This is a genomic window from Salinicola sp. RZ23, from assembly GCF_003206675.1.
Taxonomy (GTDB): Bacteria; Pseudomonadota; Gammaproteobacteria; order Pseudomonadales; family Halomonadaceae; genus Salinicola; species Salinicola endophyticus.
Window position 1 is genome coordinate 117,229 of the sequence record NZ_PZJK01000013.1, and the last position, 115,343, is coordinate 232,571.

Here is a 115,343-nt window from a genome sequence, read left to right on the forward strand (position 1 = left end):
GGGTGAGTGCCGGCGGCGACGGATGCGCCTTGAGCCGCGCCTCGATACGCTCGCGCAGGTCCTGACCGTCGGCGCCGAAGTGCACGCCGATACCGGCGAGCCGGTCAGCGGTGCCGGCGGGCGTCAACCACACCACTTCCCCCTCCACCGGCAGGCGCTCCTGGGCGCCGGGCAGCGTGACCAGTAGATAGACCCGCTGGCCCAGGCTGTAGCGCTGCTCGGTGGGCACGAACAGCCCACCGCGAGCCAGCCACGCCAGATAGGCACTGTGCAGGGTATCGTCGTCGCGAATGGTCAGCGACAGTGCTTTGTGTGACCTCATGGCAGTGCCCTCGGCAAAGTCATGGAAAGAGCCCTCAGCGGGGTGAGGAAAACAGCCCTCAGCGGGATGAGGAAAAACGCCCTCAGCGGGGTGAGGAAAACAGCCCTCAGCAGGATGAGCAAAAACACCCTCCGCGAGATCATGCAAGCCCCTTGAGCGGCCGCATGGCGCCACTCGACAACAGCGGCACTCGCCCCCCTCGAGGCACGCCCCGACGTCTCAGGACCTCAGCAGAGCCGACCAGCGAATCAGCCACGCCTCCATCACCAGCTGCGGATTGGGATTGCCTCCCGCCGCCAGTAGCCGACGCTGCTCGCGGGCGTAATCCAGCAGCCGGAACCAGTCCCGCACGCGGGCGTTCTTGACCGCCTGACGGTAGAGCGGCAGCAGATCACTGTTGCGCACCCGGCGACTGTCGCCGGAGAGACCCAGGCGAATCAGATCCTCGAGCCAGGCGATGCCGTACCAGAGTACGCGATCGAGCGCCTGGGCATCGAGCCGCGCCGCCTCCCCCACCGGCTCGCCGCCGCGCACCAGCGAATCGAACAGCTCGCGCAGCTCCTGGCGCAGCTGGCGCGCCTCGGCGCCGGCCAGCTCCTCGGCGAGCAGCGGCAGCCCGCCGGCGACACGCAGCCAGAACGTGGCCTCTTCGGTATCCCCGAGACGCTCGCCCAGCCAGCGCTCGGCCTCGGCAGCGGGCGGCGTGGCCAGGTTCCAGTGCTGGCAGCGTGAGCGAATGGTCGGCAGCAGCCGCGAGGCGATATCCGACACCAGCACGAACAGCGTACGCTCGCCCGGCTCCTCCAGGCTCTTGAGCAGTGCGTTGGAAGCGGCCACGTTCATCGCTTCCGCCGGTTCGATGCGAATCACCCGGTAGCCGCCCTGCTGCGCCGTCTGGGAGACGAAGCCATTGACCTGGCGAATGGCATCGATACGAATCTGACGCGACTTCTCCACCGGCGCGACACTGAGCAGATCGGGGTGGTAGCCCGCTGCCAGCATGCGACAGCCGTGGCACTCGCCGCAGGCGATCTCGCCCGGGTTGCGACACAGGGTGCGCGCGATCAGCGCCTCCACCAGCGGCTGCTTGCCGATACCGTGGGGGCCCGAGATCAACAGCGCGTGCGGCAGGCGCCCGCTGTCCTGGAGCTGGGTCAGCCGGCGCCAGCGCTCACGCTGCCAGGGCATGGGCTCGGCAACCCGCGCCGCCGCGGGAGCGGGATTCATAGCCATGGTGCCACCCTTGAAGCGAGGCACTGCTCGATGGCGTCGCGTACCTCGGGTAGCGGCGGGGTGGCGTCGATCACCGCGAAGCGCGACTGCGCCTGGGCACGGGCGAGATAGGTCTCACGCACCGCCTCGAAGAAGCTCTCACGCTCGCGCTCGAAGCGGTCACGCTCACCACCACGGCCGCTGACCCGCTGCGCCGCGATCTCCAGGGGCACATCGAGCAGCAGCGTGAGATCGGGTTCGAGCCCCTGCTGCACCAACCCCTCAAGGGTGGCGATACGCGTCGGATCGAGACCGCGCCCACCGCCCTGATAGGCGAAGGTCGCATCGGTGAAGCGGTCGCACACCACCCAGGCACCGCGCGCCAGCGCCGGGCGGATACGCCGCGCCAGATGCTGGGCGCGGGCGGCGAATACCAGCAGCAGCTCGGCGCTCTCGTCCCAGGGTTCGTCGCGTTCGGGGTCGAGCAGCAGCTCGCGGATCGCCTCCGCGCCCGAGGTGCCACCGGGCTCACGGGTGCGCACCACCTCTATGCCACGACTGGTGAGCCAGTCGCAGACCACGCCGACGTTGGTCGTCTTGCCGACGCCCTCTCCACCCTCGAGCGTGATGAAGCGCCCGCGTGACTGCTGCTTTGCTTGTGCGCTCATGCGGTCGTCTCGTGCTGATCTCGTGCTGGAAAAAAAGGCCGCCCGCGGGGGCGGCGAGTCCCGGGTAGCGCCGCCCGGTCAGTCGCGATTCAGGATATAGCGCCTGACCGCAGCGTTATGCTCACTGAGCGTGCGCGAGAACTGGTGCGAACCGTCGCCCTTGGCCACGAAGTAGAGCGCATCGCCGGGCGTCGGGTGGACTGCCGCCTCCAGCGACCCGCGCCCGGGCATGGCGATCGGCGTCGGCGGCAGACCGTCGATCACGTAGGTGTTGTAGGCGTTCTGGCGCTGCAGGTCGGCGCGGGTGATGTTGCCGACATAGCTGTCGCCCATGCCGTAGATCACGGTCGGATCGGTCTGCAGGCGCATGCCCTTCTCCAGCCGCCGCACGAAGACACCGGCGATCTCGCCACGCTCCGAGGGCACGCCGGTCTCGCGCTCGATCAGCGAGGCCAGGATCAGCGCCTGATAGGGGCCGTCGAGGGGCAACCCGTCGTCGCGGGTGGCCCAGACTTCGTCGAGAGTCTTGTGCATCCGCGTATAGGCGCGCTCGAGCACTTCGAGATCGGTCACGCCCTTGTGGTAGCGATAGGTATCGGGGAAGAAGCGCCCCTCCGGGTACTCGTCCGGATGCCCCAGCGCACGCATGACCTCGGCATCGCTCATGTCAGCGGTGCGGTGTTCGAGCTTCTGGGCGCCATTCAGCAGCTGGCGCATCTGGCGGAAAGTCCAGCCCTCGGGGATCGTCACCCGGTAGGTGACCACCTGGTCGCTGGAGAGCTTGGCGATCAGCTGGCGGCCCGTCATGCCTGGCTCGAGCTGGAATTCGCCGGCGCGCAGCCCCTGCATCGCGCGCGGCTCGACCCGCGCCAGCACCCGATAAGGCCAGGCCGCTGCAATGACCCCGCGCGCGGCGAGATCGTCGACCACTTGGGAGAAGGCCGCGCCGCGCGGCACTTCATAGACCGTCGCACTGTCGAGCGCGATGGGCCCGTCGAGCTGCGACTGCCAGTAGCGATAACCGGCGAAGGCGGCGATCGCCGCCAGCACCATCAGCACCACGAAAATCTTGAGAAGGCGCATGCCACATCCTTAAATGGCCCGGTTGACCGGGCGTCACTGCCGCTGCCCGGATGCCCCGGGCGGCGCTGGTATCACGGCGCTGCCGCGCGCCGTCTCTTCAGGCATCGGGGCCCACGGGATAGCCGAGCAGCGGATGCGCCAGGCCGCGCAAGGGATCATCGCTCGCCACGTCCCAGCGCCGCAGCACAGCCCCCTCGGCATCGCGCAGCACGCGAATCGGCCACACCCCCTGTACGCTGTTGCAGACCCAGGCGGCCTCGGCCTGCTGTAGCCGCTGCGGCTCGGCCCGCACCCGCTGCAGCGGGGTCTCGGCGTCGAGCGCCGCCAGCAGCGTGCCGGCGACACCGGCCTGATCGAGCAGCGGGGTTTCCAGGCGGCCCGCGTGCAGCCACACCAGATTCATCGCCGTCGCTTCGACCAGGTAGCCCTCGCTATCGCACATCAGCCCCTCGGCGATGGTGTCGTCGTCCCACTCCTGACGCGCCAGTACGTTCTCCAGCCGAGCCAGATGCTTGAGCCCGGCCAGACGCGGCTGCCGCCCCAGACGCAGCGCGCACAGGCGCACCTCGACCCCGGCGAACCAGCGCTGGGGAGTGGGGCTGAACGCAGCCGCACTCCAGCCCCAGCGTGGCGTCGGCTCGGCCGGCGGGCGATAGCCCCGCCCGCCGCTACCTCGGGTCACCACCAGCTTGAGCACCTGCAATCCGGGGGCACAGGCCGCCGGCAGCGGATCGAGCCGATCCCGCGGCGGCGCCGGTAGGCCCAGACGCGCACACCCCTCTGCCAGTCGCGCCAGATGCGCCTCCCACAGCAGCGCCTGGCCGTCGCGCACCAGCACAGTCTCGAACAGGCCATCCCCGTAGGAAAAGCCGCGATCGTCCAGGGGTAGCGTCAGGTCCTGCATGCGCGCGTCACACCCGCGAAAAGATCAGTGACCCGTTGGTGCCACCGAAGCCGAACGAGTTGGAGAGCGTGATATCGATCTTCATCTCCCGCGCGGTATGCGGCACGTAGTCGAGTACACAGCCCTCGCTGGGCGCATCGAGATTGATCGTCGGCGGCGCGACCTGGTCACGAATCGCCAGCACGCAGAAGATCGCCTCCACCGCGCCGGCAGCACCCAGCAGGTGGCCGATCATCGATTTCGTCGAGCTCACCGCGACCTTGTCTGCGGCACTTCCCATCACCCGCTCCACGGCGCGACTCTCGGCGACATCGCCGGCCGAGGTGGAGGTACCGTGGGCATTGATGTAGTGGACCGCCGAAGGATCGATGCCGGCATCGTTGATCGCGTTCTGCATCGAGGCCGCGGCACCATTGCCATCTTCCGGCGGCGACGTCATGTGGAAGGCGTCATCGCTCATGCCGAAACCGGTCAGCTCGGCATAGATGGTGGCACCGCGCCGCTTGGCGTGTTCATACTCTTCGAGCACCATGACCCCGGCACCATCGGAGAGCACGAAGCCATCGCGATCGCGATCCCACGGGCGGCTCGCCGCCTGCGGATCGTCATTGCGGGTGGAGAGCGCCCGCGCCGCCGAGAAGCCCCCGAGACCCAGCGGCGTGGTGGCCATCTCGGCGCCGCCGCAGAACATCACGTCGGCATCGCCATAGGCGATGGTGCGCGCGCTGTAGCCGATATTGTGGGTGCCGGTGGTGCAGGCGGTGGTGATGGCGATGTTGGGACCCTTGAAGCCGTGCTGGATCGCCAGGCTGCCGGAGATCATGTTGATGATCGATCCGGGCACGAAAAATGGCGATACCCGCCGCGGGCCGCCCTTGTTGAGCGCATCGTGGTTGCGTTCGATCATCGGCAGGCCGCCGATACCCGAGCCGATCGCCACCCCGATACGGTGGGCGTTCTGCTCGGTGCAGGCGATGCCGGAGTCGCGCATGGCCTGGGTGGCGGCGGCCACGCCGTACTGGATGAACAGATCCATCTTGCGCGCTTCCTTGGGGTTCAAGTACTCGCCGATGTCGAAGTTCTTGACCGCCCCGCCGAAACGCGTATTGAAACCTGCCGTGTCGAAATGCTCGATCGGCGCGATGCCACTCTTCCCTGACAAGAGCTGCTGCCAGCTCTCCTCGACCGTGTTGCCAACCGGGGTCACCAGACCCAGGCCGGTCACTACCACTCTTCTACGCGGCATCGAATCTCCTCCGAACTCCGTCATTGCCACGAGCCGTGACGGCGACCCATCCAAGTCCCACCGCCGGCCCGCACACCGAAACGCGCGAATTATACCCGATCCCCGTCGCCGATGGGCGACCCCCTGCCCGTCGAGGACTCAGCGCCAGCACGCGCGGCGCATATCCAGACTGACCCCGGGACAGGCTATCACAGCGACACTGGCGTGCCGGTGCATGCCCTAGAACGCAGAAAGCCGCTCTCATCGAGAGCGGCTTTCGTAACATCGGCCGTCCAGCCGGCAGTCGGGCTCCATCGGATGATGGAGATAACCGCCTTACTGGTGGGCGTTGATGTAGTCGATCGCTTCCTGAACGGTAGTGATCTTTTCTGCTTCTTCGTCGGGAATTTCGGTGTCGAATTCCTCTTCGAGCGCCATCACCAGTTCGACGGTATCCAGCGAATCCGCGCCGAGGTCTTCGGTGAAGGAGGAGGAGTTCTGAATATCCTCTTCCTTGACGTTCAGGCGTTCGGCAACAACCTTCTTAACGCGCTCTTCGATGGTGCTCATTATGTCGTTACTCCTAATGGTACGAATCCGCCAGCTAAAAAGCTGCGGCTAGTTTATAGACCGCCCCCAGACGACGCAACCCGCGTCGCGGAGGGATTACCGCATGTTCATACCGCCATTGACCTGCAGCGTTTCACCGGTGATATAGCCTGCGGCGTCGCTGGTCAAGAAGCCGATGGCCGCAGCAATTTCTTCCGGCTGCCCCAGGCGCGCCAGCGGAATCTGACCCAGCAGCGCGTCGCGCTGGGCTTCCGGCAGCGCCTGAGTCATATCGGTGTCGATGAAGCCCGGCGCCACCGCATTGACGGTGATGGCGCGCGAGGCGACTTCACGTGCCAGCGCCCGGGTGAAGCCCTCCATGCCCGCCTTGGCGGCAGCATAGTTGGCCTGCCCGAGATTGCCCATCATCGCCACCACGGAGCTCACGTTGACGATACGGCCGAAACGCGCCCGCGTCATCCCCTTGAGGCTCGTCTTGCACACACGATAGACCGACTTGAGATTGGTATCGAGCACCGCGTCCCACTCGTCTTCCTTCATCCGCATCAGCAGGTTGTCGCGCGTGATGCCGGCGTTGTTGACGACGATGGTGGGTGCGGCATAGGTCTCGGTGATGTGCTTGAAGATGGCCTCGACACTGGCCTGATCGGTGACGTCGAGCGCCAGACCCTGCCCCTCGATATCGTGGGCCTTGAGATCCTCGTCGATCCGCGCCGCGCCGCTCTCGCTGGTGGCGGTGGCGATCACGATGCGCCCTTGACGCCCCAGCTCGCGGGCCACGGCGCGACCGATACCACGACTGGCACCGGTCACCAACGCGACTCTACGTTCGGTCATGATGTCATCCTTTAAGGCTCTTGAACGTCCAACGCCTCGCGCGCCAGCTCGAGGGCGGAGGACAGCGTGTCGGGGTCGTTGACGGCCAACCCCTTGATCTGACGCTGAATGCGCTTGTTGAGTCCGGTCAGGACCTTGCCCGGCCCGCACTCGATGAAGACCCCGGAGCCGGCCTCGAACATGGCGTTGACGCACTCCGTCCAGCGCACCGGGCGGTAAAGCTGTTCGACCAGACGCTGCCGCAGCGCTTCCACCGATGCCGGTACCTCGGCATTGACGTTCTGGTAGACGGCGTAGCGCGGCAGCTTGATGTCGAGCTCTGCGATCGCCGCTTCGACTCGCGCCGCGGCGGGCTTCATCAGCGCACAGTGCGAGGGTACCGATACCGGCAGCGGCAGCGCGCGCTTGGCACCCGCCTCCTGGCACAGCGCAATGGCACGATCCACCGCGCCCTGATGGCCGGCGATGACCACCTGACCCGGCGAGTTGTAGTTGACCGCAGCCACCACCTCGTCGCCGGCGGCCTCACGACAGGCCTGCTCGACCGCAGCATCGTCGAGCCCCAGCACCGCCGCCATGGCACCCACGCCTGCCGGCACCGCCTCCTGCATCGCTTCACCACGCAGCCGTACCAGACGGATACCTTCGGCAAAACCCAGAGCGCCAGCACACACCATGGCACTGTACTCGCCCAGGCTATGCCCGGCCATCATGCTCGGACGCGGCCCCTCGAGCTCCTGCCACACCCGCCACACGGCAACGCTCGACGCCAGCAGCGCAGGCTGGGTGCAGGCAGTGGCGTTGAGCTTCTCCTCGGGACCTTCCTGGACGACATGCCACAGGTCGTACCCCAGCGCTTCGGAAGCCTCATCGAACGTGGTGCGAACCACGCTGTAGCGTTCGGCCAATTCCCGCAGCATTCCTTGCTGCTGAGAGCCCTGCCCGGGAAAGACCAGAGCCAGTGATTGCGTCATCGCGCTCACCCTTGAAGTGATGAATCGTCGGTTCCCGTCGTATCACGAGACCCGCTATCCACTCGACCGACGTCATCGACCGACGAGATAGCAGATGTCGCCGCCACTGCCGACCAGGCCCCGCGCAGGTGGTCCGGCAGCCCCACCGCGATTTCGCGCACCGCACGATCGATGGCAAAGGCAAAGGCGCGATCGCTGGCATTGCCATGACTCTTGACCACGATCTGGTTGAGCCCCAGCAGACTGGCACCGTTGTGACGTACCGGATCGAGCTGCGCCTTGAAGCGCATCAGCGCCGGGCGCGCCAGCGCGCTGACAAGACGCGTACTCCAGTGAGACTCGAAGGTCTCCTGCAGGCGCTTGAGCAGCATCTGGGCGACCCCTTCGCTGGCCTTGAGCACCGCATTGCCGACGAAGCCATCACACACCACCACATCGGCGGCACCCGAGAAGATGCCATCGCCCTCCAGGTAGCCGATATAGTCAAAGGTACCGGCGTCCCGCCCGCGCAGCTCGGCGTCCGCCTCGCGCACCCGGGCCACGCCCTTGCCCGCTTCGACACCGACGTTGAGCAGCGCCACCCGTGGGCGCGCCACGTCGTCCACCGCCCGGCACATCAGCGCCCCCATGTGGGCGAAGTCGACCAGATGCCTGGCGTGCACCTCGACGCTGGCGCCCAGATCGAGAAGGTAGCAGCGCCCGGCATGACGCGTCGGCACAGCGGTGCTGATGGCTGGCCGCGAGATCCCCGGCACGCTGCCGAGTTCACGTCGCGCCAGTGCCATCAGCGCGCCGGTATTGCCACAGCTGACACCGGCCTGCGCCTCGCCCTGCGCCACCGCCTTAAGCATGCCGTGCAGGCTGGTCGCACAGGGGTTGTCGAGCACCTCCATCGGCGGCATCGCCTGAGTGACCACCCTGGGGGCATCGCTCAGCGAGATTCGCGCGCGCGCGTCGCGCGAGGCGCCCAGCTGCGCCAGAAGCCCCCGCAGCTCGGCCTGGGGGCCATACAGCGTCGGCTCGAGGTCGGGATGACGCTGAAGCGCCAGCAGTACCCCCCCGACAGTAGCGCGGGGACCGAAGTCCCCGCCCATGGCATCGATGGCGATGCGCATCGCCCGCGCGTCAGCGTCAGTCGCCGTGATTAAACGTCGACGACCTTGCGACCACGGTAGTAGCCGTCCGGTGCGACGTGGTGACGACGATGCGTGGTGCCGGTTTCCTTGTCCTGGGACAGGGCCGGGCTGCTCAGCGCATCGTGTGCGCGGCGCATGCCACGCTTGGAACGGGTCTTGCGGTTCTGTTGAACGGCCATGATGATGACTCCAACGTCAGTGTCATTCGGTTTTAGAGTTTTCCCTTCAACGTCTTCAAGACGTCGAAGGGGCTATCGGCTCGAGCGGGCGCCCGTTCGTCGGCGCTCTCTCCGCTCTGCATCTGATCACGCGAAACGGCACAGGCCGACTCTTCGTGATAGACCACCTGAGGAAGACTCAGCAGCAGCTCGTCCTCGATCGCCCCAAGCAGGTCGAGATGTTCGTTGTCGACCAGCACCGGCTCATACTCGCTCGGCACCTCGGAAGCGAGCGCATCACTGCTCACCACGGCGAGCTGGAAACGGCTCGACACCGGCACGCTCATCGGTTTCAGGCAGCGCCGACACGGCATCTGCAACTGTGCCGACAGCTCACCTTCGATCAGGTTCCGGCGTTGAGCATCGCGTCCGAACTGCAACGATACCTGAGCCTGTCCGCTCTGCTCACCGATCTCGGCGGCAAGGCGCGACAGCGCATCGAGGTCGATGGTGCCCTCGAGCAGCTCATGGTTGGCCGCGAGGCGATAAGGCTCGACGGTCGCGGGAAGTCGTCTGGTCAACATAGGCGCGCCATAATAGGGATTCGACCTGTCTCTGTCAAAGCACTTGATCGCGACTACGCTAGAGACATTCAGGCGCCGGGCGGGACGGCGCGAGGCAGGTCAACAGTAGCCATGCGCGCCGCCACGAGGCGACATGATAGCCTGAAAGGCGCTGGCGTTCGCGTGCTCATCGACGCCACTTTCTTGCCACCCCGCGCAAGTCGTCAATAAACACACTGAAAACAGATTAACGGGCGAGGCCATGCCAAGCGCGAAGAGATTGCCATTAAAATAAACTGGCAATAATGACTGACTAAAAAAGTCCTGCTGAAAATCACTCTTCTCTCTTGTGGCCAGTGGGAGAGCCGGCGGCAGCCGCATCATCCAATCACTCGGATGCCAGGGCGTCGCTTCGCCACCCTATCGACCCGATAGCCACTGATTCGACAGACACCGACCCGACAGACATTAAGGAAAGCCCATGCCGCGACTGGTACTCGCCTCCAGCTCCCCCTACCGCCGCCAGCTCCTGGAGCGCCTGGCGCTTCCCTTCACCTGGGCCGCGCCCGATATCGACGAGAGCCACCGCCCGAATGAGACACCGACCGCGCTGGCCCACCGCCTGGCACTGGGCAAGGCGCAGGCGGTCACGGCGCAGTTTCCCGAGCATCTGATCATCGGCTCCGACCAGCTGGCGCTGTTCGAGGACGACATTCTGGGCAAGCCCGGCAATCACGCCACCGCCTGCGCCAACCTGCGCCGCTTTTCGGGTCAGCGCGTGCGCTTCATGACCGGCCTCGCCCTGGTCGATACCGCCAATGGCCGCCACTGGGTCACCCACGACACCTATGACGTACATTTTCGCCAGCTCAGCGACGCCGAGATCGAGGCCTACGTCAGCCGCGAACGCCCCTTCGACAGCGCCGGCAGCTTCCGCATGGAGGGGCTGGGCATCGCCCTGTTTGAACGCTTCGAAGGCAACGACCCCAACACCCTGATAGGACTGCCGCTGATGCGCCTGTGCGAGCTGCTGCGCGAGGCCGGCATGGACCCGCTGGCCGCAGCACCTCAGGGCAGCTGATAGCGCACCGGCGAGGCGGCTTCGCTGATCCCCAGCCAGTGCGCCGCCGCCTGGGTCAGCTTATTGGAGAACAGCGACCAGGGGTCGAGCGACGGCGTGTAGTCCTCCAGACTGACCTTGCCCAGGCGACTGCGCGAGAGCTGCTCCAGGTTGCTGATATCATCGATCAACCCCAGCTGCAGCGCCTGCTGGCCGGTCCATACCAGCCCGGAGAAGATGCGCGGATCGTCGCTGAGACGCTTGCCGCGCCCCGACTTCACCGCATCGATGAACTGCTGGTGCGTGGTGTCGAGCACCGACTGCCAGAATTCGCGCTGCGCTGGCGCCACGGGTGAGAACGGATCGAGAAACGCCTTGTTCTCCCCCGAGGTGAATACCCGACGCTCGACGCCCAGCTTGTCGATCGCCCCCTGCAGTCCGAAGCCCGCACTGATCACGCCGATCGACCCCACCAGACTGGCGGGCGAGGCGTAGATCCGGTCGGCCGCCGCGGCCATATAGTAGGCGCCGCTGGCACCGATATCCTCGATCACCGCCAGGATCGGCTTGTCGCCCTGGGCTTCGAGGTAGCGAATCTCGTCATAGACCCGCTGGGACTGTACCGGGCTGCCGCCGGGGCTGTTGATGTGCAGCACCACCGCCTCGCTGTCAGGATCGCGCCAGGCGCGCCGCAGGCCCTCGATGATGCGCTCGGCACTCGCCTGCCCCTGGGCATCGATAGGCCCCGAGACATCGACCACGCCGAGATGGCGCTCGCCACTGGCGGTGCCCTGCCCCTGGGCGAGCAGCAGGCTGTAGGCACTCAACGCCAGCCCGGCAACGACCACCCCGGCAAACAGCAGACGAAAGAAGATTTTCCAGCGCCGCGAGCGGCGCTGCTCGGCCAGCACGTCGCCGATCCAGCGGTCGAGCAGCCGAATCTCCGCCAGCCTGACACTCTCGCTCCCGGCGCCGGATGCGGCCTCCGCCCCCTCACGCCGGGCCTGGGCCGCCTCCGCGGAGAGTTCGGGGCCATCGGTCCAGTCGTCGTGTCGTTGATCACTCATCTGCTCACTCCTTGCGCCAGATGCGCAGCTTTCGATACAAACGCCTGGTGCCGTCAGGCGTTACGCGCAGCCTTCTCGAGCAGGGCCGGGCAACAGCCACTCGACCAGACCGGCGAAATCATCGGCGACCCAGACCGGCTCACTGGCGAGCAGCCGCTCGCGTGCATGAACCCCATAGCTCACCGCCACGCGGTCCATCCCCAGCGCCCGCGCCATCTCCAGATCGTACTCGGTATCGCCGACCATGACCGCCGCTTCGGGCGGTAGCTCGCATGCCGCCAGCAGCTCTTCGAGCATCTGCGGATGCGGCTTGGAGCGGGTCTGGTCGGCGGTGCGGCTGGCCACGAACCACTCGCCGCAGCCATGATGGTCGAAGACACGATCAAGCCCCCGCCGACTCTTGCCGGTGGCCACCGCCAGGCGGCACTCGGACGCCTCGCGCAGCCGCGCGATACCCTCGGGCACGCCGGGAAAGAACGGCGACGGCACCTGATCGGCGACCCGAAACTGACGACCGAAGGCCGCCTGCAGGGTGTCCCGCTCCAGCGCCCCGCTACCGGGATAGAGCGCCTCCATCGCCTCGGGCAGGCCCAGACCGATGATGTCGCGGATCGCCGCCGGCGTCGGTGCCACCCAGCCGAGCTCGTCCGCGGCAGCCTCCATGCAGGCGACGATCCGCGCCGCCGAGTCCATCAGCGTGCCGTCCCAGTCGAAGATCACCAGCCGATAGCGGCAGGCCCGCGGCAGCGCCTGTGCACGCGTTTCAGGAGGCATGCCGCGCCCGCTCCAGCGCGCGCTCCAGCGATGCTTCCAAGGGCGCCCGCGCCTGTACATCGCGGCCGCTCTTGGGATCGGGGAAGGTCAGCGTCAGCGCGTGCAGGAACAGCCGGTCGAGCCCCAGCCCCCGGGCCATGCGCGCACCTTCCGGCGTCCCGTACTTGTCGTCGCCCAGCAGCGGGTGACCGGCGTGGGCCGCGTGCACGCGAATCTGGTGGGTGCGCCCGGTGACCGGCTCGGCCTCTATCAGCGTGACCCGCGGCAGCGTCTCGCGCACCGCAAATCGGGTGCGCGAGACCTTACCGGCATCATCCACACGTACCCGGCGTTCGCCGTTGCCGGCGTCGTAGCGATCCAGCCGCGCACTGACGTAATCGCGCCGCGCCGGCCAGCGCCCCTGGACCAGCGCCAGATACTTCTTCTCCATGCGCCGCTCCTTCATGGCGGCATTGAGCGACAGCAGTGCAGCCCGATTCTTGGCCAGCAGCAGGCAGCCCGAGGTGTCGCGATCGAGCCGATGCACCAGCTCGAGGAAGTCGAGATCCTCACGCACCTGGCGCAACGCCTCGATCAGCCCGATCTTGACCCCGCTGCCACCATGCACCGCCAGCCCCGAGGGCTTGTTGATCACCAGCCAGTCGGGGCTCTCGACCAGCACGCTGCCGGCAAGCAGGTTGCGCAGCCCTTCGCTGGCCTCCTTGACCGCGCTCTCAGGCGTCAGCCGCAGCGGCGGCACACGCACGAGGTCACCACTCTGCAACCGATAGTCGGCCTTGATCCGCTTCTTGTTGACCCGTACCTCGCCCTTGCGCACGATCCGATAGATCAACGACTTCGGCGCGCCCTTGAGCCGGGTGCGCAGGAAATTGTCGATGCGCTGCCCCGCCTGGGACTCGCTGACTTCGATGAACTGGACTTCCTGGCCTTCGGCCATGCTTGACTCCTCGGCAACGCGAATCGGCGGCCTCTGGTGCCGACGGCCGGCCATTCTAACGCACTCCCCGGACGGCGCGACCTCAATTGCCGCCCGCGCGCCATTACTGTTATATTGCGATGTCGCTCGGTGGATCGTCTCCACGTCGGCGCCAGCCCCTGAATATGCTGGCCGGAGCGAAAAAATGTCTCGATCCCCCAGAGGGTTAGCGAAAGTCACACGCTCTGGGTCGATCAAAACACGTTTGGAACGCCCTGCCCCTGGCGGGAGCCACGCACTGACGACAACGTCAGCGCACCTCTCCCAGGGAAACCCACAAGTATCGGTGGAAGGCGTCGCCGAACCGAACAATGCCAAGTGATATAGACGGCAGTCTGCGGGACCGGATGCGGCTGATCGATGCGCACCGTGACATGTTCCGCCACCGTTTCGTACTCAACACATGTTCGTGCAGCACCCAGACAAGCAGGTCATGACAGCAGAGATGCCAAGGTAATCAGCCAGCACGCCAAAGGGCTCGACGAGCGTCGACCCGACTGTGGCCGGGTGGACAAGACGCCACGCGGCACGCAGCGACCGGGCAGTCCTTTCGAGTCCCGACGCGGTTCCACGCGTTGGTGACACGCCAAGTTCTTTCTGGCTCACGCTAAGCTTGTTCCTCCTGCGGGGTCGCTCCACCAATGTGCGCGAGCACAGCACGACCGCTTGCGGTTCGTCGTCGCCGATTCAGGCATGCCTTCCACCGGCACGCTGAATTTGCGAGATGTCATGAAAAGAATGCTGATCAATGCGACCCAACCGGAAGAGTTGCGCGTCGCCCTCGTCGATGGCCAACGCCTCTACGACCTGGACATCGAGTCCGGCGCCCGGGAACAGAAGAAGGCCAATATCTACCGGGGCAAGATCACCCGCCTGGAACCCAGCCTCGAAGCCGCCTTCGTCGACTTCGGTGCCGATCGCCACGGTTTCCTGCCGCTCAAGGAGATCTCCCGCGAGTACTTCTCCAAGGAGCCCTCGGGGCGCCCCAATATCAAGGAGGTGCTCAAGGAGGGACAGGAAGTCATCGTCCAGGTCGACAAGGAGGAGCGCGGCAACAAGGGCGCGGCGCTGACCACCTTCATCAGCCTGGCCGGCCGCTTCCTGGTGCTGATGCCCAACAACCCGCGTGCCGGTGGCATCTCGCGGCGCATCGAGGGCGATGAGCGCAGCCAGCTCAAGGACGCCATGGGTCAGCTCACCCTGCCCGACAAGATGGGCGTGATCGTGCGTACCGCCGGGATCGGCCGCTCGTCGGAAGAGCTGCAGTGGGATCTCGACTACCTGGTACAGGTGTGGGAAGCGATCACCGACGAAGCGGTCAAGCGCTCTGCTCCCTTCCTGATCTACCGCGAATCCAACGTCATCATCCGTGCGATGCGCGACTACCTGCGCCAGGACATCGGCGAGGTGCTGATCGACAGCCCCGCGGTACACGAGGAGGCGCTCAGCTTCATCCGCCAGGTGATGCCCTCCTATCAGCAGAAGATCAAGCTCTACAGCGATGACGTGCCGCTGTTCTCGCGCTTCCAGATCGAATCCCAGATCGAGACCGCCTACCAGCGCGAGGTCAAGCTGCCCTCCGGCGGCTCGGTGGTGATCGACCATACCGAGGCTCTGGTCTCGATCGATATCAACTCGGCACGCGCCACCCGTGGCGCAGACATCGAAGAGACCGCGCTGCAGACCAACCTGGAGGCGGCCGACGAGATCGCTCGCCAACTGCGTCTGCGCGACATCGGCGGCCTGGTGGTGATCGACTTCATCGACATGTCGCCGGCGCGCAACCAGCGCGAGGTGGAGAACCGCGTGCGCGATGCGCTCAAGCTCGACCGTGCGCGGGTCCAGATCGGCCGTATCTCCCGTTTCGGCCTGATGGAGATGTCGCGTCAGCGTCTGCGCCCGTCGCTGGGCGAGACCAGCGGCGTGGTCTGCCCGCGCTGTGACGGCCAGGGCACCATCCGCGACGTGCGCTCGATGGCTCTCTCGATCCTGCGCCTGATCGAAGAGGAGGCGATGAAGGAGCGCAGCGCGCAGATTCGCGCCATCCTGCCGGTGCCCGTCGCCACCTACCTGCTCAACGAGAAGCGCAACGTGCTCTCCGACGTCGAGCGGCGCCAGAAGGTGCGCGTGCTGCTGCTGCCCAACCCGGACATGGACACGCCACACTACGACGTTCAGCGCCTGCGCGACGACCACGTCTCCGAAGAGGGCGACGAGAACAAGTCGAGCTACGAGCTATCGGTAGAGAGCGAAGCGATCAGGGAGCCGGAGACCAGCCTGGCCAAGCCGATCCAGCGCACCCAGGCGGCCGTACAGACCGTGCTCCACACCGCCCCTGCCCCGGACTCACTGCACCAGGAGCCGGAAGCGCCCGCGCCCCAGCCGGCCGCCGCACAGCCAAAGTCGCAGCCGCAGCCGGCCAAATCCGAGCCGGCCAGGTCCGAGCCCGTCACCGCGCAGTCCCAGGCAACGCCTAACGGCGGCCTGATCCAGCTGTTCCGCGGCCTGTTCGGACGCCGCCGCGCCGACGAAGAGGTTTCCCGCCCGGCCAGCGACGGCCAGGCGCGCAGCAGCGGCGGCAACGACAAGCCGGCATCGCAGAACGGTGGTGGTAACCGCAGCAACCGTAACAGCGACTCGCAGCGCAGCGGCGAGCAGCAGCGCAACGGCGGTGCCAAGCGTGACGGCGACAATGGCAAGCAGGCCGACGCCGGTAACGACAACCGTCAGAGCAATCGTGGCGACAACCGCCAGGGCAACGGCAACAATCGCCGGCGCCGGCAGTCGGACGATCGTCAGAGCGGTAACGACAATCGCAACGAGGGTGGTCGTAACGGCAACCGCCAGAACGGCAACGACAGCCGTCAAGGCGGCAACGACAACCGTCAGAACGGCGGCGACAACCGCCAAAAGGATGACGGCCGCCAGGGTGGTGGTAACGATAACCGCCAGAGCGGTGACGACGCGCGCCAGCAGGGCAATCGCCAGCCCCGCCAGGAGAGCCGCGGCAAGAGCGAACGCAACAGCGAGAATCGCGCCGAGACGGCCAAGCCCGACAACGCCGGCAAGCCCAAGGCGTCGCGTCAGGCCGACACCACGGATAGCACTGCCGCCCCGCAGGAGAGCGTCGACAGCAAGCCGAAGCGCATGCGTAACAACCCGCGCAACCGCAGTCGCCAGCACGCGCTGAACCCGGCCGCTGCCGAAGAGCAGCAGCGTCTACAGGCTGCGGCCACCACGGCGGAGAGCGAAGCGCCCGAGGTCGACGCAGCCAAGGCTGACGCCAAGCCGGAAGCAGAAACCAAGGCACAGCCGAAGGCTGCCAAGTCTGACGCAGCCAAGGCCGACGCCAAGCCGGAAGCAGAAACCAAGGCACAACCGAAGGCTGCCAAGCCTGACGCAGCCAAGGCCGACACCAAGCCGGAAGCAGAAACCAAGGCGCAGCCGCAGGCCGCCCCGTCTGACGCAGCCAAGGTCGAGGCCAAGCCGGAAGTCGACGCCAAGGCACAGCCGCAGGCCTCCAAGCCTGACGCAGCCAAGGCCGACGCCAAGCCGGAAGCAGACGCCAAGGCGCAGCCGCAGGCCGCCCCGTCTGACGCAGCCAAGGCCGAGGCCAAGCCGGAAGTCGACGCCAAGGCGCAGCCGCAGGCCTCAAAGCCTGACGCAGCCAAGGCCGAGGCCAAGCCGGAAGTCGACGCCAAGGCGCAGCCGCAGGCCTCCAAGCCTGACGCAGCCAAGGCCGACGCCAAGCCGGAAGCAGACGCCAAGGCGCAGCCGCAGGCTGCCCAGGCTGACGTAGCCAAGGCCGAGGCTAAGCCGGAAGCAGAAACCAAGGCGCAGCCGCAGGCCGCCCCGTCTGACGCAGCCAAGGCCGACGCCAAGCCGGAAGCAGAAACCAAGGCACAGCCGCAGGCCGCCCCGTCTGACGCAGCCAAGGCCGACGCCAAGTCGGAAGCAGAAACCAAGGCACAGCCGCAGGCCGCCCCGTCTGACGCAGCCAAGGCCGACGCCAAGCCGGAAGTCGACGCCAAGGCACAGCCGCAGGCTGCCCAGGCTGACGTAGCCAAGGCCGAGGCCAAGCCGGAAGTCGACGCCAAGGCTGATACCGTAGCGCCACAGGCAGCGACGGCAGAGAGCGCCCAGGCCGAAGAGGCTCAGCCGCAAGCCAAGGCAGACGAAGCCAATACTTCACGTCCGCCCCGCCGCCGCCGCGCGCACAACGATCCGCGCGAGAAGCGGCGTCGTGAACAGGGCAACAGCGACAGCTGATTGCGCCCACCACGCAAAAAGCCCAGACCTCGGTCTGGGCTTTTTATTGTTCGGGCCAGCGCTATCACTGGCACGCTCATTCGCGGGTGAAGCGGTGCCGGCCCTAGCTGTCGGCCTCATGCACCTGGCGCGGCTCCCGCACCAGGGTAACGCCGAAGGTGGCGTGAACGCGCTCGGCTATCGCCGCGGAGAACGCCAGCAGCTCGGCGAGATCGCCGCCGCCGAAATGCACCAGCACCAGCGCCTGGCGGGCATGAATGCCGAAGGCGCCCTGTCGCCACCCCTTGAGACCACAGCGCTCGATCAGCCAACCTGCGGCCAGCTTGACCCGGCCATCGGGCTGGGGGTAGCACGGCAGCTCGGGATAGCGCTGCGTCAACTGCGCCGCGCTCGACGCCGAGACCACGGGATTCTTGAAGAAACTGCCAGCGTTGGGCAACTCTCGCGGATCGGGCAGCTTCTCGCGACGAATGGCGCAGATGGCAGAGAAGATCTCCTCCAGCCCAGGGCTCTTCGACACACGCTCGGCGAGTACGCCATAACCCAGCTGCGGATGCGCACGACGTGACAGCCGCAGCGCCAGCCGCGTGATCACGACCTGATTGGCCAGTTCGCGCTTGAATATGCTGTCACGGTAACCGAGCCCGCAGGCCGTGGATGCCAAGCGGTGACACTGGCCGTCACGACGATCGACGAACTCCACCCAGAGCAGTACATCGCTGAGCTCCACCCCGTAGGCACCGATATTCTGGATCGGCGCGGCCCCGGCAAGACCGGGGATCAGGGCCAGGTTTTCGATTCCCCACAGCCCGCGCTCGACACACGCCGTCACCAGCGCATGCCAACTGACGCCAGCCCCCACCTCCACCACCACGGACTCACCCTCGCCCGGGGCGAAGGTGATATCGGGCAGCTCGGGCACCAGCGTCAGGCCAGCCAGGCGTGCCGGCAGCAGCAGATTGCTACCACCGCCGAGCACCGTCAGCGGCCAGTCGTTGGCATTGGCCAGACGCAGCGCCGCAGCGACCGAGGCGCTGTCCTGCGCGCACCAGAAGCGCTCGGCGATGCAGGGTAGCGCCATGGTGTTGGCGTGACTGAGATCGCGCGCATGTTCGAGCGCATCGGGCTCACGCATCTGGCGCCGCCGGGAAGCGCTGGGAGAGGCTCTCGGCCAGCCCGGCCACCGCCGCTTCGATCCGCTCGATGGCGAAGGTGAATCCTGCCTCGCCCCCGTAATAGGGGTCGGGCACGTCGGCCTCGGGCTCGCCGGCATAGTGCAGAAGCCGGGCCAACCACGCCCGACTCGATTCCGGCGCCAGCGCCAGCGCCTGGGCGAGATTGTCGCCATCCATGACCAGTATCTCGTCGTAGCGGTCGAAATCCTCGCGCACCAGCTGGCGGGCACGCAGTTCGCTCAGGTCGATCCCCCGCTCCCGCGCCGCCCGCTGGGCACGTAGATCCGGTGGCTGACCGACATGCCAGGCGCCGGTGCCGCAGGAGTCGACCGCGACCCGCTCGGTCAGGCCCAGCTGCGCCAGGCGCTGACGCAGCATGCCCTCGGCGGTCGGCGAGCGACAGATATTGCCCATACAGACGAACAGCACCCGGTAACTCGGCTCACGTTCAGCCATGCGCACCCCGTGCCGCGAAGTGCTCGCGCACCCGCTCCAGGTCTTCCTGAGTATCCACGCCTCCGGGATAGGGCGAGGTGACGTCAGCGACCTGGATCAGATGCCCCTGCTGCAGCGCGCGCAGCTGCTCCAGCTGCTCCAACTGCTCCAGCGGCGCCGGCGGCCAGGTCACGTAATCGGCCAGAAAGCCGGCACGATAGGCGTAGAGACCGATATGCCGACGCCAGGCATCGGTCTCCAGCAGCGTCGGCGGCTGGGTCTTCCAGGCGTTGCGATCCCACGGGATCGGTGCCCGCGAGAAGTAGAGGGCGCGTCCGCTGAGATCGGTGACCACCTTGACCACATTGGGATTGAATAGCGTCTCCACATCGAGGATCGGCTCGGCCAGTGTGGCTATCGAGGCGCGCGGATCGCCTGCCAGGCGCTGCGCCACCAGATCGATGGCCGCGGCCGGCAGCAGCGGCTCATCGCCCTGCACGTTGACCACCAAAGTGTCGGCGGCCAGCGCTAGCGCCTCGGCGACCTCGGCCAGGCGATCGGTCCCGGAGGGATGATCGCCGCGGGTCATCACGACCTCGGCGCCGAACGCCCGCGCCGCGGCCTCGATCCGCGCATCATCGGTGGCGATCACGATCCGCGCAGCACGACTCTCGCCGGCGCGCTGCCATACGTGCTGTACCATCGGCAGGCCAGCGATCTCCATCAGCGGCTTGCCGGGCAGGCGGCTCGAACCGTAGCGGGCCGGAATGACGACGACGAATTCACTCATGGTGCCGGCGCCGCCTTACCGAGCTTCTCCTCGGTGGTCATCACCCGGGCCTCGCTCTCGAGCATCACCGGGATGCCGTCACGGATCGGATAGGCCAGCCCACTGACCGAGCTCTTGAGCTCGTTGCGCTCGCGGTCGAAGGTCAGCTCGCTGTGGCTGACGGGACAGATCAGCATCGCTATCAGTTCCTTGTCCATGGTCTCTCCTCGTGGCGATTCGGAGCGGACGGGTGTCCGCAGAATGTCTCATGCGACTGGCGTCTTTCATTCGGGCGCTGCGCCGGCGTGGCAGGGTAACTAGGATGGCCGTTGCCACTGATCGACGCACGCTGCCCACCACCGCTCGAAGCCGGCATCCGGCGCGGCGATCACGTCCAGCACCCAGCAGCGCTCGTCGGCGAAGCCGCGGCACTTGACCCCATCCTTGGCCGTCATCACGATCGGCCGGTCGCCCTCGGGGAGGTCGGCGGCGCTGAAGTCGTGGTGATCGGCGAAGCGATGAGCACGGTGCGTAACGCCCAGCGCCGCCAGCGTGGCGAAGAAGCGCTGCGGATGACCGATCCCCGCCAGCGCCTCCACCGGCGTATCGGTGGCGAACGGCGGCTGTTCGATCGGCCGGGTCTCGCCGCTGAGCAGATGGCGCCAGGCGCGGGGCCGCACCTGCATGGCGAAGCGCGGCACACCGGGCGCGTCACGCTTGGACAGCGGACCGAGCCCGCCGTTACCGATCAGGGCATCGACCGCTGCCAGGCGTTCGAGGGGCTCACGCAGAGGGCCCCGTGGCAGGCAGTGGCGATTGCCGAAGCCGCGCTCACCGTCGACCACCGCGATCTCGAGTGTCCGCCCCAGGGCATAATGCTGCAAGCCGTCGTCCGCCAGCAGCACGTCGCAGCCGCGCGACTCGATCAACGCCTGGGCGGCCCGCGGCCGACGCGGGTCGACCGCCACCGAGACGCCACTCTGCTGCGCCAGCATCAGCGGCTCGTCGCCGCTGTGTGCCACCGGCGTCGTGGGCTCGACCAGCAGCGGATAGGCGGGCGCCTTGCCGCCGTAGCCCCGCGACACGATGCCAGGACGCCAGCCCTGCGCCACCAGCCACGCGGCCAGCCAGGCGACCAGCGGCGACTTGCCGGTACCGCCCACGCTCAGATTGCCCACCACCACCAGCGGCACCGGCGGCTGCCACACCTCACGTCGACCCTGCCGATAGGCCGCACGGCGGCGGCGGACGACGCCGCGGTAGAGCACCTCGAGGGGTTGGAGCAGCGCCAACCAGGGGGCGCCCTGATACCAGGCGCGCTCGAGTGGCGTCACGTCTGCTCCTGAAACTGAAGCTTATAGAGCGAGGCATAAGCGCCCTCCTGGGCCAGCAGCTCGGCGTGGGTGCCGTTCTCGATCAGCTCACCCTGCTCCATCACAACGATGCGATCAGCGCGCTCGATGGTCGACAGACGGTGGGCGATGACGAAGGTGGTACGCCCCTGGCAGACCGTCTCCAGGGCCTGCTGGATATAGCGCTCGGACTCGGTATCCAACGCCGAGGTCGCCTCGTCGAGGATCAGTATCGGCGCATCCTTGAAGATCGCGCGGGCGATCGCCAGGCGCTGACGCTGGCCACCGGAGAGCATCACGCCGTTGTCGCCGACCAGGGTGTCGTAACCCTGCGGCAGGCGCTCGATGAACTCGTGCGCATAGGCAGCCTTGGCGCTGGCGATCACCGACTCTCTCGATGCGTCAGGAGCGCCGTAGGCGATATTGCCAGCGATCGTGGTATTGAACAGCGTCACCTGCTGCGAGACCAGCGCGATCTGCTGGCGCAGCGGGGACAACTGGTACTCCTGGATATCGATGTCGTCGATCAAAATGCGCCCGGCGGTGGGCCGGTAGAAGCGCGGCAGCAGGCTCATCAGGGTCGACTTGCCACTGCCCGAGCGCCCGACGATGGCTACCATCTGCCCTGTCGGCACCTCCAGATCGATGCCCTTGAGCACCTCGGGCTGATCCTCGTCATAGGCGAAGCGCACCCCCTCGACACGTACCCGGCCAGCCAGGCGGTGCGGCACGCGCTCGCCCTCGTCGACTTCGGTCGGTCTGCCGAGCAGCCCGAACAGCTCCTGGGAGGCGGAGAGCCCCTTCTGGATGATGCTGTTGACGTCGGTCAGCGAGCGGATCGGCTTGGCCATCAGCGACGCGGCAGTGATGAAGGCGACGAACTCACCGGGAGTCATGGCGTTCATCAGCTCGGGCGCCATCGCCAGCCACACCAGACCAGCGAGGGCCAGCGCCACCAGTAGCTGGATCACCGGTGTGCTGGTGGCCTTGGTCATCGCTTCCTTGATGCTCTGCTCGCGGTTGTAGTTGCTCGCCGCCTCGAAGCGGCGCTTCTCGTATGCTTCGGCCCCATGGGTGCGCACCACGCGATAGCCGGTCAGCGCCTCGGAGGCGACATGCGTGACCTCCCCCATCGAGTTCTGGATGCGCCGGGAGATACGCCGGAAACGCTTGCTGGTGTAACGCACCACCAGTCCGATCAGCGGCGTCACCGCCAGGAAGATCAGCGTCAGCAGCCAGTTGGTCCACAGCAGATAGCCGATCAGCCCGATGACGAAGAGTCCCTCGCGCAGGATGACGGTGATCGCGTTGGTGGCCGCGCCGGTGACCTGGTCGACGTGATAGGTCACGCGCGAGATCAGGTGACCGCTGGAGTGCATGTCGAAGAAGCGCCCCGGCAGATGCAACATATGGTTGAAGACGTTGCAGCGCAGCTTGTGCACCACGTTACGCGCCACGTTGCTCATGTAGAAGGTGCCGAGGAAGGTACCCACGCCCCGTGCGGCGAACATCATGATCACGAACAGCGGCAGAAAATAGCGGAAGTCGGCATCGGGATGCTGAATACCGTCGATCAACCGCTTCATCATCTCTGCCAGCGCCGTACTGGAAGCGGCATAGATCGCGTAGCCCAGCACCGCCAGCGCGAATGAGCGCCACTCCGAGTGCACGTAGGTGAGAAGGCGTCGATAGAGTGCCCAACTGGAAGCTTGTGACACGGTAACTCCGTTCGACTGGATAGAGAGAGCGTCGCCCGCGACCGTACGGGCCCAGCAGACGGCCGGGCCAATGCCGGCGCGGGGCGATAACCACCAGGCCAGCGACACGCGCCGCGGGCGCATTCAGGGGCTGGATTCTACCCCAACATCCCCGGCGTCGACAGTCGCCCGGCTTGACCACCCCGGATGACGCTGGGTCTCGACCTCGATCCCGCTCGCGCTCAGCACGAACCGCACGGCACCGTCGTAGGCGGTGTTCCAGATGCGGCTGCCCACCGCCTGGAAACGCGCCACCACCGCCGGCCTGGGGTGACCGAAGGGGTTGCCGCGACCACTGCTGAAGACCACCTCACGCGGGCGCGTCGCCGCCACGAAGCTCGGCGCCGAACTGGTGGCACTACCGTGGTGACCGGCCACCAGCAGATCGATACGCCCTGCACCCAGACGTGGCAACAGCTGGTGGCGTTCGATGGCGACCCCAGCGTCACCCGTGATCAGCACCCGTCGCGAGCCGAGCGTAACCAGCAACACGCAGGAGCGATCATTGCGCGACAGCGCCTCGGCGTCCGCCGGTGGCGACAAAAACCGCCAGCTGGCGCCATCCGCGCGCCAAGCCTCACCGGCAACACACGGACGCGATGGCAGGCCAAGGGTATTGCCACGCGGCGCCCACCAGCGGTCCACGCGGTGCTGCGCCCGCAGTGCCGGCACCCCGCCGGCATGGTCGCGGTCGCTGTGGGTCACCACGACCGCATCGAAGTGCTGATCCGGCGGCCACAACAGCGTCAGCGGCATGAAGCCGGAGCCGAAACGCGGCCCGGCGTCCACCAGCACGCGCTGATGGCGACTGCGCAGCTCGACCAGTTGACCCTGGCCAACGTCGTAGACCGTCACCACCAGCGTGCCTGGGGGCAATAGCGGCGCGCGCAGCAGGGCCACGCTCACCAGCAGCAGCACGCCGCCCCAGAGGCGTAGCGTAGTGGCAAGGCCAGGCAGCAGCCAGAGCAGCGCCCACAGCAGCAGCGCCAGGGCCAGCGGCCAGTGCCACCACGCTGCAGGCTGCCACAGCGGCACGACCTGGGCGCTCCAGGCGAGCGCCGTGGCCACGCTCCGGGCCAGCAGATCGAACGGTGCCCACACCCAGCCAGCCAGCGTGGGCCAGGCCACTAAGGGCCAGCCGCAGAATCCCAGCGGCACCATCAGACTCCCCACCACGGGTACCGCCAGCAGATTGATCAGCGGCGCCGCCGGCGCCAGCCGGCCGAAGGCGAGCAGTACCGCCGCCGCCATCACCGGTGCCAGCAACCACTGGGTGCGCAGCAGTGCCAGGCACCAGCCGCGCACCCCGCGCGGGCGCGGCCTCCCCGACCAGGCCAGGATCAGCACCGCTACCGCAGTGAACGAGAGCCATACGCCTGGCCGCCACGCCGCCATGGGATCGGCGATCACCACCAGGGCCAGGGCCAGCCACCACGCCTGCCACCAGCCCGGGGCATGACGCCCGCTGGCCACCCACAGGCCGATCGCGGTCATTAGTGCGGCTCGCAGCGTCGGTGGCGCGAAGCCGGCAAGACCGGCGTAGGCGAACGCCGCCAGCGCCGCCCCCGCCCAGGGCCAACCGGTCAGCCGCCAGGCATCGGGCACCAGCCAGCGTGCCAGGCGCCGCAGCAGCCACAGCACCAGCGCCGCCACCATCCCCACATGGAGTCCCGAGATCACCATCAGGTGAGTCGTGCCGGTAGCGTTGAGCAACGCCCAGTCATCCGAGGTCAGACCAGCGCCGGCGCCCAGCGTCAGCGCCGCCAACCAGCGCTTGCCGAGGGCGCTCATCGGCACCTCCGCCAGACTATCGAGCGCCGCCTGGCGCAACGAGAACGCTGCCGGCGCCAGACGCTGAGCCGTCTCCGTCGCGCGCACGTAGCCCAGGGCATGGATACGCTCCCGGCGCAGCCAGGCGGCGTAGTCGAAGGTGTCCGGATTGATGAAGCCCAGCGGCGGGCGCAGGCGCGCTATCAGTACCCAGCGCTCCCCCGCGACCAGAATGTTGTCGGCGTACCAGGAGAGGCGCACCCGCCCCAGCGGCGGGCAGGCGATATCCTGCGCCAGCGCCTCGCACCGGGTGACACCCAGTTCGAAGCGGGTACGCCGGCCGTCGCGCGCGAGGTTCTCGACCACGCCCCGAAGGCGGAACTCCTGCCCCGCCAGGGCCTCGCCTAGCCGCCCTGCCCGGTCATGGGCCAGCACGAGCGCGCACCAGGCAGCCACCAGCAGACATAGCCCGCCGCCAACCAGCCCCCTGCGACCAGCCCACCCCGTCGCCCGCGCCAGCATCGCACCCAGCAGCAGCAACACCCCCAGCAGCGCCAGCCCCATCCCGGTGGCCGCGGGTAGCGCCTCGCCAGCCAGGGCGCCGCCGATCGCCGCCAGGGCCAGCGGCATCGCCAGGCCCGGACGCCACGCCCTACAGAGCGCTGTCATCATCTCCGAATGCCGGCGTTGGCCGGGGGTAAAGGCCGCTGCAAGACATGGCGAGCCCTCGGCGTTGTATGGATAATGGTCACTCTTCGTCCAGCGAGCGGTCTCATGCCTCGTCGATGGTTACAACGCTACATCCCCAGTCAGGAGAGACTGCAGCGCACACGCTCACTGCGCTTCATGCACCACATGCTGGGCGACCCCGCACTGTGGATCCTGTCGCGGCGCAGTGTCGGCAACGCCTGCATGGTCGGGTTTTTCTCGGCGATGCTGCCGATTCCGTTCCAGATGGTGCTGGCAGCCTTCGGTGCCTACTGTTTCCGTGGCAACCTGCCGCTCTCGGTGAGCCTGGTCTGGATGACCAACCCGCTGACCATGCCAGTGGTGTTCTACTTCAACTACCGGGTCGGGGCCTGGGTCATGGACTACCCTGCGCGCCACGTGCCCGACCACATCACCACCGCCTGGATCGCCGGGCAGATGGCGCATATCGTGGTCCCGCTGTTCGTCGGCTCGATCCTGGTCGGGCTGGTACTGGCGCTGTCGAGCAACCTACTGGTGCGCCTGATCTGGCGCTGGCAGATCGCCCGCAGCTGGCGCCGCCGGGCACGCCATCGCGCCCGGCGCCAGCGCCACTGATCGCGCCCCGGCGAGAACGCGACACCCGCCTCACGCCTCCCGGTGAGAGCTCACACGGCACGCCCCAAAACGACGCCGCCCTGAACGATTGATCGTCCAGGGCGGCGCGGGCTTTAGTCAGTCGTGCGCGGTGTCAGGCGGGCGTCAGTCGCCCCTTGTCGAGGCGCAGCTTGCGATGCTGATGATCGGCAACCGCTGGATCATGGGTGACCACCACGAAGGCGCACTCGGTACTCGAGGCGAGCTCATCCATCAGTGCGAGTATGTTCGACGCGGTGGTCTGGTCCAGATTGCCGGTGGGCTCGTCCATCAGCACCAGGCTGGGATCGGTGACCAGCGCCCGCGCGATCGCCACGCGCTGACGCTCACCGCCGGAGAGCTCACCCGGCTTGTGGTCGCCGCGCGGCGCCATGCCCACCCGGGTCAGCAGCTCCAGCGAGCGCGCTATCGCCGCCTTGCGCGACTGCCCGCGGATGATCAGCGGCAGCGCCACGTTCTCGGCGGCGGTGAACTCCGCCAATAGATGGTGGAACTGGTAGACGAAGCCGACGTAGCGATTGCGGAAGCGCCCCAGCGCCGCTTCGCCGAACCCCGCCAGAGAACGCCCGCCGATCACCACCTCGCCGCCGCTGGGACGGTCGAGCCCCCCCAGCAGATTGAGCAGCGTGGTCTTGCCCGACCCCGAGCTGCCCACCACCGCCACTCGCTCGCCCGCCGCGACCTGCAGATCGAGATGGTCGAGCACGGTGATGTCCTGCGGCCCTTCGCTGTAGACCCGGGTCAACTGCCGGCAGTCCAGCATCGGCTCGCCATGTGCCGCCCCAGACCTGCGATCGATGGATACATCACTCATAGCGCAGCACCTCCGCGGGCTGGATTCGAGCCGCCCGCCAGGCGGGATAGAGCGTCGAGATGAAGGTCAGCACAAAGGCGCTGGAGACGATCACCCAGACATCGTCCCACTCCAGTCGCGACGGCAGATAGCTGATGAAATAGACGTTGGGGTCGAGGAACTGGATGCCGGTCACCGACTGGAACCAGGCAATGATGTCCGACACACTCAGCGCCAGCGCGATACCCGCGACCACGCCAAGCACGATGCCGATGATGCCGATCGCCAACCCCTGGACAACGAAGATGCCCATGATCGAGCGCGGCGTCGCACCGATGGTGCGCAGAATGGCGATATCGGCGTGCTTGTCAGTGACCACCATCACCAGGGTGGAGACGATATTGAACGCCGCCACGGCCACGATCACCATCAGCAGCAGGCCGATCATGTGCTTCTCCATCTGAATCGCCTGGAACAGATTGCCGTGGGTGTAGGTCCAGTCCAGTCCGCGATAGCCGGCCCCCAGCGAGCTGACGATATCGCGGGTCACGGGGCCGGCCTTGAACAGGTCATCGAGCTCCAGACGCAGGCCATCGACCTTGTCGCCGAGACGCGCCAGCGCCTGCATGTCTTCGATGTTGGCATAGGCCAGGTTGGCGTCGAGATCGGCGCCCACCTTGAAGATGCCGCTGACGGTGAAACGCTTGAGCCGCGGGAAGACGCCGCCCGGCGTGATCGAGGCTTCCGGCACCAACAGCGTCACACGGTCGCCGACCCCGACGCCCAGATTGCGTGCCAGCAGGTCGCCCAGAATCACGTTCCAGCTTCCCGGCGTCAGGTCATCGAGGGAACCGGCCTGCATGTGCTTGCCGATGATCGACACCTTGCGCTCGTACTCGGGCTGGATACCGGTCACCAGCGCCCCCTGGGTGCGCCCGCCCGCGGAGAACATGCCCTGTTGCCGCACGTAAGGCGCGACTGCGACGACGTCACGATGGTGGCTCACCCGCTCGGCCAAGGCCTTCCAGTCGCGCATGCCACCCATCTGCTCGATGCGTGAATGCGGCACCATGCCCAGCACACGCGTGCGCAGCTCGTGATCGAAACCGTTCATCACCGAGAGCACCAGGATGAGCACCGCCACACCCAGGGCCAGGCCCAGCATGGAGGTCAACGAAATGAAGGAGATGAAGTGGTTACGGCGTTTGGCCCGGACGTATCTCAGGCCCACCAGAAAGGGTAAACGGTCGAGCATCAGGTTGGGTTCCTTGTCAGCAGCGGCTCATGTTACGGGTTTTGATGCGCCCCGCAAACGCTTGATCCAGGCCGCTGTTCCGCGCGACATCCGGCAAGCGTCATCGCATTGTCAACCATCGAGAACAGACTCGTAGCCTCAGGCGCCTCCGCCCGTCGCGACAGCCAGTGAAAGGTGGGCCAGGCCTGCCACGCGGAGCGCGCTATCGCCCGATCAGAACAGTCTTGGGTAACCGTCGAATAGGCCGCCATGCGACACCGCCGCGCAGCTGAGGCGAGCCAATCGGCCAGGAGACAGACACCGCTCGGCGTGAAATTCCACAGCTTGCTAGACTGGCGATCAGAGCTGAGACGCTGCCAGGCCGTCAGAGGTTCCCTGCCGACGCTGACATCGCGCTTGCATCGCCCCGGCCAGGCTCTAAAATGCCGCGTCCTCCGGCATCCGTGCCACCCTTCGCCGCCACCATCCGCCATGGAGACCGCCTTGACCCCGCGCCTGCTTCCGGAGTGGCATCCCCAGGATGCCGTGCAACTCACCTGGCCCACGCCCACCAGCGACTGGGCGCCGCTGCTCGACACCATCGAAGCGACGCTCGAGGCGATGGTGGTGGCGATCGCCCGCTATCAGCCGGTGCTGGTGTGCGTCCACGACGCCATCCAACGCGAGCGACTGACGCAGCGTTTCGACGCCCTCGGCGTCGACCCGCAGCGACGTGCCCTGGTCATCGCCGACAGCGACGATACCTGGGCCCGCGACCATGGGCCGATTGCCGTCTCCCGCGACGGCGCGATCAGCCTGCTCGACTACGTCTTCACCGGCTGGGGCGGCAAGTTCCCGGCCACACGCGATGATCGACTCAGCCGCGCGCTGGCCGCCCAGGGCGTGTTCCAGGCGCCGTTGACGAGCCAGGACCTGGTCCTCGAGGGCGGCGCCATCGAGAGCGATGGCGAAGGCACGCTACTGACCACCAGTGCCTGTCTGCTCAACCCAAACCGCAACCCGGCGCTCGACCGTGCCGCGGTCGAAGCGCGCCTGTGCCGGGATCTCGGCGCCTCACGGGTGCTGTGGCTCGAGCACGGCCATCTCGAGGGCGACGACACCGATAGCCACATCGATACCCTGGCGCGCTTCTGCGATGCCGCCAGCATCGCCTACGTGCGCTGCGACGACCCCGAGGATACGCACTACGCCGAGCTCGCCGCCATGGAGCGCGAGATTCAAGATCTGCGTCGCGAAGATGGCTCGCCCTATCGACTCTTCGCGCTGCCCTGGCCAAAGGCCTGCCACGATCCCGACGACGGTCACCGCCTGCCGGCCACCTACGCCAACTTCCTGATCATCAACGGCGCGGTGCTGGTACCGACCTATGGCGACGCCGCCGACTTCCGCGCCCTCGAGGTACTGAAGGCGGCGTTCCCCGACCGTGATCTGATTCCGATCGACTGTCGTGCCGTGATCCGCCAGCATGGCAGTCTGCACTGCCTGACCATGCAGTTGCCCCGCGGATCGCTGGCGCCCACGCTGTTCTCGGCGGACGCCGACTGAGTGAGCACCGCCCAGCAGCGTGTCGCCGCTGTCGTCAGTGCACGACGATCACCGCATCATGGTCATCGCATCGCCACCGCATGACTGCTACCGCACTATTGCCACCACAAGGAGGAGGCATGTCCCAGACACTCAAGGTCGGCCTGGTTCAACAACAGGCGTGGCCCGACAAGCAGCAGAGCCTTGCCGTCAGTGCCGAGGGTATCCGCGACCTCGCTGCCCAGGGCGCTCAGCTGGTGCTGCTGCAGGAGCTGCACGCCACGCACTACTTCTGCCAGTGCGAAGATGCGGACCTGTTCGATCTCGCCGAGCCACTGGACGGCCCGACTGCGCAGACCCTGGCCGAGCTGGCACGCGAGCTCGACATCGTCATCGTCGGCTCGATCTTCGAGCGCCGCGCCGCCGGGGTCTACCACAACACCGCAGTGGTCATGGATCGCGCCAAGGGGCGCGTGGGCCACTACCGCAAGATGCACATCCCTGATGATCCGGGCTTCTACGAGAAGTTCTACTTCACCCCCGGTGACGGCGACGAGCGCCAGGGCTTCGAGCCGATCGACACCTCGGTGGGTCGCCTCGGCGTGCTGGTGTGCTGGGACCAGTGGTACCCGGAAGCCGCACGCCTGATGGCACTGGCGGGTGCCGATCTGCTGCTCTATCCCACCGCGATCGGCTGGCATCCGCCGGACGATCAGCCCGAGAAGCAGCGCCAGAAGGATGCCTGGACCCTGATCCAGCGCTCCCACGGCGTGGCCAATGGCCTGCCGGTGGTGGTCGCCAATCGGGTCGGCCATGAGCCGGATCTGACCAAGGTGAGCGACGGCATCGACTTCTGGGGCGGCAGCTTCATCTGCGGCCCGCAGGGTGAGCTGCTCGCTCACGCCGGCGAAGAGAGCGAAAACCTCCTGGTCGAACTGGACATGCGCCGCAGTGAGCAGGTGCGCCGCATGTGGCCCTACCTGCGCGATCGCCGCGTCGACGCCTATGGCGACCTGACCAGACGCTACCGCGACCGCTGAACGACCGCGTGCACCGGACGGCCGGCCGTGCTCACGTCACGGCCGGCCAATGTCCTCATGGCCGAGGGCATCACCCGTTCACCGCACCCCACGGATCTCTCCCTGTCAGTTCGTGATGTCGCCGCCGGAGCTCTCCCTCAGGGCGAGTCGTCATCGGCGCCCAGACACACACCACCACACCTGCCGAACCCTCATGCCCGGCAATCCGCTATCCCGACGTTGAACTGGCTATAAGATAACGGTATAAACTGATCAAAAACGTCGCGGAGTGGCTTATGGAACTGCAATACCGGCTGCTGGCCGAGCTGGAGTCGGATTTCGACGAATTGATCGCCGCCGCCGATCAGCTTGCCAGCACCTACGCCGAGGCGCCGACGCCGGCCTGGGCACTGGGCGACGTCGCCATCGATGCCGCCTGGCTCCGCCGAGCCCTGACCGACTTCTGGTACCAGGATGGGCAGGATGGGCGCGAGACGCGCAGCTATATCGGGCTGATCGTCGCCAGCCCCGAGCTGATGACGGCGGTCGAGACGGTCAACGCCGCCAAGGCGCGCTTCGCTGCCACCCTCAAGCACATTCGCGAAGCCGCGCCGCGACTGGTGCCCGAGATCAAGGCGGTGCTGCCCTTTCGCCATCCGGCGCTGCACGATCATCTGCGCGGCCAGGGCTTGGCGCGGCTGCATCTCAAGCAGTGCTGGCGCCAGCTGCCGATCGCCGATGCCCCGGTCTCGCGGGTACGCCTGGCGTGGTATACCAGCGGCCGCTCGATCAAGCGTCTGAGTGTGGCCGACGCCGAGGCGCGGCTGGCACGCATGGACACCGCCGGCGCCCATATCCGCATCCAGCTGCGCAAGTTGGGCGACATTCCCAGCGACGAGCCGCTGGCGCAGATCCAGAACCAGGCTCCGGTGATGCGCGCCAACCTGTTCTTCCGCGAAGCGCTGGCGGATGGCCGTCAGCGGCGCGCCATGAACCTGCCGCTGCCGCTGTTCATCCCCGACCCGACCCTCAGGCTGCCCGACCACAACGCCCCGCCGCTACAGCCACCGGCGAGTCGCACCCGGGCCAAGCGATCGGACCAGCGCCTGGAAGACGAACCCTTCCTGCCCAGCCTGCGGGTCTACCGCTACCGCAACCCGGCGCTGCAACTGGCCGAAGCGCGCGAGCGTCAGGCGCGCGAGCAGGCCTCAAGAGGGCCAGAAACATCAACGCCCGGCGAGGAGGCCGGGCGCTGAGGGCGAGCCGTTAGCCGCGCACGTCAGAACAGCCGATTGAGTCCGTTCTGCGCGGCGATACGATAGGCCTCGGCCATGGTGGGATAGTTGAAGGTGGTATTGATGAAGTAGCGCAAGGTGTTGGCTTCGCCCTGCTGCTGCATGATCGCCTGACCGATGTGCACGATCTCGGAGGCCTGGTCACCGAAGCAGTGAATCCCCAGGATCGCGAGGGTTTCGCGATGGAACAGGATCTTGAGCATACCGGCGGTGTCACCGGTGATCTGCGCCCGCGCGGTATCCTTGAAGAACGCCTGGGCCACTTCGTAGGGCACCTTGGCCTCGGTCAGCTCGCGCTCGGTCTTGCCCACCGAGCTGATCTCCGGAATGGTGTAGATCCCGGTGGGAATATCGTCGACGAAGCGGAAGTCGCCGCCCAGAAACTCGTCACTGGCGTTGCGCCCCTGATCGTAGGCGGCGCTGGCCAGGCTGGGCCAGCCGATCACATCGCCCACCGCATAGATGTGCGGGATCGCAGTGCGGTAGTGATCATCGACCTGCAGCTGGCCGCGGCCGTTGGGCTCGAGGCCGATCGTCTCCAGGCCCAGCTCGTCGGTGTTGCCGGTACGCCCGTTGGCCCACAGGAAGGCATCGGCGCGCAGCCGCTTGCCCGACTCGAGATTGACCACCACCCCCGACTCGTCACCCTCGACGCTGCGATACTCCTCGTTGTGCCGGATCAACACACCGTTGTTGCGCAGCTCGTAGGAGAGCGCGTCGCTGATCTCGTCATCCAGGAACGACAGCAGCCGCTCACGGGTGTCGATCAGATCGACCTTGACCCCGAGCCCCGAGAAGATCGAGGCGTACTCGGAGCCGATCACCCCGGCCCCGTAGATGATCAGCGTGCGCGGCGTGTGCGACAGCCCGAGGACGGTATCCGAGCAGTAGATACGCGGATGGCGGAAATTGACGTCCGCCGGCCGATACGGGCGCGAACCGGTGGCGATCACGAACTGCCGCGCGCTCAGCTCCTCGACACCCTCGTGGTTGTCACGCACCACCACGGTGTTCTCATCGCGGAAGCGTGCGGTGCCGAAGAACAGGTCGATCCGGTTGCGCGAATAGAACTTGGTGCGCAGCTCGACCTGCTGGTCGATGGTGACCCGCGAGCGCTCGAGCACCTTGGGGAACGAAAACCAGCGCGGCTCGCCGATATCGCGGAACATGCGGTTGGTGTTGAACTGCATGATCTGCTTGACCTGATGCCGCAGCGCCTTGGAGGGTATCGTGCCCCAGTGGGTGCAGTTCCCGCCTACCGACGACTGTCGCTCGACCACCGCGACCCGCTGGCCGTGCTTGGCCGCATTGATGGCGGCACTCTCCCCGGCGGGGCCCGAACCGATCACGACGACATCGTAGTTGTAGACTGCCATGGATTTCGCCTGCTCCTTGACTTGGCTAATTCTGAAGATGGTGGGCAAAAACGCCGGTGCGGTCGTCATCGCGACCGCACCGGACCGCCAGTCGGCGGGTATCGACTCTCGAGACGGCAACCGGGGCCACCATACGGCGGCCCGGCTCAGCGCTTGATGGCGTCGTAACCGAGATCGGCGCCACGATTCTCGTCGCTGCGCCGACGTGCGCCCACCGCATTCTTGCGGCTCTCCTCCTCGCACACCTGGTCGTTGCCACCGCAGATGTCACAGCCGTCCTTCAATCCCAGGGTGTTGAGTCCCCCACAGGAGCCACTGATCGGCTTGCGCCCCACAATGACCCCGATCGCCATGCCGGCAACCAGCAGCAGCATGAGAGCGAAGGCCAGAATCCAGATCATCATGATTGCGTCTCCTCATCGGCGTCCGCGAGATAGGCCTGAAAGGCGTCGGATGCCCGCGTCTCGAACCCATCGGCCGTCTTGACCACCAGATAGACCGCGAGCTTTTCCCGCTGGGCCATCTGCATGCCCGCCTCGGGACCGAGCACGTCGATCGCCGTGGCCAGGGCGTCCGCGGTCATGCAGTCAGGGGCGATGACCGTCACCGACACTAGATGGTGCTTGATCGGCCGCCCGGTGCGCGGATCGATGGTATGTGAATAGCGCTCGCCGTCATCCTCGAAGTAGTTGCGGTAGTCCCCCGAGGTGGCGACGGCGGCAGCGTCGAGTTCAATGATACGCTGCACGCTGCGCTCGTACGAGATCGGTTTTTCCACCGCGATCCGCCACGGCTCACCGCCGGGCTTGTCACCATGGGTGCGGATCTCGCCGCCGACCTCGACCAGATAGCGCTCGACCCCGGCGGCCTCGAGCGCCCGGGCTGCCTGATCGACACCATAGCCCTTGGCGATCCCCGAGAGATCGACATAGACCGGTTTGGTCTTGGTCAGGGTATTGCCGTCGAGCTCGAGCGCGCGGTAATCCACCGACTTCAGGGCCTGGGCGATCTGGGCGTCATCCGGCACCCGATCGGGATGCTTGTCGGGGCCGAATCCCCACAGATTGACCGCATTGCCCACGGTGACATCGAAGGCGCCATGGGAGAGTTTGCCGATACGGATCGCCTCGCGAATCACCGCTGCGGTCTCCGGCGACAGCGTGAAGGGCTCACCCACCGGCGTGCGATTGAAGCGCGACAGCTCCGAGTCCGGCTTGTAGGTCGACATCAGCTGGTCGACCTGCTGCAGCGCCGCCTTGACCGAGTCCTCGATCTGCGCAAGCTGGGCGTCGTCGTAGTCACCGTAGAAGGTGATGTGGAAGCCGGTGCCGTAGATCGGCCCCTCGAGCCGATAGGACTGCGGTTCACGCTGGCAGCCGGCCAGCACCACGGCCATCGCCATGACCAACGACAGCAGGGCCAACCCCCGAAGGATTGGCCCTGCCATCTTGCGCGTGGGTCGCGGCGTCATCCGCCGAAGTCATCCAGCATGATGTTCTCCGGCTCGACCCCGAGATCGGTGAGCATCTTGATCACCGAGGCGTTCATCATCGGCGGCCCGCACATGTAGTACTCGCAATCCTCCGGCGCCGGATGGTCCTTGAGATAGTTCTCGTAGAGGACGTTGTGGATGAACCCGGTCGGGCCCTCCCAGTTGTCCTCCGGCTGCGGATCGGAGAGCGCCAGGTGCCAGTCGAAGTTGTCGAACTCCTCGGCCAGCTGGTCGTACTCTTCGTTGTAGAAGGTCTCGCGCCAGGAGCGTGCACCGTACCAGAACGACATCTTGCGCTTGGACTTGAGACGCTTGAGCTGGTCGAAGATATGGCTACGCATCGGTGCCATGCCGGCGCCACCACCGATGAATACCATTTCGGCGTCGGTATCCTTGGCGAAGAACTCGCCGAACGGCCCCATGACCGTGACCTTGTCACCCGCCTTGAGACTGAACACGTAGGTCGACATCAGCCCCGGCGGATGGCTCGACTTGGGCGGCGGTGTGGCGATACGGATGTTGAACTTGAGGATACCCTTCTCTTCCGGGTAGTTCGCCATCGAGTAGGCACGAATGATCTCCTCGTCATTCTTGTGCGAGATGTTGAACAGCCCGAACTTCTCCCAATCGCCGCGGTACTCCTGCTCGATATCGAAGTCGGAGAACTTGACGTCGTAGGGCGGTGCCACCAGCTGCACGTAGCCGCCGGCACGGAAAGCCACTTCCTCCCCCTCCGGCAGCTTCAGGTTGAGCTCCTTGATGAAGGTGGCGACGTTGGGGTTCTCGATGACCTCACACTCCCACTTCTTCACCCCGAAGACCTCGTCGGGCACGCGGATCTTCATGTCCTGCTTCACCGGCACCTGGCACGAGAGACGCCAACCCTCGTTCTTCTCGCGCATGGTGAAGTGCGACTCCTCGGTGGGCAGGATCGAACCGCCGCCCTCCTGGACCCGGCACTTGCACTGCGCGCAGGTGCCACCGCCGCCGCACGCCGACGACAGGAAGATGCCATTGGCGGCCAGCGTCTGCAGCAGCTTGCCGCCGGCCTGGGTGGTCACGGTGTTGTCGGGATCGCCATTGATCTCGATCGCCACGTCGCCGCTGCTCACCAGCCGCGAGCGCGCGGCCAGGATCACCGCAACCAGACCCAGCACGATCACGGTGAACATGACGACGCCGAGCACGATGATAGATGTATCGACCATGTCGGTTTCCTATTTGCCTAGATTGCGTTGGGCGTCAGAGCTGAATGCCGGAGAAGGACATGAAGCCCAGCGACATCAGACCGGCCGTGATGAAGGTGATGCCGAGACCCTGCAGGCTCGCCGGCACGTCACTGTACTTGAGCTTCTCACGGATACCCGCCAGGGCCATGATCGCCAGCGCCCAGCCAGCGCCGGCACCGGCACCGTAGATCACCGACTCGCCGAAGGTATAGTCGCGCTGCACCATGAACAGCGACGCACCCATGATGGCGCAGTTGACCGTGATCAGCGGCAGGAAGACACCCAGCGCGTTGTAGAGCGCCGGCACGAACTTGTCGAGGAACATCTCCAGGATCTGCACGATCGCCGCGATCACGCCGATGTAGCTCAGAAGCCCCAGGAAGCTGAGGTCGATCTTGTCGGCCCCGGGGATGCCGGTCCAGCTCAGCGCGCCCGCCTTGAGCAGATAGTTGAGGATCAGGTTGTTCATCGGCACCGTGATGGTGAGCACCACCACGACCGCGATGCCCAGACCGATGGCCGAGGAGATCTTCTTCGACACGGCGAGGAAGGTACACATGCCGAGGAAGAAGGCCAGCGCCATGTTCTCGACGAAGACCGCCTTCACGAACAGGCTAACGTAGTGCTCAAACATTGGCGGTCTCCTTGATCTTGGCCTTGCTGTTGGCAACGATGCGGTATTCGGTCTTCTCGACCTGCTCCGGGTTGAACCAGCGCAGCACCCAGATGAACAGGCCGATGACGAAGAACGCCGACGGCGGCAGCAACATCAGGCCGTTGGGAACGTACCAGCCGCCGTTCTGCACCGTCGGCAGCACGGTCATGCCGAACACGCTGCCCGAGCCCAGCAGTTCACGCACGAAACCCACGATCAGCAGGATCACGGCATAGCCGAGACCATTGCCGACCCCGTCCAGGAAGCTCATCACCGGGCCGTTCTGCATGGCGTAGGCCTCGGCACGCCCCATGACGATACAGTTGGTGATGATCAGACCGACGAACACCGACAGCTGCTTGGACATGTCGTAGGCGTAGGCACGCAGCACCTGGTCGACCACGATCACCAGCGAGGCGATGATCGTCATCTGCACGATGATGCGGATCGACGACGGGATATGGTTGCGGATCAGCGAGACGAACAGGTTCGAGAACGCGGTCACCGCGATCACCGCCAGCCCCATGACCAGCGACACGCTCATCGAGTTGGTCACCGCCAGCGCCGAACAGATCCCCAGCACCTGCAGCGCGATGGGGTTGTTCTTGAACACCGGCGAGAGGACGACGTCTCTTACGGAGTCTTTGGCCATGGTCACGCTCCTCCTTGGGAATCGTCATGGAACCGGGCGAGATAGGGCGCGAAGCCCTCGTCACTCAGCCAGAACCGCAACATGTTGGTGACGCCTCGACTGGTCAGCGAGGCACCCGACAGCGCATCGACCTGATACTCGCCGCTGGCGCCGCCTTTCACGAGATGAATCTTCGGATCCTGATAGTCGCCGTCGGCGTAGATCTTCTTGCCATCCCACTTGGCCTTCCAGCGCGGGTTGTCCACCTCGCCGCCGAGTCCGGGGGTCTCGGACTGATCATAGTAGGACAGCCCGACGATGGTATTGCCATCGCCGCGCACCGACAAGAAGCCCTCCATCAGGCCCCACAGCCCCTGGCCGCGGATCGGCAGCACGATCTGCTCGGGGTCGTCGGGATCGCCGACCAGATAGACCGTGGCGTAGTTCTCCTGACGCCCGATACCGGCCAGATCCTCCTGCCCCGACAGGGTGCGAGAGGTCGCCGGGTCCTTGGCCGCTTCGAACTGGTCATAGGTCTCGGGATCGAGATTGTCGGCGTACTTGCCGGTCTTCAGATCGACGACACGCGGGGTGATCAGCTCGGCGTACTTCTTGTCGACGTTGTCACCCGGCTTGTAGAGCTCGGTCACCTGCAGGATGTTGGACTTGCGGTCCAGCTCCTGATTCTGCACCTGCTTGGGCTTGAGCACCACCGCAGCGGACGAGACCACCACGGAGCACACCACGCAGAGCGAAAATGCCACGATGAGCGTCTTCTTGATCGAGTTGTTGCTCGCCATCAGACAGCCTCCTTCTCGGCGGGCAGCACGGCAGCCAGGCGCTTGTGACGCCGCTTGACGTTGGCCTGCACGAAGATGTGATCAATGAGCGGCGCAAACAGGTTGGCGAACAGGATCGCCAGCATGATGCCCTCGGGGAACGCCGGGTTGACGACGCGGATGAGTACCGTCATCACGCCGATCAGGACACCGAAGATCAGCTTGCCAGGGTTGGTCATGGAGGCCGACACCGGGTCGGTGGCCATGAACACCATGCCGAAGGCGAAGCCCCCCAGCACCAAGTGCCAGTACCACGGCATCGCGAACATCGGATTGCTGTCGGAGCCGACGACGTTGAACAGCGCCGAGGTCAGGATCATGCCGAGCATGACACCGCCCATGATGCGCCAGGAAGCGATACGCGTCAGCAGCAGCACCGCCGCGCCGAGCAGGATCGCCAGGGTCGAGGTCTCGCCCATGGACCCCATGATGAAACCGAAGAAAGCGTCCAGCCAGCTGTACTGCTGGTGCAGGCCATCCATGCCGTTGAGCGCGGCGTTGGAGAGCGCGGTCGCGCCGGTGTAGCCATCGGCCGGCACCCACACGCTGTCGCCCGAGATCTGCGCCGGGTAGGCAAAATAGAGGAAGGCACGCCCGGTCAGCGCCGGGTTGAGGAAGTTCTTGCCGGTGCCGCCGAAGATCTCCTTGCCGATCACCACGCCGAAGCTGATGCCCAGCGCCACCTGCCACAGCGGAATGGTCGCCGGCAGGGTCAGCGCAAACAGCACGGAGGTGACGAAGAAGCCTTCGTTGACCTCATGGCCGCGCTTGATCGCGAACAGCACTTCCCAGAAGCCGCCGACCACGAAAGTGACGAAGTAGATCGGCAGGAAAAAAGTCGCCCCGAGCACGAAATTGGCCCAGATGCTGCCCGGATCGTGGCTACCGGCCAGTGCCAGGGTGATCGCCTCGCGCCAGCCGCCCATGGCCTGGAAGCCGCTGGCGATGGCGGTGTTGGCCTGATAGCCGGCGTTGTACATGCCGAAGAACATCGCCGGGAAGGTGCACAGCCACACCGTGATCATGATGCGCTTGAGGTCGATGCCGTCGCGCACGTGCGTCATGCTCTTGGTGACGCTGGGCGGCGAGTAGAAGATCGTGTCCACCGCCTCATACAGGGCGTAGAACTTCTCGTACTTCCCGCCCTTCTCGAAATGAGGCTCCAGCTTGTCGAGCGTGTTGCGAATACCCATCGTCAGGCCTCTTTCTCGATCATGGTCAGGTTGTCACGTGGACCCGGAACGAGACCGTACTCGTACGAGGTCGGGACATCAGGCAAGTTGCGAATCCTCATCTCCGTCAGGCCTCTTTCTCGATCATGGTCAGGTTGTCACGCAGGATCGGACCGTACTCGTACTTGCCCGGGCACACATAGGTGCACAGCGAGAGATCCTCCTCATCCAGCTCGAGACAGCCGAGCTGCATGGCCGTCTCGATGTCGCCGACGATCAGCGAGCGCAGCAACTGCGTGGGCAGGATGTCCAGCGGCATGACTTTCTCATAGGCGCCAATCGGCACCATGGCGCGCTCGGAGCCATTGGTCGAGGTGTTCGGCGCATAGTTGGGCAGCCCCAGGAACTGGGAGACATAGATGCCCATCACCGAATGGCGATTGCGCCCCGGCGAGAGCCAGCCCATGAAGGCACGCTTGTTGCCCTCCTCGAGCAGCGAGAACTGGTTGTGGAAGCGCCCCAGGAACTCGCGACTGCCCTCGCACTGACTGCCACCGAAGACCGACCCCGAGATCACGCGGGTATCTTCTGGCTTGACGATCTCGCCGTCGAGCAGCTCGCTGCTGCTGGCGCCGAGACGCGTACGCACCAGACGCGGATTGTTGGCCCGCGGGCCGCCGATCGCCACCACACGGCTGGTATCGAGCACGCCGTCGACGAACAGCTTGCCCACCGCGATCACGTCTTGGTAGCCGAGATGCCAGACCTGACGCTGCAGGCCGACCGGCGACAGATGATGAATGTGCGTCCCCACCAGACCGGCGGGATGCAGACCGTCGAAGCCCTCGGCCTGGATACCCTCGAGCTCGTCGCCCGGGAGCTGCGCCGAACCTCGGCGGCACACGAACACCTTGCCCGGCGTCAGGTGGCGTAGCGCCTGCAGACCGTGGCGGAACGCCTCGGCATCGGCATCGATCACCACCTTGGGGTCCGCCGCCAGCGGATGGGTATCGATCGCGGTGACGAAGAGATCCGCAGGCACCGCATCGAGCTCCGGGGTGCGCGAGAACGGACGCGTACGCAGTGCCGTCCACAGCCCCGATTCGACCAGTTGCTCGACCACCTGCTCACGCGACAGGCTCGCCAGCGCGTCGGCGCCGTGGGCGGTGAAGCTCACGCTCTGCTCGTCTTCGTCGAGCTTGATCACCACCGACAGCAGACGCCGCTTCTCGCCGCGATGGATGGCCACCACCTCACCCGCGCCCGGGGCGGTAAAACGCACACCCGCCACCTTCTTGTCGGTGAACAGCAGCTGGCCCCGCTTGACGCGGTCGCCCTCGCGGACCTCCATGGTCGGCTTCATGCCGACGTAGTCGGTCCCGAGCAGCGCCACGTGACGCACGGCTCGTCCGGCGTCGATACGCTGCTCCGGCGCCCCCGCGATGGGGAGATCCAGGCCTCGTTTGACTTCGATCATAGTCTCGCCCAGTTATCGAATCTGATTGACGTAAGGAAAGAGTTTCGACGGACGCCGAGGCACCCCCGCTCGACCGCGGTAGCGCCGTGGAGTCAGGAGACAGCGTCACGGACTTCGAATGCTTTTCTTATCAGAAAGGGTGACTTCCATGACCCGTGCGCGGCACGGACCACGCCAAAAAACGCGCACCAGTATAATGAGAGAGGCCCCGAAAGACCACTCATCCAGCCCCTTCACTCCCCCCACAATAACGAAAAAGTCCCGACGGCGCCGGGACTTGTCTACGACCAAAGTCTAACTCATGCCGCGCTGGCGGCGGCCACCTCAGGGGGTGGCCGGCAGGTAGCGATGGCGCACGTTGGACATGTGCTGGAGGATGCGCACCACCTGACAGCTATAGCCGAACTCATTGTCGTACCAGACGTAGAGTACCGCATGCTTGTCGTTGGCGATGGTCGCCTTGGCATCGATCACCCCGGCATGGCGGTTGCCGACGAAGTCCGACGATACCACCTCGGGGGAGTCGACGTAGTCGATCTGCTTGTGCATCGGCGAGTGCAGCGCAGTCTGGCGCAGGTACTCGTTGAGCGCCTCGCGCTCGGTGCCCCGCTCCAGCGTCAGATTGAGAATCGCCATCGAGACGTTGGGGGTGGGCACGCGAATGGCGTTGCCGGTGAGCTTGCCGGAAAGCTCGGGCAGCGCCTTGGCCACCGCCTTGGCCGCGCCAGTCTCGGTCAACACCATGTTGAGCGGTGCACTGCGCCCGCGGCGATCGCCCTTGTGATAGTTGTCGATCAGGTTCTGGTCGTTGGTATAGGAGTGCACCGTCTCGACGTGGCCGTGGACGATGCCGAACTCGTCGTCCATCGCCTTGAGCACCGGCACGATGGCGTTGGTGGTACACGAGGCGGCCGAGACGATGCGGTCGTCGTCGCCGATCGTGGCGTGGTTGATACCGTGCACCACGTTCTTGAGATCGCCCTTGCCCGGTGCGGTCAGCAGCACCTTGGCCACGCCCTTGGCGGCCAGATGCTGGGACAGCCCTTCACGGTCGCGCCACTTGCCGGTGTTGTCGACGACGATGGCATGGTCGATGCCGTAGGCGGTGTAGTCGACCTCGGCCGGCGCGTCGGCATAGATGACCTGGATCACGTGACCGTTGGCGATCAGCGCCTGGCGCTCGCGGTCGACGTCGATCGAGCCCGAGAAAGGTCCGTGGACCGAGTCGCGGCGCAGCAGGCTGGCACGCTTCTCGAGATCGTCGCCGCTGCCGCGCACCACGATCGCCCGCAGTCGCAGCAGGTTGCCGCCGCCGGCCTTCTCGATCATGATCCGCGCCAGAATACGGCCGATACGGCCGAAGCCGTAGAGCACCACGTCCTGGGGTTCCCCACCCATGCCGCTGGCGTCGTGGCCACCGATGATGTCGGCCAGCTCACGCTCGAGGAAAGCGCGCACGTCGGACTCGCCGGCATGCTTGAACGCCACCGCCAGACGCCCGATGTCGATGTGCGCCGGCCCCAGGTCGAGCTCGGTCATCGCGCGCACCATGGGCAGCGTATCCGCCACCGTGAGCTCGGTACCCTCGACCTTGCGCACATAGCGATGGTTCTTGAGGATGCGCGTCACCGAGCGGTTGATCAGCGAGCGTCCGAACAGCGACGGGATCACGTTGTACTGGCGGTAGAGCTTGCCCAGCAGCGGAATCATCTCTTCCGCCTGCGCTTCGTTGTCCTGCCACTGTTGAAAAACGTGCTCGAGCTGTTGCTGACTCACGGCCGGGTCTCTCTTCTGTGTCATCGTCGTCGATCGCCGGGAAGGCGCTGACAGCGCCCCGGCTCGTCCAAAAACCCGAGCATTATCGGTAACCTACGAGACAAGCCGCAATCACTGCGTAGTCGCAAGCGTTGTAGTTTGACTACAGGCGACCGTGTCAGCGGCGGCCGCGTCCCGCTCACGCCCGCCCCCTGCTATCATGAAGGGCCATCGCGCGGCGGCCGTCGCCTAGCCCGGCCGTGCCACTGTCTTGTTCAATTCCGCTAGCGAAAGGTCCATGTCGCAATTCAGCCCTCTCTCGCCGCCACAACCCCAGGGCGTGCGTGAAACGATCTACTGCCAGCGCCCCCACGGCAGCGCGCTGGCGCTGACCCTGGCGCGCCTGGCCGACGACGCGCCGCTGCTGGTCATCACCCCCGACACGGCGGCGGCGCAGCGCCTGGAGAGCGCGCTGCGCTTCTACGCCCGGGTGCCGGTGATGCCCTTCCCGGACTGGGAGACCCTGCCCTACGACAGTTTCTCGCCACACCAGGACATCGTCTCGGCCCGCCTGCGCACCCTGCGCGAGCTGCAGGAGGGTACCCGTGGCATCGTGCTGGTGCCGATCAATACCCTGATGCAGCGCCTGCCGCCGCGCGACTACGTGGCCGGCCGCGTACTGACGCTGACCACTGGCGAACGGCTCGACCGCGAAGGCTTTCGCGAACGCCTGTCTCGCGCCGGCTACCGCGCAGTGGAGACGGTCTACGAGCCCGGCGAGTACGCCATGCGCGGCGCGCTGATCGATCTCTTCCCGATGGGGACCGATGCGCCGCTGCGCATCGACCTGTTCGACGACGAGATCGACACCCTGCGCCGTTTCGACCCCGACACCCAGCGCTCCCAGGAGAAGATCGAGCGGATCGAACTGCTGCCGGCCCACGAGTACTCGCTGTCGCGCGCCGCGATCGCCTGCTTCCGCGAGGGCTTCGAGACGCTGTTCGACGTCGATCCGCGCCAGTGCCCGCTCTATGTCGACGCGCTCAAGGGCATCCCCTCGCCCGGCCTCGAGCAGTACCTGCCGCTGTTCTTCGAGGAGACCGCCACCCTGTTCGAGCATCTCGATGCCGGCACCCGGGTCGCGCTGCTGCCCGAGGCGTACGCCGCCGCCGAGAGCCACTGGCGCGCGATCGAGAGCCGCTATGAGAATCTCGGCGTCGACCCCACCCGACCGCTGCTGCCGCCGGCACGGGCCTTCGTCCCGGTGGCCGAGGTGTTCGCCGCGATCAAGCGCCACCCGCGGCTCGAGTTCATCGCCGAGACGGATAGCCGCCATGCCACTGACAGCGCCACCCAGACCCCGCCGGCGGTGGCGATCAATGCCCGCGCCCAGCAGCCGCTGGCCACCCTCGAACAGTTCCTGGCCAGCCACCAGGGCCTGCGCATACTGTTCGTGGCCGAATCCCGCGGGCGGCGCGAGGCGCTGGAAGAGGCGCTCGCACCGCTCCACCTGAGCCTGCCCCACGTCGATGACTGGCACGCTTTCCTCGATGGCAGCATGCCCTATGCCATCGGCGAAGGCGGGCTCGACGAGGGCCTGTGGCTGGGCGACCCCGAGCTCGCGGTGATCACCGAGACCGAGCTCTACGGCGAGGTGGTGCGTCAGTCGCGGCGGCGCGCCAAGACCACCGACGACAACGAGCTGGCGGTGCGCCACCTGTCTGAGCTGCGCCCCGGCTCGCCGGTGGTTCACCAGCACCACGGCGTGGGCCGCTACCTGGGACTGGAGACACTCACCGCCGGCGGCCAGGCAGCCGAATTCCTGGCCCTGGAGTACGCCGGCGGGGCCAAGCTCTATGTGCCGGTGGACAACCTGCAACTGATCTCGCGCTACGCCGGTGCCAGCGACGAGCTGGCGCCGCTGCACAAGCTCGGTTCCGACAGCTGGGACAAGGCCAAGCGCAAGGCCGCCGAGAAGGTGCGCGACACCGCCGCCGAGCTGCTCGACATCTACGCCCGACGCGAGGCCCGCGAGGGCTTCGCCAGCGATATGCCGGGGGATGAGTACGCACGCTTCGCCGCCAGCTTCCCGTTCGAGGAGACCCCGGATCAGCAGGCCGCGATCGAGGCGGTGATCCACGACATGACCGCCCCCAGGCCGATGGATCGCGTGGTATGCGGCGATGTCGGCTTCGGCAAGACCGAGGTCGCCATGCGCGCGGCCTTCCTGGCGGTCAGCTCCGGGCGTCAGGTGGTGGTCCTGGTGCCCACCACCCTGCTTGCCCAGCAGCACTACGACAATTTCCGCGACCGCTTCGCCGACACCGCGGTACAGATCGAGATGCTCTCGCGCTTCACCGGCGGCAAGGGCGAGAGTGACGCCCTGACCCGCATCGCCGAGGGGCGTGCCGATATCGTCATCGGCACCCACAAGCTGCTGTCGAAATCGATCAAGCTGCCCAACCTGGGGCTGATGATCATCGACGAGGAGCACCGCTTCGGCGTGGCGCAGAAGGAGCGCTTGAAGCAGCTGCGGGCCGAGGTCGATATTCTCACCCTCACCGCCACACCTATCCCGCGGACCCTCAACATGGCGATGAACGGCATCCGCGATCTGTCGATCATCGCCACGCCGCCGGCGCGCCGACTCTCGGTCAAGACCTTCGTCCAGAACCGCAACGAAGCGGTGATCAAGGAGGCACTGCTGCGCGAGATCCTGCGCGGCGGTCAGGTCTACCTGCTGCACAACGAGGTGCGCACCATCGAGGCCAGCGCCGACAAGATCCGCGAACTGGTACCCGAAGCGCGGGTCGGCGTGGCCCACGGCCAGCTGCCCGAGCGTGCGCTGGAGCGGGTCATGTCGGATTTCTACCACAAGCGCTTCAATGTGCTGGTCTGCTCGACCATCATCGAGACCGGTATCGACGTCCCCAGCGCCAATACCATCATCATCGAGCGCGCCGACAAGTTCGGCCTGGCCCAGTTGCATCAGCTGCGCGGCCGGGTCGGGCGCAGCCACCACCAGGCCTACGCCTATCTGTTGACCCCCTCGCCCAAGGTGATGACCAAGGACGCGATCAAGCGTCTGGAAGCGATCGCCCAGAGCGACGATCTGGGGGCCGGCTTCACCCTGGCCAGCCACGACATGGAGATCCGCGGTGCCGGCGAGCTGCTCGGCGACGAGCAGAGCGGTCAGATGGAGACGGTCGGCTACAGCCTCTATATGCAGATGCTCGATCGCGCAGTGAAGGCGATCCGCGCCGGCAAGACGCCCAACATCGAGGCACCGCTGGACGATGGCACCGAGATCAGCCTCAATCTGCCGGCGCTGATCCCCGATGACTACCTGCCCGATATCCAGCAGCGCCTGATCATGTACAAGCGTATCTCCAGCGCCGCCGACGAAGGCGAACTCAAGGAGCTGCAGGTGGAGATGATCGACCGCTTCGGCCTGCTGCCGGCACCGCTGAAGACGCTGTTCCGCCAGACCCGACTGCGCCAGCGCGCCGAACGCCTGGGTATCGCGCGGCTCGAGGCCGGACCAGAGCGTGGCCGGGTGATCTTCGGAGCCGACCCGCAGGTCGACCCGATGACGCTGGTCGAGCTGATCCAGCGCCACCCGGATCAGTACCGGCTGGATGGCGCCGACACCCTGCGCTTCAACGCCGAGATGGAGCAGGAGGAGGCGCGTCTGGCCCGGGTCGATGCCCTGCTCGATATCCTGAATCGCAAGGCCAAGGCGGCCTGAGATCGCTGAGATCGGATTGACGCCCGAGCGCCCCGCCGACGACGGAGAGCTCGGGCGGTCTCAGCCTCAGTCGGCGCGCTGCAACCGAATCAGGGTAATCTCGGCGGGCGCACCGAAACGCATCGGTGGGCCCCAGTAGCCGGTGCCGCGGCTGGTGTAGACCCACATCCGCCCTTCACGACCGAGCCCGGCCAGGAAGCGGTTGGCGCGCCGCGCCGCCAGGCTCCAGGGCCACAGCTGGCCACCATGGGTGTGGCCCGAGAGCTGCAGGTCGAAGCCGGCGCGGGCTGCCGCCGGCGCCGAATTGGGCTGGTGCGCCAGCAGCACCCGCGGTACCGCCTCGGGCAGGCCGGCGGCGGCGCGCTGCGGGTCGCTGCGGTGCGCCTCAAGGTAGTGACCGGCGGTGAGATCGGTGATCCCGGCGACCGCCAGCTGCGCGCCCTCGTGGGTGATCAGGGTGGCAGCATTGACCAGCACCTTCAGCCCCAACTGCTCGAAGGCCCGGGTCCAGGCCGCCGCCTCGCTGTAGTACTCGTGATTGCCAGTGACACAGAAGACCCCATGCCGCGCCGCGAGTCCGCGCAGCGGCTCCAGCTCCGGGGCCAGCTCGTCGACCCGTCCATCGGTCAGGTCGCCGGTGATCGCCACCAGATCCGGCCCCAGGGCATTGGCTCGGGCCACATAGCGAGCCAGCTGGCGACGCTTGATGGTCGGGCCGACGTGGAGATCGCTCAACTGGACGATACGGAAATCGACCAGCGCCGACGGCAACCCCGCCAGGGGCACCCTCACCTCGACCACCCGCGGCACCCGGAGCGCCTGCCACAGCGCGTACAGGCTCAGCCCCAGGGTCGCCACCACCACGCCCCACGCGCTCGCCTCGCGCCAGGCCCCGAACGCCAGCGGCGTCAGCAAGAGCACCAGCAGCAGCAGATCCCGCGCCAGGGTCAGCACCAGCAGGAACGAGAAGGCACCGGTCATCAGCGAGATCGGCCAGGCGAACCAGCGCCCGTTGAGCCAGCTCACCCGCAGCACCCAAGGCAGTGTCAGTGCACTCAATGCCAGATAGCCCCATGCCAGGGCCGCGCCCGGCAGCGCAAGATCGAGGTCCGGCAGCAGCCGCCAGCCGATGTAGACGTGCAGCAGCAAGAGCCAGAAGCGCAGACGCATGACGAAGCGAGAGTGGCGCAAGAGCGAAAATTCCTTCTACTTCAGTGGTGGTGTGGTTAGCAGCAGGGGCGCGCTTTCGCTATCCTTGCCCCCTTGCGCGGACGCCGTCGCGACCGCCATGAGCCAGGAGCCGATGTTCGCATGATCTACGCCAAGGGTCTCTCCCGCGTCCCCCTACGCAACGCCGCCTTCATCGCCACGCTCGCGCTGTTCGGCGTATCACTGATCGGCCTGGCATTGTCGCCGCAGTGGCTGTGGGGCGTGGTGATCTTCGGCGCCCTGGCGCTGCTGGGAGTGTATGACGTGCGTCAGCGGCGGCGTACGATCAGCCGCAACTATCCCATCCTGGCCCACTTCCGCTACATGCTGGAGTCGATCGGCCCGGAGATCCGCCAGTACTTCATCCAGTCCGATCTCGACGAGCGCCCCTTCTCGCGCGAGCAGCGTGCGGTGATCTACCAGCGTGCCAAGAACGCAAGCGACAAGAAGCCCTTCGGCTCGCTGCTCGACATGTATAGCCCGGGACACGAGTGGGTCAACCACTCGCTGCGCCCCACCCACATCACGGACCACGACTTTCGCGTCAGCGTCGGCGGCAGCCTGTGCCGTCAGCCCTACGCCGCCAGCGTATTCAACATCTCGGCAATGAGCTTCGGCTCGCTCTCGGCCAACGCCATCGAGGCGCTCAACGCCGGCGCGCGCAAGGGCGGCTTCTACCACGACACCGGCGAGGGTTCGATCTCGCGCTATCACCGTATCCACGGCGGTGACCTGGTGTGGGAAGTCGCCTCGGGCTACTTCGGCTGCCGCCGGGAAGATGGCAGCTTCAATCCCGAGCGCTTCGCCGCCAACGCCCGTGAGCCGCAGGTCAAGATGATCGAGATCAAGCTCTCCCAGGGGGCCAAGCCCGGCCACGGCGGCATCCTGCCGGCGGCCAAGGTGACCGCGGAGATCGCCGAGGCGCGCGAAGTGCCCATGGGCCAGGACGTGGTCTCGCCGGCCGCCCACAGCGCCTTCTCGACCCCGCTGGAGCTGATGGCGTTCATCGGTCAGCTGCGCGAGCTCAGCGGTGGCAAGCCGGTGGGCTTCAAGCTCGCCATCGGCCACCCCTGGGAGTGGTTCGCGATCGTCAAGGCGATGCTGGAGACCGGCCAGCGCCCCGACTTCATCGTCATCGACGGTGGCGAGGGCGGCACCGGTGCGGCGCCGCTGGAGTTCATCAACCGTCTCGGCGTACCCATGAGCGAAGCGCTGATGCTGGTCCACAACACCCTGGTCGGTGTCGGTCTGCGCGACGAAATCCGCATCGGCGCCGCCGGCAAGATCACCTCGGCCTTCGATATCGCGCGCACCCTGGCGCTGGGCGCGGACTGGTGCAATTCAGCCCGCGGCTTCATGTTCTCGCTGGGCTGCATCCAGGCACTCAACTGCCACTCGGACAAGTGCCCCAGCGGCGTGGCGACCCAGGACCCACGCCGCGGTGGCCATCTGGATGTGGCCGACAAGCAGGAGCGGGTCTACCACTTCCATCGCAACACCCTCGCCGCCCTGGCCGAAATGCTCGGCGCCGCGGGCCTGCAACACCCCAGCGAACTGGGGCCGGAACACATCATTCGCCGGGTCTCCAGCGATGAGATCCAGTCCTACGACCGCCTGTTCAGCTTCCTCGCACCGGGCGAACTGATCAGCGGCGAGAGCGAGCACACGGTATTCAAGCAGTACTGGCATCTGGCCCGGGCCGACTCCTTCGCGCCGCCGCCGGCGGTGGCCGAACTACGCGCCACCAAACTGCGCTAGGAAACTGTACCGACCGCTGGCCCGCGACGACCGGTCGCGGCAGATCCGCGACACGGCGACGCCTCATCGAGGCGCGCCACGCGCTATACTGCGCGCCCACGCCTGTCACCACCCACGTTAGGAGTCTTCATGTCGACGGCCAATATCGCCTGGATCATCTCGACGCTGGCGATGACCATCGCTTTCGCCACCTTCTTCGTCTTCAGCGCCACGCGCAAACGCGGCCTGCTGGCCGTGGCGCTGGTCTCGGCAGCGGTCGCGTTCTTTGCCGGCCTGACCGCCGGACTGCTGCAGTAGGCGGAAACGGCGGCCCCCTGACAGGGCCGCGCCGACGCGGCGGAAGGGTTCAGCGTCCCGCGGGGACGCCTCATGCAGACAGGATCAGGCAGGGATGGCCGGTGGAGTAGCGCGACCGGCACTCAGTGGAACGTCGCCGGCGCCTGCGGCGCCTCCTCCTCTTCGCCATCCCACAGATGGGTCCGGGTGATGGCATGGTCGAGCATCTCCCGCGCCACGTCGAAACGGCTGCGGCGCAGCAGCTCCAGCGCCTCGTCGGAGAAACGAATGCTCACCAGCGGTTCGCCGCTCGCCTCCGCCGGTCGCAGCACCACCTCGCCGTCGGCGAGTTCGACGATTTCCAGAATGGCGGTATCAGACACGGTCTCTCTCCTGTCACGGCGATAACGACTGCTCTTATGAAGCATGCGGAAACGGCGCCGTCCCCGGATCCGCGTCCGGAGACGGCGCTCAATAAAAAACGACCAGGGTATGAGCCCCGGTCGTCAGTCAGTGAATAAGGCTATCATGTCGGCCCAGGGCCGTCACCACTCCTGGCTGCCCTGGCGCAGACTCGGCAACAGCGCCTTGAACTCCTCGAGGCACCAGCGCAGCTCGTCGCCCAGCGGCGTCGCTCCGGCACGGGTGATCAGCCCCGGCGACCCACCCCGTCGCGCCGCGCCCTCGTCACTCTGCAACGCGACGAGACGCGCCAGCAACAGTGCCAACCAGCTCTCCGGCCGCGCCGCCAGGGTCTCGAGCCAGACCAGCTCGGCGATCTCGCCACGCGCCGCCGCGGCGCCGCCGGCCTGAGGCTGGCCCGCGGCGTCAAGCCACGTGCGCCAGTCCGGTGCTCCGCCCGGGGCATGGGTGGTCACCTCGCGCAGCAGTGCCTCGAAGGCCAGCCCGAGCTGGCCCAGCGCGCCCTCCTCCAGCGCCATGCGCCGCGCCGGCGCGTGCTCGTCGTCACCCGCCGGCAGGGCCAGCAGCAGCTCGGCCTGATAGAGCAGCTGATTGGTGCGGGCGACGGCACTCACTTGCGCTTGTCCTCAACCTGCCAGCGCCCGTCTTCGAAGATCGCGCGCCAACCGGTCGCCTTGCCCTCCTCGTCGGTCATCACGTACTGGCTCTTGGTCTTGCGCGAGAAGCGGATCTGCGCCGGACGCCCCTCCGGGTCCTCGCTCGGTGCCTCGAGCAGGAAGTGATACTTGTCAGGCAGCGCTTCGGCGTGCGCCTTGAGCTCCTTGACCAGCGGCGCGCGAGTCTCGCGATTCTTGGGGAACTGACTCGCGGCCAGGAACAACCCACTGGCTCCGTCGCGCAGCACGTAGTGGTCGTCGACCTTCTGGCAGGCGAGCTCGGGCATCGGGATCGGGTCCATCTTGGGCGGCGCCACCTCGCCACTCTTGAGCAGCTTGCGGGTGTTGCCGCAGGCCTCATTGGTGCAGGCGAAGTACTTGCCGAAGCGGCCGCTCTTGAGCTGCATCTCCGAGCCGCACTTGTCGCACTCGATCACCGGACCGTCGTAGCCCTTGATGCGGAAGCGGCCCTGTTCGATCTCGTAGTAGCCGTCGTCGTCGTTGCTGATGTAGAGCTTGCGCCCCTCGTCGATGAGGTAGCTGTCCATCGCCGTGCCGGTGTTGGGGTTGCGGCGCTTGGCACGCAGCGCATCGGTTTCCGCCGACTCGTCGGCATCTTCCGGCACCGCCTCTTCGCCGGGGATCAGATCGATGGTGGTCTTGCAGCGCTCCTTGGGCGGCAGATTGTAGCCGGAACAGCCGAGGAAGACCCCGGTGGAGGCGATACGAATCTGCATTTTACGGCCGCAGGTGGGACAGTCGATATCGGTCCCGATCGGCTCGTTGGGACGCATGCCGTCATCGCCCTCGGCGTGGTCGAGCTTGCGCTTGAAGTCGGCGTAAAAGGCATCGAGCAGCTTCTGCCAGTTCTCGTGCCCCTCGGCGACCTCGTCGAGCCGATCCTCCATGCGCGCGGTGAAGCCGTAGTCGAGCAGGTCGTTGAACGACTCGACCAGACGATCGGTGACGATCTCGCCGAGCTTCTCGGCGTAGAAGCGGCGGCTGTCGAGCTTGACGTAGCCTCGATCCTGGATGGTCGAGATGATCGCGGCGTAGGTCGAGGGGCGGCCGATCCCGCGCTTCTCCAGCTCCTTGACCAGGCTCGCCTCGGTATAGCGCGCCGGCGGCTTGGTGAAGTGCTGCTGCGGGTCGAGCTGGACCACCTCGAGGCGGTCGCCCTTGTCGACGTCGGGCAGCTGGGTGGCGTCGTCCTTCTTCGCCATCGGCTTCATTACCCGGGTGTAGCCGTCGAACTTGAGCACCCGGCCGCGCGCCTTGAGCTCGAAGCCGTCACTCTCGATGGTCAGGGTGGTGGCCAGATACTCCGCCGGCACCATCTGGCAGGCCACGAACTGGCGCCAGATCAGCTCGTAGAGACGCTGCGCATCACGCTCCACCGGCATGTCGTCGGCGCGCTGCTTGACGTTGGAGGGGCGAATCGCCTCGTGCGCTTCCTGGGCGTTCTGCTTGCTCGAATAGCGGATAGCCTCCTCGGGTAGGTAGCGCTCGCCGTACTCGTTCTGGATGTAGTCACGCGCACTCGCCACCGCATCCTGGGACAGGTTGGTGGAGTCGGTACGCATGTAGGTGATGTAGCCCGCCTCGTAGAGCCGCTGCGCCAGGGTCATGGTCTTCTTCACCGAGAAGCCCAGACGCCCGCTGGCAGCCTGCTGCAGGGTCGAGGTGATGAAGGGCGCATTGGGCTTGGAACGGGTCGGCCGGGTCTCGCGCTCGGTGACCGTGAAGGCATCGTGTCTCAGCGGCGCGATACGCTCGAGGGTCTCGCGCTCGGAGGTGGGGCGGAAGGTCTCGCCCTTCTCGCGCACCACCTCGAAGCGCACCGCCTCACCGTCAGCGGTAGCCGTGTCGAGGTGGACATCCCAGAACTCCTCCGGCACGAAAGCGCGGATCTCGCGCTCGCGGTCGACGATCAGACGCACCGCCACCGACTGCACACGACCGGCGGAGAGCCCCCGGGCGACCTTGCTCCAGAGCAGTGGCGAGACCATGAAACCGACCACGCGATCGAGGAAGCGACGCGTCTGCTGGGCTTCGACCCGGGCCACGTTGAGATTGCCGGGGTGCTTGAAAGCTTCCTGAATGGCGTTCTTGGTGATCTCGTTGAACACCACCCGCTTGTAGCGCTGGTCGTCGCCGCCGATGGTCTCCTTCAGGTGCCAGGCGATCGCCTCCCCTTCGCGGTCCAAATCGGTCGCGAGATAGATGGTGTCACTCTTGTCGGCCAGCCTCTTGAGCTCCTCGACCACCTTCTCCTTGCCCGGCAGCACTTCGTAGTTGGCGCGCCAGCCGTGCTCGGGGTCGATGCCCATGCGCCGCACCAGCTGATCCCACTGTTTCTGCTTCTTGTACTCGGCCTTCTCGTCCGGCGACATCTTGCGCGTCGCGGCAGCCTGACGCGCGCGCTCCTTGGGATCGCTGGCCTGCTTGGACGAGCCACTGGTCGGCAGATCACGAATATGCCCGACGCTCGACTTCACGACGAAGTCGTTGCCGAGATACTTGTTGATGGTCTTGGCTTTGGCCGGAGACTCGACGATAACCAGTGACTTGCCCATAGCGCTCCTGCTTCTTCTATATATAGCGGCGGCTCCGGTCGACGCGTGCTCGAGATGGCGCGGGTCGAGGGGGAGGCGGCCGGAAAATCCGCCTACCCTACCCTAGCGCTCCGCACGGCGCCAGCCGTAGCTTGACTTTCACGACGAGGCGTTGGCCGCCGCCGGGAACCGCGTTATTGGGCTGCCGATGCCGAATTCCAAGCACCAGTCCAGCGATGTGTCACCGCCGCATCCAGGCGCTTTCGAGTGCGCGGCACGCTGGCGGTATCTGTGAATACCCTAGCCGGAATCTGTCCGCACGCCAGGATTTGCCGCCGAGGCCTTGAGCCCCGAGTATCGGGTGGCACGGTTCTGCTTGCGTGTCGCTCGACGCGCTGGCGCGTTACACTCGGGTCGAGACGGCGCGCCGCCGGAGGCAGCCGGCCGCCATCGCCTCGGACAAGGCGCAGCCGATGTTGTAAAATAACCACCTGTCATCGCACCCGCCGCCGCACGTCGACGCGGGACGCACTACCCAGTCGCCAGGAGATTCTCCATGCAGCACGCCTTTCACGGCCCGATTCGCCGCACCAAGATCGTCGCTACGCTAGGTCCCGCCACGGACCGCGAAGGCGTGTTGGATGCCCTGATCGAAGCGGGCGTCGATGTGGTTCGCCTGAATTTCTCCCACGGCAATCCGGAAGATCACCGCCGGCGCCTCAAGGCGGTGCGCGAGTCCGCCGAACGCCAGGGCCGTGCGGTTGCCGCCCTCGGCGATCTGCAGGGGCCGAAGATCCGTATCGCACGCTTCCAGGCCGAGGGCGGGGTCAAGCTGGAGAAGGGCCAGTCGTTCGTGATCGACGTCTCGCTGGGACGTGACGAGGGCACCAGCGAGCGCGTGGGCTGCGACTACAAGGAGCTGGCCGATGACGTCGACGCCGGTGACGTGCTGCTGCTCGACGATGGCCGCCTGGTGCTGGAGGTGGAGCGCCTTCAGGGCAGCGAGATCATCACCAAGGTGAAGGTGGGTGGCAAGCTGACCAACAACAAGGGCATCAACAAGCAGGGTGGCGGCCTCTCCGCCGCAGCGCTGACCGAAAAGGACAAGGAAGACCTGAAGACCGCCATCGACATCGGCGTCGACTATCTGGCGGTCTCCTTCCCGCGTAGCGGGGCCGACATGCAGTACGCCCGCGAGCTGCTCGGCGAGGCGGGACAGGAGATCGGCCTGGTGGCCAAGATCGAGCGCGCCGAGGCGGTCGCCGATCCGGAAACGCTGGATGACATCATCCGCGCCTCGGAGGCAGTGATGGTGGCCCGCGGCGATCTCGGCGTCGAGATCGGCGATGCCCAGCTGATCGGCGTGCAGAAGCGCATCATCGGCCGCGCTCGCTCGCTCAATAAGGTGGTGATCACCGCCACCCAGATGATGGAGTCGATGATCGACTCGCCGCTGCCGACCCGCGCCGAAGTGTTCGACGTCGCCAACGCGGTGCTCGACGGCACCGACGCGGTGATGCTCTCCGCCGAGACCGCCGCCGGTGACTATCCGGTCGAGACCATCCGGGCCATGGATCGGCTGTGCCTGGGTGCCGAGCGCGAGCGCAGCGCCCAGGAGTCCAAGCACCGCATCCACGAGGGCTTCTCGCGCATCGACGAGACCGTGGCACTGTCGGCGATGTACGCCGCCAACCACCTCTCCGGCGTGGTCGCCATTGCCTGTCTCACCGCCACCGGCTACACCCCGCTGATCGCCTCGCGCATCCGCTCGGGACTGCCGATCGTGGCCCTGGCCGAGACCCCGGCGGTGCAGCGACGCATGGCGCTCTATCGCGGCGTGGTATCGCTGGTGTTCGACAGCTCGCGCTTCCCGCTGACCGAGATCAACGCCGGTGCCATCGACGAGCTGGTCGGGCGCGGTCTGGCGGCCAAGGGCGATCACGTGATCCTCACCCGCGGCGACCACATGAACGCCCATGGCGGCACCAACACCATGAAGATCATTCAGGTCGAGGCCTGAGCCCCACCAGTTGGGCGGCGCGCCAGGCGCCGCCTGGCGATGTGCTGCGGGCCGCTGGTGGCGACGCAGCCAGGCCGAGCGAAAGACAAGACGGCGCNNGCGCCGTCTTGTCTTGGGCTTCCCGGGTCGGCGGCGGAGACCGCCGCCACCACTCACTCGATCTCGACCAGCACCTCGCCCGGGGTGACGCGGTCTCCCTTGGCCACGTGGACCGCCTTGACCGTGCCCTGGATGCGCGACTGCACCTCGGTCTCCATCTTCATCGCCTCGGTGATCAGTACCGCCTGACCGGCCTCGACGCTATCGCCCTCGGCCACCAGCACGTCGACGATATTGCCCGGCATCGAGGTGGTGACGTGTCCCGGCGCACTGGCCTTGGCGCGTCCGGCGCTCTTGCCCTCCTGCACGAACTCGTTCTTGGCCTCGAACACCACCTCTTCGGGCATGCCGTCCAGCGTCAGGTAGACGCGCCGCTTGCTGCCGCTGCCGCTGCCCACGCCAGTGATCTGCACCTCGTAGGATTCGCCGTGGACGTCGATCACGAACTCGGTCGGCACCCCCTCGGAGACCGGGCGCTCGCCGCCGCCACTGCTGGGCGCGGGGATCGCCTCCGGCACCAGCGTGCCGTCACGCCGGCCCTTGAGGAAATCACGTCCCAGGTCCGGGAACATGGCGAAGGTGAGCACATCCTCTTCGCTCTCGGCGAGCTCGCCGATCTCCGTCTCCAGGCGCGCCATCTCCGGCTGCAGCTGGTCGGCGGGCCGCCCCTCGTCGACCGGCTCGCTGCCGATCGCCTTGCGCCGCACCTCCTCGTCGACAGCCGCCGGCGGCTGGCCGTACCCCCCCAGCAGGTAGCGCTTCACTTCGTTGGTGATCGACTTGTAGCGTTCGCCGGTGAGCACGTTCATCGCGGCCTGGGTACCGACGATCTGCGAGGTCGGGGTGACCAGCGGCGGATAGCCGAGATCGGCGCGTACCCGCGGGATCTCGTCGAACACGTCCATGATGCGGCCAAGCGCGTTCTGCTCCTTCATCTGGTTGGCCAGGTTGGACATCATCCCGCCGGGCACCTGCCAGATCTGCACGCTGACATCTTCACGGGTGTACTCGCTCTCGAAGGCCGCATACTTCTTGCGCACCTCGCGGAAGTAGTCGCCGATCTCCTTGAGCGCCACCAGATCGAGACCGGTGTCATAGGGCGTGCCCTGGAAGGCCGCGACCATCGCCTCGGTCGAGGGATGGCTGGTGCCATTGGCGAAAGCCGAGTTGCAGGTGTCGATATGCCGACAGCCCGCTTCCACCGCCTTCAGTTGGCACAGCGAGGCGAGCCCGGCGGTGGCGTGCGCGTGCAGATGCACCGGCACCTCCACTGCCTCGACCAGCCCGGCCACCAGTTCGCTGGTGGCATAGGGGGTGAGCAGCCCCGCCATGTCCTTGATCGCGATGGAGTCGGCGCCCATGTCGACCAGGCGCCGGGCCTGCTCCAGATAGGTCTCCAGGGTATGCACCGGGCTCACGGTGTAGCAGATCGTGCCCTGGGCATGCTTGCCGCTCGCCTTGACCGCCTTCATGGCGGTCTCCAGATTGCGCAGATCGTTGAGCGCATCGAACACCCGGAAGATGTCGACGCCGTTGTCGGCGGCGCGGGCCACGAAACGCTCGACCACGTCATCGGCATAGTGGCGGTAGCCGAGCAGGTTCTGGCCGCGCAGCAGCATCTGCAGCGGGGTATTGGGCAGCGCCTCGCGCAGCGAGGTCAGGCGCTCCCACGGATCCTCCTTGAGGAAGCGCACGCAGGCATCGAAGGTCGCCCCGCCCCATACCTCCAGCGCGTGGAAACCGATGGCATCGAGCTTGGCGCAGATCGGCAGCATGTCCTCGGTGCGCATGCGCGTGGCAATCAGCGACTGGTGGCCGTCGCGGAGCACGACATCACTGATCTTGACCGGCGTCGTCTTGGCGTTGTTCATCGTTTCTCTCCTCATGACTGTCGGCACGGCGCCTCAAAGGCCGGCATGCGCGGCGATCGCGGCGGCGATCGCCAGCGCCACCTCTTCCGGGTTGCGTTTGACGGAGTAGTTGAGCAGCTCCGGGTGCGCCGGCACGAAGCCGGTATCGAAGTGGCCGGCGCGGAAATCGGGATGGCGCAGGATCTCCTGATAATAGGGAGTGGTCGTCTTGACCCCCTGCAGACGCATGTCGTTGAGCGCGCGGATACCGCGATCGAGCGTCTCCTCCCAGGTCATGCCCCAGACGATCAGCTTGAGGCACATCGAGTCGAAATAGGGTGGGATGGTGTAGCCGGTATAGATCGCGGTGTCGGTGCGCACCCCCGGCCCCCCGGGGGCGTAGTAGCGGGTGATGCGGCCGAAGCTGGGCAGGAAGTCGTTCTTGGGGTCCTCGGCGTTGATCCGGAACTGGATCGCATAGCCGTGGTGGACCACATCCGCCTGGCGGAAGGCGAGACGCTCACCCGCGGCCACGCGCAGCTGCTCGCGCACGATGTCGATCCCGGTGATCGCCTCGGTGATGGTGTGCTCGACCTGGACCCGGGTATTCATCTCCATGAAGTAGACCTCGTTGTCCTTGACGAGGAACTCCACGGTGCCGGCATTTTCGTACCCCACCGCCTCCGCCGCACGCACCGCCATCTTGCCCACGTAGCTGCGCAGCTCCGGGGTGAGCTGCGGACTGGGCGCGATCTCGATCAGTTTCTGGTTACGACGCTGGATCGAGCAGTCGCGCTCGAACAGATGGATCACGTTACCGTGGGCATCGGCGAGAATCTGCACTTCGATATGGTGCGGATCGACGACGCACTTCTCCATGAACACTTCGGCGCTGCCGAAGGCCTTGGTCGCCTCCGAGATCACCCGCTCCCACGCCTGCTTCAGCTGGCTCTCGTCGTCGCAGCGGCGAATGCCGCGACCACCGCCTCCGGAAGTCGCCTTGAGCATGACCGGGTAGCCGATCTCGGCGGCCACCTCCAGCGCCGCGTCGCGATCGGGCAGATTGCCCGCCGACCCCGGGGTCACCGGGACCCCCGCCTCGCGCATCGCCGCACGCGCAGCGGTCTTGTCCCCCATACGCGCGATGACCTCGGCGCTGGGGCCAACAAAGGTAATCCCCGCCTGGGTGCAGATGCGCGCAAAGTCGGCACTCTCGGAGAGAAAGCCATAGCCGGGATGAATCGCGTCACAGCCGGTTTCGCGGGCCAGGTTGACCAGACGATGGGCGTCGAGATAGCCGGCCAGCGGCTCCTCGCCGACGAAGTGCGACTCGTCGGCCCCCTTGACGTGAAGCGAAAAACGGTCCGGTTCGGTATAGATCGCCACCGAACGGATGCCCATCTCGGCGCAGGCTCGTACAATACGCACGGCGATCTCGCCGCGGTTGGCAATTAGCAGCTTCTTGAACACCGTCTGCCCTCCGGGTTGCGCGTCGTTGTTATCGGCTTCGTTATCGGCTTTCTACGCTAGCCACCCGCGAGCCAATAGAAAAATTGATATTTCTTTGCCGACCTATAAGCTAGACCTTATACCTGACCGCGAGGACGTTCATCATGTCGCGCCCCAACCTGCTCAATCGCCTGACATTCCGGCAGCTCCAGGTGTTTCAGGCCGTGCATCGGCAGCAGTCCTACTCGCGGGCCGCCGAGCAGCTGGGTCTGACTCAGCCCGCGGTGAGCGCGCAGATTCGTCAACTCGAGCAGGCGCTGGGCCAGCCGCTGTTCAAGTACGCCGGCAAGACGCTGCACGTGCTGCCGGCGGCGGATGCACTCTCGGCCTCGGTGCAGTCGATCTTCGGTCAGGTGTCGAGTCTGCAGATGGAGCTGTCGGAACTGGCGGGAACGATTCGCGGGGAGCTCAATCTGGCAGCGGTCTCCACCGCGCAGTACGTGGTGCCGCACATCCTGGCGCGCTTTCGCGCGCGCTATCCGGAGGTGCAGGTGCGGCTGCGGGTGTGCAATCGGGTGCAGGCGTTGGAGCGACTCGCCGAGCGGCGCGACGATCTGGTGATCATGGGGATGGTGCCGGATGACCCGAACCTGGTGTTCATGCCGATTCTGGACAACGAACTGATCCCGGTGGTGTGGCCGGGGCATCCGCTGGTGACCGCCGAACGGCCGACGCTGGAGGATTTCGCGCGCCACTATATCCTGATGCGCGAACCGGGGTCAGGCGCGCGCACGGCGTTCGAGGATTTCGCCGCCCGCGAGCGCATCTCGCTGCATCACACCATCGAGCTGGGGACCAACGAGGCGATCAAGCAGGGGGTGATGGCGCACCTCGGGGTGGCGGTGCTGCCGCGCCTGTCGGTACAGCTCGAGCTCGCCTCGAACCTGCTCGCCAGCCCTACCCTGCCGGGCTTCCCGCTACGCCGCTCGTGGTGCACCGTCTACCCCAAGGATCGCTATCCCACACCGGTGACGGAGCTGTTTTTGCGTTTCGTGCGCGAACTGCTGCCGGAGCTCAATGCCCACTTCCGCGCCCCGATGACGCCGATCGACACCCCGACCCTGGTGTGTCTGCCCAGCGCCGACGCTTGAACGGCGTCGGCTCGGCCCGAAAGAAAGGCCTGGGGGCGATCTGAACGGCGCCAGGTCAGTCTTGGCGGGCGCCGCACCATACCACTCAACGAGATCGAAAGATCGCCCCCGGCGCGGCCTCAGGCGTCGCCCCGGGCCATCTGCACGCGCAGAACGTGCAGCGACACCAACTCCTCGGCGAGTGCCGCCATCAGGCGCAGGCGATCCATGTCGCCTTCGTCGAAGGCACGCGGCAGCGTGCCGATCAGGCACAGCGTACCGATGCACGCCCCCGATTCGACGAACAGCGGATAGCCGGCATAGAAGCGGATGAACGGTGCGCCGAGCACCAGCGGGTTGTCGGCAAAGCGCGCATCCTTCAGCGCGTTATGGATCACCAGCGGCACACCATCGGCCACCACGTGCCCACAGAAGGAGATACGGCGCGGCGTCTCGCACACGCTCAGACCCTGACGCGACTTGAACCACTGCCGATCCTCGTCGACCAGGGTGATCATCGACATCGGCACGTCGAAGATGCGCGTAGCCAGTTCGGTCAGGCGGTCGAAGCCGTTGTCGGCCTGGGTGTCCAGCAGCTCGAGCTTGTGCAGCGAGGCCAGGCGCGCCTGTTCGTTGTCGGGAGATGAGGGAGCAATCATGTCAGGACCTCTGCGAACGCGGCGGCACGCCGCCGAAAGGCGCGGCGCCGGTTCCAGCGGCCGCGTCCCGGTTGTCTTGCGGCCCACGCCCGAAGGGGCATGGAAACCAGCGCGATACATGAACGCGCCGGCCTCACCGCAAACTCACTTCACTTCGACCCCGTGGGCCTGCTTGTCGGCGTGATAGGAAGAGCGCACCAGCGGCCCCGAGGCGACATGGGTGAAGCCCATCGCCCTGCCCTGCTCGGCAAACCAGTCGAAGGTGCTCGGATGGACCCAGCGATCCACCGGCAGGTGGTTGCGCGACGGCTGCATGTACTGCCCCAGGGTGAGCATGTCGACGTCGTGGGCGCGCAGATCGCGCATCACTTCGATCACCTGCTCGTCGGTCTCGCCGACGCCGAGCATCAGCCCGGACTTGGTCATCACCTCCGGACGACGCGCCTTGTAACCCTTGAGCAGATCCAGCGACCACTGGTAGTCGGCACCGGGACGCACCTTGCGGTAGAGCGACGGCACCGTCTCCAGGTTGTGATTGAAGACGTCCGGCGCCTCCCCTTCGAGGATGTCCAGCGCCACCTGCATGCGCCCGCGGAAGTCGGGCACCAGCACCTCGATCTCGATCTCGGGGCTGTCGCGGCGAATCTCGCGGATACAGTCGGCGAAGTGCTGGGCCCCGCCGTCACGCAGGTCGTCACGATCCACCGAGGTCACCACCACGTAGTTGAGGCCCATCTCGGCGATCGCCTCGGCCAGCTCGCGCGGCTCCTTGTCGTTGAGCGCATTGGGGCGCCCGTGGGCAACGTCGCAGAACGGGCAGCGCCGGGTGCAGATATCGCCCATGATCATGAAGGTCGCGGTACCGCCGCTGAAGCACTCGCCCAGGTTGGGGCACGAGGCCTCCTCGCACACCGTGTGCAGGCCGTGCTTGCGCAACGTCTGCTTGATATGGGTGACCTGGGGCGAGACCGGCATGCGCACGCGCAGCCAGTCGGGCTTCTTGGGCAGCGTCTCGGTCGGGATGACCTTGACGGGGATGCGCGCGACCTTCTCTGCGCCGCGCAGCTTGACGCCGCGCTCGACACGCCCCGGCTTTTTCGACTCGGGCGTTTGCATGACGGTGGTCTCGGTCATAAGTCCCATCCTGATGATTCGTTGAGTTCGGGCGGCGTCTTTCGCGCCCTGGCGATGCCGCTCAGGCCACCGCGTCTGATGTCAGGGCCGCCGGTCGGCCCGAGCGCTCGACCAGGGTGGCACCGAGACGCGCAGCGAAGCAGCCGGCGAGACGGGTGGCTTCCGCGTCGAGATCCGGCGCCGCGACACCGAGGTCGCGCAGCTGGGTCATCTCGAGCCCGGCGTAACCGCATGGATTGATACGCGAAAACGGTGTCAGATCCATGTCGACATTGAGCGCGACGCCGTGAAAGCTGCAGCCGCGCCGAATGCGCAGTCCCAGCGATGCGATCTTGCGCGCGCCGACATAGACGCCGGGGGCATCGGCCCGCGCCTGCGCGCTGATGCCGTGAACGGCGAGCAGATCGATCACCGACTGCTCCAGCAGGCTCACCAGCTCGCGCACCCCGACGCCCAGTCGGCGCACGTCGAGCAGCGGATAGAGCACGATCTGACCCGGGCCATGGTAGGTCACCTGGCCACCGCGATCACTGGCCACCACCGGGATGTCTCCCGGCATCAGCAGGTGTTCGGGCTTGCCCGCCCGGCCCTGGGTGAAGACCGGCTCGTGCTGCACCAGCCACAGCTGATCGGCACTCGCGCCATCGCGGGTATCGGTGAAGCGAGACATCGCCTCCCACACCGGGCGATAAGGCGAAAGCCCCAGACGATAGAGTTCCAGCTCGACCATGGCGCTCACAGCACCATATGCACGCGGCCGGTCGCCTTGAGCTCCTCGAACAGCGCATTGAGCTGCGCCTCGCTGGTCGCCCGGATCACTGCCCGCGCAGACTGGAAGCGGCCGTTGCGGCTATCCGACAGCGTGATCGCCGAACTGTCGAAGCCCGGCGAGTGGCGTGCGATCACCTCGCCGATGGCGGCGACGAAATCCTCGGCGGCGTCACCGACGACGCGAATGGGATAGTCACATGGGAATTCGATCTTGGGTCGCGGCAGATCGACGTTATCGGGGGTCTGTGTCATCGAGTTTCGAACCGGCTGCGATTTCCGCCCATTCTACGCAAGAACGCCGCGCTCACCAACACGCCCGCCGCGGCCACCGGATCGAGCCGGCGTGCCGCGGCGGGTGTCAGATGACGTGGATCAGTTGAACAGGCCGGTGACGAACAGCACGATGCTGTCCCACACGCGCTTGAAGATACTGCCCTCTTTGACCCCTTCCAGCGCCACCAGCGGCTCCTGGCCCAACACCTCGTCGCCGGACTTGATCTCCAGCGTACCGATCTGCTGCCCCGCCTGGATCGGCGCGTGCAGCGTCTCGGGGATATTGAGACGTGCGGTCAGATTGTCGGCACTGCCACGCGGCACGGTCATGCTCACTTCGTGCTGCACGCCCAGACGCACCGTATCCTGGGCACCACCCCAGACGCGCGCCTGGTTGAGCACCGAGCCGGCGTCGTAGAGCTTGCGCGTCTGATAGAAACGGAAGCCGTAGTTGAGCAGTCGCTGGGTCTCGGCCGCACGCGCCTCGTCGGACTGGGTTCCCATCACCACCGCGATCAGGCGCGTGTCCTGCTTCTTGGCCGAGGCCACCAGGCAGAAGCCGGCCGCCTCGGTGTGACCGGTCTTGAGGCCGTCGACGTCAGGGTCGCGCCACAGCAGGCGGTTACGGTTGGGCTGACGAATGTCGTTGTAGGTGAAGTACTTCTGCGAGTAGACCTTGTAGTGGTCGGGGTAGTCTTCAATGATGTGGCGGGCCAGGATCGCGAGATCGTGGGCCGAGGAGTAGTGCTGCTCGTGGGGCAGGCCGGTCGGGTTCATGAAGTGCGAGTTCTTCATCCCCATGCGCTGCGCCTGCTGATTCATCAGGTCGGCGAACGCCGACTCGCTGCCGGCGATGTACTCGGAGAGCGCCACGCTGGCGTCGTTGCCCGACTGGATCACCACGCCGTGGAGCAGGTTCTTGACGCTGACCTGGGTGCCTTCGCGGATGAACATGCGCGACCCGCCGGTACGCCAGGCGTTCTCGCTGACGCTGACCATGTCATCGTCGTGGATATTGCCGCGCTCGATCTCCTGCTCGACGATATAGGCAGTCATCATCTTGGTCAGGCTGGCCGGCGGCAGGCGCTGATCGCCGTTGTGATTGACCAGCAGCTGGCCGGTGGTGGCATCCATCAGCACCCAGGAGGAGGCGGCGAGATCCGGCGGCGAGGGGATCATCTGCTCGGGCTGCGGATTGCTGCCCTCGGGCATCTGACTGTCCGGGGTGGGTTGCTGCTGTGCGCCTGCCGGGGAGGTGAGCAGCCCCAGGCAGAGCGACGCCGAGAGGACCCAGCGGGGAAGAGACGAAGTGAACAGCGCTTTCATGACAATCGAATTCTCGTTGAACGAAGGTTACTGGGTGGGCGACACCACGAACGTCTGACCGAAGCCGGCGTCACTCAAGGTTGCCCGAACGGTTTCCAGGGATGCCAGGTCATCGATCGGGCCGACCTGAACGCGATAGAGAGAGGCGCTATTGTCGATGCGCACCGGCTGCGACAGCAAGCCTTGCAACCTCGACTGGAGCGCCAGGGCCTTGTCCCGCGAGCCCAGCGCAGCGACCTGTAGATAGCGTATGCCGCGCGTCACATGCGACACATCAGGCCGCGTCACCGGGCCGGGGGCGGCGCTGGCGGCGTTGGTGCCGGCATCGTTGGCACCGACGTGATCAGGGGAAGTCGCACGGACGGCGGTGTTCATCAGCGCATCGATGCGCGCGGCGTCATTGCGCCGGGGCGCCGCCGGCGAGCTCTGCGCGGCGCTCTCCGCCCGCGCGGAGGGGGCCGGCGCGGCGGCGACCCGGCCACCCGAGCGACCGCCACCATGGTTTTTCGCCCAGGCTACCGGATCGATCGCCTCGACCCGCACCCGCCCGGTGCCGTGGCCCAGAATATCCAGCCGTGCCGCCGCGGCATAGGAGAGATCGATCAGGCGATCGTCGTGGAAGGGTCCACGATCGTTGATGCGCACGATCACCTGGCGCCCGTTGTCCAGATTGGTCACCCGGGCATAGGTCGGCAGCGGCAGCGAGCGGTGCGCCGCCGACATCTTGTACATGTCGTAGGGCTCGCCGCTGGCGGTATCGTAGCCCTGGAACTTGGTACCGTAGAAAGACGCCCGCCCCTCGGCGACATAGCCTCTGGGGTCACTGAGCACATGGTAGGTCTTGCCCCATACGCGGTAGGTAGAACGATTGCCGCTGCGCGAGCGCGGCTCCACCTTGGGCACCGCGTCCGGCACTTTAGAAACGTCCCGCGGAGCGTCGGGATAGCCGTCCTGACTCGCCGCGTAGCGCCCGCCGCCGGCACCCGGGCCGCCGGCACAGCCGCCGACCAGCAGCGCGGCGGCCAGCATCAGCCACAGTCGTCTCACGTCCCTGCCGCCTCCAGCGCAAGCTGGATACGCTGCGCCAGGGTGGCCACTGCCATGGCGTAGAGATGGCTGTGGTTGTAACGGGTGATGACGTAGAAGTTGTCGAGTCCGAGTACGTAACGGACATGCCCATCGGCGTAGTCCAGTACCAGCGGCATCACCTTGTCGTCGGGCGCGAGCGAGCCCGCGGTGGGCCGAATGCCCGCCGCCGCCAGCGCGGAGACCCGGGTCGCCGGCGGTTCGGTCTGATTGAACGCAAGCTGAGCCGGCGGCGTCGCCGGACCGCTGGCCTCGACCAGCACCGCCTGACCGCGGCGCCAGCCGTGTTCGCTGAAATAGTTGCCGATGCTGCCAATGGCATCGGTGGGGTCGTTCCACAGATCCTTGAGCCCATCACCATCGAAGTCGACCGCATAGGCCTGATAGCTGGTGGGGATGAACTGCGGATAGCCCATGGCGCCGGCATAGGAGCCGTAGCGCGAGGCGGGATCGACGCCCTGCCCCAGGGTGATGGTCAGAAATGCCATCAGCTCACGGCGAAAGAAGTCGCCACGGGTCGGATGGTGAAAGGCCAGCGTGGAGAGCGAATCGAGCACCCGATGGCTGCCCTTGTGCTCACCGTAGCGGGTCTCGACGCCGAGAATCGCCACGATCACCTCCGGCGGCACGCCGTACTCACGCTGGGCACGCGCCAATGCCTCGCGGTGCTGCTGGAGGAATGCCACCCCCTGGGCCACGCGATCGGGCTGGATGAAGATATCGCGGTACTGATCCCAACGCAGCCGGTGCTCGGCGGCATGACTCATGGCCTGCAGCACCTGCGGCCGGTAGACAGCGTCGCGCATGGCCTCATCGAGCTGCTGCTGCGACAGCCCACGTGCACTCAAGGTATCGAGCATGGCGCGCACCTGGGGATGCGTCGCCGGATCGAAATCGGTCTCTGCCAGCGCCGTCCCGGCACTCGCCATCCCCACTATCAAGGCCAGTGCTCGGACCACCCTTCCCTGTTTCCAACGCAGCGCCATGCGCCATTGCTCCCTGCTACAGCCCGCCACAACGCTCAATGCTTGAGCAGGCGGCGGTGCGTGTGAATCGACATGAGAATACCGAAACCGGCCATCAAGGTCACGCCGGAGGTCCCGCCATAGCTGACCAGAGGCAGCGGCACCCCGACCACCGGCAGGATACCGCTGACCATGCCGATATTGACGAAAACGTAGATGAAGAACGTCAGCACGATACTGCCGGCGAGCAGACGGCCGTAGGTGTCCTGGGCCTGGTTGGCCATCACCAGCCCGCGCGACACCAGCAGCAGATAGAGCACCAGGATGGTCGCCATGCCGATCAGCCCGAACTCTTCGCCCAGTACCGCGACAATGAAGTCGGTGTGGCGCTCGGGCAGAAACTCCAGCTGCGACTGGGTTCCCAGCCCCCAGCCCTTGCCCTCGAGACCGCCACTGCCGATGGCGGTCTTCGACTGGATGATGTTCCAGCCGGCGCCCAGCGGGTCGCTCTCGGGGTTGAGAAAGGTCAGTACCCGTTGGCGCTGATAGTTGTGCATGTTGAGCCAGAGCAGCGGCATCGCCGCACCCGCCATCACTGCCAGGCTCAGGATGAAGCGCCACGACAGCCCTGCCAGCAGGATCACGAACACCGCCGCGGCGGTCACCAGCATCGAGGTGCCCAGGTCCGGCTGGCGCGCGATCAACAGCACCGGTACCGCGATGATCACACCGCACACCAGCAGATCGCGCCACGATGGCGGCAGCGGCCGGCGGTGCAGATAGGCCGCCAGCATCATCGGCATGGCGATCTTCATCAGCTCCGAGGGCTGGAAGCGCAGCGGGCCGATCTCCAGCCAGCGCTGCGCCCCCATGCCGATATCGCCCATGATCTCCACCGCGATCAGCATCAATAGCCCCAAGCCATAGGCCAGCGGGGTCCAGCGATAGAGCGTCGCCGGCGAGAACTGGGCGATCACCACCGCCCCGATCAGCGCGATGCCCATACGGATCGCCTGAGCCATGGTGGTCTGTGCCGACATGCCGCTGGCGCTGTAGAGCACCACCAGGCCGAAGGCGATCAGCAGCAGCAGGATCGACAGCAGCCAGGGGTCGAGGTGGAGCCGCAGCCACAGCGAGCGCTTGCGCCCGACCCGCGCGCCGTGCGTCGGCGCACTGCGTTGAAAATCAATCGCCATCGAGACTCTCGACCTCTTCAGGAACGGTGGCATCGGGCCGGTCTTTCAGCTCGCTCTTGGGCAGCAGCCAGGCGTCGGTGAGCTCGCGGCCGAGCCCCGACACCCCGCCGCCGGCATTCTCGACGATCACCGCCACCGCGATCTGCGGATCCTCCACCGGCGCGAAGCCGATGAACAGCGCGTGGTCGCGCAGGCGTTCGGCCAGCTCGCTGGCGTTGTACTTCTGGTTCTGCCCCAGCGAGAAGACCTGCGCGGTACCGGTCTTGCCCGCCATGGTGTATTCGAGGCCGGCCCCGGCCTTGCGTGCCGTGCCCTCGCGGCCACTCATGACCTCTTCCATGCCTTCATAGACGTCGTTCCACCACTGCGTCTTGTCGACCTGCACGTCGGGCTTGGTGTCGGGAAACGGTGGTTTCACCGGCTGGTCACCGATCCGCTCGGCCAGGTGCGGACGCACCCAATGGCCATGATTGGCGAGCGTCGCGGTCGCCGCCGCCAGCTGCAGGGGCGTGGCCATGAAATAGCCCTGACCAATGCCGGCGGAGAGCGTCTCCCCCGGGAACCAGGGCTGGTTGTACTTCTCGCGCTTCCACTCCCGCGACGGCATCAACCCCGGCAGCGCGCCCTGGACATCCAGCGAGTTGACTTCACCGAAGCCGAATTCGTGCATGAACGACGACAGCCGGTCGATGCCCAGGCGGTAGGCCATGGTATAGAAATAAGTGTTGTTGGAGACCTCGATCGCCCGGCGCAGATCGACCCGCCCGTGCCCCCAGCGCAGCCAGTTGTGGTAGCGCCGTGTGTCGTTGGGCAGTTGGAAGTAGCCGGGGTCATAGACGATGTCGTTGGCATCGACGACCCGATTCTGCAACGCCGCCAGCGCCTCGAACGGCTTGACCGTGGAGCCCGGCGGATACTGGCCACGGGCGGCGCGATTGTAGAGCGGCAGGTCGATATCGTCCTGCAGCGCGCGGTAGTCGGCGTAGGAGATACCGGTGACGAACTTGTTGATATCGAACCCGGGGGCCGAGACCATCGCCAGGATGTCTCCGGTCTTGGGCTGAATGGCGACAATGGCGCCGCGGCGGCCGCCGAGCAGATCGTAGGCCAGATGCTGCAGACGGCTATCGATGGTCAGGGTGAGATCCTTGCCCGGGACCGGCGGCTCACGGTCGAGCTCGCGCAGCACGCGCCCGCGGGCGTTGGTCTCGACCTTGCGCAGCCCCGCCTTGCCGTGGAGCTGATCCTCGTAGGTATACTCGACGCCGGTCTTGCCGATGAAGTGGGTGCCGGCGTAATTGCCCGGGTCGAGCTCGGAGAGCTCCTCGGCGTTGATCCGGCCGACGTAGCCGAGCACGTGGGACATCACGATCGGATCGGGGTAGTAGCGCATCAGCTGCGCCTCGACCTCGACGCCACTGAGCAGATAGCGATTGACCGCCAGGCGGGCGATCTGATCCTCGGTGAGGTCGCTCATCAGCAGTGCCGGCTGATACGGCCGCTGACGCTGCAGCGAGCGCTCGCGGAAGGTCTCGACCTCGTCCTCGGGCAGGCCGAGGATCTGCACCAGACGCTCGAGTGTGGCATCGAGGTCATCGACCCGCTCGCGCACGATGGTGAGGTTGTAGGTGGGGCGATTCTCCGCCAGCAGCTGGCCGTTGCGGTCGTAGATCAGGCCGCGCCGCGGCGGCAGCGGCTCGACGCGCATGCGGTTGTTGTCGGAGCGGGTGATGAAGACATCGTGCTCCATCACCTGCAGATAGAACAGCCGTGACACCAGGGCGCCGGCCATCAGCACGATCAGCGCCGCGGCGACCAGAGAGCGGTTGCGGAAGACGCGGACTTCCTGCTCGTGATCCTTGACTCGCTCGCGGCGCTTACGCATGACGTCGCCGGGTCAGGGCGGGATTCGGCCCGCGAGGGGCGCAGCTTTGCGGGGCGTCGAATAACGGCAAGCGACTGACTCTCTGACTCAACGGTGATACGGGTGCCCGGCGAGCAATGTCCAGGCACGATAGAGCTGCTCGGCCAGCAGTACCCGCACCAGCGGGTGCGGTAGCGTCAGTGCCGAGAGTGACCACGACTGGCGCGCGCGGGCGCTGAGGCGGGGATCGAGACCGTCGGGGCCGCCGATCAGCAACGCCACGTCCTGCCCGCCCTGGCGCCAGTCATCGAGCCGCTGAGACAGCTGCTCGGTGGTCCACGCCGAGCCTTTGACCTCGAGCGCGACGACATGTTCCTGATCGCGCAATTTTTCCAGCATGCGGTCGCCTTCGCTCTGGATCGCCCGGGCGATGTCGGCATTCTTGCCGCGCGCACCGGGGGCGATCTCGACGATCTCCACAGGCATCTCCCGCGGCAGCCGCTTGCGGTACTCCTCGACACCCGCCTCGACCCAGGCCGGCATGCGCGTACCCACCGCCAGCAGCCGCACCTTCATCCGTGCGACTCGTGCCGCTCGCCGTGGCTGGCTCCCTGCTGACGGTCGACGGGTAGATCGGACCACAGCCGCTCGAGATCGTAGAGCTGGCGGGTCTCCGGCATCATCACATGGGCGACGACATCGCCCAGGTCGACCAGCACCCAGTCGCCGCCCTGCTGCCCTTCGACACCCAGGGGACGCACACCGGCCTCCTTGGCCTTCTCGATCACGTTGCCGGCCAGCGCCGAGACGTGACGCGAAGAGGTGCCGCAGGCCACCACCATGACGTCGGTCACGCTGGTCAACGCAGCGACGTCGAGCTCGACCACGTCGCGCGCCTTCAACTCCTCCAGCGCCTCGACGACTAACGATTTGAGAGAATCTGTCTGCATAGCTCCTCGTTTGGGAATCGCTGCCCCGAATTCAGGGAAACGCGCATTCTACTCCGATGAGACGCCGGCGCCACTCTTCACCTCTCGTTAGCGCCGCGGATCAGCTCTCGTCAGCACCAGCGGTCGACTCGCGATAGAGCCCCTGGGCGGCGATATAACGCTCGGTCGCCTCGGCCAGCAGATAGCGCACGCTCTGCCCACGCTGCAGCCGACGGCGTACTTCGGTGGCCGCAATCGCCATGCGGCTGGGCAGGCTGAGCCGTAGCACCCCGCCCGCGGGCGCCGCCATCAGCGCCTCGGCGGTCGCGACTTCGCGCCCGGCGATCAGCGCGGCCAGCTCGGGGGCCAGCGGCGCGGCGTGGTCGGGCCGGTCGAGCACTACCACATGCGCCAGTGACAACAGCCGCTCGTACTGATGCCACTGCGGCAGGCCGAGGAAGGCATCATGCCCCACCGCCATCACCAGGCGCGCCTGCTCGCCATACTCGGCGCGCAGCGAGGCCAGGGTATCCACCGAGAAGGAGTGGCCGCTGCGCCGTATCTCGCGATCGTCCGCCAGCAGCCCCGGGGTGTCGCCGATACCCGCGGCGAGCATCGCCAGGCGATCGCCAGCGGCGATACCGGGCGCGGCACGATGGGGCGGCACATGGACCGGAATCATGTGCACCCGGTCCAGCGCCAGCGCCTCGCGCAACTCGACCGCGCTACGTAGATGCCCCAGATGCACCGGATCGAAGGTGCCCCCGAGCATCGCGATGCGCGGCGCCCGGCCGCTCACGCCGCCATCACTGGCGCACATGGCCATCGCCGAATACCACGTACTTGCGGGTGGTCAGTCCTTCCAGCCCCACCGGGCCGCGGGCATGCAGCTTGTTGGTCGAGATGCCGATCTCGGCACCCAGGCCATACTCGAAGCCGTCGGCGAAGCGGGTCGAGGCGTTGACCAGGACCGAACTCGAGTCGACCTCGGCAAGAAAGCGTCGCGCCAGCGTCACGCTCTCGGTGACAATGGCATCGGTATGCTGGGAACCATGGCGATTGATATGGGCCACTGCCTGCTCGAAATCCTCGACCACGCGGATGGCAATGATCGGCGCCAGATACTCGGCATCCCAGTCCGTCTCGTCGGCGGCCACGGCGTCGGCGATCCACTCCCGGGTCAGCGGGCAACCGCGCATTTCCACGCCCTTGTCGCGGTAGATCGCGGCCAGCCGCGGCAGCACCTGCGGCGCCGCCTCGACGTGAACCAGCAGCGTTTCCATGGCGTTGCACGGCGAGTAGCGCTGGGTCTTGGCGTTGTCGGCGATCGCCACCGCCTTGTCGCTGTCGGCGGCGGCATCGATATAGACGTGGCAGACGCCATCCAGGTGCTTGATCACCGGCACCGTGGCCTCTTCGGCGATCCGCGCGATCAGCGACTTGCCGCCGCGGGGAATGATCACGTCGACGCTGGCGGTGAGCCGGATCAGCTCACCCACTGCCGCGCGGTCGGTGGTTTCGACCACCTGCACCGCGTCTTCACTCACACCGGCATCGCGCAGGCCGTCACGAATACAGGCGGCGATCGCGGCGTTGCTGGCGGCGGCCTCGGAGCCACCGCGCAGAATACAGGCGTTACCGGACTTCAGGCACAGGCTGGCCGCTTCCAGCGTCACGTTGGGGCGCGATTCGTAGATGATCCCGACCACCCCGAGCGGCACCCGCATCTGCCCCACCTGGATACCGCTGGGCTGGTAGCGCAGACCATCGATCTCGCCCACCGGGTCGGGCAGCGCCGCGACCTGACTGGCACCTGCGAGCATGGCGTCGATGCGCGCCGGCGTCAGTGCCAGGCGGTCGAGCAGCGGCTCGCTGAGCCCGCGCGCGCGGCCGCGCTCGAGGTCAGCGGCATTGGCGCTGGCGAGCGCCGGACGTGCAGCATCGAGCCGCGCGACGATGGCCGTCAGCGCGGCATTCTTGCGCCCGCTGTCGAGAGCGCGGAGCGCGGTGCTCGCAGCACGGGCACGGGCCCCGAGCCGCTGCATGTAAAGCGGGATGTCGTCGACGCTATCGGTCGCGGAGTGTGACATGGCGTGGTATCTCTTCAAGGGTGCCGGACAGCGATGGCATCAGGGTCGCGGACGCCCCGGCGTGCCACGCCCGACGCAGGCCTGGCGGCGCTCGGCAGGCCGCAACCGCTGCAGGCAAGAGTTTGTCTCGAATCGTGATTCGCAGTGTACGGTCAGTGACAGCCCGTGCGATAGTTGAAGCGTAGACTCCGTTCGGGGCCGGTCAGCCCAGCGCGCCACCCAGAACGGAGGCCGTCGCCCCGCCGGGACGGCGGCCGCGCGAGACCGCCTTCTGGCCAGCGCCAGGCCGCCTGTCGTCTGCGCAGAGGCCAGACGGCATTCCGAGCCACACAGGACCATCGGCCCAATATAAGCCACCATGCCAAGCAAGTACAAAAGCCCCGGGACAAGGGCGCTGATTCTCGCCTGCGTGGTAGCCGCCGCCGCCACGGGCACGTTCTCCGAGGGAAGCGTGCGGCTGATCGCCTGGGGCGGTGCCGTGGCACTGCTTGCCACGCTCGCCTGCGGCGCGCGCAGCGCGTTCTGGATCGCCCCCGCCGCCGCCGCGCTGGCCGTGGCGCTACTCGCCACCGGCCATCCGACGACCCTGCCCTGGATATGGGTGCTGCCGCTGTGCCTGCATCCGTTGAGGGGGCGCATGGGGCTCGCGCTCAACCTGGCCGCCTTCGTCATCGGCGTGGGCTACATCGCCCAGCATTTCTCGCTGCCGGCCACGCTGTTGGCCGCGACCTCATTGGTCATCGTCTGGCTTCTGGCCCAGGAGCAGCGCCTGCGGGCCAAGCCGCTGCTCAATCGCGAGGGCGCTCAGTGGCTACTGCCGCCGGCAATGCTGGACACCGACGCGCGTCACGAACAGCGCCGGGTGGAGCGCGAATCGCTCTACGGCGAAGTGGTGATATTCGGCTGCGCCCACTCCACGCCCAGTGACATGCAGGAGCTCAGCCGACTGCTATATGACCAGCTGGCGCTCTACGAGCGCGCCTACCGGCTCAACGATTACGGCATCGCGGTACTGCTGGTGGCCAACGACGCCAAGCTGGCGGAGCAGCGCCGCCATCAGCTGCAGCATGCCATCGCGCCCCATCGCATCGTATCGCATACGCCGCTGGCGCATCTCGGCGACCGCTTTGCGCGCTACCGCCCAAGACGTGCAGACCCCCGTCGTGAGGCGCAGCCATGGCCATAAGCCGCTACAAGCTTGCCGCCCAACTGCTGGCGCTGGCGATGTTCACCGGGTTGGCGCTGTGGCACTACCTGATGCGCCACTACGATCTGATCCTGCCCCCGGCTTTGCTCGCCTGCGGGCTGCTGGTGTCGCTGCCGCTGCAGTGGCTGGGCCGACTGCGCCCAGCCCTGGCCGACTACCTGATGCTGGTCGGAGCGCTGACCCTGTTCGCCATCGAGGCACCCGGCTGCGCCAATGGCATGCTGTGGCTGGGGCTGCCGGCGGTGGTCAGCCTGCTGGTGCTGTCGCTGCCCCTGGCGGTACTGCTCAATGTCGCCCTGGTCCCCGCCTGGACGCTACTCCTGGGCGGCACTCACGTGTCGCTGCTCACCCTCAGTATGGGCTGGTGGCTGGCGCTCAGCGCCGCGCTGGTATTGAGCAGCCTGGATGCCCGCCGCCGCCGGGCGCTGCGCCTGCCACAGTGGCGCCGGGATCCCAAGCTTCCGCGTCAGGCTCTGCAACGCAGCCTGGCGATCGAGGTCGCACGGGCACACGCGCTCGGCCGCCCGCTCAGCGTACTGGTTCTCTACGTCCCCCAGCTCGACCAGGCCGACGATCAGTTCGGCACCGAGCTGCGCGAAGCGCTCTCCCATGCCTTCAGCCACGCGGTGGTCAACGACAGCCGCCATAGCGACCTGCTGGGTGAGTACCGCGAGAACGTTTTCTGTCTGATACTGCCCAATGCCGGCGAGAGTGGCGCCCTGGCCGCCGCCCGCCGCCTGGCCGCCACCGTGGCCACCATATCGCGCCCCGAAACCGGCCCTCTGGAGAGCTTCAGCCGTGTCTGCATGCTTCAGCACGGCGAGGCAACCGCGCACTTCCTGACCCGGCTCGACAACGCCGCCACCAAACTGTTGGAACCGCTCGCTTGAATTTCACCCACTGGCTTTACTCGCTCTCCCCATCGCCCACCCTACTGCTGCTGATCATCGCCGCCGTGGCGCTGCTCGAATCGCTGGCGGTGGTGGGTATCGTCGTGCCCGGCGTGGTCCTGCTGGGCGCCGCCGCCAGCCTCGCCGGGCACGCCGACATGTCGATCACGCTGGTGCTGATCGCAGGCACCCTGGGCGCGTTCGCCGGTGACAACCTGAGTTTCTGGCTGGGGCGCTCGCAGCGCACACGCATTCCCGGCTGGTGGCCACTCGACCGCCACCCGGAGTGGCTCGAAGGTGGTATCGACTTCTTCCAGCGCCACGGCACGCTGTCGGTGGTGATCGGCCGCTTCGTCGGCCCGGTGCGGCCATTCGTGCCGTTGGTGGCGGGCATGCTGTCGATGCCGAACCGGCGCTTCGCGCTGGTCAACGCACTCTCGGCGTGCCTCTGGGCGCCGGTCTATCTACTGCCGGGCTACTGGCTGGGACGCTCCTGGAGCGAGCTGATGAAGCTGCCGCCACAGGCCGAGCACTGGCTGCTGGTGCTGTCGCTCTCGCTGCTGGCCCTGGGCGTGCTGTTCTCCTGGTTCCGCTACCAACTGGGTGGACAAGGCCGCCTGCACCGCTGGCTCGAGGGCTACCAGCAGCGCCACCCGACCTTCGGGCGTCTGTGGCGGGCACTGCGTTCGCCGCCACCGGCCAACGAGTTCCCGCTGGCGTCGCTCTCGCTGCTGCTGACCAGCCTGATTGCGCTGGTCGCCTGGACCAGCTGGGTGCTGATCCACAACGACCCGCTGCCGATGGATCGCCAGATCCAGGCCCTGGCGGCGATGCTGCAGCATCAGTGGCTGCTGGGCACCAGCGAGACACTGGCCAAGATCGGTGACGCACTCGGCATCACGCTGCTGATGGCACCGTGGCTGTTATGGCTGGCCTGGGCACGGCGTTTCGCCGCACTGCTGCATCTGGCCGGTGCACTGATCGCGGTGGCGGTGACCAACACCCTGTTCAAGGCGCTGGCGGGACGCGCACGGCCGGACACGCCGGACTATCTCACCGGTTCGATGTCCTACCCCAGCGCCCATACCTCCACCAGCGTGGTGGTGGTGGGGCTGACCGCCGCCTTCGCCGCCCAGGTCATGCCACTGCGCTACCGCGCCTACGCCTACTGGGCCGGTATTCTGGTCTGCACGCCCATGGCGCTGTCGCGGCTGGTGATCGGGGTGCACTGGGCCAGCGATCTGATCGGTGGTGCCCTGCTGGGTCTGATCGTGTGCGCACTGACCCGCATCAGCTACCAGCGCTGGCAGCGTCAGGACCTGAAGATGCCGCCCTGGCCCTGGCTGGCGCTGGCGTCGATCCTTTTGGAGACGGGGCGCGTGCTGCTGTTCCCGCCGGTATAAGAGGCGGCCTACTCGCCCCAGCTGGGCATCAGGCGCTGGGGAATGCCGAGCTGGCCGAGCACCCGGGCGACCACGAAGTCGACCATGTCGGCGACGCTCTGCGGGCGATGATAGAACCCCGGTGAGGCCGGCATGACGACCGCCCCCATGCGCGTCAGCGTCAGCATGTTCTTGAGATGGATCTGCGACAGCGGCATCTCCCGCGGCACCAGGAGCAGCGGGCGGCGCTCCTTGAGCGCCACGTCCGCGGCCCGCTCGATCAGGTTGTCACTGGCCCCGCAGGCGATCGCCGACAGCGTGCCGGTGGAGCAGGGGCAGACCACCAGCGCGCGCCAGTCGCCGGAACCGGAAGCCACCGGCGCCAGCCAATCCTCGCGCCCGAAGCAGCGGATCTGCCCCGCTTCTGCGCCGAAGCGCTCGCTCAGCGCCGCGGCCAGACGCTCCGGCTGGGCCGGCAGCTCGAGATCGGTCTCGATCGCGATCACCCGGTGCGCGGCCTTGGAGATCATCACATAGAGCGGCTGGCCGGCGGCGGCCAGGCACTCGATCAGGCGCAACCCGTACTGGGCCCCTGAGGCGCCGGTCAGCGCCACCGCAATCGGCCCGCCGCGTGAGGCGTCACTCTGCATGCTGTACCTCCAGCGCCGCGAGCAGCTTGGCGTGAATACCGCCGAAACCACCGTTGGACATCACCACGATGCGATCGCCAGGGCGCGCCGCAGCCACTACCTCGCCAATCAGTGCATCGAGGTCGGTCACCACATGGCTACCGGCATGCCCCGCCACCACCTCGCTCAGCGACCAGTCCAGCCCCGGCGGCTGATACCACCAGACCGCCTCGGCCAAGGCCACGCTAGCGGCCAGACGTGACTTCATGGTGCCCTGGCGCATGGTGTTGGAACGTGGCTCGATCACCGCCAGCAACCGGCCGCCGTGATGGTCCCGCGCCAGCCCCTCGAGCGTCAGCGCGATCGCCGTGGGGTGATGGGCGAAGTCGTCGATCACCTGGATGCCAGCGACGCTGCCGCGCAACTCCTGGCGCCGCTTGGGCGCCAGGAAATCGGCCAGCGCGCGGCATGCATCTGCCGGTGCCACCCCGACATGGCTCGCCGCTGCCACCGCAGCGGCGGCATTGGCGGCGTTGTGGCTGCCGCTCATCGCCCAGCTCACCGGGTAGCGCTCACCGGCATGCTCGAGGGCGAAGGCGCGGCTATCGTCAGCATCCAGCGCCAGACGCCAGACGCTCTCCGGTAGCGTGCCGATCCGCTCCACCGGGGTCCAGCAGCCGCGCGCCAGCACCCGCTCCAGGGCGGGCTCACCGGCGGCCACGATCAGCCGCCCATCGCCGGGCACGGTGCGCACGAAATGGTGGAACTGGCGCTCTATCGCCGCCAGGTCCTCGAAGATGTCCGCGTGGTCGAACTCGAGATTGTTGAGAACGGCGACATCCGGGTGGTAGTGCACGAACTTCGAACGCTTGTCGAAGAAGGCCGTATCGTACTCGTCGGCCTCGATCACGAAGGGCGCCCCGGCGCCCCCCAGCCGCGAGGAGACGCCGAAGTTACGCGGCACACCACCGATCAGAAAGCCCGGCTCGAGCCCGGCTGATTCGAGAATCCATGCCAGCAGGCTGGCCGTGGTGGTCTTGCCGTGGGTACCGGCTACGGCCACCACCGGGCGCCCGCCGAGCACATACTGGGCCAGCCACTGGGGCCCGGAAACATAGGGGATACGTGCGTTGAGCAGCGCCTCGACTTCCGGATTGCCGCGGGACAGGGCGTTGCCGACGACCACCAGATCCGGCCTCGGGATCAGGTTGTCGGCGCGGTAACCCTCAATCAGCTGGATACCGGCATCTTCCAGTTGGTGACTCATCGGCGGATAGACATTGGCGTCGGAGCCGGTCACCCGGTGCCCGAGCGCCTTGGCCAGGCGTGCCAGGCTACCCATGAAAGTGCCGCAGATGCCCAGAACGTGAACGTGCATGCCCTCTCCCTCGGGACGATTTAGGCTTGGCGGGGGCTTGTCGTGTCGCGCCCCGCCAGACGGCGGCCGCATAGGGCCGCGATGACGAAGCGGCGAGCCTAGCACGCCGTCGACGGGTGGACCACAGAGCCCCCGACCCACGGCCGCGAGCGCACTCCCGGCATCCGTGGTTCCCCGTCTCTCATCCTCCCCCTGACGCGCCCCTGATAGACGCCAACACCGGGCGGCTCAAAAAAATGACCGCCGTGGTGACCAGCGCCTCGTATTAACAGCCATTGGCCTTTCGGCTATGCTTGGCCGCGCAACCGTGACTCGCACCCCCGACACTCGCCCATCGCGGCCGCGCTGCGCCCGCCACCGCGGGGCGTCACACGGCGCGCACCGGCGGCGCCATGGATGTCGCCGCCCCACTGCGTCCGACCTGACCGACGCAACGCCGTGTGTGAGATTCCAATCCCAGGAGATGAGAGCCGATATGGCCAAGCACAATGCCTTTTACGCCCAGTCCGGTGGCGTCACCGCCGTCATCAACGCCAGCGCCTGTGGTGTGATCGAAGCCTGCCGCCGCCATGCCGACCGCATCGGGCACGTCTATGCCGGCCATAACGGCATCATCGGTGCCCTCACCGAAGATCTGATCGACACCAATCAGGAGAGCGACGAGGCCATCGCCGCCCTGCGTCACACCCCGGGCGGCGCCTTCGGCTCCTGCCGCTACAAGCTGAAATCGATCGAGAGCCATCGCGCCGAGTACGAGCGACTGATCGAGGTGTTCAAGGCCCACGATATCCGTTACTTCTTCTATAACGGCGGCGGCGACAGCGCCGATACCTGCCTCAAGGTGTCGCAACTCTCCGAGAAGATGGGCTATCCGCTCACCGCCATCCATGTGCCCAAGACGGTCGACAACGACCTGCCGATCACCGACAACTCCCCCGGTTTCGGCAGTGTGGCCAAGTATGTCGCCACCTCCACCCGCGAAGCGGCGCTCGACATCGAATCGATGTGCGCCACCTCGACCAAGGTCTTCATCTTCGAGGTCATGGGTCGTCACGCCGGCTGGATCGCGGCCGCCGGCGCCCTGGCCGGCGAGAGTACCGAGCAGGCGCCGCACGTGATCATCTTCCCCGAGATCGCCTTCGACCGCGCCGCGGTCATGGCCCGCATCGATGAGGCGGTGAAGCGCCACGGCTTCTGCGTGATCGTGATCTCCGAAGGCGCCCAGTACGCCGATGGCACCTTCCTCGCCGATGCCGGCAGCACCGATGCCTTCGGTCACAAGCAGCTCGGTGGCGTGGCGCCGACCCTGGCCGGGATGGTCAAGGCAGACCTCGGCTACAAGTACCACTGGGCGGTGGCCGACTACCTGCAGCGTGCCGCACGCCATATCGCCTCCCGCACCGACGTCGAGCAGGCCTACGCCGTGGGCAAGGTGGCGGTGGAGCTGGCGCTGGACGGGCAGAATGCGATGATGCCGGCGATCAAGCGCGTCTCCGAGGCCCCCTATGAGTGGCAGATCGAGGCAGCACCGCTGGCCCAGATCGCCAACCACGAGAAGTTCATGCCGCGGGATTACATCAGCGAGGATGGCCTGCATATCAGCGAGGCCGGACGCCGCTATCTCTCCCCGCTGATCCAGGGCGAGGACTTCCCGCCGTTCGAGAACGGCCTGCCCAAGGTGGCCAAGCTGGAGAAGGTCCGGGTCGCACGCAAGCTGCCCGACTTCACCGTCTGATCCGCACGCCGTGATCAGCGCCACCCGAGCGGCACTGATCACGGCGCGTCTGTCCAGGCCGGATGCCTGGGCAGACGCTGGCCATACTCCCGACGACCAGCGCTTCTCCGCGGCCAGTGCCTTTTTGGCGACCAGCCCTTCGCCCCGTTTGGCGACCGGCCCTTCGCCTCATTTGGCGACCGGCCCTTCGCCTTGGCCCTGTCAAGAATAATGCCCACCCTGTCCACTCTCCCCGGACTCCTCTCGGATACCACCAGCTTCGCACCGCCTAGCCTAGGCATTGGCGTAACGAATGGCGCCTTCCAAACGCTACACCGGCGTAAAATATTCGGTAACGGATTTGACAACGGCGGGCCCATTTGGAATAACGAAGAGATCCCACCACCTCATTGTGTGCCCCCATGTGCGACCCAGAGCGTCTCCAGGAAGCCCAGGATTTCCTGGCCCAGCACCCCGAGGTGCAGAGCGTCGACCTGCTGATCAGCGACCTCAACGGCGTGCTCCGCGGCAAGCGCGTGCCGCGCGACAACGTGGTCGGCGTGCTCGAGGCCGGCATGCGCCTGCCGGCCTCGGTGTTCGCCCTCGACGTCTGCGGTAACACCATCGAGGAGACCGGCCTGGGGCTGGCCTCCGGCGACGGCGATCGTACCTGCAGCCCGGTGGCCGGCACCCTGGTCACCACGCCCTGGGCCAAGCACCACAATCAGGCGCAGATGCTGATGACCATGGAGGAGGACGATGGCACGCCCTTCGCCTGCGATCCGCGCCAGTTGCTCAAGCGCCTGCTGGCACGCTTCTCGGCGCTGGCGCTGACGCCGGTGATCGCAGTGGAGCTGGAGTTCTATCTGATCGACCGCGAGCGCGACAGCGTCGGTGCCCCGCAGCCGCCGCGCTCTCCGGCCACCGGCGAGCGCGCCAGCCAGAGCCAGCTCTACTCGGTGATCGAGCTGGACGAGTACGCCGACTTCCTCGAGGACATCACCCTGGCCGCGCAGGCCCAACGCCTGCCGATCGATACCGCGCTCAAGGAGTGCGCGCCGGGGCAGTTCGAGGTCAACCTGCTGCACCACGCCGATGCACTGCGCGCCTGCGACGAGGCGGTGATGCTCAAGCGCCTGATCAAGGGCGTGGCGATCCGCCACGGCTTCGAGGCCACTTTCATGGCCAAGCCGTACAGCCAGGAAGCGGGCAACGGCACCCACGTGCATATCAGCCTGCTCGACGCCGCTGGCAATAACGTCTTCGCCACCGCCGACGGCGGAGATCTGGGCAGCCCGCTGCTGCGCCATGCGATCGCCGGCCTGGCCGAACTGATGCCGGCCTCGATGGCGATCTTCGCCCCCAATCTCAACTCCTACAGGCGCTTCCAGCCCAGCCTCTACGTGCCGATGGCCCCCACCTGGGGCTACGACAACCGCTCGGTGGCACTGCGCATTCCCTCGGGCTCTCCGCGGGCGCGGCGCATCGAACACCGGGTCGCCGGTGCCGACGCCAACCCCTATCTGCTGGTGGCCGCCCTGCTCGCCGGGATCGAGCACGGCATGGCGCATGAACTGACGCCGCCGGCGCCGATCACCGGCAACGCCTACGAGCAGGTCGAGCCGAGCCTGCCGATCAGCTGGCCCCAGGCGCTGGATGCCTGGCTCGAGAGCGAGGTCTTCATCGACAGCTTCGGCGAGACCTTCCATCGGGTCTACCACGCCAACCGGCGCGCCGAATACGAGCTCTCGCGCCAGGCGATCAGCGCCCTGGAGTACCGCTGGTACCTGCGCAACACCTGAGATCGCGCAATACCCGCCACGCACATTCACCGGACACAGGCCCAGGAGAACGGCATGACAATCACAACGCCCCGTCTCACCCACCCGGCCCACGCTGCGACACCGCGCCAGCCTCGGCGAGATTGGCGCAGTTCCCCGCTGCATCGCGGCTAACGTTGGGTTACGCTTCGTCCTGTCGCGCCACCGCCATGCCGCCCGCCTCGCGCGGGCCAGCCGCGCCGGCGTCGACAGCCTCGACCACCGGGTATGGGAATCTCGCGACCTATGACTGTGTCTCCTTCTGCCGAGCCCGACGCCGTCGACACCCAACGGGTGCGTGACGCCTCGGCGATCGCCCTGCGCAACCTGCACAAACGGTTCGGGCGCGACGCCGTCGCCCTCGATGGTGTCGATCTCGACATTCACGCCGGCGAGTTCTTCACCCTGCTCGGCCCCTCCGGCTGCGGCAAGACCACGCTGTTGCGGATTCTTGCCGGGCTCGAAGCGCCCAACGAGGGCTCGTTGACCATCGGCGGCAAGGACGTCACCACGACCCCGCCGCATCTGCGCAGCGTCAATACGGTATTCCAGTCCTATGCCCTGTTCCCGCATCTCTCGGTGCATGACAACATCGCTTTCGGTTTGCGCATGAAAGGCGTGGCGGCCGCCGAGCGCGAACGCCGGGTGCAGGAGATCGCCGACTTCATCAAGCTCGGCGCGCTGATGGAGCGACGCGTCAACCAGCTCTCCGGCGGCCAGCGTCAGCGCGTCGCCCTGGCCCGGGCCCTGGTCTGCGAACCCGATGTGCTGCTGCTCGACGAGCCGCTGTCGGCGCTCGACGCCGGCCTGCGCAATCAGCTCCAGGTGGAGCTGCAGCGGACGCAGAAGCGCCTCGGCATGACCTTCGTCTTCGTCACCCACGACCAGGAAGAGGCGATGGTGATGTCGGATCGGATCGCCGTCCTCGATGGCGGCGTGATCCAGCAGGTGGGCCCACCGCAGACCGTCTACGAGCATCCGATCAACGCCTTCGTCGCCCGCTTCATGGGCCATGTCAACCTGTTCGAGATCGACTCGGTCAGCGGCGACCGGGTGACCACCGCACTGGGCCAGCTGCGCCTGGAGCAGCCACTGGCGGAGCACGAACGCCACGGCATGCTGCTGATCCGCCAGGAGGTGATCGAACTGGGACCGGAGGTGCCGGAGGGCTACAACGCCCTCGAAGGCGTGGTGCGCGAGCGCCTCTACCGCGGCAGCCGGGTGGAGTACCGACTCGAGGTCGACGGCGTGGTGCTGCTGGCCACCGCCAGCAACCTCGGCCAGCGCCTGCACGCGGTGGGCGACCGGGTAACGGTGAGCATCTGCCCTGAAGACATCGTCAGGCTCGACGCCTGAGGAGACGCGCATGAGCAAGCCCGAGTCCCCCTATCCGCTGGCCGCCCACAGCCGCTCGCTGTCGCCGGATACGCGCCATCTGCTGTGGAGCGTCGCCCCCGGCGTGATCTGGATCGTCGTCTTCCTGGTGCTGCCGAGCCTCTATCTGATCGGCGTCGCCTTCATGACCAATGGCCCCTACGGCCAGCCGCAGATGCCGCTGACCCTGGACGCCTTCAGCCAGCTCGCCGGCTTCGGCTTCCTCGGCTGGAGTCCGGGCAATCTCTATACCCTGCTGCGCTCGCTGTGGCAGACCCTGCTCGCCACTGGCCTGGTGATCCTGGTCGCCTACCCGCTCGCCTATCGCATCTCGATCAGCCGCGAGAAGTGGCGTGCGCTGATGCTGCTGGCGGTGGTGGTGCCCTCCTGGACCAATCAGGTCATCCGCGCCTTCGGCTGGATGAACCTGCTCTCGCCGGGCACGCCGCTGGCCGAGCTGGCCCAGTTCTTCGGCCTGATCGGCCCCAACATGGGGCTCTATCCGTCGAACTTCGCGGTCACTCTGGGGCTGATCTACAACTTCCTGCCGTTCATGGTGCTGCCGCTCTACGCCGCCTTCGAGAAGCTCGATTACGCCCTGGTCGAGGCGGCGCGGGATCTCTACGCCTCGCCGCTGCGTGCCTTCTGGCTGGCGGTCTTCCCGCAGACCCTGCCGGGACTGCTGGCCGGCACGGTGCTGGTGTCGATCCCCGCCTTCGGCATGTACGTGGTGCCGGAGCTGCTCGGCGGCGGCCGCGCCATGATGCTCGGCAACCTGGTCGCCAGCCAGTTCGCCGGCGGCTCCAACTGGCCGCTGGGGGCGGCGGGGGCACTGATCATGCTGCTCGCCACCTTCGGCGGGCTGTTCGCCATGCGCCGGATCGGCAAGCGCCTGAGCGGCGGTGAGGAGGTGGTGATATGAGACGTGGCGCCTTTCACCGCGGCCTGACACTGTTCTGGTGGGTCGTGATGGCCTTCCTCTACCTGCCGCTGGCGGTCATCGTGTTCTACTCGTTCAACGCGGCCAACAGCTCGGCCTACTTCGCTGGCTTTTCGCTGCGCTGGTACGACAAGCTGATCCACAACGACCAGCTGCTCAGCGCGCTCAGCAACACCCTGGTACTGGGGATCGCCTCCTCGACCCTGGCGCTCGGCATCGGCACCCTGATCGGTTATGGCATGTACCGCCATCGGGCGCGCAAGCTCGGCTGGCTGATCGTGCTGATCTATCTGCCGATCGTGATGCCGGACATCGTCTTCGGGATCTCGGAGATGGCGTTCTTCATCAGCATCGACCGCCAGTTCGGCATCCTCGGCCCCAGCCTGCTGACCATGATCATCGCCCACGTCACCTTCCAGATTCCGTTCGTGGCGCTGATCGTCTACTCGCGTTTCGTCGGCCTCGACCCGACGCTGTTCGAGGCAGCCAAGGATCTCTACGCCTCGCCGTTCCAGCGCGCCCGCTTCTTCCTGCTGCCGACGCTGAAGCCATCGCTGATCGCCGCCTTCTTCCTCTCGTTCACGCTGTCGGTGGACGATTTCGTGATCAGCTTCTTCAACGCCGGCCCCGAGAACGCCACCCTGCCGATCTATATCTGGGGAGCGATCCGCCGCGGCGTGTCGCCGGAGATCAACGCCATTGCCACGCTGATGATCGGCGCGGTGCTGATCGCGGCACTCTTGAGCCTCATGTTCAACCGACACAAGCAGCACTGACATCGCGCGCCGGCGCCCAGGCAGCCGGCGCATGCGATCTGACGATTTCGTCGGGCCCCGCCGGGCCCGGTATCGACATCACCCGGAGGTATTCGTCGATGAAGCGCACAACAATCACAACCCGCGTCGCCCTGACCCTGGGCGGCATGCTGCTGGCGAGCTCGGCCTTCGCCCAGGACGCCAACAAGCTGTACCTGTTCAACTGGACGGAGTACATGGACCCCAAGATCATCCAGGCCTTCGAGAAGAAGTACGGGGTCGAGGTGATCCAGAGCTACTACAACTCGCTACCGGAGATGACCGCCAAGCTCAATGCCGGCGGGGTTTCCCAGTACGACATCATCGTCCCCTCCAACTACTACGTGCCGCGCCTGATCGACAGCGGCCTGGTGCAGAAGCTCGACAAGTCGCAGATTCCCAACCTGTCCAACGTCATGCAGCAGTTCGCCGACCCCAGCTACGATCCGGGCGCGCAGTACTCGGTGCCCTACCAGTGGGGCACCAGCGGTATCGTCTACGACACCAACGTCTTCCCCGACGCCCCCAAGAGCTGGTCGCTGCTGTTCGATCCCAAGGTCAATACCGACCAGCCCTTCGCTCTGATGGGCGATGGCCAGGTCAACATGGGCGCCGCCTGCGCCTATCTCGGCTCGGGTTACGACTGCACCGGGGCCGAGGCGTGGAAGCCGGCGGCCAAGTTGATCCTCGACACCAAGCACCGCGGCACCTTCAGCGGCTTCACCGACGGCACGCCGGTACTGCAGCAGATCCAGCGCGGCGTGGTGCGCGCCGGCATCTCCTACAACGGTGACTATCTGCAGCAGAAGCGCGAGAACCCGGAAGCGTTCAAGCACATCGCCTTCATGATCCCCGACGAAGGCACCGAGATGTGGGTCGACAACATGATGATCCCGGCCAAGGCACCGCACCCGGCACTGGCGCACAAGTTCATCAACTTCATTCTCGACGCCAAGGTCGGCGCCGAACTCTCCAACTTCGTCCAGTACGCCAGTCCCAACAAGGCCGCACAGCCCTATCTCGACGCCGACCTGACCCAGCCCCCGGCGCTGCCCGACGAGGCCGACCTGGCGCGTCTGAAGTTCTCGCCCAGCCTGAGCGGCCAGGAGCTGCAACTGTTCCAGCAGCTGTGGCAGGAAGTGCAGTCGCGGTAAGCAAGCGTTACCCGTCGGCGCCAATCGGCGTCGGCGGTCTCCCAGACGGCGCCGAGCGCGCCACAAGGACAGCGTCATGAGCGAAACACCGCATCACGTGCTCGAAGAGTGGTTCAGCCGCCACGGCATCACCGAGGTGGAGTGCCTGGTGTCCGATCTCACCGGTATCCTCAAGGGCAAGATCATGCCCGCCGGCAAGTATCTGCGTGGCGGGCACACCCGCCTGCCCGACTCGATCTTCATCCAGACGGTCACCGGCGGCTATCCCGATGACGACGATATCCGCTTCTGGAACCCGGCCGAGCTCGACATGCAGCTGGTGCCGGACCCCGACTCCGCTTATCTGGTGCCCTGGGCCGACGACCCCACGGCGCAGATCATCCACGACTGCCTCTACATGAACGGCGAACCGGTGGAGCTCTCGCCGCGCCATGTGCTCAAGCACATTCTCTCGCTCTACGAGGCCCGCGGCTGGCAGCCGATCATCGCGCCGGAGGTGGAGTTCTACCTGGTCAAGACCAATACCGACTCCGACTACCCGCTGGAGCCGCCGATCGGGCGCTCGGGACGCCAGGAGAGCAGCCGCCAGTCGTTCTCCATCGACGCGGTCAACGAGTTCGACCCGCTGTTCGAGCAGATGTACGACTACTGCGAAGCGCAGCAGCTGGATATCGACACCCTGACCCATGAAGAGGGTGCCGGTCAGATGGAGGTCAATTTCCGCCACGGCGACCCGCTGCGTCTCGCCGACCAGGTGGTCATCTTCAAGCGCACCCTGCGCGAGACCGCGCTGCGCCACAACATGTACGCCACCTTCATGGCCAAGCCGATGGCCAACGAACCCGGCAGCTCGATGCATCTGCATCAGAGCCTGCTCGACCGCGACAGCGGCGAAAACCTGTTCGCCGGCAGCGGCGGTACCCCCAGCAAGCTGTTCCACCACTATATCGGCGGGCTGCAGCAGTACCTGCCCTCGGCCATGCCGTTCTTCGCCCCCAACGTCAACTCCTACCGCCGGCTGATGCCTGGCGGCAGCAACAGCTCGGTGCCGATCAACACCGAGTGGGGCTACGACAACCGCACCGTCGGCCTGCGCGTGCCGGTCGGCCCGGCGCCCGGCACGCGGGTCGAGAACCGCCTCGCGGGCGCCGACGCCAACCCCTATCTGGTGATGGCGGCCTCCCTCGCCTGCGGTTATCTCGGCATGCTCTCGCAGATCGAGCCGCGCCCGCCGCTGACGGGCTCGGCCTGGTCGATGGGGCATACCCTGCCAGACGACATCGGCCCAGCGCTCAATGCGCTGAGCGAGTGCGCCCCGCTGGCAGACCTGCTGGGCGAACGCTTTACCCGTAGCTATCTGGCGGTGAAGCGCGCCGAGCACTCGGCCTACTTCCGGGTCATCAGCTCGTGGGAGCGCGAGCACCTGCTGCTGCGGGTCTGACCCCCACCGGCGGCCGCGCGACACACTGTTGGCTGCGTCGCGCGGCCGCCTCGACACGAGGTGACACCGCATGCGCCCGACCGCTGCCCTCTGCCTGAGTACGCTCTGCCTGACGCTGAGCGCCGCTGTCCAGGCTCAGACGCCGGACAAGCTCTACCTTTTCAACTGGACCGAATATGCCGACCCCGGCGTGATCAAGGACTTCGAGCAGCAGTACGACGTCGAGGTGGTGCAGAGCTACTTCACCTCGAACGCCGAGATGTTCGCCAAACTGGTCGCCGGCGGCGACGCCCAGTTCGATGTGGTAGTGCCCACCGACTACTATGTGCCAAGGCTGGCGGCGGCCGGCCTGATCCAGCCGTTGGGCGACGGCATCGAGGGGCGCGACAACCTGATGCCGGCCTTCCGTCATCCCAGCTACGACCCCGAGGACGCCTACAGCGTGCCCTACCTGTGGGGCGTCACCGGGATCGTCTACGACAGCACGGTATTCCCCGACCCGGCCCACTCCTGGTCGCTGCTGCTCGACCCCGAGATCAATCCGGACCAGCCCTTCGCGCTGCTCGGCGGCGACCCGCAGGTGCTGTTCGGCATGGCTTGCGCCTACCAGGGCCAGGGCTTCGACTGCACCCAACGCGACGCCTGGATCGCCGCCGCCAAGCTGGTGAGCCAGACCCTGCATCGCCCCAACTTCAGCGGCTTCGCCGACAGCACCGCGGCCATCGACCAGATCGCCCGCGGCGTGACCCGTGCCGCTGTCACCTACAGCGGCGATCTCGACTATCGCAAGGCGGATGCACCGGAGACCTATGGCAAGCTCAAGTTCTTCATTCCGGAAGAGGGGTCCCAGCTCGGCGTGGATACGCTGGTGATCCCCAAGCGTGCGCCCCATCCGCAGCTGGCGCGCGACTTCATCAGCTTCATGCTGCGCCCGGAGAATGCCGCACGCTCGGCGACCTACGCCTACTACCGCACGCCCAACCAGGCGGCACTGCCACTGCTCGACGCCGATCTGCGTGAGGCTTCGCAGCTGAGCGACGCCCAGCGCGCCAAGCTGACGCCAGCACCACAACTGAAGGGCGACCAATTGCAGCTGCTCCAGCAGTTGGCCAACGAGGCGCGCAGCCGCTGAGGCGCGCGCCCGAGCACTCGCCTTCAACCGCTAAAAGCCCCGCCAGACGGGGCTTTCACACCAAGTGTCGCGATCTGCAGACGCCTGTTTGTCAATATGAAAACAGCGTTCAACAATCCGTTGCACCCTTCTCTTCGTCGCCGCCCGACCTACACTGAGCCTATCGAGTGGTGGCGTCTCCCACGCCGCTGCCACCGAAGGAAGGCGGTGCGCCGCCAACAGGACAAGGACGTCGCCCCTGGCGCGTCGGCTCACCTGGACGTGAGCGACGAACGACACGCGCATAGATAGCGCGTCCCTCGCCAGTGGTACTCACTATCAGTAGTCACTGTCAGTACTCGCTACCAGTACCTGGGATCAGCGCAAACCGCGAGGTTTCCGTCCCTGGCTCGACGGAACACGAGCCGGTCCGCAAGAGGAGCAAACTCATGCAGAAATCGATCATCATCGGCGGTGTCATCGCCGCCCTCGGCGTCGCCGGCGGCGTTGCCATTGGTGCCTACCAGTCCGGTGACAGCCAGCCGCAGTACGCCGACATCATCAGCGTCGATCCTATTACCCAGACCTCCGAGACCCCGCGTCAGGAGTGCCACGAGGTGACCGTCACCCATCGCCGCCCGGCGCAGGACGAGCACCGCATCGCCGGCACCGCCATCGGCGCCATCGTCGGCGGCGTGGTGGGTAACCAGTTCGGCGGCGGCAGTGGCAAGAAAATCATGACGGCCGCCGGTGCAGTGGGTGGTGGTATCGCCGGCAATCAGGTCCAGGGACAGATGCAGCAAGGCGACACCTACACCACCACAGAACAGCGCTGCAACACGGTCAAGGACACCAAACAGGAGACCGTCGGCTACGACGTGCGCTATCGCTACGACGGTGAAGTCCACGAGGCCAAGCTCGACAAGAAACCCCAGGGCGAACGCGTCTCCATGCGTAATGGCGAGCCCCAGTGGCAGAGCGCCGGCGGCGCCTGACGCCCCCGCTCACCCCGCTCCCTCCCACCGCGCCGGCAGCTTCTGTCGGCGCGGTCTGCGTCTATCCGGGCAGTGGCGGTTGAGCCGCGCAGCGCGACCGGCTACCCTCTTTTCATTCGTCGAATAAATTCAACACGCGAGCCCGCCATCGTGCCCCAAGCCTCTGCTGCGACCTTCCCTGATCGGCATGTCGACTCCTACTACGCCGCCTCCGCCAACCCAGCCCCGGAACGCCCGCCGCTGCATGGCGAGATCAGCGCCGATGTGTGCGTGATCGGCGGCGGTTTCAGCGGTATCTCGTCGGCACTGCACCTGGCCGAGCGGGGCCTGCGTGTGGTGGTGCTGGAGGCGACACGCATTGGCTTCGGCGCCTCGGGGCGCAATGGCGGGCAGATCGTCAACAGTTACAGCCGCGACATGGACGTGATCGAGGCCAAGTATGGCCAGACCACCGCCCAGGCGCTGGGCAGCATGGCGTTCGAAGGCAATCGCATCATCCGCTCGCGCATTGCCGACTACGACATTCGCTGTGATCTCAAGGAGGGCAACCTGTTCGCCGCCTGCAGCGACAAGCAGATGCAGGGGCTGGTCGAGCACAAGGCGCTGTGGGAGCGCTACGGCCACCGCCAGCTCGAGCTGCTCGATGCCCAGAGCTACCGCCGCGAGATCGGCTCCGAACGTTACGTGGGCGCGCTATTCGATCACTCCGGCGGGCATCTGCACCCGCTCAATCTGGTCCTCGGCGAGGCCGCCGCCTTCGAATCCCTCGGCGGGGTGATCCACGAGCACTCGCCGGTGGTCGAGATCCAGCACGGCGATCCGGTGATGGTACGCACCGCCCAGGGGCAGATCCGCGCCGAACGCGTGATCGTCGCCGGCAACGCCTATCTCAATGGCCTGCTGCCGGAGCTCGAGGGCAAGAGCATGCCCTGCGGCACCCAGGTGCTGGCCACCGCGCCGTTGGACGCCGATACCGCCCGCGAGCTGCTGCCCAACGACGCCTGCGTCGAGGACTGCAACTATCTGCTCGACTACTACCGCCTCTCGGCCGACAACCGGCTCATCTACGGCGGCGGTGTCACCTATGGCGGCCACGACCCGGCGAGTATCGAAGCAGTGATCCGACCCAATCTGGAGAAGACCTTTCCCCAGCTCAAGGGGGTCAAGGTCGACTACACCTGGAGCGGCAATTTCCTGCTGACACTCAACCGACTGCCGCAGTTCGGCCGTATCAACCACAACGTCTACTATGCTCAGGGCTACTCCGGGCATGGCGTGACCTGCACCCATCTGGCCGGACGCCTGATGGCGGAGGCGCTGAGCGGTGAGCTCGAGCGCTTCGACGCCTTCGCCAACCTGCCGCACACCCCCTTCCCCGGCGGCCGCCTCTTCCGCGTGCCGCTGACGGCCCTGGGCGCCTGGTACTACCGGATGCGCGACCAGCTCGGCTGGTGATACTCCTTGCCTGGCGGGCATGCCGCCAGCGCCATAGCGATCGATCACGGGTCGACATGCAGGTCTGACTCGGAGCCAAGAGTCAGACCTGATTCACAGACTCGGCAGGCAAACGCAAGGGGCGGCCACTGGCCGCCCCTCGAGCTAGGTTTTGTACGAAAACTACTGCGCTCGGCAATACGGCGTTAAAAATCGGCTCACTGAACAACGTTCAGAACGTCCGAAGGACGGCCCGAAGGGCGAGCGGAGCGAGTAAAATGCTCATTTACACCCCGTAAACTCCGCGTTTTCGCCGATTTTTGCCTTGTCTTGCCTTCGCTCGCTGACTTTTCGTGCAGAACCTAAGATCTACCCTCGGATCAGAATGTCTGCCACGCCTCTTCGTCTTGGTGACTGCGCTTGGCCGTTAGCGATGCCGGCTGCACGTTGGCGGATTTCGGCTGAGTATCGGGTGCCACAACCGCTTCCTCCGCAACGTCTTCCCCGAGCACAAAGGTATCGACCAGGCCGCGCAGGCGCTCGGCTTCCTGCTGCAAATCGGCCGCTGCGGTCGCCGACTGCTGCACCATGGCGGCATTCTGCTGGGTCATCGCGTCCATCTCCGCCACCGCGGTATTGATCTGAGCGATGCCGCTGTTCTGCTCCTTGGCTCCCGCGCTGATCTCACCGATGACATCGGTGACCCGGTTCACGCTGTCGACGATCTCGCGCATGGTGGTTCCGGCACGATTCACCAGCTCGCTGCCGCTGCGGGTATGCTCGGCCGACTGTTTGATCAACTCACGAATGTTTTTCGACGCCTCCGCCGAACGCCCCGCCAGCGAGCGCACCTCGCTGGCCACCACCGCGAAGCCGCGCCCGTGCTCACCGGCGCGCGCCGCCTCGACGGAGGCGTTCAGCGCCAGGATATTGGTCTGGAAGGCGATGGAATCGATCAGCCCGATGATCTCCTCGATCTGCGCCGCCGACTGGGTAATCTCGCTCATCCGCGCCTCGACCTGGGCCATCGCCTGCTCGCCCTCTTGCGCCACATTGCTGGTCGACTGCACCAGTTGACTCGCCTGGGTGGCGGAATCGGTGGCATGTGCCACCGTGGTGGTGATCTCCTCCATCGAGGCGGAGGTCTGCTGCAGGCTCGCCGCCGACTGCTCGGTGCGCGACGCCAGCTCGCCGCTGGCATCGGCGATCTGGGACGACGTTGCGTGAACGCTGCGGGTACTCGAGCGCACGTCACGCAGTGTTTCCTGCATGCGCCCGACGAAGGCGTTGAACTGGGTCGCGAGTTCGCCCACCTCGTCGCGGCTATCGACGGCGAGGCGGCGGGTCAGATCGCCCTGGCCGCTGGCGATATCCCCCATCGCCTCGGCGGTGCGCCGAATCGGACCTAGCAACCGCCGCACCAGCACGCTGGCGATCAGCGCCGCCAGCAGCACACCCCCGGCCCCCAGCAGCAACGAGCGCCACAGCATGGCGTGGCGATTGCTCGCCGCCTTGGCCTCTGCCGCCGCCATCGCCTGATCGATGGAGGTGGCGTAAATGCCGGCACCGATCATCCAGTTCCAGCCGTCGATGCTCTCGGCGTAGGAGTATTTGCGCTCGACTTTGCCGGTGCCGGGATTGGGCCACAGATAGCTGTAGCGTCCCCCGCCTTGCTGGGCGACCCGGATCAGGTCGGCGATGACATGGTTACCATCGGCGTCCGTCACCCCGAGCATATTGGTCCCCTCCTTCTTGGTGTCGGGGGCAAACACCAGATTGGTGCCATCGAAGGTATAGGCAAAGATGTAGTTGGTGCCGTCGAAGGAGAGCCCGCGCAGCAGATCGCGCGCCTTGGTCTGGGCGGCCTGAGGATCGCTGCCGGCGTTCTCGACCAGCGGCGTGATGGCGGATTTGGCCAGATCGACGATGCCCTTGACCGCCTTGACCTGACTGTCGATCAACAATCGCCGCTGCTCGGCCAGATCTCGACGACTGTCATTGAGGTTGGAGACGATATTGACGCTCACCAGCGCCACGATGATGACAAACAGCGGTATCAGCGTCAGCGCCACGATCTTGGTCTGCAGGCTGAACGCGTGTCTGGCGTGCAAAACGGAGGGTGCCTTCATGCGTACGCTCTCGGTCGTTGGAGTTATCGAGTGAGATCCAGCGACGCGTGACCCTCCCGGCCAGAATCCGATACCTCGCCGCTAACGACACACCCAAACGATTCAACCCGGCAGAATCACGCGCCCACCAAGGTCGATATCGGTGACCATTGATTTAACTTGAATCAACTTTAGTCGCTAGCCCCCTGCCCCAGGCCACCATTCTGCCGCGCCCTGTATATCGGAATGCACCTGCCAGGCGGCGGCAAATACCTGCTCGACATCGACCTGGACACCACGATGACAAGACACTCCCGCCGACAGCGCGACGGGGCCGTCCTTTCTCCGTACTCACAGGTGACTCGGGCTGGCGCCGCGCTACGCTTTGTCTGAAAAAGGCCTGCGCTCGCCCATACGGCGCTAAACATTGACTCGCTGAACAACGTTCAGAACGTCCTTAGGACGGCCCGAAGGGCGAGCGGAGCGAGTAATATGCTCATTTACATCTCGTAAACGGGAGCGCCAGCACGGTCCGTCTGTCGTCAATTTTCGCCTTAGCTACGCGCCCCGGTCCTGCCATCGCTCGCCGTTTCTTCAGACAGCGCTTAGAATGTCTCCCACTCACCCTCGGCGCCTTCTCTCTTCAGCGTGGCCAATTCAGCGCGGGCAGCTCTCGGCCCTGACACCGATGCTTTAATCGCGCCCTCCTCGGCCTCCCCGCCGAGCACGAAGGTGTCAACCAGGCTGCGCAGGCGCTGGGCTTCCTGCTGCAGGTCGGACGCTGCGGTTGCCGACTGCTGCACCATGGCCGCGTTCTGCTGGGTCATCGCATCCATCTCCGCTACCGCGGTATTGATCTGAGCGATGCCACTGTTCTGCTCCTTGGCCCCGGCGCTGATCTCACCGATGACATCGGTGACCCGGTTCACACTGTTGACGATCTCGCGCATGGTGGTCCCGGCCCGATTCACCAGCTCGCTGCCGCTGCGGGTATGTTCGGCCGAACGTGTGATCAGCTCGCGAATACTCTTCGACGCCTCTGCCGAACGCCCCGCCAGCGAGCGCACCTCGTTGGCCACCACCGCGAAGCCGCGTCCATGTTCGCCGGCGCGCGCCGCCTCGACGGAGGCGTTCAGCGCCAGGATATTGGTCTGGAACGCGATGGAATCGATCAACCCGATGATCTCCTCGATCTGCGCCGCCGACTCAGTGATCTCGGTCATCCGCGCCTCGACCTGAGCCATCGCCTGCTCACCCTCCTGAGCCACCTGACTGGTCGACTGCACCAATTGACTCGCCTGGGCGGCCGAATCGGCGGCATGCGCCACCGTGGTGGTGATCTCCTCCATCGACGCGGATGTCTGTTGCAGACTCGCCGCCGACTGCTCGGTGCGCGACGCCAGCTCACCGCTGGCATCGGCGATCTGGGACGAAGTTGCATGAACGCTGCGGGTGCTCGAGCGCACGTCGCGCAGGGCTTCCTGCATGCGACCGACAAAAGCGTTGAACTGGGTGGCGAGCTCACCCACCTCGTCGCGGCTGTCGACGTTCAGGCGGCGTGTCAGGTCGCCCTGGCCATTGGCGATATCGCCCATCGCCGCGGCGGTACGCCGGATCGGGCCGAGCAGCCGCCGCACCAGCCAGACCGTGAGCAGGGCCGCGATACCCATCGCGGCTCCGCCGAGCAACATCGACTCCCAGATCGATGCCTGCAGATGCTGAGTGGCTTCGCCCTCGGCGCTCTCAATTTCCCGATTGATCGAGGTGGCGTAGACGCCGGCACCGATCACCCATCCCCAGGCATCGATACCCTCGACGTAGGAGTATTTGTGCTCGTCGGCACCGGTGGCAGGGTTGCGCCACAGATAGCGATAGATGCCTCCGCCTTGACGCGCGGTCTCGAGCATATGCGAGAAGATGTGGTTGCCTTCGGCGTCGCGCACCTGGCTCATGTCACTGCCTTCGAGTTGCGGTTGGCGCGGCTGGACCAGATTGGTGCCATCGTAGGCGTAGACGAAGACGTAGTTGTCGCCCTCGAACGAAATAGCCCGAATCAGCGCCTCGGCCTGGCGTTTTGCCGCCGCCACATCGCCGTTGGGCGGGTGCTGGACCAGCGGCATGATCGCCGACTTGGCCGTCTCGACCACGTACCTCACCGCTTGCTCGCGGTCGGATGTCAGGCGTTGACGCTGCGACTCCAGAGCGGCACCGCTGGCCTGATGCGTTTTGAAGATATTGAAAGTGACCAACAGTACGCTGAGCAGCAGCAGGGGTATCAATACCAAGGCAAGGACCTTGGTCTGCAGGCTAAACGCCAGACGGCGCGAGGGAGTGTTCGATGTGCTCATGATGGCCCTCCTGGCCATAGCGGGAACTCCCTGAGAGCGCCATTGCGACCTGCCGAGAGTTCTGTCGTGATACGTGGGGTGCCTCATGCACGTAGGAGCACGGGCCAGCCCCAATATCGGCGGCAGCACACAGAACTTAATTAAACTTTGACATCCGGAGCGACGAACGCCCTATGTCAGCGACACACAGCGCGGTAGGCGTCACCACTCCAGCGCCTGCTTGACGAAGGGAATGGTGAGCTTGCGCTTGGCGGAGAGCGAGGCGCGATCCAGGCGCGCCAGAATCTCGGAGAGCTGGTCGAGCTGGCGCGGGCCGCGATGCAGGATATAGCGCGCGACCTCGTCGGGCAGCTGCATGCCGCGGACTCGGGCGCGCAGTTGCAGCGCGCCCAGTCGCTGGGCATCGTCCAGCGGCTGGACGTGAAAGACCATGCCCCAGGTCATGCGCGAGGCCAGGTCCGGCAATTTGATATCGAGCTGACGCGGTGAGCGATCGGCGGCGATCACCAGCCGCTTGCCGGCGTCACGCAGGCGGTTGAAGCCGTGGAACAGCGCCTCCTCCCAGCGCTTGCGCCCGACCACCAGCTGCAGGTCGTCGATCGCCAGCAGATCGAGCCGCTCGGGCTCTTCGAGGATATCCGGCGGGAAGTGCCCCAGCGCGTCCAGCGGCAGGTAGAGCGCGCGCTGGCCACCGGCGTCGGCGGCATGGCAGGCCGCCTGCAGCAGATGGCTGCAGCCTACCCCGCTGCCTCCCCAGAGGTAGAGAAAAGGCTCGCCGGCGCTCTCCCGCTGTGACGCCAGGTGAGCCACCAGCGGCGCGTTGTCGCCGGGGAAATAGTTGGCAAAGGTGGCGTCGTCGCGTAGACCAACGCCCAGCGGCAGCTGTGCAGGTCCCGGGCGCATCAGCTCTCCTGCTCCCCGTCCCAGCCTTCCGCCGGCGCCTCGACCCGCGCCCGATCATAGAGGCGACTGTGGCGATAGCGATGGTAGGCGAAACGCAGCAGCACCATGATCACCGCGGCCATCGGCAGTGCCAGCAGGATGCCGGTGAAGCCGAACAGCTGTCCGCCGGCGAGCACGGCGAAGATCACCGCCACCGGATGCAGGCCGATCTTGTCGCCCAGCAGCAGCGGCTGCAGCAGCGTGCTCTCGGCCACCTGGCCGATACCGAACACCACCAGCACGCCCACCAGCGGCAGCCACTCACCGAACTGGAAGAACGCCACCACCCCGGCGGTGAGCACCCCGACGATCACGCCGAGATAGGGCACGATGCTCGCCAGCCCTGCCATCAGGCCGATCAGCAGTCCGAACTTGAGCCCCACCACACTCAGACCGACGGCGTAGATCACGCCCAGACTCAGCATCACCAGAAGCTGGCCGCGCAGGAAAGCGGAGAGCACCTCGTCGCACTCCACCGCCAGCGCCGTGACCCGAGGTTCCACATGCCGCGGCAGCAGCTCGCGCACGTAGCCCTTGAGCCGATCCCAGTCGAGCAACAGATAGAAGGTGACCACCGGAATCAGCGCCAGGTTGCCGATCCAGATCGCGAACGCCAGCCCCGAGCGCGAGGCCTGGGCGAGAAAGGCCGCGGCGTAAGTACCGGTCTCGCGCCAGTTGCTCATCAAGGCGTTGCGCAGCTGATCGAAGTCGGCACTGAAATCGACGCCGGTGAGCTCGCGCACTTCCGGCAGCACCGTCGTCTGCACCCAGTTGAGCACCTCGGGCAGCGCTGCGAGCAGCTGCCCCAGCTGACGCCCCAGCATCGGCAGCAGCACCAGCAGGCTGCCGACCATCACCAGCGCCAGCAGCAGAAACACCAGACTCACCGAGAGCCGTCGCGACAGCCCCCGTGCCTCCAGCCAGTCGGTCACCGGATCGCCCAGATAAGCCAGGATCAGGCTGACGAAGAACGGCATCAGGATCGGCTCGAGCAGCACCAGCAGCCAGACGGCCAGCGCGGTACCGATCAACCCGCCTATCTGTAGTTTACTCATCGCGCTCTCGCCATTCCCTGACTGCCCGCTAGGATGTAGGCAATGCTACAATGCGCCCCGCTGAACATCACCCCCATTCATTGGCGGGACGCTGAGTCACCCGCAGCGTCTCCCCGGCTCCGCGAGAAAGGTCCCCTATGACGCGCTCCTCTCCCGATTCTTCGAACGCGCCCCGTTCGTCCAGCTCCCCCTCCCTGACCTACCGGGACGCGGGTGTCGACATCGATGCCGGCAACGCGCTGGTCGAGCGGATCAAGGGCGTGGCCAAGCGTACCTCGCGGCCGGAAGTGATGGGCGGCCTGGGCGGCTTCGGTGCGCTGTGCCAGCTGCCGAGCGGCTACCGCGAGCCGGTGCTGGTCTCCGGCACCGACGGGGTCGGCACCAAGCTGCGCTTGGCGATGGACCTGGGCAAGCATGACACCATCGGGATCGACCTGGTCGCCATGTGCGTCAACGATCTGGTGGTCGCCGGCGCGGAGCCACTGCTGTTCCTCGACTACTACGCCACCGGCAAGCTGGATGTCGATATCGCCGCCGACGTGGTGACCGGTATCGGTGAGGGCTGCAGCCAGGCCGGCTGCGCCCTGGTGGGGGGCGAGACCGCCGAGATGCCGGGCATGTACGAAGGCAGCGACTACGACCTGGCCGGGTTCTGTGTCGGCGTAGTGGAGAAATCCGAGATTCTCGACGGCAGCCGGGTCGCTGCCGGCGACGTGCTGCTGGGCCTGGCCTCCTCCGGGCCGCACTCCAACGGCTACTCGCTGATCCGCAAGATTCTCGAAGTGGGCGGCGGCCAGCTCGATGCCACCCTCGAGGGCCAGCCGCTCGCCGACCTGCTGATGGCGCCGACCCGCATCTACGTCAAGCCGCTGCTCTCGCTGATTCGCGACAGCGACGTGGCCGTGCACGCGCTTTCGCACATCACCGGTGGCGGCCTGCTCGAGAACGTGCCACGGGTACTGCCGGACGACCTCGCCGCGCGGGTCGACGTCACCACCTGGCAGCGCCCGGCCGTGTTCGACTGGCTGCAGCAGCAGGGCAACGTGGCCGAGCACGAAATGTACCGGGTGCTCAACTGCGGTATCGGCATGGTGGTAGTGGTGCCGGCGGACCAGGCCGACGCCGCCATCGCCCACCTGCAACAGGCCGGCGAGCAGGTCCATCGTCTGGGTGAGATCGTCACCCGCGGCGAGGGTGACGACGCCGTGCAGCTGGAGAACCTGCCGGCATGAGCGCAGAGCACCCTTCCCCCCATCAGGACACGTTGAACGACTTCGAGGCCGCGGCCGCCGAGAAGCCCCGCGTGGTCGTGCTGATCTCCGGCAACGGCAGCAATCTGCAGGCGCTGCTCGATGCCCAGACGCATGACGAGCTGGGCGGCGAGATCGTGGCGGTGGTCTCCAACAAGGCCGACGCCTACGGCCTCAAGCGGGCCAAGGATGCCGGTGTCGATGCTGTGGCGCTGCCGCACCGGGAGTACGACTCCCGCGAGGCCTTCGACGCCGCGCTGATCAAGGTGATCGATCGCCACGACCCCGATCTGGTGGTGCTGGCCGGCTTCATGCGCATTCTCACGCCGATGTTCGTCGATCACTACCGCGGGCGGATGCTCAATATCCACCCGTCGCTGCTGCCCGCCTATCAGGGCCTGAACACGCACCAGCGCGCACTGGACGATGGCGTCGCCGAACATGGTGTCAGCGTGCACTTTGTCACCGAAGAGCTCGATGGCGGACCGGTGGTGATCCAGGCCGCGGTCAAGGTCGAACCCGGACAGGATCTCGACGCCCTGATCGACAAGGTCCATGCCCGCGAGCATCTGATCTACCCCATCGCCGTGCGCTGGTTCCTCGAAGGCCGAATCAAACTCGGCGCCGAGGGCACGGTAACGCTGGACAACATGCCGCTGCCGCCGAACGGCCTGCGCATGTCCCATGAGGATGCCGCCGAGGAGCTCGACGAGGATCTGGAGTGAGCGCTTAGGCATCCGCCCCAGTCGCCCGATCTCCGCGATAGCTGCCCGAGTTCACGCCGGGAGCCCGAGATCGGGCACCCGGCACTGAACCGAACGGCGGCAGCTGCGCGCCCAGGAACACATTCGAAGCACGCTTGGCGATTTTCAAGGCATCTGAAACTTTCGACCTGAACACCCCTCACGAACACGACGAATAACCCCCTTTTTTGTCGTCTTTAGATGAATTTGCCACACCCTTCCCCTGCCATAGACTACGAATCTATCAGGCAAGGATGTGTGACATGCTGCTTCGCTCTGCCCGCTGGCTGACTCTCGGTCTTCTCGCGCTCTGCTTGAGCCCTGCGCTCTGGGCCGAGGATTCGCTGCTTGGCCCCCTCGACAACACCACCAGCGACGGCGAGCGCCAGGTACGCGGCGTGTTGCGCGCCCACAATCATGCGGTGATCAGCAGCGAGTTGGCTGGGCGTATCGTCGAGATGCCCTACAGCGATGGCCAGAGCTTCGCCAAGGGCGATCTGCTCGCACGCTTCGACTGCAGCGCCTACCAGGCTCAGCTCAATGCCGCCCAGGCCGCCGCCCGCGCCACCCGTGAAGAACTGAATCACAACAAGCAGCTTGCTGCCCTCAACTCGGTCGGACGCTTCGAAGTGGCCCTGGCCGAAGCCCGTCAGGCCCAGGCCCAGGCAGAGACCCAGGTGTATCAGGTGCAGGTCAAGCGCTGCAGCGTCACCGCGCCCTTCGCCGGCAATGTAGTGCGGCGTCGCGCGCAGCCCCACGAGAGCGTCGCCAGCGGCACACCGCTGCTGGAGGTGGTGGATAACAGCACGCTGGAGATCTACCTGCTGGTGCCTTCCAGTTGGCTCAGCCGCCTGCAACCGGGGCAGACCTTCGACTTCATCCCCGACGAGACCGGCCACCCCCTCGTGGCCAAGATCAAACGCCTCGGCGCGCGTATCGACGAGGGCAGCCAGACCCTGTTGCTGATCGGCAGCCTGCCCGAGAATGCCAAGGGCCTGCTGGCCGGCATGAGCGGCACGGCACGGTTCCAGGCGTCGCCGTGAGCGTGTCTCCAGCCACACCCGAGCGCGTCTTCGCGCAGTTCCTCGGCCTCGAACGCCAAGCGCGAAAAGCCGCAAGCACCGAACAGCTGGCTTTCGCCATGGTCAATGACGGCCAGGCGCTGTTCGGCTTTCGTCACGCCGCTCTGCTGATCGCCGGCAAGGTGCGGGCGCTGACCGGCGTCAGCGTGGTGGAGCCGCACGCTCCCTTCGTCGCCTTCGTCGAGCGTGCGGTCGGGGCCCTGCACAAGCAAAATCGACTGGACGAGAGCCATAACGTCGACCCCGCTCAGCTAGGCGAGCAGATACGTCTCGACATGAACGCTCTCTCCGCCCCGCACGCCTACTGGCTGCCACTGAAGAATCGCAGCGGCGACATCTTCGGCGGCCTGTGGCTGGCCCGTGACCGGCCTTTCGACGACGCCGAGCACGCCCTGCTGGCCCAGCTGGCAGACACCTATGCCCACGCTTGGCTGGCGCTGCAACCGCGTAAGTCCTGGCGCCTGCGTTGGCCGCGCAAGAAGCTGCTGGCCGTGGCGGCGGCACTCTGCCTGCTGCTGCTGATCCCGGTACGCCAGTCGGTGCTGGCCCCCGCCGAGGTGGTACCGCTGGGCGGTCGCGTGGTGGCCGCGCCACTCGATGGCGTGATCGCCGAGTTCCTGGTCAAACCCAACCAGCGCGTTGCGGCTGGCGACCTGCTGGTGCGCTTCGAGGCCACCAGCCTCAAGGCCCAGGCCGATGTCGCCGAACGCGCACTGGACGTGGCCGAAGCCGAACTCAAGGCCAACAGCCAGCGCGCTTTCGTCGATGCCGAGTCCAGCGCCCGCCTGGATCTGCTGGCCGCACGCGTCGAGCAGAAACGCGCCGAGCGCGACTATGCCCAGCAGCTGCTGGCACGCAGCGAGGTACGCGCCGAACGCGAGGGGATCGCCGTGTTCGCCGACGCCGAGCGCCTGACCGGCAAACCGATCCAGACCGGCGAGCGGCTGATGCAGATTGCCGACCCGAACCGGGCCGAACTGCGCATCGAGCTGCCGGTGGGGGATGCCATCGCCCTGCAGCCCGGCGCCGAGGTGGCGCTGTTCCTCGACAGCGACCCGCTACACCGTCATACGGCGCGGCTGGAGCGCGCCGCCTATGAGGCACAGAGCACCGCTGCCGGGCAGCTGGCCTATCGTCTCGATGCCGCCTTCATCGCAGCATCGCCACGTGTCGGCCTGCGCGGCACCGCCAAGCTGTTTGGTGACCGCGCGCCGCTGGCCTACTACCTGCTGCGCCGGCCTTTGGCCGCCGCACGCCAGAGCCTGGGTCTGTGATGCTGCCCGCGCTGCGCCCCGATCTGCAGCTCTCGCCGGCCGCTTCCGGCCTCGATGGCGCGCCGCAGTGGACCCTGGCCGACCCGCTACGCGGGCGCTACTTCAAGCTCGGCGCCGCTGCCGTGCGCCTGCTGCGCCACTGGGCGCTGGGCGAGCCACAGCGCGTGCTGGCGGCAGCCAACGCTGAGCCCGGCCTGCCCCTTGGTACAGACGAGTTGACCGAGATGCTGAGCTTTCTCAGCCAGCACGATCTGGTCGCCGCCCTGGATGACAAGCAGCGTGCCAGCTATGCCATGAAAGCCGCCGCCCAACGCCAGAGCCCGTGGAAGCGGGTGCTGCACCAGTACCTGTTCTTCCGCATACCGCTGTGGCGCCCGGACCCCTTTCTCAATCGTGCCTGGCCGGTGCTGGAACGCCACGGCCCCTGGCTGCTGCGCTGGGGGCTGCCGCTGGTGTTCGCCCTGGGCCTGTTCCTGGTGATCCGCGACTGGCAGCGCTTTCTCACCACCTTCCCGCACCTGTTCAGCCTCGGCGGCGCCCTGGCCTTCGGCGTGGCGCTGACCTTCGCCAAGCTCTGCCATGAGTTCGGTCATGCCTTCATGGCCAAACGCGCGGGCTGTCGAGTGCAGAGCATGGGGCTGGCCTTCATGGTCATGCTGCCCATGTTCTATACCGATGTCAGCGATGCCTGGCGGGTGCGTGAGCGTCGTTCGCGCCTGCTGATCGGCGCCGGCGGCGTGCTCGCTGAGCTGCTGCTGGCGGTGCTGGCGCTGCTGGCCTGGTCACTACTGCCCGATGGCCCACTGCGTACCTCGGCCTTCATGCTGGCCAGCGCCACCTGGATCACCACCCTGGTGATCAACCTCAACCCCTTCATGCGCTTCGATGGTTATTTCTTGATCAGCGATCTGTGGGGTGTGGACAACCTGCAGCAGCGCGCCTTCGCCCTGTGCCGCTGGCGCCTGCGTGAAGCGCTGTTCGGCTATGGCGAATCGGCGCCCGAGCCCTGGACGCCGGCCATGCGCAAACGCCTGTTGATCTGGGGCTATGGCGCGTGGATCTGGCGCGCAATCCTGTTCCTCGGCATCGCGTTAGCGGTCTATCACCTATTCTTCAAGGTGCTCGGCATCTTTCTGATGCTGGTGGAACTGCTCTGGTTCATCGGCCTGCCGATCTGGCGTGAACTGAGGCAGTGGTGGCAACGCCGCGAGCAGGCCGACCCACGCAAGACGCTGCTCACCGGCCTGGGGCTGGGCGCAATACTGCTGGTGCTGGTCGTGCCCTGGCGCAGCTCGGTGGAGATACCCGCCCTGCTCGAAGCCTCCCGCACCCACGCCCTGCACGCCCCGGTGGCCGCACGCCTGAAGGCCTTGCACGTACAGGATGGGCAGCCTGTCGCGGCCGGCGACCTGATCATGGAACTGGCGTCACCCGATCTGGATTCGCGTCAAGCCATCGGCCGCCGCGAGATAGAGATTCTGCAGCTCCAGCTGCGCCGTCTGTCGGCTCGCAGCGAAACGGCAGCCGATGCCGGCGTTCTCGAACAGCGCCTGGCCGAGGCCGTGGCCGAATACCGTGGCCTCGCCGCGCAACGTGAGCGCCTGCAACTGAGGGCACCCCAGGCCGGCGTGGTGCGCGATCTGCAACGCGACCTGAGCGTGGGCCGCTGGCTGCATCCTGCCGAGTCGCTGGCACGTATCGTCGAACCCGGGCTGCGCCTGCGCGGCTACCTGGCAGAAGAGAATCTCTGGCGGGTCGAGGCCGGCAACAGCGGGCGTTTCATCGCCGATGACCCGATGCGCTCTGCCATGCCGGTACGCCTGGACGACGTGGATGCCACCGGCGTCGCCTACCTGGAACAGGAAGCACTCAGCTCGGACCACGGCGGCCCCATCGCCGTGCGCCGCGACGCCCAGCACCACGCCGAGCCCATACAGGCACAGTATGGAGTCCGCCTGTCGCTGCTCGGTGAATCCACCCACCCCGATCATCCCCTGCGAGGCATGGTGCTGCTCGAGGGTGAGCGTCAGTCCCTGCTGGGCGCTGCCTGGCGGCGGATCGCGGCGCTCGGTGTGCGGGAAAGCGGTTTCTGAAGCGGGATCAGCGCGATCGCTGTGGCTCACAACGCATCTGTAGCTGGACATCGTCCTGCCCACCGGATTGCACGTAAAACCCCAAGCGCAAGTACAGGCGCAGCGCGGGATTATGCCGCATCACCGCCAGCTCCAGCGCCTTGCCCTGCAGATCGGCATAGTCGATCAGCTCCTTCAGCAGTCGCTCGCCCAGACCCTGCCTGCGGTAGCGCGCTTCCAGGCCGATATCCAGCAAGCGAATGGATATCGCCCCCTCGTGCCAGGTGAGCGACCCGACAGGCTGAGCGTCGATCAGTACGACCTCCGTGCGAGCATCCGGATAATGATTGGCAAAAACTCGGCGCTGTAGTTGCCACTGCTGCTCTAGTAATTCAGGACAGGTGGCCTGCAAGTCCGGCAATAACCCGCGCAACTGAGCGAAGAGTTGACGTAACCACGGGCCATCGGTCTCATTGGCAACGCGGCGCTGCAGGTTCGCGATAGCCTTTATCTCGGCCATGGGCTGATATACTTTATTGTCATGGCTAAAGCCTCCATCCCACTATGTAATACATAAAAAGAGTGACTGCATGCTCATCGACACCCAAGGCCTGACAGCCGAAGCGTTCAATGCGGAAATCGGCCAGGTGTTCACAGCAGAAACCGTGCCCTACCCGGTGCAACTGACACTTCACAAACTGGTGGAGGGCACGGGTACGAACGGTGGTCACCGCCAACCTTTCGCGCTGATATTCACCAGCCCCATGAACGTCATGCTGCTGGAGGCCCAGTACCGCCTCAAGAGCGCGAGCGGTCTTGAATACCTGCTCTACCTGAGCCCGATCGTCTCCCCGGGGGACGGCCTGCGCCACTATCAGGCCCAGTTCAACTAGGCCTGATAGTGGCGAGCGATCACGACCTAGGGGGATAGATCCCCTCGATACAGATGCACTGCGTCAACGTCAATACCGGCTGCAGGATGTCCACGGACTGGTTCTGACCACTGACAGCCAGTTGCGCACCCACTTGCAGTTGCGCAGGCAGCCCTACCGTGCCTGACGCCGGCGCGTAGATCTGCACCGTTGCCGGATCACGGCCAGAAGCACCCACGCTCTGCCCAAGCGTGGCGTTCGCCGAGGCCTGGCTAGCATCGGCTGGCGTCGCTGTTGCCTGCCAGGTAACGTCCGCATGGGCAGTCCCGGCGTGCTCGTGCACAGGCAGGTTATAATATTGCAGCGTGGTTCTCTCCGTCCCGCCCATAGCACCCTCCCGATATTGACCGCCTCCCATGGCCACTCTGCCGTTGAGATTGGGCAAACCAAAGGTGGTGCGGCCATCCCCGCCATAGATCGTGCCCAACAGCGAATACAGCGCCGAGTACTGGGCAATCGACAAGAGCTGTCCGTTACAGATCATCCAGCCGCGCGGCGCGAAGTTGCCGGCAAAGGGGGCGATAACCCCCATATAGCTGTCGATATCCATTGCAATACTCCTCGAGCCATCAGTCGCGTGGGGGAAACATCCCTTGCAGGCAGATGATGTAGTTGATGACGGTGAAGGGCTGGAGGATGTAGAACGGCTGACTGCCACCCGCGTTACCCACGGTCACGGAGGCCGTCGTGCTAAGAGGTAGGCTGACCGAACCAGGCGTCGGCGCGTAGATCTTCACATCGACGGACTCTCGACCCAAGGCGCCAGTGGCACTGGCCAATACGGTGTCAGCTGTCGGCGTGGCCGTGGTGGCAGCCGCGCTACTGGCCGGCAAGGAGGCGCTGGCCGAAACCGTGGCGGCATGGTTGTGAGCGGGCATCTGCAGTTGTGTCAGGGTCACGGTTTCCTGCCCGCCCCCTTGCCCCAATTGATAAGTCGAAGTGCCTGGCGACTGCCCCTCCCCGATGGGCACACGGCCTTGCAGGTTGGGCAGGGCGAAGTTGCTCTGACCGTTCCCCCCATAGATCGTGCCAATGACGGCGAAGAGCGCCTGATACTGATTGATGGGCAGCAACTGCCCCTGGCAAAAGGCCCAGTTGCGCGGCGCGAAGGGGGGTGCCCAACCACTGATCGCACCAATGTAGGACTGATCGCTCATGACTATTCCCTTGATTTTTTAGCCACATGGCCACGGAGTCATCCACACCGCCCTATCCTGCTTGCGGTTCATTGTCATTAAGACTCATCGTGTCTATTAGTGCGAGCAAATATTTATTTCGCTTGCCATCTCCCATTCTTCGATATGAACCCAGTAGACTGCGTTTACTGGCCGTTAAATCCCACGACGTCCTGTTACTTTGGCATACCCGTTCACTACTCCACGCGCGGCCCGGCGCTCGAAGAGTGCGGGCACGCTGAATCCGAGTGAGGAGTGTCTAGTGTTACGGAAACTGCTGAAAGTCTCGACGAGCGCCAAGACTCATACTGGCCCGTCGCATGCCCCCCTGGCCATCAGTCTCGAAGCGCGCATGATGTTCGATGGCGCCGTAGCCGCTACCGTTGCCGATACGGCTGACAACCAGCCCGCCGACACTCCTGATTCGGCAAACACCAGCGACGCCTCGCATGACACGCTGGCCGCAGCGCCGAAGAGTGCCACGTCCGACCAGCGTCAGGATCTGGTGTTCATCGATGGCCAGGTGGCCGACAAGGAACAACTGATCGCCTCGCTGCGCCCCGGAGTCGAGGTGGTGGTACTCGACGGCAGTGGCGATGGCCTGCAACAGATCGCCGAGTACCTGCAAGGCCGGCAGGATATCGATGCCATTCATATTCTCAGCCATGGCGACGATGGCCTGCTGAAACTGGGCACGACTACGCTGGACAGCCAGAACGTCGGCAGCCACTCGGCCGAGCTGGCCGCGATCGGGGCCAGCCTCGGTAGCGACGGTGACATTCTCCTCTATGGCTGCGACATCGGCCGCAGCGACAGCGGTGCCGCCCTGGTGGAACAATTGGCGATACTGACCCAGGCGGACATCGCTGCCTCGTCCGACAGAACCGGCGCTGCCGCGATGGGCGGGGACTGGGAGCTGGAGCGGCAGAGTGGCGAAATTTCCGCTCATGACGTGCTGGATATGGCGCAACTGGCGAACTACGACAATCTGCTGGCGCTGCCCTCGCCCAACCAGTCGTTCAGCGATACCTACTGGAACAACAATACCGGCGGCAACACCGTCGACGGTTTCAACATTACCGAATCGACCGGCGCCACCCGGGCCAGCTCATCCAACTCCATCTATTTTCAAGACAGCTCGGTGAAGGATGTCGATGACAACTACTACTACGAGCTGACCTGGACCGCGGACAATGACGACCTGGGGACATTCGACCTCGACGGCATGGTGATCCAGAGCTTCGGTGGTAACTATCGCCTCGATTTCAGCGCCACCTCTGGCGGTGTCGACGTCTCTGAGTCATTCACCTACAGCTCTGCTCAAGGGCCACTGACCGTCGATCTGGATGCATCCAAATTCAATGACATCTCGTCGTTCACCCTGCGCGTGACCAACCTGAGCGGTGCTACATCGTTGGCCAATATGGACCTGCAGCAGCTGAATCTGACAGATCTGAGGGGAAGCAATAGCCCTCCCACAATTGGCAATCTCAACGGCGACAGCGCGGCCTGGGCCGGAGTCGGCAACAGCGTGCTCCTCGACGCAGGCAGCAACGCCAGCCTGAGCGACAGCGAACTCGGGGCTCTCAACGGCGGCAACGGCAACTGGTCCGGGGCCAGCCTTGTCATCCAGCGTGACGGTACGGCCGTGGGCAGCGACGTGCTGGGCTTCGACACCAGCGGCGCCCTGTTCAGCGTCAGCGGCAACAATCTGCAGTCCGGCGGCCAAACCTTCGCCACCTTCTCCAATACCGGTGGCGTACTGACCGTCAACTTCACCAGCAGCACCACCACAGCGACCACGGCGCTGGTCAACGACGTGGCGCAGCGAATCACCTATCGCAGCGATACGCCGGCCGGTGATGCCAATCTCCGCTATACCCTCGACGATGGTTCCGGGGCTCGCAACTCGGCCAATGTTACGGTGACGAGCGATACCATCTACATCACCAACACTGGTGACACCGCCACCATCGATGCCAGCAATGGTGTGAGCTTCAGCGAGGCCGTGGCTATCGCCGCCGCCGACAACACCGGCAGCCAGACCCTCGTCTTCGACAGCTCGCTGGCGAACCAGACGCTCAACCTCAATACGGTGAACCTTGACGAGAGCCTGACCTTCGACATGGATCAGGCCAGCGGCCTGACGCTCAGCGGTGGCACCATCACCCTGGCAGGAGGAACCACCCAGACCTTCACCCATGGCAGCGGCGATACTGCGACCATCAGCAACCGCATCGCCGGCAGTGGCGCCCTGACCAAGGCGGGCGCCGGCAACCTGATCCTGTCCGGCACTGGCAACACCTTCTCCGGCGGCACCAACATTTCCGCGGGTACCCTGGCCGTCGCCAATGGTGATGCCATTGCCAACGACAGCAGCGTCTCGATCGCCGCGGGCGCCACCCTGGCGCTGAACAGTAACGAGACCATAGGCAACCTTTCCGGTGCGGGTGCGATCGACCTGGGCAGCAGCACCCTGACGACGAACCAGACAGCGGATACCACCTTCTCCGGCAATATCAGCGGCAGCGGCGGCCTGAGCTTCAACCAGACCGGATCAGCCAATCATTCGCTGACCCTCTCCGGCAGCAACAGCTACACCGGCAGCACCACGCTGCTCAATTATGGCTGGCTGAGGCTAGATGGCGACGCATCGATGTCCAGCAGCAGTGCGGTACGGGTCAACGGCAACAGCGTGCTGACCCTGCTCTCGGATCAGACCATCGGCAGCCTGGCGAGCAACAGTGCCAACGCCAGCATCCAGCTCGGCAGCCATAGCCTCACCAGTGGGGGCGACAACAGTTCAACCAGCGTCTCCGGGATCATTTCCGGCAGCGGCTCACTGATCAAGCAGGGCAATGGCGTTCTCACCCTGGCCGGCGACAACAGCTATTCCGGCACCACCACCGTCTCCGCTGGCACCCTGTCGATCGGTGGTGATGCCAACCTCGGCACGGGCGACCTCACCCTGGCTGGCAGCACGCTCGACATCACTGGCACCACGACCGTCGATAATGCCATCGCCTTCACGGGCAACAGCACCATCGATAACAGCAACGCCGTCACCCTCAGCGGTGCCATCAGCGGCGCCTATGACCTGACGAAAACCGGCGCAGGTACCCTGACACTGTCCGGCAGCAATAGCTACGGCGCCACCTATATCAGCGCCGGCAACCTGAGCGTGGACAACGATACCAACCTCGGCTCGGGTGCGATCAATCTAGCCGCCGACACCACGTTGGCGCTCACCGGCGCGACCACCGTCGACAACGCCATCGTCCTCGGCGGCAATGCCACGGTCACTGCCGCGACCAATGCCACCCTGTCAGGCGTGGTCAGTGGTGCCTACACCCTGAACAAGACAGGTGCCGCGACGCTCACGCTGTCTGGCAACAATACCTACGGTGCGACCACCGTCGGCGCCGGTACCCTAAGCGTGGCCAGCGACGCCAACCTCGGCAGCGACACGCTGACCCTGGCTGCCGGCAGCACTCTGGCCACCAGTAACGCCACCACCATCGACAACGCCATTGCCCTGAGCGGCAACGCCACGGTGAACACTGGCGCCGCGACCACCCTGTCCGGGGTGATCAGTGGCAGCAACGACCTGACCAAGACAGGTGCTGCAACCCTGACGCTGAGCGGCAGCAATACCTATAGCGGCAGCACCAGCGTCAGCGCCGGCACCCTGAGCGTCGCCGGTGACGGCAACCTCGGCGCCGGCAGCCTCAACCTGGCCAACGGCACCACCCTGCAGATCACGGGTAACACCACCATCGACAATGCCCTGGCCTTGGCCGGCGTGGCCACCATCAATGCCGGCGCGGCCTCTACCCTGTCCGGCACCATCAGTGGCACGGGAAGCCTGACCAAGGCGGGCTCCAGCAACCTGACCTTGTCGGGTAGCAACACCAACACGGGCACGACCAGCGTGTCTGCCGGCACCTTGGTCGTGGACGGCAGCACCAGCAGCGCTACCATTGTGGCCAATGGCGCCACCCTGGCCGGCGGCGGCATCCTGGGTGGCGACGTCATCGTGCAGAACGGCGGCACCCTCTCCCCGGGCAATAGCGGCGCCGGCACCCTGACCGTGAATGGCAATCTGACCCTGGATGCAGGCAGCACCCTGGCATTGGATATCGATGGCGCCAGTGCTGGCACCGGCTACGACCAGGTCGTGGTCAATGGCACCGTCGACGTTTCCGGCGCGACCCTGACGGTCAACCATGGTTATGCCGCCGGCAATGGCGAGATCTACAAGGTCATCCTCAATGACGCCTCCGATGCCATCACTGGCACCTTCAGTGGCCTCAGCGAGGGCAGCACCTTCAACGCAGCGGGCAATGGCACCCAATTGACCACCAGCTATGCCGGCGACACTGGCAATGACCTGACCTTGACCGCCCCCACCGCCCCGACAATCACCAGTGTTTCGTCCAGCACGGCCAACGGAACCTACAAGATCGGCGACACCATAGTCGTCACCGTCCAGTTCAGCAGCACCGTGAACGTCAACGGCATCCCGACCCTGACCCTGGAAACCGGCACCACTGATCGCGTACTCAACTACCTTTCCGGCTCGGGCAGCGACACCCTGAGCTTCAGCTATACCGTGCAGGCTGGCGACAGCAGCAATGATCTCGACTACGCCTCCACCTCGGCCCTGAGCCTCAACGGCGGCAGCATTCAGGACGGCACCAGCCAGGCCGCACTCCTGACCCTGCCGACACCTGGCACCGCCGGTTCCCTCGGCGCCAACAAGGCCCTGGTGGTGGACGGCGTGCGCCCGGCCGCCAGCGGCATTACCCTCAGCGACACGACGCTGCGGATCGGCGAGACCGCCACCGTCACCGTCACCTTCAACGAGGCCGTGCAGGGTCTGGACATCGTCGACTTCAGCGTGGCCAACGGCAGCCTCAGCGGCCTCAGCTCAAGCGATGGCGGCCTGACCTGGACCGCGACCCTGACGCCGAGCACCAATATCGCCGACGCCAGCAATCTGATCACCCTGAATAACACCGGCTACAGCGATGCGGCAGGCAACGCCGGCAGCGGAACCACCGATTCCAACAACTACGCCATCGACACTCAGCGTCCGAGCGCGACCATCACCTTGAGCGACACGGCATTGGCTGCCGGTGAGACGGCGACCGTGACCGTCACCTTCAGCGAAGCGGTCACCGGCCTGACCACGGCGGACTTCGGCGTGGCCAACGGCGTACTGAGCGATCTCAGCTCCAGCGATGGCGGCCTGACCTGGACCGCAACCCTGACCCCCAGTACCAACGTCACTGATACCAGCAACCTGATCACCCTGGATAACACCGGGGTACAGGATGCCGCTGGCAACACCGGCACGGGCAGCACCGATTCCAACAACTACGCCATCGACACCCAGCGCCCGAGCGCCAGTATCGTGGTCGCCGACAGCGCCCTGCAGGCGGGCCAGAACACCACGGTCACCGTCACCTTCAGCGAGGCGATCACTGGTTTGACCACGGATGACTTCAGCGTGACCAACGGCGCCCTCAGCAACCTCAGCTCGAGCGACGGCGGCATCACCTGGACGGCGACCCTGACACCGAACGCCAACGTCACCGACACGACCAATCTGATCACTCTGGACAACACCGGCTACACCGATGCCATCGGCAATACCGGCACCGGCACCACCGACTCCAATAACTACGCCATCGATAGCCAGCGTCCGACTGCCACCATCGCGGTAGCCGACACCGCCCTGGCCATCGGTGAAAGCAGCGCGGTAACCATCACCTTCAGCGAGGCAATCACCGGCCTGACCACAGCAGACTTCAGCGTGACCAATGGCACCCTCAGCGGCCTCAGCTCAAGCGATGGCGGCCTGACCTGGACCGCGACCCTGACGCCGAGCACCAATATCGCCGACGCCAGCAATCTGATCACCCTGAATAACACCGGCTACAGCGATGCGGCAGGCAACGCCGGCAGCGGAACCACCGATTCCAACAACTACGCCATCGACACTCAGCGCCCGAGCGCGACCATCGCCTTGAGCGACACGGCATTGGCTGCCGGTGAGACGGCGACCGTGACCGTCACCTTCAGCGAAGCGGTCACCGGCCTGACCACGGCCGACTTCGGCGTGGCCAACGGCGTACTGAGCGATCTCAGCTCCAGCGATGGCGGCCTGACCTGGACGGCAACCCTGACCCCCAGTACCAACGTCACTGATACCAGCAACCTGATCACCCTGGATAACACCGGGGTACAGGATGCCGCTGGCAACGCCGGTACCGGCAGCACCGACTCCAACAACTACGCCATCGACAGCCAGCGCCCGACCGCCACCATCGCGCTCGCCGACACGGCACTGAAAGCGGGCCAGAACACCACGGTCACCGTCACCTTCAGCGAGGCGATCAATGGTTTGACCACGAGTGACTTCAGCGTGGCCAACGGCGCGCTCAGCAACCTCAATTCGAGCGATGGCGGGCTGACCTGGACGGCGACCCTGACGCCCAGCACCAACGTCACCGACACGACCAATCTGATCACTCTGGACAACACCGGCTACAGCGATGCCGCCGGCAATACCGGCACCGGCACTACCGACTCCAACACCTACGCCATAGACACCCAGCGGCCGACGGCCACCATCGTGGTGACTGACACCGCCCTGGCCGTAGGTGAAACCACCGCCGTCACCATCACCTTCAACGAAGCGGTGAGCGGGCTGAGTCTGGCCGACTTCAGCGTGACCAACGGTGCCCTGAGCAATCTGAGCACCTCGGACAACATCACCTACACGGCAATTCTGACGCCCAATGGCAACATTGCCGACACCAGCAATGTCATTAACCTGAGCAACACCGGGGTACAGGATGCCGCGGGCAACATGGGCAGCGGCACCACCGATTCCAACAACTACGCCATCGACACGCAGCGCCCGAGCGCAACCATACAGTTGAGCGATACCACGCTGGCTGCCGGTGATACCGCAGCCGTGACCATCACCTTCAGCGAAGCGGTCACCGGCCTGACCACGGCGGACTTCGGCGTGGCCAACGGCGCCCTGAGCGATCTTAGCTCCAGCGATGGCGGCACCACCTGGACCGCGACCCTGACCCCTGACGCCAACGTCACCGCGAGCAGCAACCTGATTACCCTGAACAATCCAGGAGTGCAGGACGCAGCCGGTAATACCGGTATTGGCGGCACCCTATCGGGCAACTATGCCGTCGATACCGTGGTTCCCACCATCGCCAGTGTCGACGTGCCAGCCGGCGTACAGTACAACGCGGGCGATACCCTGACATTCGTGGTCAACGCCAACGAAGCCGTTCTGGTCAATGGCACGCCAAGGCTGGCATTGGATATCGGCGGCAGCACGGTTTTCGCTGACTACGTGGCAGGCTCTGGCACCACGACGCTGATCTTCCAGTACAGCCTGCAACCCGGTCTCGACGATGCGGACGGCATCACCGTGTCCGGCCTGCAGAACAATGATGGCAGCGTGCGCGATGCGGCCGGCAATGCCATGAGCCTGACCCTGAACAATGTCGGAGAGACTGCCGGCGTGCGCATCGATACCACCGTGCCTACCGCGACCATCGTGCTGGATACCACCGCCAGCGCCGACGGCAACGTGAGCTATACGCTGACCTTCAGCGAAGACGTCAGTGGCGTCGACCTGTCGGACTTCACTCTGATCAGCACGGGGAGCGCCCAGGGTAATCTCGGCAGCCTGGAGCGAATCGATGCGCGCACCTACAGCGTCACTATCATCAATGTCAGCGGCAGCGGCAGCCTGGCACTGGCACTCAACGACACCGCTACCGGCATCAACGACACCGCCGGCAATGCGCTGCCGGGTGGCCTGGTCGGCCAGCCCTACACCCAGTCCCAAATTCAGGGTGATCCAGAGTTCCGCATCAACCCATCGACCCCGCTGACGCAGCCCGGCGTCGGCGCGATATCCGAGCCGACACGAGCGTCGGCGCCGCCTTCTCTGTTTACCTCGCCCCTGCGCCCCACCCCGCTATTCGAGGTGCCCAACCTCGGCAGCGGCGTGCCGCCAGTGGGCGATATCTTCATCCGCAATGGCGACCTGGCACCCAGCTATATCGCCCAGGTCTTTGCCAGCAGCGCTGCGAGTCTGGGTATCGGCGCGGCGACTGAAGCGTCCACTATCGGCGGTAGCGAGAACACCTTCGGCAGCAGCAGCTTTTCGGCGCTGTTCGATGGCATCGCCCCGCCTACACAGGGCGACATTCAGCTCCGCCCGGGCCCGGCCACCAACGAGGTAAGCCAGAACGCGCTTCAGGGCGCACCCACCCTGGCTCAGCAGTTGCAGGAGATACAGGAAGACGAGTGGCGCCAGGTCAGCAGTCTGACCCTGGCATTCGAGCAGATGGCCGAGCCGACATCCAAGGTCTAGCAAAAGACCGAACAATAATCGATAGATGCCGTACCAAGGGGAAGTTCGAGGATGAGTCGTCAAAAGCAACTTTTCGCAGTCAGCCTGTTGACTCTGGCCATCAGTGGCTGCGCCGTCACCAGCCAGCCGATCGATCACAGTGTCAGCGAACAGCGCGCTCAGCAGGATCTGCGCACGATGTTCAAGGACCAGGAGCCGCTCAGCGGCCCGCTCACGCTGCATGAAGCCATGGCCCGCGCCGTGAAATACAACCTCGAGGGGCGTTTGAAGGTCATGGAAGAGGCCATGGCCCAGCGTCAGGTCGACCTGGCCACCTTCGACATGCTGCCACGCATGGCGCTGTCAGCCGGTTATGCTGGCCGCAGCAACGTCAGCGCCTCCAGCAGCGAGAGCATTCGAACCGGGACTCAGTCACTCGAGCCTTCGACCTCACTGGATCGCGACCGCCGCGTCGCTGACCTCACCATGGTGTGGAACGTACTCGACTTCGGCGTCGGTTATGTCAATGCCAAGCAGCAGAGCGATCGACGCCTGATCGTGCAGGAGCGCCGGCGCAAGGTGGTCCACACCATCATTCAGGACGTGCGTTCGGCCTATTGGCGGGCAGTGGCAGCCGACCGCCTGCTAGGCCAGATCGACAGTCTGATGGCACGAGTCGATCAAGCGAGTGAGAATAGCCGCCGCCTCAGCGATCAGCGTATCGGCGACATCATCCAGACGCTGAGCTACCAGCGCGCCCTGATCGAAGCCACGCGTCAGCTCGAGGAGCAGCGCCGCGCGCTCTCGCTGGCCAAGACCGAGCTCGCAACGCTGATCAATCTGCCCCTGGGCACCGAGATCGAGCTGGCGCCCGCGGCGGGCTATCAGGTGCCTCAGCTAACGATCGATCTCAGTCAGCTCGAACAGGCGGCCTTGACCCATCGCCCCGAACTGCGCGAGCAGGACTACGAAACCCGCATCAGCGCCGCCGAGACCCGCAAGGCCATGCTGCGCCTGCTGCCCGGCCTCGAGTTTTCCGCCGGCGCCCACTACGACAGCAACTCCTTTCTGGTCAATCAGAGCTGGGCCGATTATGGCGTGAAGGTCACCTGGAACCTGTTCAACGTGCTCTCCGGGCCAGCCGCCATCGACGCGGCCAAGGCCGGCCAGGCAGTCGTGGAAGCGCGCCGCCAGGCCATGTCGATGGCGATCCTGGCGCAATTGCATGTCGCCAATGCCAATTTCCGTGAAGCGCAGCGTCAGTTCGCGACCAGTCAAGAGTTGGTCAGCCTGGATAGCCAGATCGTCGAACAGCTGCGCAAT

General features: G+C 66.0%; 94 protein-coding genes (2 of these 94 only partly in view). 32 read left to right on the plus strand and 62 right to left on the minus strand.

Annotation, left to right across the window (positions count from 1 at the left end; translation table 11 throughout):
- The 12 genes from DOM67_RS13080 to DOM67_RS13135 all read right to left on the minus strand — a co-directional run.
- Nucleotides 1-322 carry the 5' portion of a PilZ domain-containing protein gene (locus DOM67_RS13080; RefSeq protein ID WP_110676532.1) on the minus strand. It extends 14 nt beyond the left edge of the window, so only the first 322 of its 336 coding nucleotides appear in the window; its start codon is at nt 320-322; the stop codon falls past the left edge of the window.
- A 219-nt stretch (nt 323-541) separates the two neighbouring features.
- Nucleotides 542-1,555: a DNA polymerase III subunit delta' gene (locus DOM67_RS13085; RefSeq protein ID WP_110676534.1), complete on the minus strand. Its 1,014-nt coding sequence runs from the start codon at nt 1,553-1,555 to the stop codon at nt 542-544.
- Nucleotides 1,546-2,202 (minus strand): dTMP kinase, encoded by a 657-nt coding sequence (gene tmk / locus DOM67_RS13090; protein ID WP_110676630.1) that lies wholly within the window; start codon nt 2,200-2,202, stop codon nt 1,546-1,548. The genes DOM67_RS13085 and tmk overlap by 10 nt, the downstream gene beginning before the upstream one ends.
- 78 nt (nt 2,203-2,280) lie before the next feature.
- A complete protein-coding gene (gene mltG / locus DOM67_RS13095; RefSeq protein ID WP_110676632.1) occupies nt 2,281-3,285 on the minus strand; it encodes an endolytic transglycosylase MltG in 1,005 nt (334 codons plus the stop codon).
- A gap of 97 nt (nt 3,286-3,382) precedes the next feature.
- Nucleotides 3,383-4,189, minus strand: coding sequence for an aminodeoxychorismate lyase (gene pabC, locus DOM67_RS13100; RefSeq protein WP_110676634.1), 807 nt, complete (start codon nt 4,187-4,189; stop codon nt 3,383-3,385).
- A gap of 7 nt (nt 4,190-4,196) precedes the next feature.
- The gene (fabF, locus tag DOM67_RS13105) at nt 4,197-5,435 is read right to left on the minus strand and encodes a beta-ketoacyl-ACP synthase II (RefSeq protein ID WP_110676636.1); all 1,239 of its coding nucleotides are present in this window, start codon (nt 5,433-5,435) and stop codon (nt 4,197-4,199) included.
- Between the two features lie 315 nt (nt 5,436-5,750).
- A complete protein-coding gene (gene acpP, locus DOM67_RS13110; RefSeq protein WP_035474582.1) occupies nt 5,751-5,984 on the minus strand; it encodes an acyl carrier protein in 234 nt (77 codons plus the stop codon).
- Nucleotides 5,985-6,080: 96 nt separating this feature from the next.
- Entirely contained in the window at nt 6,081-6,824 is a 744-nt protein-coding gene (gene fabG, locus DOM67_RS13115; protein ID WP_110676940.1) for a 3-oxoacyl-ACP reductase FabG, read from the minus strand.
- A gap of 8 nt (nt 6,825-6,832) precedes the next feature.
- Nucleotides 6,833-7,795 (minus strand): ACP S-malonyltransferase, encoded by a 963-nt coding sequence (gene fabD / locus DOM67_RS13120; protein ID WP_110676638.1) that lies wholly within the window; start codon nt 7,793-7,795, stop codon nt 6,833-6,835.
- A gap of 5 nt (nt 7,796-7,800) precedes the next feature.
- Nucleotides 7,801-8,910, minus strand: coding sequence for a phosphate acyltransferase PlsX (gene plsX, locus DOM67_RS13125; protein ID WP_110676640.1), 1,110 nt, complete (start codon nt 8,908-8,910; stop codon nt 7,801-7,803).
- Between the two features lie 29 nt (nt 8,911-8,939).
- Nucleotides 8,940-9,110: a 50S ribosomal protein L32 gene (gene rpmF / locus DOM67_RS13130; RefSeq protein WP_110676642.1), complete on the minus strand. Its 171-nt coding sequence runs from the start codon at nt 9,108-9,110 to the stop codon at nt 8,940-8,942.
- Between the two features lie 32 nt (nt 9,111-9,142).
- Nucleotides 9,143-9,673 (minus strand): YceD family protein, encoded by a 531-nt coding sequence (locus tag DOM67_RS13135; RefSeq protein WP_110676644.1) that lies wholly within the window; start codon nt 9,671-9,673, stop codon nt 9,143-9,145.
- Nucleotides 9,674-10,133: 460 nt separating this feature from the next.
- On the opposite strand from DOM67_RS13135, the gene DOM67_RS13140 reads away from it, so the two are divergent.
- Nucleotides 10,134-10,733, plus strand: coding sequence for a nucleoside triphosphate pyrophosphatase (locus tag DOM67_RS13140; RefSeq protein ID WP_110676646.1), 600 nt, complete (start codon nt 10,134-10,136; stop codon nt 10,731-10,733).
- Here the strand turns inward: DOM67_RS13140 and sppA are convergent.
- The 3 genes from sppA to DOM67_RS13155 are packed head-to-tail and all read right to left on the minus strand — an operon-like array spanning nt 10,721 to nt 13,490.
- Nucleotides 10,721-11,779 carry a signal peptide peptidase SppA gene (sppA, locus tag DOM67_RS13145; protein ID WP_110676648.1) on the minus strand — a complete coding sequence of 353 codons (1,059 nt, stop codon included), beginning with the start codon at nt 11,777-11,779 and terminating at the stop codon, nt 10,721-10,723. The two genes, DOM67_RS13140 and sppA, sit on opposite strands and share 13 nt — an antisense overlap.
- Nucleotides 11,780-11,839: 60 nt before the next feature.
- On the minus strand, nt 11,840-12,553 hold the full coding sequence (locus DOM67_RS13150) for an HAD-IA family hydrolase (RefSeq protein WP_110676650.1): 714 nt from the start codon (nt 12,551-12,553) through the stop codon (nt 11,840-11,842).
- The gene (locus tag DOM67_RS13155; RefSeq protein WP_110676652.1) at nt 12,543-13,490 is read right to left on the minus strand and encodes an RluA family pseudouridine synthase; all 948 of its coding nucleotides are present in this window, start codon (nt 13,488-13,490) and stop codon (nt 12,543-12,545) included. Before DOM67_RS13155 ends, DOM67_RS13150 begins: the two co-directional genes overlap by 11 nt.
- 768 nt (nt 13,491-14,258) lie before the next feature.
- Here DOM67_RS13155 and DOM67_RS13160 point away from each other — a divergent pair.
- Nucleotides 14,259-17,798, plus strand: a complete 3,540-nt coding sequence (locus tag DOM67_RS13160; protein WP_110676654.1) for an Rne/Rng family ribonuclease — start codon at nt 14,259-14,261, stop codon at nt 17,796-17,798.
- Between the two features lie 103 nt (nt 17,799-17,901).
- Here the strand turns inward: DOM67_RS13160 and murB are convergent, their stop codons facing one another.
- The 7 genes from murB to DOM67_RS13195 form a co-directional block, all read right to left on the minus strand.
- Nucleotides 17,902-18,933 carry a UDP-N-acetylmuramate dehydrogenase gene (gene murB, locus DOM67_RS13165; RefSeq protein ID WP_110676656.1) on the minus strand — a complete coding sequence of 344 codons (1,032 nt, stop codon included), beginning with the start codon at nt 18,931-18,933 and terminating at the stop codon, nt 17,902-17,904.
- Nucleotides 18,926-19,429, minus strand: a complete 504-nt coding sequence (locus DOM67_RS13170) for a low molecular weight protein-tyrosine-phosphatase (protein ID WP_110676658.1) — start codon at nt 19,427-19,429, stop codon at nt 18,926-18,928. The genes murB and DOM67_RS13170 overlap by 8 nt, the downstream gene beginning before the upstream one ends.
- Nucleotides 19,422-20,198: a 3-deoxy-manno-octulosonate cytidylyltransferase gene (gene kdsB, locus DOM67_RS13175; RefSeq protein ID WP_110676660.1), complete on the minus strand. Its 777-nt coding sequence runs from the start codon at nt 20,196-20,198 to the stop codon at nt 19,422-19,424. Before kdsB ends, DOM67_RS13170 begins: the two co-directional genes overlap by 8 nt.
- Complete coding sequence (locus tag DOM67_RS13180) at nt 20,195-20,395, minus strand: Trm112 family protein (RefSeq protein WP_110676662.1); 201 nt, start codon at nt 20,393-20,395, stop codon at nt 20,195-20,197. The genes kdsB and DOM67_RS13180 overlap by 4 nt, the downstream gene beginning before the upstream one ends.
- Before the next feature lie 99 nt (nt 20,396-20,494).
- Nucleotides 20,495-21,511 carry a tetraacyldisaccharide 4'-kinase gene (gene lpxK, locus DOM67_RS13185; protein ID WP_110676664.1) on the minus strand — a complete coding sequence of 339 codons (1,017 nt, stop codon included), beginning with the start codon at nt 21,509-21,511 and terminating at the stop codon, nt 20,495-20,497.
- Entirely contained in the window at nt 21,508-23,247 is a 1,740-nt protein-coding gene (gene msbA / locus DOM67_RS13190; protein WP_232825254.1) for a lipid A export permease/ATP-binding protein MsbA, read from the minus strand. The genes lpxK and msbA overlap by 4 nt, the downstream gene beginning before the upstream one ends.
- Nucleotides 23,248-23,370: 123 nt before the next feature.
- Nucleotides 23,371-25,725 (minus strand): DNA internalization-related competence protein ComEC/Rec2, encoded by a 2,355-nt coding sequence (locus DOM67_RS13195; protein ID WP_110676668.1) that lies wholly within the window; start codon nt 25,723-25,725, stop codon nt 23,371-23,373.
- Nucleotides 25,726-25,830: 105 nt separating this feature from the next.
- Between DOM67_RS13195 and DOM67_RS13200 the strand changes: the two genes are divergently transcribed.
- Nucleotides 25,831-26,361 (plus strand): DUF2062 domain-containing protein, encoded by a 531-nt coding sequence (locus DOM67_RS13200; protein ID WP_110676670.1) that lies wholly within the window; start codon nt 25,831-25,833, stop codon nt 26,359-26,361.
- Nucleotides 26,362-26,494: 133 nt separating this feature from the next.
- Here DOM67_RS13200 and DOM67_RS13205 read toward each other — a convergent pair whose 3' ends face one another.
- Together DOM67_RS13205 and DOM67_RS13210 are read right to left on the minus strand one after the other, a co-directional pair.
- Nucleotides 26,495-27,214 (minus strand): ATP-binding cassette domain-containing protein, encoded by a 720-nt coding sequence (locus DOM67_RS13205; RefSeq protein WP_110676672.1) that lies wholly within the window; start codon nt 27,212-27,214, stop codon nt 26,495-26,497.
- Nucleotides 27,207-28,448: a lipoprotein-releasing ABC transporter permease subunit gene (locus DOM67_RS13210; protein WP_110676674.1), complete on the minus strand. Its 1,242-nt coding sequence runs from the start codon at nt 28,446-28,448 to the stop codon at nt 27,207-27,209. The genes DOM67_RS13205 and DOM67_RS13210 overlap by 8 nt, the downstream gene beginning before the upstream one ends.
- A gap of 483 nt (nt 28,449-28,931) precedes the next feature.
- Here DOM67_RS13210 and DOM67_RS13215 point away from each other — a divergent pair, with 483 nt between their 5' ends.
- From DOM67_RS13215 to DOM67_RS13225, 3 genes are all read left to right on the plus strand, one after another.
- On the plus strand, nt 28,932-29,993 hold the full coding sequence (locus tag DOM67_RS13215; RefSeq protein WP_110676676.1) for an agmatine deiminase family protein: 1,062 nt from the start codon (nt 28,932-28,934) through the stop codon (nt 29,991-29,993).
- Between the two features lie 119 nt (nt 29,994-30,112).
- Complete coding sequence (locus tag DOM67_RS13220) at nt 30,113-31,012, plus strand: carbon-nitrogen hydrolase (protein ID WP_110676678.1); 900 nt, start codon at nt 30,113-30,115, stop codon at nt 31,010-31,012.
- Nucleotides 31,013-31,287: 275 nt separating this feature from the next.
- On the plus strand, nt 31,288-32,247 hold the full coding sequence (locus tag DOM67_RS13225) for a DNA replication terminus site-binding protein (protein ID WP_232825255.1): 960 nt from the start codon (nt 31,288-31,290) through the stop codon (nt 32,245-32,247).
- A 23-nt stretch (nt 32,248-32,270) separates the two neighbouring features.
- On the opposite strand, the gene sthA is transcribed toward DOM67_RS13225, so the two are convergent.
- The 10 genes from sthA to DOM67_RS13275 all read right to left on the minus strand — a co-directional run bounded on the left by sthA (nt 32,271) and on the right by DOM67_RS13275 (nt 42,933).
- Entirely contained in the window at nt 32,271-33,662 is a 1,392-nt protein-coding gene (gene sthA, locus DOM67_RS13230) for a Si-specific NAD(P)(+) transhydrogenase (RefSeq protein ID WP_106420335.1), read from the minus strand.
- Nucleotides 33,663-33,808: 146 nt separating this feature from the next.
- Nucleotides 33,809-34,066 (minus strand): (Na+)-NQR maturation NqrM, encoded by a 258-nt coding sequence (nqrM, locus tag DOM67_RS13235; RefSeq protein WP_110676680.1) that lies wholly within the window; start codon nt 34,064-34,066, stop codon nt 33,809-33,811.
- The gene (locus DOM67_RS13240) at nt 34,063-35,133 is read right to left on the minus strand and encodes an FAD:protein FMN transferase (RefSeq protein WP_232825256.1); all 1,071 of its coding nucleotides are present in this window, start codon (nt 35,131-35,133) and stop codon (nt 34,063-34,065) included. Before DOM67_RS13240 ends, nqrM begins: the two co-directional genes overlap by 4 nt.
- Nucleotides 35,130-36,362: an NADH:ubiquinone reductase (Na(+)-transporting) subunit F gene (gene nqrF, locus DOM67_RS13245; protein WP_110676682.1), complete on the minus strand. Its 1,233-nt coding sequence runs from the start codon at nt 36,360-36,362 to the stop codon at nt 35,130-35,132. Before nqrF ends, DOM67_RS13240 begins: the two co-directional genes overlap by 4 nt.
- Before the next feature lie 34 nt (nt 36,363-36,396).
- A complete protein-coding gene (gene nqrE / locus DOM67_RS13250; RefSeq protein ID WP_035474533.1) occupies nt 36,397-37,017 on the minus strand; it encodes an NADH:ubiquinone reductase (Na(+)-transporting) subunit E in 621 nt (206 codons plus the stop codon).
- Nucleotides 37,010-37,690, minus strand: coding sequence for an NADH:ubiquinone reductase (Na(+)-transporting) subunit D (locus DOM67_RS13255; protein WP_110676684.1), 681 nt, complete (start codon nt 37,688-37,690; stop codon nt 37,010-37,012). The genes nqrE and DOM67_RS13255 overlap by 8 nt, the downstream gene beginning before the upstream one ends.
- Before the next feature lie 2 nt (nt 37,691-37,692).
- A complete protein-coding gene (locus DOM67_RS13260; protein WP_110676686.1) occupies nt 37,693-38,472 on the minus strand; it encodes a Na(+)-translocating NADH-quinone reductase subunit C in 780 nt (259 codons plus the stop codon).
- Nucleotides 38,469-39,701: an NADH:ubiquinone reductase (Na(+)-transporting) subunit B gene (locus tag DOM67_RS13265; RefSeq protein WP_110676688.1), complete on the minus strand. Its 1,233-nt coding sequence runs from the start codon at nt 39,699-39,701 to the stop codon at nt 38,469-38,471. The genes DOM67_RS13260 and DOM67_RS13265 overlap by 4 nt, the downstream gene beginning before the upstream one ends.
- Before the next feature lie 106 nt (nt 39,702-39,807).
- A complete protein-coding gene (locus tag DOM67_RS13270) occupies nt 39,808-41,157 on the minus strand; it encodes a Na(+)-translocating NADH-quinone reductase subunit A (RefSeq protein ID WP_110676690.1) in 1,350 nt (449 codons plus the stop codon).
- A gap of 324 nt (nt 41,158-41,481) precedes the next feature.
- Entirely contained in the window at nt 41,482-42,933 is a 1,452-nt protein-coding gene (locus DOM67_RS13275) for a glyceraldehyde-3-phosphate dehydrogenase (protein WP_110676692.1), read from the minus strand.
- Nucleotides 42,934-43,210: 277 nt separating this feature from the next.
- On the opposite strand from DOM67_RS13275, the gene mfd reads away from it, so the two are divergent.
- Nucleotides 43,211-46,660 carry a transcription-repair coupling factor gene (mfd, locus tag DOM67_RS13280; RefSeq protein WP_110676695.1) on the plus strand — a complete coding sequence of 1,150 codons (3,450 nt, stop codon included), beginning with the start codon at nt 43,211-43,213 and terminating at the stop codon, nt 46,658-46,660.
- A gap of 66 nt (nt 46,661-46,726) precedes the next feature.
- Here mfd and DOM67_RS13285 read toward each other — a convergent pair whose 3' ends face one another.
- Complete coding sequence (locus DOM67_RS13285) at nt 46,727-47,851, minus strand: metallophosphoesterase (protein ID WP_198651808.1); 1,125 nt, start codon at nt 47,849-47,851, stop codon at nt 46,727-46,729.
- Nucleotides 47,852-47,971: 120 nt separating this feature from the next.
- Here DOM67_RS13285 and DOM67_RS13290 point away from each other — a divergent pair, with 120 nt between their 5' ends.
- Both DOM67_RS13290 and DOM67_RS19830 read left to right on the plus strand, forming a co-directional pair.
- Nucleotides 47,972-49,627: an FMN-binding glutamate synthase family protein gene (locus DOM67_RS13290; RefSeq protein WP_110676699.1), complete on the plus strand. Its 1,656-nt coding sequence runs from the start codon at nt 47,972-47,974 to the stop codon at nt 49,625-49,627.
- A gap of 129 nt (nt 49,628-49,756) precedes the next feature.
- On the plus strand, nt 49,757-49,924 hold the full coding sequence (locus tag DOM67_RS19830; protein ID WP_157958861.1) for a hypothetical protein: 168 nt from the start codon (nt 49,757-49,759) through the stop codon (nt 49,922-49,924).
- Between the two features lie 122 nt (nt 49,925-50,046).
- Here DOM67_RS19830 and DOM67_RS13295 read toward each other — a convergent pair whose 3' ends face one another.
- The 3 genes from DOM67_RS13295 to topA form a co-directional block, all read right to left on the minus strand.
- A complete protein-coding gene (locus tag DOM67_RS13295; protein WP_110676701.1) occupies nt 50,047-50,286 on the minus strand; it encodes a hypothetical protein in 240 nt (79 codons plus the stop codon).
- Nucleotides 50,287-50,448: 162 nt separating this feature from the next.
- Nucleotides 50,449-50,940: a DUF6586 family protein gene (locus DOM67_RS13300; protein ID WP_110676703.1), complete on the minus strand. Its 492-nt coding sequence runs from the start codon at nt 50,938-50,940 to the stop codon at nt 50,449-50,451.
- Nucleotides 50,937-53,558 (minus strand): type I DNA topoisomerase, encoded by a 2,622-nt coding sequence (gene topA / locus DOM67_RS13305; protein WP_110676705.1) that lies wholly within the window; start codon nt 53,556-53,558, stop codon nt 50,937-50,939. The genes DOM67_RS13300 and topA overlap by 4 nt, the downstream gene beginning before the upstream one ends.
- Nucleotides 53,559-54,093: 535 nt before the next feature.
- Here topA and pyk point away from each other — a divergent pair.
- Nucleotides 54,094-55,557: a pyruvate kinase gene (pyk, locus tag DOM67_RS13310; RefSeq protein ID WP_110676707.1), complete on the plus strand. Its 1,464-nt coding sequence runs from the start codon at nt 54,094-54,096 to the stop codon at nt 55,555-55,557.
- A gap of 152 nt (nt 55,558-55,709) precedes the next feature.
- Here the strand turns inward: pyk and oadA are convergent, their stop codons facing one another.
- Together oadA and DOM67_RS13320 are read right to left on the minus strand one after the other, a co-directional pair.
- Entirely contained in the window at nt 55,710-57,527 is a 1,818-nt protein-coding gene (gene oadA, locus DOM67_RS13315; protein WP_110676708.1) for a sodium-extruding oxaloacetate decarboxylase subunit alpha, read from the minus strand.
- Nucleotides 57,528-57,560: 33 nt separating this feature from the next.
- Nucleotides 57,561-58,976, minus strand: a complete 1,416-nt coding sequence (locus DOM67_RS13320) for an acetyl-CoA carboxylase biotin carboxylase subunit (RefSeq protein ID WP_110676710.1) — start codon at nt 58,974-58,976, stop codon at nt 57,561-57,563.
- 143 nt (nt 58,977-59,119) lie between these two features.
- Between DOM67_RS13320 and DOM67_RS13325 the strand changes: the two genes are divergently transcribed.
- Nucleotides 59,120-60,106, plus strand: a complete 987-nt coding sequence (locus DOM67_RS13325; RefSeq protein WP_110676712.1) for a LysR family transcriptional regulator — start codon at nt 59,120-59,122, stop codon at nt 60,104-60,106.
- Between the two features lie 119 nt (nt 60,107-60,225).
- On the opposite strand, the gene DOM67_RS13330 is transcribed toward DOM67_RS13325, so the two are convergent.
- The 13 genes from DOM67_RS13330 to DOM67_RS13390 all read right to left on the minus strand — a co-directional run bounded on the left by DOM67_RS13330 (nt 60,226) and on the right by DOM67_RS13390 (nt 72,378).
- Nucleotides 60,226-60,744 carry a GAF domain-containing protein gene (locus DOM67_RS13330; protein WP_110676714.1) on the minus strand — a complete coding sequence of 173 codons (519 nt, stop codon included), beginning with the start codon at nt 60,742-60,744 and terminating at the stop codon, nt 60,226-60,228.
- Nucleotides 60,745-60,888: 144 nt separating this feature from the next.
- On the minus strand, nt 60,889-61,878 hold the full coding sequence (lipA, locus tag DOM67_RS13335; RefSeq protein WP_198651809.1) for a lipoyl synthase: 990 nt from the start codon (nt 61,876-61,878) through the stop codon (nt 60,889-60,891).
- Between the two features lie 61 nt (nt 61,879-61,939).
- Nucleotides 61,940-62,608, minus strand: coding sequence for a lipoyl(octanoyl) transferase LipB (lipB, locus tag DOM67_RS13340; RefSeq protein WP_110676944.1), 669 nt, complete (start codon nt 62,606-62,608; stop codon nt 61,940-61,942).
- Between the two features lie 5 nt (nt 62,609-62,613).
- Nucleotides 62,614-62,901, minus strand: coding sequence for a DUF493 domain-containing protein (locus DOM67_RS13345; RefSeq protein WP_110676716.1), 288 nt, complete (start codon nt 62,899-62,901; stop codon nt 62,614-62,616).
- A 120-nt stretch (nt 62,902-63,021) separates the two neighbouring features.
- Nucleotides 63,022-64,248 (minus strand): D-alanyl-D-alanine carboxypeptidase family protein, encoded by a 1,227-nt coding sequence (locus tag DOM67_RS13350; RefSeq protein ID WP_110676718.1) that lies wholly within the window; start codon nt 64,246-64,248, stop codon nt 63,022-63,024.
- Nucleotides 64,249-64,275: 27 nt separating this feature from the next.
- A complete protein-coding gene (locus DOM67_RS13355) occupies nt 64,276-65,295 on the minus strand; it encodes a septal ring lytic transglycosylase RlpA family protein (RefSeq protein WP_232825257.1) in 1,020 nt (339 codons plus the stop codon).
- A complete protein-coding gene (gene mltB / locus DOM67_RS13360; protein WP_110676721.1) occupies nt 65,292-66,320 on the minus strand; it encodes a lytic murein transglycosylase B in 1,029 nt (342 codons plus the stop codon). The genes DOM67_RS13355 and mltB overlap by 4 nt, the downstream gene beginning before the upstream one ends.
- A 35-nt stretch (nt 66,321-66,355) precedes the next feature.
- Entirely contained in the window at nt 66,356-67,495 is a 1,140-nt protein-coding gene (rodA, locus tag DOM67_RS13365) for a rod shape-determining protein RodA (RefSeq protein ID WP_110676723.1), read from the minus strand.
- Complete coding sequence (gene mrdA / locus DOM67_RS13370) at nt 67,485-69,380, minus strand: penicillin-binding protein 2 (protein ID WP_110676725.1); 1,896 nt, start codon at nt 69,378-69,380, stop codon at nt 67,485-67,487. The genes rodA and mrdA overlap by 11 nt, the downstream gene beginning before the upstream one ends.
- 87 nt (nt 69,381-69,467) lie before the next feature.
- Nucleotides 69,468-69,935, minus strand: a complete 468-nt coding sequence (rlmH, locus tag DOM67_RS13375) for a 23S rRNA (pseudouridine(1915)-N(3))-methyltransferase RlmH (RefSeq protein ID WP_110676727.1) — start codon at nt 69,933-69,935, stop codon at nt 69,468-69,470.
- Nucleotides 69,932-70,309, minus strand: a complete 378-nt coding sequence (rsfS, locus tag DOM67_RS13380) for a ribosome silencing factor (RefSeq protein WP_110676728.1) — start codon at nt 70,307-70,309, stop codon at nt 69,932-69,934. Before rsfS ends, rlmH begins: the two co-directional genes overlap by 4 nt.
- A 100-nt stretch (nt 70,310-70,409) precedes the next feature.
- Nucleotides 70,410-71,108, minus strand: coding sequence for a nicotinate-nucleotide adenylyltransferase (gene nadD, locus DOM67_RS13385; RefSeq protein ID WP_110676946.1), 699 nt, complete (start codon nt 71,106-71,108; stop codon nt 70,410-70,412).
- A complete protein-coding gene (locus DOM67_RS13390) occupies nt 71,095-72,378 on the minus strand; it encodes a glutamate-5-semialdehyde dehydrogenase (RefSeq protein WP_110676730.1) in 1,284 nt (427 codons plus the stop codon). Before DOM67_RS13390 ends, nadD begins: the two co-directional genes overlap by 14 nt.
- Before the next feature lie 358 nt (nt 72,379-72,736).
- Between DOM67_RS13390 and DOM67_RS13395 the strand changes: the two genes are divergently transcribed.
- Genes DOM67_RS13395 through DOM67_RS13405 form a run of 3 tightly spaced genes read left to right on the plus strand, consistent with a single transcriptional unit; the run spans nt 72,737 to nt 75,878 of the window.
- Nucleotides 72,737-73,564, plus strand: a complete 828-nt coding sequence (locus tag DOM67_RS13395) for a hypothetical protein (RefSeq protein WP_157958862.1) — start codon at nt 72,737-72,739, stop codon at nt 73,562-73,564.
- Nucleotides 73,555-74,475: a diguanylate cyclase gene (locus tag DOM67_RS13400; RefSeq protein ID WP_110676734.1), complete on the plus strand. Its 921-nt coding sequence runs from the start codon at nt 73,555-73,557 to the stop codon at nt 74,473-74,475. Before DOM67_RS13395 ends, DOM67_RS13400 begins: the two co-directional genes overlap by 10 nt.
- The gene (locus DOM67_RS13405; RefSeq protein ID WP_110676736.1) at nt 74,472-75,878 is read left to right on the plus strand and encodes a bifunctional DedA family/phosphatase PAP2 family protein; all 1,407 of its coding nucleotides are present in this window, start codon (nt 74,472-74,474) and stop codon (nt 75,876-75,878) included. Before DOM67_RS13400 ends, DOM67_RS13405 begins: the two co-directional genes overlap by 4 nt.
- Nucleotides 75,879-75,886: 8 nt before the next feature.
- On the opposite strand, the gene DOM67_RS13410 is transcribed toward DOM67_RS13405, so the two are convergent.
- Complete coding sequence (locus tag DOM67_RS13410; protein ID WP_110676738.1) at nt 75,887-76,507, minus strand: flavin prenyltransferase UbiX; 621 nt, start codon at nt 76,505-76,507, stop codon at nt 75,887-75,889.
- A complete protein-coding gene (gene mpl / locus DOM67_RS13415) occupies nt 76,497-77,864 on the minus strand; it encodes a UDP-N-acetylmuramate:L-alanyl-gamma-D-glutamyl-meso-diaminopimelate ligase (RefSeq protein ID WP_110676740.1) in 1,368 nt (455 codons plus the stop codon). Before mpl ends, DOM67_RS13410 begins: the two co-directional genes overlap by 11 nt.
- Nucleotides 77,865-78,339: 475 nt before the next feature.
- Here mpl and DOM67_RS13420 point away from each other — a divergent pair, with 475 nt between their 5' ends.
- The 10 genes from DOM67_RS13420 to DOM67_RS13465 all read left to right on the plus strand — a co-directional run bounded on the left by DOM67_RS13420 (nt 78,340) and on the right by DOM67_RS13465 (nt 90,662).
- Nucleotides 78,340-79,599 carry a 6-phosphofructokinase gene (locus DOM67_RS13420; RefSeq protein ID WP_110676741.1) on the plus strand — a complete coding sequence of 420 codons (1,260 nt, stop codon included), beginning with the start codon at nt 78,340-78,342 and terminating at the stop codon, nt 79,597-79,599.
- A 401-nt stretch (nt 79,600-80,000) separates the two neighbouring features.
- On the plus strand, nt 80,001-81,380 hold the full coding sequence (locus DOM67_RS13425) for a glutamine synthetase family protein (RefSeq protein WP_110676743.1): 1,380 nt from the start codon (nt 80,001-80,003) through the stop codon (nt 81,378-81,380).
- Nucleotides 81,381-81,644: 264 nt separating this feature from the next.
- Nucleotides 81,645-82,754 (plus strand): ABC transporter ATP-binding protein, encoded by a 1,110-nt coding sequence (locus tag DOM67_RS13430; RefSeq protein WP_232825258.1) that lies wholly within the window; start codon nt 81,645-81,647, stop codon nt 82,752-82,754.
- Nucleotides 82,755-82,764: 10 nt separating this feature from the next.
- Entirely contained in the window at nt 82,765-83,694 is a 930-nt protein-coding gene (locus tag DOM67_RS13435) for an ABC transporter permease (protein WP_110676747.1), read from the plus strand.
- The gene (locus DOM67_RS13440) at nt 83,691-84,488 is read left to right on the plus strand and encodes an ABC transporter permease (RefSeq protein ID WP_110676748.1); all 798 of its coding nucleotides are present in this window, start codon (nt 83,691-83,693) and stop codon (nt 84,486-84,488) included. The genes DOM67_RS13435 and DOM67_RS13440 overlap by 4 nt, the downstream gene beginning before the upstream one ends.
- 98 nt (nt 84,489-84,586) lie before the next feature.
- Nucleotides 84,587-85,660, plus strand: coding sequence for a spermidine/putrescine ABC transporter substrate-binding protein (locus tag DOM67_RS13445; RefSeq protein WP_110676750.1), 1,074 nt, complete (start codon nt 84,587-84,589; stop codon nt 85,658-85,660).
- A 76-nt stretch (nt 85,661-85,736) separates the two neighbouring features.
- Nucleotides 85,737-87,101 carry a glutamine synthetase family protein gene (locus tag DOM67_RS13450; protein ID WP_110676752.1) on the plus strand — a complete coding sequence of 455 codons (1,365 nt, stop codon included), beginning with the start codon at nt 85,737-85,739 and terminating at the stop codon, nt 87,099-87,101.
- Nucleotides 87,102-87,171: 70 nt separating this feature from the next.
- Nucleotides 87,172-88,233 carry a spermidine/putrescine ABC transporter substrate-binding protein gene (locus DOM67_RS13455; protein WP_110676754.1) on the plus strand — a complete coding sequence of 354 codons (1,062 nt, stop codon included), beginning with the start codon at nt 87,172-87,174 and terminating at the stop codon, nt 88,231-88,233.
- A gap of 428 nt (nt 88,234-88,661) precedes the next feature.
- Nucleotides 88,662-89,207 (plus strand): glycine zipper 2TM domain-containing protein, encoded by a 546-nt coding sequence (locus tag DOM67_RS13460; RefSeq protein WP_110676756.1) that lies wholly within the window; start codon nt 88,662-88,664, stop codon nt 89,205-89,207.
- 150 nt (nt 89,208-89,357) lie between these two features.
- The gene (locus tag DOM67_RS13465) at nt 89,358-90,662 is read left to right on the plus strand and encodes an FAD-binding oxidoreductase (RefSeq protein ID WP_110676758.1); all 1,305 of its coding nucleotides are present in this window, start codon (nt 89,358-89,360) and stop codon (nt 90,660-90,662) included.
- A gap of 359 nt (nt 90,663-91,021) precedes the next feature.
- Here DOM67_RS13465 and DOM67_RS13470 read toward each other — a convergent pair whose 3' ends face one another.
- The 4 genes from DOM67_RS13470 to DOM67_RS13485 form a co-directional block, all read right to left on the minus strand.
- Entirely contained in the window at nt 91,022-92,770 is a 1,749-nt protein-coding gene (locus tag DOM67_RS13470) for a methyl-accepting chemotaxis protein (protein ID WP_110676760.1), read from the minus strand.
- Between the two features lie 584 nt (nt 92,771-93,354).
- The gene (locus tag DOM67_RS13475; RefSeq protein ID WP_198651810.1) at nt 93,355-95,097 is read right to left on the minus strand and encodes a methyl-accepting chemotaxis protein; all 1,743 of its coding nucleotides are present in this window, start codon (nt 95,095-95,097) and stop codon (nt 93,355-93,357) included.
- Between the two features lie 201 nt (nt 95,098-95,298).
- Nucleotides 95,299-96,000 (minus strand): DnaA regulatory inactivator Hda, encoded by a 702-nt coding sequence (gene hda, locus DOM67_RS13480; protein WP_110676763.1) that lies wholly within the window; start codon nt 95,998-96,000, stop codon nt 95,299-95,301.
- Nucleotides 96,000-97,094, minus strand: coding sequence for an AI-2E family transporter (locus DOM67_RS13485; protein ID WP_110676765.1), 1,095 nt, complete (start codon nt 97,092-97,094; stop codon nt 96,000-96,002). Before DOM67_RS13485 ends, hda begins: the two co-directional genes overlap by 1 nt.
- Before the next feature lie 137 nt (nt 97,095-97,231).
- Here DOM67_RS13485 and purM point away from each other — a divergent pair, with 137 nt between their 5' ends.
- The 5 genes from purM (at nt 97,232) to DOM67_RS13510 (ending at nt 103,536) form a co-directional block, all read left to right on the plus strand.
- Entirely contained in the window at nt 97,232-98,326 is a 1,095-nt protein-coding gene (gene purM / locus DOM67_RS13490; RefSeq protein ID WP_110676767.1) for a phosphoribosylformylglycinamidine cyclo-ligase, read from the plus strand.
- Complete coding sequence (purN, locus tag DOM67_RS13495) at nt 98,323-99,069, plus strand: phosphoribosylglycinamide formyltransferase (RefSeq protein ID WP_110676769.1); 747 nt, start codon at nt 98,323-98,325, stop codon at nt 99,067-99,069. The genes purM and purN overlap by 4 nt, the downstream gene beginning before the upstream one ends.
- A gap of 281 nt (nt 99,070-99,350) precedes the next feature.
- On the plus strand, nt 99,351-100,130 hold the full coding sequence (locus DOM67_RS13500) for an efflux RND transporter periplasmic adaptor subunit (protein ID WP_110676770.1): 780 nt from the start codon (nt 99,351-99,353) through the stop codon (nt 100,128-100,130).
- Complete coding sequence (locus DOM67_RS13505) at nt 100,127-101,443, plus strand: HlyD family efflux transporter periplasmic adaptor subunit (RefSeq protein ID WP_110676772.1); 1,317 nt, start codon at nt 100,127-100,129, stop codon at nt 101,441-101,443. The genes DOM67_RS13500 and DOM67_RS13505 overlap by 4 nt, the downstream gene beginning before the upstream one ends.
- On the plus strand, nt 101,443-103,536 hold the full coding sequence (locus DOM67_RS13510) for an efflux RND transporter periplasmic adaptor subunit (protein ID WP_110676774.1): 2,094 nt from the start codon (nt 101,443-101,445) through the stop codon (nt 103,534-103,536). The genes DOM67_RS13505 and DOM67_RS13510 overlap by 1 nt, the downstream gene beginning before the upstream one ends.
- Nucleotides 103,537-103,543: 7 nt before the next feature.
- On the opposite strand, the gene DOM67_RS13515 is transcribed toward DOM67_RS13510, so the two are convergent.
- Nucleotides 103,544-104,035, minus strand: a complete 492-nt coding sequence (locus tag DOM67_RS13515; RefSeq protein WP_110676776.1) for a GNAT family N-acetyltransferase — start codon at nt 104,033-104,035, stop codon at nt 103,544-103,546.
- Nucleotides 104,036-104,105: 70 nt separating this feature from the next.
- Between DOM67_RS13515 and DOM67_RS13520 the strand changes: the two genes are divergently transcribed.
- A complete protein-coding gene (locus DOM67_RS13520; RefSeq protein ID WP_110676778.1) occupies nt 104,106-104,408 on the plus strand; it encodes a hypothetical protein in 303 nt (100 codons plus the stop codon).
- Nucleotides 104,409-104,427: 19 nt separating this feature from the next.
- Here DOM67_RS13520 and DOM67_RS13525 read toward each other — a convergent pair whose 3' ends face one another.
- The gene (locus DOM67_RS13525) at nt 104,428-104,997 is read right to left on the minus strand and encodes a tail fiber protein (protein WP_110676779.1); all 570 of its coding nucleotides are present in this window, start codon (nt 104,995-104,997) and stop codon (nt 104,428-104,430) included.
- A gap of 19 nt (nt 104,998-105,016) precedes the next feature.
- Nucleotides 105,017-105,604 carry a tail fiber protein gene (locus DOM67_RS13530; RefSeq protein WP_110676781.1) on the minus strand — a complete coding sequence of 196 codons (588 nt, stop codon included), beginning with the start codon at nt 105,602-105,604 and terminating at the stop codon, nt 105,017-105,019.
- A gap of 370 nt (nt 105,605-105,974) precedes the next feature.
- Between DOM67_RS13530 and DOM67_RS13535 the strand changes: the two genes are divergently transcribed.
- A complete protein-coding gene (locus tag DOM67_RS13535; RefSeq protein WP_110676948.1) occupies nt 105,975-114,041 on the plus strand; it encodes an Ig-like domain-containing protein in 8,067 nt (2,688 codons plus the stop codon).
- Between the two features lie 51 nt (nt 114,042-114,092).
- A protein-coding gene (locus DOM67_RS13540) for a TolC family protein (RefSeq protein ID WP_110676783.1) crosses the window boundary here: on the plus strand, nt 114,093-115,343 show its 5' portion. The gene runs 234 nt beyond the window's last position; 1,251 of the gene's 1,485 nt are visible here — the first part of the coding sequence; its start codon is at nt 114,093-114,095; the stop codon falls past the right edge of the window.

Coding starts and splice junctions, on each gene's coding strand:
- DOM67_RS13290 (WP_110676699.1), top strand. CDS start 47,972: ATGATCTACGCCAAGGGTCTCTCCCGCGTCCCCCTACGCAACGCCGCC.
- DOM67_RS13400 (WP_110676734.1), top strand. CDS start 73,555: ATGGCCATAAGCCGCTACAAGCTTGCCGCCCAACTGCTGGCGCTGGCG.
- DOM67_RS13510 (WP_110676774.1), top strand. CDS start 101,443: ATGCTGCCCGCGCTGCGCCCCGATCTGCAGCTCTCGCCGGCCGCTTCC.
- DOM67_RS13270 (WP_110676690.1), bottom strand. CDS start 41,157: ATGATCGAAGTCAAACGAGGCCTGGATCTCCCCATCGCGGGGGCGCCG.
- rodA (WP_110676723.1), bottom strand. CDS start 67,495: ATGGCGATTGATTTTCAACGCAGTGCGCCGACGCACGGCGCGCGGGTC.
- DOM67_RS13430 (WP_232825258.1), top strand. CDS start 81,645: ATGACTGTGTCTCCTTCTGCCGAGCCCGACGCCGTCGACACCCAACGG.
- DOM67_RS13500 (WP_110676770.1), top strand. CDS start 99,351: ATGCTGCTTCGCTCTGCCCGCTGGCTGACTCTCGGTCTTCTCGCGCTC.
- DOM67_RS13255 (WP_110676684.1), bottom strand. CDS start 37,690: ATGGCCAAAGACTCCGTAAGAGACGTCGTCCTCTCGCCGGTGTTCAAG.
- rlmH (WP_110676727.1), bottom strand. CDS start 69,935: ATGAAGGTGCGGCTGCTGGCGGTGGGTACGCGCATGCCGGCCTGGGTC.
- nqrE (WP_035474533.1), bottom strand. CDS start 37,017: ATGTTTGAGCACTACGTTAGCCTGTTCGTGAAGGCGGTCTTCGTCGAG.
- DOM67_RS13240 (WP_232825256.1), bottom strand. CDS start 35,133: ATGACGCCGCGACCCACGCGCAAGATGGCAGGGCCAATCCTTCGGGGG.
- nqrF (WP_110676682.1), bottom strand. CDS start 36,362: ATGGTCGATACATCTATCATCGTGCTCGGCGTCGTCATGTTCACCGTG.
- DOM67_RS13525 (WP_110676779.1), bottom strand. CDS start 104,997: ATGGATATCGACAGCTATATGGGGGTTATCGCCCCCTTTGCCGGCAAC.
- kdsB (WP_110676660.1), bottom strand. CDS start 20,198: ATGAGTGAATTCGTCGTCGTCATTCCGGCCCGCTACGGTTCGAGCCGC.
- oadA (WP_110676708.1), bottom strand. CDS start 57,527: ATGAACAACGCCAAGACGACGCCGGTCAAGATCAGTGATGTCGTGCTC.
- pabC (WP_110676634.1), bottom strand. CDS start 4,189: ATGCAGGACCTGACGCTACCCCTGGACGATCGCGGCTTTTCCTACGGG.
- DOM67_RS13140 (WP_110676646.1), top strand. CDS start 10,134: ATGCCGCGACTGGTACTCGCCTCCAGCTCCCCCTACCGCCGCCAGCTC.
- DOM67_RS13180 (WP_110676662.1), bottom strand. CDS start 20,395: ATGGACAAGGAACTGATAGCGATGCTGATCTGTCCCGTCAGCCACAGC.
- DOM67_RS13470 (WP_110676760.1), bottom strand. CDS start 92,770: ATGAAGGCACCCTCCGTTTTGCACGCCAGACACGCGTTCAGCCTGCAG.
- DOM67_RS13225 (WP_232825255.1), top strand. CDS start 31,288: ATGGAACTGCAATACCGGCTGCTGGCCGAGCTGGAGTCGGATTTCGAC.
- DOM67_RS13485 (WP_110676765.1), bottom strand. CDS start 97,094: ATGAGTAAACTACAGATAGGCGGGTTGATCGGTACCGCGCTGGCCGTC.
- DOM67_RS13455 (WP_110676754.1), top strand. CDS start 87,172: ATGCGCCCGACCGCTGCCCTCTGCCTGAGTACGCTCTGCCTGACGCTG.
- murB (WP_110676656.1), bottom strand. CDS start 18,933: ATGCGTGAGCCCGATGCGCTCGAACATGCGCGCGATCTCAGTCACGCC.
- DOM67_RS13515 (WP_110676776.1), bottom strand. CDS start 104,035: ATGGCCGAGATAAAGGCTATCGCGAACCTGCAGCGCCGCGTTGCCAAT.
- DOM67_RS13200 (WP_110676670.1), top strand. CDS start 25,831: ATGCCTCGTCGATGGTTACAACGCTACATCCCCAGTCAGGAGAGACTG.
- mpl (WP_110676740.1), bottom strand. CDS start 77,864: ATGCACGTTCACGTTCTGGGCATCTGCGGCACTTTCATGGGTAGCCTG.
- DOM67_RS13135 (WP_110676644.1), bottom strand. CDS start 9,673: ATGTTGACCAGACGACTTCCCGCGACCGTCGAGCCTTATCGCCTCGCG.
- lipA (WP_198651809.1), bottom strand. CDS start 61,878: ATGACCGAGACCACCGTCATGCAAACGCCCGAGTCGAAAAAGCCGGGG.
- DOM67_RS13195 (WP_110676668.1), bottom strand. CDS start 25,725: ATGACAGCGCTCTGTAGGGCGTGGCGTCCGGGCCTGGCGATGCCGCTG.
- DOM67_RS13325 (WP_110676712.1), top strand. CDS start 59,120: ATGTCGCGCCCCAACCTGCTCAATCGCCTGACATTCCGGCAGCTCCAG.
- DOM67_RS13155 (WP_110676652.1), bottom strand. CDS start 13,490: ATGGCCGAAGGCCAGGAAGTCCAGTTCATCGAAGTCAGCGAGTCCCAG.
- plsX (WP_110676640.1), bottom strand. CDS start 8,910: ATGCGCATCGCCATCGATGCCATGGGCGGGGACTTCGGTCCCCGCGCT.
- DOM67_RS13475 (WP_198651810.1), bottom strand. CDS start 95,097: ATGAGCACATCGAACACTCCCTCGCGCCGTCTGGCGTTTAGCCTGCAG.
- DOM67_RS13435 (WP_110676747.1), top strand. CDS start 82,765: ATGAGCAAGCCCGAGTCCCCCTATCCGCTGGCCGCCCACAGCCGCTCG.
- acpP (WP_035474582.1), bottom strand. CDS start 5,984: ATGAGCACCATCGAAGAGCGCGTTAAGAAGGTTGTTGCCGAACGCCTG.
- tmk (WP_110676630.1), bottom strand. CDS start 2,202: ATGAGCGCACAAGCAAAGCAGCAGTCACGCGGGCGCTTCATCACGCTC.
- DOM67_RS13410 (WP_110676738.1), bottom strand. CDS start 76,507: ATGCAGAGTGACGCCTCACGCGGCGGGCCGATTGCGGTGGCGCTGACC.
- DOM67_RS13425 (WP_110676743.1), top strand. CDS start 80,001: ATGTGCGACCCAGAGCGTCTCCAGGAAGCCCAGGATTTCCTGGCCCAG.
- hda (WP_110676763.1), bottom strand. CDS start 96,000: ATGCGCCCGGGACCTGCACAGCTGCCGCTGGGCGTTGGTCTACGCGAC.
- nqrM (WP_110676680.1), bottom strand. CDS start 34,066: ATGATGATCTGGATTCTGGCCTTCGCTCTCATGCTGCTGCTGGTTGCC.
- mltB (WP_110676721.1), bottom strand. CDS start 66,320: ATGGCGCTGCGTTGGAAACAGGGAAGGGTGGTCCGAGCACTGGCCTTG.
- nadD (WP_110676946.1), bottom strand. CDS start 71,108: ATGTGCGCCAGTGATGGCGGCGTGAGCGGCCGGGCGCCGCGCATCGCG.
- DOM67_RS13520 (WP_110676778.1), top strand. CDS start 104,106: ATGCTCATCGACACCCAAGGCCTGACAGCCGAAGCGTTCAATGCGGAA.
- DOM67_RS13445 (WP_110676750.1), top strand. CDS start 84,587: ATGAAGCGCACAACAATCACAACCCGCGTCGCCCTGACCCTGGGCGGC.
- DOM67_RS19830 (WP_157958861.1), top strand. CDS start 49,757: ATGTCGACGGCCAATATCGCCTGGATCATCTCGACGCTGGCGATGACC.
- DOM67_RS13395 (WP_157958862.1), top strand. CDS start 72,737: ATGCCAAGCAAGTACAAAAGCCCCGGGACAAGGGCGCTGATTCTCGCC.
- DOM67_RS13150 (WP_110676650.1), bottom strand. CDS start 12,553: ATGCCTCCTGAAACGCGTGCACAGGCGCTGCCGCGGGCCTGCCGCTAT.
- DOM67_RS13345 (WP_110676716.1), bottom strand. CDS start 62,901: ATGACACAGACCCCCGATAACGTCGATCTGCCGCGACCCAAGATCGAA.
- DOM67_RS13530 (WP_110676781.1), bottom strand. CDS start 105,604: ATGAGCGATCAGTCCTACATTGGTGCGATCAGTGGTTGGGCACCCCCC.
- DOM67_RS13170 (WP_110676658.1), bottom strand. CDS start 19,429: ATGGCTGAACGTGAGCCGAGTTACCGGGTGCTGTTCGTCTGTATGGGC.
- sthA (WP_106420335.1), bottom strand. CDS start 33,662: ATGGCAGTCTACAACTACGATGTCGTCGTGATCGGTTCGGGCCCCGCC.
- mfd (WP_110676695.1), top strand. CDS start 43,211: ATGTCGCAATTCAGCCCTCTCTCGCCGCCACAACCCCAGGGCGTGCGT.
- DOM67_RS13265 (WP_110676688.1), bottom strand. CDS start 39,701: ATGGGTATTCGCAACACGCTCGACAAGCTGGAGCCTCATTTCGAGAAG.
- mltG (WP_110676632.1), bottom strand. CDS start 3,285: ATGCGCCTTCTCAAGATTTTCGTGGTGCTGATGGTGCTGGCGGCGATC.
- DOM67_RS13350 (WP_110676718.1), bottom strand. CDS start 64,248: ATGAAAGCGCTGTTCACTTCGTCTCTTCCCCGCTGGGTCCTCTCGGCG.
- DOM67_RS13085 (WP_110676534.1), bottom strand. CDS start 1,555: ATGGCTATGAATCCCGCTCCCGCGGCGGCGCGGGTTGCCGAGCCCATG.
- lipB (WP_110676944.1), bottom strand. CDS start 62,608: ATGGTCGAGCTGGAACTCTATCGTCTGGGGCTTTCGCCTTATCGCCCG.
- fabF (WP_110676636.1), bottom strand. CDS start 5,435: ATGCCGCGTAGAAGAGTGGTAGTGACCGGCCTGGGTCTGGTGACCCCG.
- DOM67_RS13535 (WP_110676948.1), top strand. CDS start 105,975: ATGATGTTCGATGGCGCCGTAGCCGCTACCGTTGCCGATACGGCTGAC.
- DOM67_RS13210 (WP_110676674.1), bottom strand. CDS start 28,448: ATGCTCGACCGTTTACCCTTTCTGGTGGGCCTGAGATACGTCCGGGCC.
- pyk (WP_110676707.1), top strand. CDS start 54,094: ATGCAGCACGCCTTTCACGGCCCGATTCGCCGCACCAAGATCGTCGCT.
- fabD (WP_110676638.1), bottom strand. CDS start 7,795: ATGACGCAATCACTGGCTCTGGTCTTTCCCGGGCAGGGCTCTCAGCAG.
- rpmF (WP_110676642.1), bottom strand. CDS start 9,110: ATGGCCGTTCAACAGAACCGCAAGACCCGTTCCAAGCGTGGCATGCGC.
- DOM67_RS13420 (WP_110676741.1), top strand. CDS start 78,340: ATGGCCAAGCACAATGCCTTTTACGCCCAGTCCGGTGGCGTCACCGCC.
- DOM67_RS13330 (WP_110676714.1), bottom strand. CDS start 60,744: ATGATTGCTCCCTCATCTCCCGACAACGAACAGGCGCGCCTGGCCTCG.
- rsfS (WP_110676728.1), bottom strand. CDS start 70,309: ATGCAGACAGATTCTCTCAAATCGTTAGTCGTCGAGGCGCTGGAGGAG.
- topA (WP_110676705.1), bottom strand. CDS start 53,558: ATGGGCAAGTCACTGGTTATCGTCGAGTCTCCGGCCAAAGCCAAGACC.
- DOM67_RS13450 (WP_110676752.1), top strand. CDS start 85,737: ATGAGCGAAACACCGCATCACGTGCTCGAAGAGTGGTTCAGCCGCCAC.
- DOM67_RS13390 (WP_110676730.1), bottom strand. CDS start 72,378: ATGTCACACTCCGCGACCGATAGCGTCGACGACATCCCGCTTTACATG.
- DOM67_RS13160 (WP_110676654.1), top strand. CDS start 14,259: ATGAAAAGAATGCTGATCAATGCGACCCAACCGGAAGAGTTGCGCGTC.
- mrdA (WP_110676725.1), bottom strand. CDS start 69,380: ATGCGTAAGCGCCGCGAGCGAGTCAAGGATCACGAGCAGGAAGTCCGC.
- DOM67_RS13205 (WP_110676672.1), bottom strand. CDS start 27,214: ATGAGTGATGTATCCATCGATCGCAGGTCTGGGGCGGCACATGGCGAG.
- DOM67_RS13440 (WP_110676748.1), top strand. CDS start 83,691: ATGAGACGTGGCGCCTTTCACCGCGGCCTGACACTGTTCTGGTGGGTC.
- DOM67_RS13220 (WP_110676678.1), top strand. CDS start 30,113: ATGTCCCAGACACTCAAGGTCGGCCTGGTTCAACAACAGGCGTGGCCC.
- sppA (WP_110676648.1), bottom strand. CDS start 11,779: ATGAGTGATCAACGACACGACGACTGGACCGATGGCCCCGAACTCTCC.
- DOM67_RS13460 (WP_110676756.1), top strand. CDS start 88,662: ATGCAGAAATCGATCATCATCGGCGGTGTCATCGCCGCCCTCGGCGTC.
- purN (WP_110676769.1), top strand. CDS start 98,323: ATGAGCGCAGAGCACCCTTCCCCCCATCAGGACACGTTGAACGACTTC.
- purM (WP_110676767.1), top strand. CDS start 97,232: ATGACGCGCTCCTCTCCCGATTCTTCGAACGCGCCCCGTTCGTCCAGC.